Source organism: Ornithinibacillus gellani (assembly GCF_003730295.1).
Taxonomy (GTDB): Bacteria; Bacillota; Bacilli; order Bacillales; family Amphibacillaceae; genus Ornithinibacillus_A; species Ornithinibacillus_A gellani.
Genome location: NZ_QTSZ01000005.1, coordinates 1 through 115343, shown reverse-complemented (window position 1 = coordinate 115343; position 115343 = coordinate 1). Strand labels below are relative to the sequence as shown.

The following is a 115343-nucleotide window of genomic DNA, read 5'->3' as shown; positions in this document are numbered from 1 at the left end:
GGAATTTGGCAGCTTCGACAAGTATATATGGCAATTTGTTGGGGGAGAGCCAATCATTAATAACTGGGAATCCCATGCGGACGTTCCCGCGAAGACAGAGGAATCAGAACGGATGAGTAAGGATTTGAAAAAAAGAGGATTTTCGTTTGTGGGCCCGACAATCTGTTACGCATTTATGCAGGCCACTGGAATGGTCAATGACCATACAGCAAACTGTTTTCTCCGACCATAATTAAAAAGCATCACCATCGGCTCCATCATGGCTGCCGATTGGTGATGCTTTTTTTATTAATGCATTTAGCTATAACCGGAATACACGTAGTTCATTATTCAATTGTGCGGCTAGCTTTGCTAATTCTTCGGCATGGCGTGATACTTCTTCCATTGAACCGGATGCTTCTTGGGCAGAGGCTGCTGTTTGTTCCACACCTGCTGCGGATTCTTCTGAGACAGAGGCAATGTCTTCTATGAGACGATTCATATGACTACTGTTTTCAGCAATTTCCTTTAAATTACCGGAAATGTTCAAGATGTTTTTCGTCATATCATTCACAGAGTGGTGCACTGTACGGAAGTTTTCTCCTGTTGCCTCCATTCTTGCGGTTCCTTTTTTTACTTCTTCATAGCCGGTATTTAACGTACCAACCACATGGTCTGTTTCTTGCTGGATAGCTGATACGATGGTTGTTATTTCTCCAACCGAGTCTGCTACTTGTTCTGATAGCTTCCGAACTTCATCAGCTACAACAGCAAATCCCTTTCCGTGCTCTCCGGCTCGGGCGGCCTCTATGGCAGCGTTTAATGATAATAAATTGGTTTGCTTTGCAATGTTTTGAATGACGAGTATTAATTTAGATATTTCATCGGATTGATGATCAAGTCCACGTACTTTTTCAACGGCATCTGCAACGATGGCATCGATTTTTTCCATTTGGCTAATCGATTGCTTCATGAGCTGTTCTCCATCTGTCGTTGATTGTAGTACCTTTTTTGTTCCTGCAGCGGTTGTTTGACCGTTTTGTTCAGATACGGTTACTTTCTCAACGAAGTCATTCATTCGTTCCGCTAAATCGGATGCGTGATTGGCTTGTGTTTCTGCACCAGTTGATAATTCTTCCATCGTATACGCGACTTGTACATTTCCTTCCTTCACATGTGCAGCAGATTCTTTTAATTCCTCACTGCTGGAAAATACAGATTGGGATGCCTCGGATACCTTTACTAAAATACTATGGATATTTGCTTTCATTTGATTGACTGCAGCAGCCAGCTGACCAACCTCATCCTTCCCATCAAAATCCATCGATGGGACCTGTAAATTGCCGTTAGCCACCTCTTTTGTAATGGAAACGACATGGTGAAGCTGTTTAGAAATTTTACGGCTAATGGCAATCATTAATAATATACCGATCAGGATGGAGCTAATATTGGTAATGGCAAGCACAATCGTATTGATTGTAATGCTGCGATTGCTGCTTTGGACTGCAGCGTTTTGTTCCTTTTCCAATAGACCAATTAATTTGTTGGCCAAAGCAGTCGTATCTCCGCGCAATACAGACGAAATGTTTCGAATGGAATTAGCCATATACGTTTGATTCTGTGAAAGGGCAGATTCAATTTCATCTAATATCCCATTCATTTCTGCATCATTTTGTATAATTGTGGAAAACAATTCTTTTTGTTCTTCTGTTTCCAATAAAGGCTCTAATTCACCAGCTAACTCATCAAATTGTGTTTGGTACGTCTGATATGTATCTGCGAATCTTTTGCTTTTTGTTAATAAGTAGTCAGCGATTTGTACATCTTTAACCTGGATGATTGCGGATAAGTCAGATATTTGATTGACCAAATTACTTTTCTGTTCAATCGTTTTGATTTCACTACGGGTGCTTTCCATTTGAAAGTAAACAATGGTGCCAGCAATAAAGAAAAGCATGGCGGAAATAATATAGACCAACACGTACTTTTTACCTATGCGTAAATTTCTCCAATGTACACTTAATATCTTGGCTCTTTGCCTGATCAACTGCTTTAATTTATTCATTTTCTTTTTCATAAGCACCCTCCAATAATCCCTCAAAAACATGTTTTATTTTTATATCGGTATAAAGTCCTAGTTTGTAAAGGGTTACATGAAAATCAATTTGCTACAATGTTAGAATAAAGGATAACTTGACGCTACCTATCTTTTAAACTAAACTGAAAATACGAATAAAGGAGGTGGATAGAATGTGTCTTACTGGTAAAAGCATAATGAAATTCAAGGAGTATCTTTGGATGCGTTATGCGATTTTTTCCGATGTTTCATTAAAAGGGGATATTATGTCATTTTTTAATGTAAATATATGGAAAAATAATCAGTAAGAGGCAGCTATCCACGAACGGTGTTTGAAGAAACGGTGGGGATTGTATCTCTGTCGTTTTTTTGTGTTGTCTCTTCACATCGGAGGAAGAGAATATGATTGTATGTAGTATGCAGAATGTGAAACAAACGAACGGCGCAAACATTATTTTTGAACACTTAACCTGTCAAATAAAAGCTGGTGAACGAATTGGCTTGATTGGCAGGAATGGTGAAGGAAAAACGACACTTCTCTATTTACTTGCTCGATTAAAGGAACCGACAGACGGGATCATTCATTGGAAAAAAGGATTGACGGTAGGTTTACTTCATCAATCGCCAACAGTTGATGAGAATATAGTTGTTTATTCGTTATTGCAAAGGGTTTTTTCAGATTTAAATGAATTGGCGCTTGAAATGAATCAATTGGAAATAGCGATGGGACAGGAAACAGATGCGGATGAACTGAATTATCTGCTGGAAAAGTACGGCCTATTACAGGAAAAGTTCCAGCGAGATGGCGGTTATGAGATGGAATCGCAAATGAAGACAATCATGAATGGTTTAAACATCGCGCATTTGGCACAGAAAAAATGGCATCAGTTGAGTGGTGGTGAACGTACGAAAATTGGGCTGGCACAGCTATTGTTACAGCAACCAGATTTATTGCTCTTGGATGAACCGACTAATCATTTGGACTTGGTTGCTTTGGAATGGCTTACAGCATATATCCACCAATATAAAGGAACAATTGTCATCGTGTCGCATGACCGCTATTTCTTAGATGAGACAGTGACGACTATTTTGGAAATGGATCAAGGAGAATTGATTACGTATCATACAAATTATTCCGGATATGTTCAGGAAAGAGAAACGCGTTTGCTATTGGAATTTCAGCAGTATGAAGATCAGCAGAAGAAAATTAAGAAAATGCGGGAAACCATCAAGCAGTTAAAAATTTGGGCCAATCAAGCGAACCCGCCAAATGATGGTCTACATCGTCGGGCAAAAAGCATGGAAAAAGCTTTGGCGCGCCTAGAGATAAAAAAGCGACCTATACTGGAACAGGATAAAATGAAGCTTCAGTTTCAGATGCATAAAAGAAGCGGAACCGATGTTGTTGTTTTGGAGGAAGTAAGTAAGGCTTTTGCTGATAAGGTCCTTTTGGAGCGGGTGAATATGCATGTGAGGTTTCAAGAGCGGGTAGCATTAATTGGAGAAAATGGTACAGGAAAATCAACCATATTGAAAATGATACTGCAGGCTGAGAGTGCGGATGAAGGGACAGTGTCTGTTGGTAGTAATATTCATGTCGGTTATTTATCGCAGCATGTGTTGGAAATGGATGAAGAAAAATCGATTTTGGATGAATTCCGGGATCAAGTTCATATGGATGTGGGAGAGGCGCGTAGTGTTCTGGCGAAATTTCTCTTTTATGGGAATACTGTTTTTCAAAAAGTAAAATCATTAAGTGGCGGAGAAAAAATGCGTCTGCGCCTTGCCCAGCTTGTCCATCAAAATCATAATTTACTCATTCTGGATGAACCGACCAACCATTTGGATATTGCGTCTAAAGAAGTACTGGAAGATGCATTGGAACAATTTCCTGGTACCATTATTGCAATTTCTCATGATCGTTATTTTTTAAATCGATTGTTTCCCATCACTTATTTATTAGCGGATAAAAAGCTAACCCGTTATGAAGGAAATTATAGCTTTGCAAGAGAGAAATGGAAATATTAGTCTTGAACAAAGAAAGCCATTTCATTGCATTCCATATGCCGGAACGCGTATAATTTTCAATATGAAAAATCATCTATCGAAAAAGGAGCGATCTTATGCAATATGTAACTTTGAATAATGGTTTACGCATGCCACAGCTTGGCTATGGTGTATGGCAGGTACCTGATGAAGAAGCAACACCTGCTGTTGCGAAAGCATTGGAGACGGGCTTTCGCTCGATTGATACAGCAATGGTTTATCAAAACGAAGCTGGTGTTGGTCGTGCACTAGCCAAAAGCGATGTTCCGAGAGAAGATCTATTTATTACCACAAAGGTTTGGAACGCAGATCAAGGTTACGATAATACATTAAAGGCTTTTGAGGATAGCTTAAAAAGATTGGGATTGGATTATGTTGATCTTTATTTAATTCATTGGCCAACTCCGGAGTTCGATCAATATGTAGACACATATAAAGCTTTGGAAAAGTTATACAAGGACGGCAAGGTGAAGGCGATTGGAGTTTGCAACTTTCATATTGAACATTTGCAACGGTTGCTGGATGAATGTGAAATTGTCCCTGCAGTAAACCAAGTTGAATGCCATCCATATTTACAGCAGCAGGAGCTTAAAGATTTCTGTAAACAACATCAGATTTATGTGGAATCATGGAGTCCCCTACAACAAGGTGGCGAGGTGCTGAAGGATGATGTCATTGTTGGGATTGCAGAAAAACATGGCAAAACACCTGCCCAGGTGGTTATTCGCTGGCATTTACAATCGGAATCTATCGTTATTCCAAAATCAGTGACACCGTCCCGCATCGAAGAAAACTTCCAGGTATTTGATTTTGAATTAAGTGATTCGGATATGGCAGAGATTGCTGGCATCAATCGAAATGAACGGAAGGGACCAGATCCTGCAGAAATGAATAATCGGTAAAAATAAACCATTCAGTTTTACGCTAAAAATTGCGTGATGCTGGATGGTTTTATTTTTCACAGATTAACTGGCTGTAAGCCCCCCACATCAAGGGTTTTTGTTGATAACAAGCATTGTAAGTGGGGGGATCAACAGCCAGTAAAGGCCTGATTGGTTCAACTAACAATCAGTGGGTGAAGTTAGTAATTTAACCAAAAACCCTTTTCACTGTCTCTGCATATTCTGTGAAAAAGTCTGGAATATCCTGTTGATCCAGTCCATCTGTCATATGATTTGCAATAGATTCGTTGTACCATCTTTGGAGTTCTACTCCAGCATGGAATTTGTCCCAAACTGATTCACCATGTGATTGTAGGGCTTTTTCGACATCAAGAAGATTGTCGAGTTTATCAGCGACGATTAAATACTTTACTTCAGGTTCAGCAGATTTTACTGTATCAATGGTATGCTGTTTCCGCTCACGCCATGTTTTCGATTTATCTTCTGTGTGTGCTGCAACAATTTCGGTAATCCGTTTGCCAAAACGTTCTTCAATGTCTTCTAAATCATAAACGGTATCTTCCGCAACGTCGTGTAAATAGCCTGCACACACAACCTCATCAGATAAACCTGCTTGCTCCAGGCGCTCCGCTACACGGATTGGATGGACAATATAAGCTTCACGAGAGTTTTTTCTTTTTTGATCGGCATGTGCCTTTGTCGCAAATTCCAAAGCTGCTTGTTTCATTTCTTCCTCCTCCTCTACGATTCGAAAGTGCTATTAGATGTCTATAAATCATAGCACATTTCATGAATTCTTAAAGCATGCTCACCATTGAACAAAATATAGAACAATGGTATAATAAAAGTGGAAAAAGTTAGCAAATATTAATGGAGGTGCAATGATGAGACTAAAGGACAAGGTTGCTGTTGTGACAGGTGCTGGTTCGGGAATGGGAAAAGCAATTGCGCTATTATTTGCGAAAGAAGGGGCAAAAGTGGTTGCCTCAGATTTGAATGAAAATACGGCTAAAGAAGTTGTGACAGAAATAGAACAGGCTGGTGGACAAGGGATTGCAGTTGCTGCGAATGTGGCGCTGGAAAAGGATGTAACGGAAATGATAGACGCGGCAGTCGATACATTTGGTACAGTCGATATTTTAGTTAATAATGCTGGGATTATGGATAATTTTACACCTGCAGATAAGGTGACAGATGAGCTTTGGGAGCGGGTTATTGCAGTAAATACGACCGGACCAATGCGTGCGATTCGTAAAGTATTACCTATTTTTCTAGAGAAAAAGAGTGGCGTCATAATCAATAATGCATCTGTCGGGGGTTTGTACGGTTCACGTGCAGGCGCAGCATATACGGCATCTAAGCATGCGGTGATTGGATTAACGAAGAATGTCGGCTTCCAATATGCGAATGAAGGCATTCGCTGTAATGCTATTGCACCAGGAGGCGTTAATACAAATATTGGTACGACCATGACGGAGCCAGATGCTTTTGGAATGGGGCGTGCTATGAGTGGCTCGGATAATAATCCACGTGCAGGAGAATCAGAGGAAATTGCCACGGTTGCGCTTTTCCTTGCTTCTGATGAATCTAGCTTTGTAAACGGTGTGACAATCACCGCGGACAGTGGGTGGACGGCGTACTAACTTATATAAATATTGATACAAGGAAATTCATGGCCACCAGATCATTTTAACCATGCAGGCTTCATCCTTATGTGAGGATGCTAGCCTGCATACTTTTTTTGGAAACAGAAAAGAATATGGTCTGTGAAAGTCTTCTTCCTAAATTATAAACATTTAAGCTTGTTTCCAGTACCCAAACAATTCACTTTCCTATTTTTCCAAGAACAAGTACACTAATGTTACGTTGAGAATATGATACTGTCCTCTCGGTAGTACCATTGTTTTAAAGCAAGGATTTAATTAAATGAAGCGAAAAATCTTCCCCCTTCAAGCATGTGAAGGATATAGCCCTTCAAATTTGAAGCAAGGTGTCTAATAATAGATGATGGAGTGAATGGTGATGACAATGGAAGAAGGAATTAATAAACGAAAAACAGAGCATATTCGGCTTTGTCTTACAGATCAGGTGGAGGGCGTCAATCAATCAACAGGCTTGGAAGGTATTGCTTTTATCCACAATGCGCTTCCAGAAATCAATTTTAATGATATTGAAATTGGAAGTAGCTTTTTAAACAAGTCTTTGCAAGCCCCGTTTCTGGTCAGCTCTATGACAGGCGGTTCCAAGCTGGCTGCTGAGATCAATCAGAATCTAGCGGTTGCAGCAGAGGAGAAAGGGTGGGCCATTGCGTTGGGGTCGACACGAGCATTATTGGAAAGTGATGCGCATCAGGAGTCTTTTCTCATTCGTAAACAGGCTCCAACTGTCCCGCTGATTGCGAATCTTGGAGCGGTACAATTGAATTACGGCTATGGTGCAGAAGAAGCACAACGAATTGTTGATCGAACGGAAGCGGATTCGCTTGTACTTCATTTAAATAGCCTGCAGGAGGTTATTCAGGATGAAGGTGATTTGAATTTTGAAAGCCTGCTGCCTAAAATTGAAAAACTATGTAAAACGCTAACCGTTCCGGTGGGAGTAAAAGAAGTTGGATTTGGTATTGATGGTACGGTGGCAGAACAATTATATCAAGCAGGTATATCATATATCGATGTAGCTGGTGCAGGCGGTACTTCGTGGAGTCAGGTAGAAAAACTGCGCTCACAGGACCCATTAAGAAAAGCGGCTGCGGAGGCGTTTAATAATTGGGGAATTCCTACAAAGGATTGTATTGTCTCTGTTCGCAGTAAGCTAAGTCAAGTTCCGATAGTAGCGAGTGGTGGCATGAAGACAGGTGTTGATGCCGCGAAAGCAATTACAATCGGTGCGGACTTGATCGGCTTCGCAAGAAAATTACTGCAGGCTGCGACTGAATCCGTTGATGCGGTTATCCGTGAAATGGAACAGATAGAACTGGAACTAAAAATTGTCATGTTCGGAATCGGTGCGAGAAATCTATCCGAATTAAAAAATACAAAACGCATATCCATCATGGGAAAATCATTATTAGAGAGCTAAAGCCTAAGTGCTTTGGCTTTTTTATTATATGGGAAGTTCCATGTCGGCAGTAAAACAGTATCCGGGCTCTGAATTATGTTTCAGTTTTGGTTGATATTTGGTTTATATGCGATGAATAGAATGGTTCATCAATTGAAGCAGTTATTTGTGTAATAGCAATTTTACTTCATTTAACTTCAAACTGTTTGTAACTGTGTGAAAAGGGTATATGCTACACAAAAGCATGAAGGAGTGAATCATATGCCTTGGACCATGAAAGACTATCCAGATTCCATGAAAAACTTGGACGACATCACAAAGAAAAAGGCAATTGATATTGCTAATTCAATGGTGGATGAAAATTATGATGAATCGCGTGCGATACCTATTGCAATGGAACAAGCAAAGAAATGGCGTAAAAATGCTAGTAAAAAAGAGTTGGAACAGTATCAAGCTAGCGGCAATCCGACAACACGGTCAGAGGAAGGAAAGAAGTATGCAAGCAACCCGGAACGGTTGGAGGAGGGTGAGCAGGTGCTTAAGCATGAAGATGGTTGGGCGGTAAAATCAAGTCATGCCAAAAAGCCAACTGCTGTTTTCGAACAAAAAGAAGCAGCAGTCAAACGTGCCAGGGAAATTGCCAAAAACAAAGGAACCAAGCTTACCGTTTATACGACGGACGGATCTGTTCAAGAGCAACAGACGTATAGCAGTTAAATGATGGTGAATAATCGGAAATCGAACGCTTATTCATAGATGAAGAGAGTCGGCTCCACGTCGATTCTCTTTATTATTTGTCACAGATTAACTGGCTGTAAGATTCCCACTGCAATAATTTTTGTTGATCACAAGAATGGTAAGTGGGGGATCAACAGCCAGTAAAGGCCTGATTGGTTCAACTAACAATCCGTGGGGGAAGTGCGAAACCCCCACGGATTGAAGTTTCACCTTATGGATGGGTGTGCAATCCCTTTTCCTAAGCACTTCAGTAACTATAATGTTCATTTCTGTGCTAAAATAAGGCAGAAATGAGGTGTCCTTATGAAAATTCAAATTTGGTCCGATTTTGTCTGTCCCTTTTGCTATATTGGCAAGCGCAGACTTGAAAAAGCACTTACTCACTTCCCAGAAGATGGAACCATTTTACTAGAATATAAAAGCTATGAATTGGCTGCTGATGCATCAAAATACACTGGAAAAAACATGCATGAAGTACTTGCCGAAAAATATAATATGTCCTTAGCGCAAGCACAAGAAATGAATGCAAATGTTGGTAAACAAGCTGCGGAAGAAGGGCTCGCTTATCAATTTGATACGATGAAACCTACGAATACATTTGACGCCCATAGATTAGCAAAGTATGCTGCTTCAAAAGGGAAGGGCGCAGAAATGACAGAAAGATTGTTAAAAGCATACTTCACAGATTCCTTGTTAATAAGTGATGCTACTGTCCTAGGAGAACTCGCTGAAGAAATTGGTCTCCAAGCAAAGGAAGCAATTGCTTTACTGCAATCCAATGATTTTGCCTCCCATGTACGTGCAGATGAACAGCACGCGAGGCAAATCGGCGTCCAGGGTGTTCCTTTCTTTGTTTTCAATGATAAATATGCAGTTTCCGGGGCCCAACCAGTAGAAACATTTATTCAAGTCATCGATAAAGTGCGAAAAGAAGAACAGGAAAAACCAATGCTTCAATCCTTTACTTCTGATGCCGCTGAAACCGGATATTGCACTGGTGACAGCTGCGGGGTAAATAAAAAACAATAGATGAATGAATCGTAAGGTCTGCTTAACTGAAGCGGGCCTTTTTGTATGTTTAAAAATATGGTTATTCTGATGGACCAGGTTGTATGTCATGAGGGTTAACTTGAGGTCGCACGCCGATATTCCAAAGTCGCATGTCTTGGAGGCAAAGTCGCATGTCTTAACTGAAAACGCGCATATCCCGAATCAAATTACTTGTGCAAGATACGTTGCCCTGCCGTTGAGTCAATTCAACATATATAGATACAATGCATACCAAGCGCAGCTTTGTGTCTAATTTGTGAACTTCTTTAAAAGTAAAATAAAGGGATGAATGCTATCAGATATTGCCATAGGTGGATTTTTCACTTTAAGCATAGTGAAAACCCAAGAAAACGCTTAAGGAAAACGAGTTCTCTTTGCTGATTTTGGTTGACGGAAGTCACAATTATGATATACTCAACTTAGGTATCTAATTGATAATGAATCTCATTCTTAATTAGAATGATTTTAATTTAAAAGTTATTATCGTCGCATATAACTAGGGGGAATATGACAAAGAAAATCAATACCTTACCGCCCGGGTGTTTCTATCGCTAGATTTTCGAATAACGAGAAGGAATTACTATGAAGATACGATACTTGGTTTTAGCACTGATTGTTTTATCTATTACATCCGTTTTCATTGGCGTATCCGATATATCTCCTTTAGATATATTTTCATTAACAGAAGACCAGGCACGAATCTTATACATTAGTCGGGTGCCAAGGCTTGTCAGTATTTTGATAGCTGGTATGAGCATGAGTATATGTGGTTTGATCATGCAGCAGCTTAGTAGAAATAAGTTTGTTTCACCTACGACTGCTGGTACGCTTGATTCCGCAAGATTAGGTGTACTCGTCTCCATGATGATGTTCGCATCAGCCAGTCCATTACAAAAAATTTCTATTTCATTTATTTTTGCATTGTTGGGTACCTTTGTATTTATGAAAATTCTAGAAAAGATCAAGTTTAAGGATGCTATTTTCATCCCGCTAGTTGGTTTAATGTTTGGTAACATCATTAGTTCACTGTCCACTTTCTTTGCTTATAAAAATGATTTGATTCAGAATATGTCCTCCTGGATGCAGGGAGACTTTTCTATGATTATGACAGGTAACTATGAGCTAATGTATGTAAGTATACCGATTTTGGCACTTGCTTTTCTATATGCCAATAAATTTACAATCGCAGGAATGGGCGAGGATTTCGCAAAGAATTTAGGACTTAACTATCGGCAGGTCGTCAATCTAGGTTTAGTTATTGTCGCACTTGTTACGGCATCCGTTGTCTTATCTGTTGGAGTTATTCCATTCCTAGGATTGATTATCCCGAACATCGTTACCATTTATCAAGGGGACCATTTGAAGAAGAGCCTGACACATACCGCGTTGTTAGGTGCTATATTCGTTTTGATTTGCGATGTGATTGGCAGGATTATCATTTATCCATACGAAATACCTATCAGCCTAACCGTTGGTGTAATTGGCAGTGCAATCTTTATTTATCTGCTTATGAGGAGAAAGAAATATGGGTTATAAGAAAAAGACAATTATCCTCGCCATCATCGCGGTGCTGTTAGCAGCTTTATTTATCTTTTATGATTTGCATGGTAATATTGGTTACATTTTGCCACGCAGAATCATTAAAGTAGTGGCAATTATTATTACTGGTGGAGCCATTGCATTTTCAACAACTATCTTTATGACAATAACGAATAACCGGATATTGACACCGAGTGTGCTAGGGCTGGATTCGTTATATCTATTGATTCAAACTGTTATTATCTTTGTGTTTGGTTCACGTTCGCTGGTGATGATGAGTAGTAATCTAAACTACCTTGTTTCCATCGGAGCGATGATTATATTTTCATTTGTCCTCTTCCGAATCTTGTTTAAGGGAGAGTCAAATAACATATACTTCCTCCTATTAATCGGGATGATTTTAGGAACATTCTTTGGAAGCTTTACATCGTTTATGCAAGTGTTAATTGATCCAAATGAGTTTATGGTAGCGCAAGACCGTATGTTTGCAAGTATCAACAACGTTAATACGAACTTGGTTTATTTATCCATCGTAGTTGTTATTCTAATTACCCTTTACTTCTTAAGGTATTTGAAATATTTGGATGTACTTGCATTAGGAAAGGATCACGCAGTCAATCTTGGTGTGCCCTATGATTTTGTCATCAAGCGTTTATTGATTGTTGTAGCTGTGTTAATTTCTGTAGCGACAGCACTGATCGGTCCGATTACATTCTTAGGCCTGTTAGTGGTTAATGTCGCTTATGAATTCTTAAAAACATATCGCCATACCTATTTAATTATCGGTTCTATATTAATTAGTATTATTGCATTACTTGGCGGGCAATTTATTGTAGAAAAGGTATTTACTTTTAATACAACGATAAGTGTAATTATTAACTTCATCGGTGGCATTTACTTCATTTATCTTTTGTTAAAGGAGAATAAATCATGGTAAAAATTAAGAATGTCTTTAAAATGTACAATCAAAAGAAGGTTATTGAGGATGTTTCCCTGGAAATTGAAAAGGGTTCTATTACATCTTTCATTGGCCCGAACGGTGCAGGAAAAAGTACGTTGATTTCAATGATTAGTCGACTGATCGCAAAAGATGAAGGTGAAATCACCATTGATGGCTATGACATCATGCATGTGAAAAATAATGAACTAGCGAAAAAGATTTCTATTTTGAAGCAATCCAATTCTATTAATTTAAAATTAACGGTGCGCGAATTAATTTCCTTTGGGCGCTTCCCTTACTCTCAAGGAAGATTGACGAAAGAGGATTGGGATAAGGTGGAAGAAGCCATTGACTATATGGAGCTTCGCGACATGCAGCATAAATATTTAGATGAGCTTAGTGGTGGTCAACGTCAACGTGCGCATATTGCCATGGTTATTGCACAGGATACAGAATATATCCTATTGGATGAGCCTTTGAATAACCTTGACATGCGTCATTCTGTTCAAATTATGAAGACATTGCGCCGTTTGGTTGATGAGCTAGGTAAAACAATATTAATTGTTATCCATGATATAAATTTTGCATCATGCTATTCTGACCATATTGTTGCATTGAAGGATGGAAAGATTGTCAAACAGGGGAGAACCTGTGATGTGATTGACAAATGCGTATTACGCGATATTTACGATATGGATATCGATATCAAGCATATTGATAACCAAAGAATTTGTGTTTATTTTTAACCGCTAATGTTGCAAGCCTAGACGAATGTGAATTGGATGTTGTTCCGGGAGAAATGAAAAAATAGCTTTTCTTACTTTGGTTATTAGAATCAGCATAAACCAAAGTAAGAAAGCAAAAAAATCCCTTTTATTGAACATGCCGTGCCTGGCAATCATCAATAAAAAGGAAATTCGCTTATATATATATTCTAACCTACTTTGTTCTTTGGGTAAATGAATATGATGTTTCATACATTGCATATAAAATTCTACATGTATTGAGCGCTCAGTACATAAAATAAGAACGGCTCATTTGCTGTATATATTTTCCCGACAAGTCAAATTACATTCATTTGGGTGCTGCAGCATTAGTGCTTTCAAATAAAATGTACCTTAATGGAAAAGGAGTTTTTTAGATGAAGAAGCTTTTATGGATGCTCGCATTGAGCATGTTAGTTATTGGGCTGGCTGCTTGTGGTTCAGACAAGTCCAACGATAAAGAAGAAGGCAGTAATGCAGATGATAATGCTGCACAGGAAGAAGAAACAATTACAGTAAAGCATGAGCTTGGGGAAACAGATGTAGACAAAAACCCTGAGAAAGTAGTTGTCTTTGATTATGGTACACTAGACAGCTTAGATAAGTTAGGCGTAGAAGTAGTTGGTATTCCTAAGTCTGGAACAGTTCCATCTTATTTGAGTAAGTATGAAGATGATAAGTATGAAAATGTTGGTGGCTTAAAAGAACCTGACTTGGAAAAAATTGCTGAAATTGATCCGGATTTGATTATTATTTCTGGCCGTCAATCCAGTGTGTATGATGAATTGAAAAAGCTTGGACCAACGATTTATATGGGTGTAGATACAACAAGATATATGGATTCCTTCCATGAGAACCTTGAAGTACTTGGCCAAATTTTTGATAAAGAAGATGAAGTAAAAGCAGAAGAAGATAAGATTAAAGCGTCTATCGAAGCATTGAAAGAAAAAGCAACGGAAAATGATCAAAAAGCGCTTGTTATTTTGGCTAATGATGATAAAATCAGTGCTTACGGATCACAATCCCGATTCGGAATTATTCATGATGTATTTGGTGTACCGGCAGTAGATGAAGATATTGAAGCATCCACACACGGTATGAATGTTACGTTTGAATATGTTGTGGAAAAGGATCCAGATTTATTATATGTAGTGGACCGTACTGCTGTTGTAGGCGGCGAGTCTTCCGCGAAGCAGGTTGTTGAAAACGATCTTGTGAAGAATACGAAGGCATACAAGGAAGAGAACATAACTTACTTGAACCCAGAGTACTGGTATCTTTCTGGCGGTGGGTTACAGTCCGTCCAAGAAATGATTAATGAAATTGATGCAAGTCTAAAATAATAAGACATTCAAATGTTATTTGAAAAAAAATCGACAATGCTGTCTTGCGGCCTTGTCGATTTTCTATTATTAAGAGCAGAATATCGAAACATCTAAATGTGGAAAAAGTGTGGGAAATTTCTGCTAAAATGTCATGTAACTTTAACTATTAGCTATAAAATGTACAGTGATAGGATTTAATAGCTATGTAGTACATAGAAACGTTTGCAACAGAGGGTTGAAATATGGTTGAATAGAGACATACTGTTTTGAGAAATGGGGTTAATGGAATGATGAAAAAAATAATGCTACTGATGCTGTCAATAGGTTTGGCAATCGGATTGGCTGCATGCAGTGGAAGCGATAAAGACAAGGATAAAGACGCAAGTAAGGATAAGGATGAAGGACAAGAACAACAAGAGCAACAAGAGCTAACCATTGGCGATGATGAAAAAGTCGCTGAAGATGATATTGTTGCACAAATTAACGACAGTGAAGTAAAAGGTTTATTGTATAATGCGGTATATGCCCAAACAAAAACACAAATGCATCAATATGGACAGGATGTTAGCGACAAAGATGCTGTGAAAGACTATGCCTTGGATGAATTAATCGCCCAAGAATTGGTGAAACAGCAAGCTGCTAAAGAGGGAATTGAAGTATCGGAGAAACAAGCCAAGAAGGAATTGGATAAGCTGAAAAAAGAAAATGAAGAACAGCTCACTGCTTATCTGGAGGAATATGGCTTAACAGAAGATGCATTTCAAGATCAATTGAAATTCGGCCTCATTCTAGAAAAGTATATGGATGAAAAGCTGGAGTATGAAAAAGTAACGGAAAAAGAAACAAAAGAAATGTATGATCAGCTAAAAGAGCAAAATGAAGAAATAGAATCATATGACAAATTGAAGGATCAAATTCAAGAATCACTGGAAAACCAAAAGAAAAATGAATCCCTTCAAGCACAGCTGGAAGAATGGAAAAAAGACGCTAAAATCGAAAAGAAAATCTAAGCATTGTAAAACCTGTAGAAGGGGGCATCCCATCTACAGGTTTTTTCACGCGCGAACATGATAAATGACTCTCCTGTAAAAATGAGACTCTCGCTTTGCATTTGACTTAAATAATCAGTTGATCCCCTCTTGAAATTAAACTCACTTAGCGTTTGAGTCAAAAAATCCGCTGATATCCTTGTAAAATTCACCTCACTTGCTATTTGAGTTAAAAATTTTACCAATCCTCTATACAAATTAAACTCAACTGGTAGTTTAAGATTTTCGTTGGAACGAGTGTCAGCACCACACCTGGTAAGTGGCATACTTAGCTTACACCATTGCTTTACATGACATACTGGAGCACCAATTATAGAGGGTTAATTTTGCCCGTAGTTGTTCAAGGAATTTATACTTTTTTAACACCAGTTTTTCCAAATAAAATGCTATACTGTAAGAAGATAGAAATGAAAAGCAACAGGTGGGGTTCCGCTTGGCAACAGAGAGAGGGAAATAAGCTGAAAAAGAAATATTTGGTGCTGGTTGCTAGTTTGTTAATTGGCTCTGTGTTTATTGCCATGCTGAATATGCCTTCTGAGGCAAGGTCGAAGCAAATCGAGCGTCCAATCGTTTTTGTGCATGGATATAAAGGGACTGCCAATTCGTTTGGAAATATGTTAACCCGTTTTGAAAATAAGAATTGGGGAAAAAAAGCTTTAATATACCGTGTTACTCCAAAAGGAAAACTAAAAACAACATATCTTGGTAAAGCAGAGGGGAAGCCTGCTTTTGTCCAAGTGATTTTTGAAAATAATCGAGCTTCATTCCAGGATACAACCGAATGGTTAGCAAAGGTATTGAGGCATTTAAAGGAAGTACATCACGTAGATTCCATTCATCTGGTTGGTCATTCCATGGGAGGAATTGTCTCTGTAAAATATACCTCGGAATATAGTCAGGGTGATCAATACCCAGCGGTGGATCGCTTAGTCGTGCTTGGAAGTCCATTTGATGGCATTTATAATCAAGCCTACTTCCAGATTCATCAGGATGCCGCAGCAGAAGACTTAAAAAGGGAATCAGCTTCGTTAGAGCTTTTGCGTGCAAATCAAACGGCATTCCCGGAGCAAGTAAAGGTTTTAAGCATTGGAAGTACAGGGGATTCTGTAACGACTGTTGAGAGCATACAATCATTAGAAAAGATTGTTCCTGCAAACCAGTTACAGGAAATCATGATTACAGATCCGAATCTTGGGCATAGTGATTTGCATGAGAGTCTGCAGGTCGATCAAGCAGTTTATGATTTTTTATCGGAGGATGAATTATCAGAGGATTTATCGTGACAGGATAGGCCTTCTTCCCTTAAAATGATAAAGATGGCTTCGTTTCATTCATATGAACGAAGGAAAATGGTAAAGGAATGATTTTTAGTGGCAAGTCAACAGACGTATTTAGACCTAATCGGTTTGACATCTAAGAATAATGTGCTGATAGATGAGCAGCTGCATAAGCATACGTACACCAGATTGGGTGGAGCGGCTGATTATTTTGTAACACCAGAAACGTATGAAGAAGTGCAAGCAATTGTGAAATATGCAAACAAGCATCACATACCATTCACTTTGTTGGCAAATGGCTCCAACCTTATTGTAAAGGATGGTGGTATACGCGGTATTGTGATGAATTTGTATAAGCTTGGTTCTATACAAACGAATGGTGAATCCATTGTTGCGCAGAGTGGTGCAAGAATTATTGATGTTTCCAGAGAGGCACTGCAGCAAAAACTGACTGGTTTAGAATTTGCTTGTGGAATTCCGGGCTCCGTCGGTGGTGCGTTGTACATGAATGCAGGTGCCTATGGTGGAGAAATCAAAGATGTGCTCGTTAGTACCGTTGTCGTGGATCAGCAAGGAGAACTGCGCACGCTCACCGCTGCGGAACTTGATTTATCCTATCGCACAAGCAATATACCAACACATGGCTATATTGTGCTTGAAGCAACCTTTGCATTGAAAAATGGAGAGTACGATGAAATAAAAGCTGTAATGGATGACCTGACGTTTAAACGGGAGTCCAAGCAACCACTCGAATATCCTTCATGTGGTAGTGTATTCAAACGCCCGCCGGGGTATTTTGCGGGTAAACTCATCCAGGATAGTGGGTTACAAGGGAAGCAAATTGGTGGTGCACAGGTTTCATTAAAGCACGCCGGGTTTATCGTCAATAAGGATCATGCTACTGCGGAAGAATATATTGATTTGATTCATTTTGTGCAGGCTTCTGTAAAAGAGAAGTTTGGTGTCGCATTGGAACGAGAAGTACGAATTATAGGTGAAGATCCAGTTAAATAATTAATGTATCACAACAGCTTGTGTATCTGGTTACGGGTATACAAGCTGTTTTTGAATGCAATAATATACGAAAAGGAATGAAGAACTTGCATAATGAATTCAGACTATAGATATAATTGCCTATTTTCCAATTGCCATCTTTTGTAAATGTAGCTTATATAGTACGATGGATGAAGAGGATGATAGAAGGGAGATTAATGGAGTGAAGTATGTTTTGTTTTCAAAACTACCTTTCACGTTCATGATTTTGCTTTTATTCATATGTATAACATCACTTGCTGGCTGCTCCAATAAAGAAGTGAATAAAGTGAATGATGGAAAGGAAGTTCAAGAGGAATCAACTGATGTAATTGCAGATCATCAACAGGAACAGAAGGAACATACAGACGAAACGACGGAAGTAGATGAAGATATCGTAAAGGAGGATATCCTGCTGGATGGTCAGGTTACTGTTGAAGGGGATGGAATTCGAATTGAGGGGAAAAGTAATTTAGCGGAAGGAACTGTTGTACAAGCGAATTTATTGTATAATCCGTTTAATACCTATCGATCAACCACAAAACCGTCAACGAATGAAAAAGTCGAGGTGGATCAAGACGGAAATTTTAATATGGAATTATCCTTTTCCAAATTCTCCAATCATGACTTTTTAGCGTATTATCGTGGCAGGGAAATCGAAGTGGAAATGGAAGTCTTAATGACTGAATCTAAACAGCCTGATGAGGTAAAAACATTGTACGGTGAACATGGTGAAAATTTTCGCGGACCTTTCACATATACATATGATAGACGAGAGGAAGTATATCATAAAATAGCGACCTCTGTTTATGTGATTATTGGTGATGAACAAAAAGTATACCCATTTGCACAGCCAAATCGTTTGCCTGAACCTGATGACTATGGCAGTCCCCATATTTGGATCAAATTAGATGATATTACGTTTGACCATAAGTATTTTTACATCCATGGACAATCCAATCTAATAGAGGGAACTGCATTGATAGGTGGTTATTATGCAGATCGTAGAAAGCGCGCGCAGGATGGGCATGAAAATCGCACCTACGTAGAACCAGATGGCACCTTTTTATTGCGAGTTGGTTATCGTTCATTTATGGAGGACGGTTTTATTTGGATTCGCAGCTGGGGAGACCTCTCCCATCCAACGTATAATGCTTTGTTAAGGGATGCGTATGGTGAGGAGTTCGAAAATATAGAGGGAGAGTATGTCATAAATAATGAGGTGGAGGACAGGAAAGAAATTGAGATTATTTTAAACCCACCTACGCCTGAGTTAGCGGTACCAGAGGGAATGGACTTAACTGGTGAGGACGAGGAATTGAAACTCCAAGTCCCTGATGATGTGCTATTTAATTTTGATAAAAGTGAATTGTTAACAGATGCTAAAAAAACATTAGATGAAGTAATAGAACTGCTAGAACCCCTTGATAAAGATACGGTGATTCAGATTAATGGACATACGGATAATCAAGGTGAGGCAGATTATAATATGAAGTTATCAGAAGAACGGGCCAGGGCAGTGTTAGCTTATTTAGAAAAAAATGGCGACATCTCACATTTAGCTATTACAACGAAAGGTTATGGTAAAACAAAACCAATTGCGTCCAACGAAGATCCGGAAGGCCAACAACGGAATCGCCGAGTGGAAATCGTGATGAATGCAAAAGATGAGTAGACAAAGCGGGCAGCGATGATTGGTTGCCCGCTTTCCATTTTAACTGTCAACTGGGTCTAGAGAATGAGATGCTTGGAAGATATTTCCAAGGATTTGGAAAAACGTATCCATGGTGTCATCTGTTCCGATGGTAATTCTTAAATAGTTTTGAATGGGCGCCTGGTTAAAATGTCTCACAAGCACCTTATTTTGTTTTAGTGCCTGATATAAATCCTCTGCCCTGTATCGATAGTGAGAGACAAATAAGAAATTAGCTTTTGAAGGTAGGACATGAAATCCCATCTGTTTTAATCGCTCACAGCAATTCTGGCGGGTTTGAATAATAGCAGAGGTAGTTTGCTTAAAATAATCCATATCCTTCCAAGCAGCTTCTGCACCTACCATCGCAAGTCGATCAATTGTATAAGAGTTGAAGGAATCCTTCATACGAATGAGTGCTTCAATCAGATCTGGATGCCCAAATGCAAAGCCAACCCGAAGCCCAGCCAATGCTCTCGATTTCGAAGTCGTCTGTACTACAAGTAAATTTGGATACTGATCTATTAGGGAAATAGCTGACTCACAACCAAAATCAACGTACGCCTCATCAATAATTACAACTTGATCTGGATTGTTTTCTGCAATATCTGCAATATGTTGAAGTGGCAATTCGATTCCAGTTGGGGCATTCGGATTCGGAAAAATGACACCACCAGGTGATTGGAAATAATCCTCGGGCCGCAATGTATAGTCCCGATTCAAATCCATTTCTTCATAAGGAATATGAAACAACTTACAATAAACAGGATAAAAACTATATGTGATAGCTGGAAAACGAATCGCTTTACCAGGTTCGAAAAAAGCCATAAAGGAAAAAGCAAGAACTTCGTCTGACCCATTACCAACAAAAACCTGATCAGCACGGAGATTATAGCTTTTCGCAACGGTGCTACGTAAGGAATCAACAGTTGGTGAAGGGTAGAGATGAAGCTTTTCAGTCTCCGCAACAATGGCTTTTTTAACAGTTGAAGATGGCGGATAAGCATTTTCATTCGTATTCAGTTTTAAGATATCCGGGTCATTTAACTGTTCCCCAGGAATATAAGGTTCCGTTCGCTTCACCATGCTGCTCCATAAAGGATTCATTTGATTACCTCCTGTAAACTTCAACTCTGAATCTAAAATAGGATGAACTCGCGCGCCGGACAGATTAAAGTCGCGCATCAACCAGCACAACTCGCACATAGAAAATTTAAAATGAAGGAATCGGCCCGCCGATTCCACCCCAATCTAAAAGAATCTGTTCACTTCATTTGGCCAGAAGTCGCATGCCTTGGCACCTAGCCCGCATACCTTTAGCTCGAACTCGCATGCCTCAGCCCCAATCTCGCATCGGTTTAGTCCAAAGTCGCATACCTTTGATTGGAAGCCGCATGCATCAAGAGTGAAGAAATCGGCAGTTGCCGATTTCAAGATCATATAAAAAGCTAAAACCTAAGAACTCAGGCCCAACTCGCGCATCAATCGGGAGAACTCGCGCACCAATCGGGTAAAGTCGCGCGCCACTAGGCCCAACTTGCGCATCAATCGGGTAAAGTCGCGCGCCACTAGGCCCAACTCGCGCACCAGACGGGTAAAGTCGCGCGCCATCAGGTCCAACTCGCGCCCCGACCGGGAGAAGTCGCGCGCCACCAGGCCCAACTCGCGCACCAATCGGGAGAAGTCGCGCGCCAACCACCCAAAGTTGTGCACGAGAGGGGGGCTTATTGTTTTGCTTCTGTTTTTGCGATATGTCGTTTGACGAGCTCTTCGTTAATATCGTTGATGGTGACATTGCTTTGTTGCATTAAGACAAGTGTATGGAAGACGAGGTCTGCAATTTCCCACGTTAGTTCTTCAGGATCTTCATTTTTGGCTGCGATAATGACTTCACTTGCTTCCTCGCCAACTTTTTTGAGTACTTTATCGATTCCCTCTTCAAATAGATAGGTGGTGTAGGATCCTTCCAATGGATTAGCTTGTCGCTTACGAATAACTTCTACAACGTTTCTTACGGCGTTCCGGTTGGGTGCTTCTGTTTCCCATTCCGTACGGTAAAAGCACGTGTTATTTCCTGTGTGGCAGGCGGGCCCAAGTGGTTCGACTTGTACGAGCAAGCTGTCCCCGTCACAGTCTTTGGCTATACTTTTGACCAGCTGTCTGTTCCCGGAGGTTGCGCCTTTATGCCATAGTTCTTGGCGGGATCTGCTAAAAAACCATGCTTCACCGGTATCGATTGTTTTTTCTAATGCTTCTGCATTCATATATGCTACCATTAGCACATCTCCAGTATGAAAATCTTGTACAACTGCGGGAATTAATCCATTTTCCTGAAAAGATAGTTGTTCGATTGAAAAGGTCATGCGTTATTCCTCCCAATGCTCAAGCTTTCCGCAAGATATTGCTTCAGAGCTGGTATTTGTATGTCATCGTAGTGGAACACAGAGGCGGCAAGTGCGGCATCTGCTTTTCCTTCCTGTAGAACGTGTACGAAATGCTCTGGTTTACCTGCTCCGCCGCTTGCGATGACTGGAATGGATACTGCCTCTGCAATAGCGCGGGTTAATTCAATTTGGTATCCATTTTTAACCCCGTCCTCCGATATGGCATTTACAACGAGTTCACCCGCTCCGAGTTGCTCTCCTTGTACTGCCCAATCAATGGAATCGATTCCAGTGTTTTTCTGTCCACCTTGAAGAAAAACCTGCCATTGGCCGGATGTGGTTTTTTGAACGTCCATGGATAAGATGATACGCTCGGATCCGAATGTTGCTGCTGCTTCTTGAAGCAGCTTTGGATTTTTAACTGCGGCACTATTTATGGATACCTTCGCAGCGCCTGCATCAAAAGCCTTTTGGATTGTATCCATCGAGTGGATTCCGCCGCCAATGGTTAATGGAATAGAGATGACTTCAGATACCTGTTTCGCTAGGTCAAATAATGTTTCCCGTTGATTGGTTGTTGCGGTAATGTCGTAAAAAATAAGCTCGTCAGCACCGGCTTGATCATATTTTTTAGCGAACTCAACAGGGTCGGCAATATCTTGAAGGTCAAGAAACTTTTTCCCCTTCACTACTCTGCCGTTATCGATGTCTAAACAAGGGATAATTCGATTAGATGTCATTGCTGTTAACCTCCAGGATGGATTCGAATTTTAGTGTACCGTCATATAATGCTTTTCCGATGATAGCACCATACATTTCCAAATTACGCAGCTGCGCAATATCTGTTATGGTTGTAACACCACCAGATGCTATAACCTGAATATTCGTCGCAGCTTGAATGGCTGCCAGTTCTTTTATATTCGGTCCGCTTAGCATTCCGTCCTTCAAAATGTCCGTATAAACAATCGTTTTAATATCCAGTTTTTCAAGCTTTTGAATGAGTTCCAATGCCTTCATATTGCTCGTTTCTGTCCAGCCATCTGTTGCGACAAGTCCATTGCGGGCATCAATCGATACAGCGATTTTTTCACCATATGCCGCTACGGCTTGTTTTAATAGTGCTTCGTTTTTAATGGCCGCCGTTCCAAGAATCACCCTTGCAACCCCTGCATTCAAATAGGTTTCGATTTGCTGTATCGTACGAATGCCGCCACCTACTTGGACGGGAATGTTTAAGGTCGATGCGATGTCAATCACCATATTTTCATTTAATGAATTACCTGTTCGCGCACCATCGAGGTCAACAAGATGCAGTGCTTCTGCTCCGAGACTTTCCCATTTTCTTGCCATGTCGACTGGTGAATCACCGTAAATTTTCTCTTGGCTATAGTCTCCCTGAATCAATCGGACACATTTACCATCACGAATATCAATTGCCGGAAAAAGTATCATAAATTGTGTACTCCTTATCAATCATTTTTATCACCGATCAACAGCCAGTAAAGGCCTGATTGGTTCAACTAACAATCAGTTGGGGAGTGCGAAAACCTTCACTGATTGAAATTTCACCTTATAAAAATTTCGATATACTACGGATTGGGCTACAGTACTCCTTTAGTGGATGGAACACCTTGGATTCGCTCGTTCTTTTGACTTGCGATATCTAATGCCCGTCCGAAGCATTTGAAAATAGCTTCAATCATATGATGCGTGTTTCTTCCATATTCAAGCTGGATATGCAGGGTAAGCTGTGCCTGATTGACAAACGCTTGAAAAAATTCTTCTGCCAGTTCTGTGTCAAAGCTTCCCACTTTATCCTTTAATCCCTCGACGTGGTAAACGAGGCATGGGCGACCACTAATGTCGATATGGACAGTGGCCAGGGATTCATCCATAGGAATGGAAAGCGAGGCGTAGCGCTGAATGCCTGCTTTGTTTCCAATTGCTTTATAAAATGCCTGCCCCAATGCAATGCCAATATCTTCAACCGTATGGTGTTGATCAACCTCTAAATCACCTTGACAGGTAACCGATAAATCGAATAGTCCATGTGCCGTCATTAATGTCAACATATGGTCAAAGAAACCGACGCCTGTGCTAATATTTGTTTCACCACTGCCATCAATAGAAAATTCCAGATCTATATCTGTTTCAGCTGTTTTTCTTGTAATTCGTTCCGTTCTCATCTTCTCATTCCTTTCTTATTCGAATAGCATTTGCATGGGCTCCTAGACCTTCTTTTTCTGCCAAGGTTATAATGGCCTCACTCGCTTGATCAAGCTGCTGTTGATTGTAACGTATAATGCTGGAACGCTTGATGAAGTCATAAACTCCGAGTGGGGAAGAGAAGGCTGCTGTACCGCTTGTTGGCAAGGTGTGGTTTGGTCCAGCCATATAATCTCCCAACGGTTCTGGTGAATAATGACCGAGAAAAATAGCACCAGCATGCCGAATATGGGTCATACCTTCTTCGGGATTATCAATCATGAGCTGTAGATGCTCAGATGCAATTTCATTAGCTGTTTCCAAAGCTTTCTTACGAGTTCCAGCAATAATGATACTTCCTTGTTTAGATATGGAAGCCCTGATAATCTCCTGACGTTCTAACAACGGGATTTGCCGCTCTACCTCCTGTTGAACAGCTTGGGCTAGTTCTGCATTCGTTGTGATGCAAATAGGTACAGCCTGTTCATCATGCTCAGCTTGGGAAAGTAGATCTGCTGCCACATAGGCTGGATTGGCTGTTTCATCAGCTACAATACATATTTCACTTGGCCCAGCAATCATATCAATCGCCACATCGCCATATACCCATTTTTTTGCACGTGCTACATATGCATTTCCTGGACCAACAATTTTGGAAACCCAGTCGATTGTTTCTGTACCATATGCAAGGGCAGCTATTGCTTGGGCGCCGCCAACTTTGTATACCTGTTTAATACCTACTGCAGCACAGGCGGCTAATACATAAGGGCTAACGGTACCATCCGAACGTGGTGGTGTTGTTACACTAATTGAGGTGACACCAGCAAGTAAGGCAGGTATAGCGTTCATAAGTACAGTGGAAGGATATGCTGCCTTTCCGCCTGGTACATAAATACCCACCCGCTCGATGGCTGTAACCTGCTGACCCAATAGAATACCAGGTTCTGGTTGGATGAACCATGACTTTTCCTTTTGTTCCCGATGGAAGGCAGTAATATTTTCTTTTGCTCGGTTTAATGCCGATAGAAAGGAAGCATCTACTTGTTTCTCAGCAGCACGCCATTCATCAGGCTGTACAGTCAGCGTCTTTAATTCGACATGGTCAAAGTCTTTTGTGTATGCATACAATGCCTCATCACCAAGCTTACGAACATTTGCGATTATTTCTAACACCGTTTTATCCAAATCTTGTTGTGCCGACATATCGGCTGTTCGATTGAGTTGAAATTGTTCTGCACGGATTATTTTCATTGATTTCCCTCCAAAATGGCTTCCAACTGCATGATAAATTGCTGGGTGGCCTTTGTTTTAGTTGCAAAACTAGCTTTATTGGCAATTAATCGCGTACTAATGGTTTCCACCTCTTCGATAATGGACAGACCATTTTCTTTAATCGTTGTGCCTGTTTCAACGATGTCGACGATTACATCTGCCATGCCTATGAGTGGTGCTAGCTCTACGGAACCATTAAGTTTAATGGTTTCAATAGGGATGTTTTTCCGTTCAAAGAATTGTGTTGCGATTACCGGGTATTTGGAAGCGACGGTTAATCTCTGCTTTCGCTTGACTGAATCACCTAGCCCGGCAACGACAAACTGGCAAGCACCAAGACCGAGATCAAGCAGTTCATAAACGTCCGCTCCCGCTTCCATAATCGTGTCTTTGCCCACAATACCAATATCTGCTGCACCAGTTTCAACATAAGTTGGAACGTCTACAGCTTTAACAAACAGAAGTCGATACTTGCCATCAGCAGATTGAAAAACAAGCTTCCTCGTTTGGTCATGAAAATCATCAAATTGGATACCTGCTTGCTCCAGTAGTGAAATGGCATCCTTAGCAATTCTACCTTTTGCTAAAGCGAGTGTCAGCATTTCCATTTATGCGCCCTCCTTGTTGAATAAAATGTGGAATATATATCGATTACATGCTGTTTACGATTAGCTTTCATTGGTAACAGAAGTCGATTGTTCCAGTCTATTTAAAAGTTCATCTATCGTCGAAAAGCTGGTAATTTTATTGGAATTGCTCCAAAGCTCGTCTGTTGTTCCAAGGAATATACGAAACTTCGCATCTATTTCTTCGTACGCATCTTGTTGGTTAGCCGGATAAGTCATTAACTTCCAGCCTTTTTTCCGTAGTGCGGTGACATATGAAATAGCTTCTTGTTGCCTGTTTGAGTCATATTGAAGCAAGATTCCGAGCTGATCTGATGGTTTTATGTTTGGGCTTACCTTTTCAAGTAATAGCTCAACATCATAAGCGAATCCTATGGCAGGTAAATGGCTTTGAAATTGTTCAGCAAGCTGATCGTAGCGGCCACCCATTAGTACCGGCTTGGCAACGGCTTCAACATAGCCTTGAAAAATAACACCAGAGTAATAATTCATATGGTTAATCAGTCCAAGGTCGATAACGATATTTTCTGATGCCCCATATAATTGAAGCAGCTGGAAAATAGCTTTTAACCGCTTCAGTCGCTCCCGCATGTTGGCTGTTGCGATAATCGCTTGGGCACGTTCTAAAACATCTTCTGGTGTACCATAAAGTAATGGTATTTCTTGAATGGCAGTTCTAATTTCCGGTTCTATATTCAAGGGTTGGAGCAGGCTTTTTATACCAGCAATGTTTTTTGCTTGAATGAGCTGTTTCAACTGTTCTTCCACTGCCGGTTTCAATGCTGCCAACTCAGCTAGTTCCTTGAAAAAACCAGCATCGCCAATTTCGATCTTAAAGCTATCAAGCTGTAAATCTTGTAAAATATCCATTGCGAGTACGAGGACCTCTGCATCTGTTTCTGGTGCATCCGGATGAAAGCATTCAATTCCTGCCTGCGTTCCTTGAACATGGCTATTTGGAATAGATTCCCCTTGGCGAAAGACATCTAATATATAGGAATAGCGTTTATTTTTTAGGTTTTTTTGATGAGCCGCATATTGTGAGATCGGAATGGTCACATCAGGTCGCAGCACAAGCACTTTCCCTGTACGGTCAATGACTTTTACCATTTCATCAGGATGAATGGTACCTTTCACATCCATGTACAATTGGTAAGGCTCTAGAATTGGTGTATGAAAAGGCTGGTAGCCATAAGTTGAAAATCTATGATTCATCATGGATATCAATTGTTCTCTCAATGGTGCATCCGATTCTTGATTCGGTTTAAATCTATCAGCTAACGGTAGCTTCATGAAAATCTCCTTCCAAACATCTTTATTACTCTATCACTTTACTACACTAAAGTTATATAATATTTTAATGGTTCGAATGGATAAAGTCAACCGTAAATTCAATTAATTTGAAATGTTTGCTATGATATGGCAGTTGATTTAGAATATGAAAAATAAAGGGGAGTGAGTCATATGTTTGATTACCATGTACATAGTGATTTTTCCGCGGATTGCGATACACCGATGGAGGAAACCATTGAACAAGCAATTGCAAATGGTTTGGAAGAAATTTGTTTTACAGAACATATCGATCTTGATTATCCAGATCCAACTATCCAATTTGAATTGGACCAGATTGGCTATGACCAAAAAATAAAACAAATGCAAAGTAAATATGCGGGAAGCATTCGAATTAAAAAAGGTGTTGAAATTGGTGTGCAGCCACATCAATTAGATGATTATCATCGGATTATTACCGAGGATTCTTTTGATTTTGTGATTTGTTCCATGCATACAACGGCTAAAAAGGATCTCCATTCCGGACATTTTTTTGAAGGGAAAACGGTGGAAGAGGCTTTTCGTCAATATTATGCAGAGCTATTATATTGTGTACAGCATTTTCAGGACTATCAGGTACTCGGTCACTTGGATTTAGTGAAACGCTATGTAAAAAGAGAAAGCAAGGATGCTTGTCACGATCTCATTGCCGAAATATTTAAGGAGATTATTCCGCTTGGAAAAGGTATTGAATTGAATACATCTGGCTATCGCTATGGATTAGATGGGGGATTGCCAAGTGTAGATATTTTAAAGTTATATCGTGATTTAGGTGGAGAAATCATTACTTTTGGGTCAGATTCGCATATTGCTTCAACGATTGGTTATCAATTAAACGAATCATTGGATTTATTGTCATCACTTGGCTTTACCCAAATTGCAACCTTCAAAAATCAACAGGTAGAAATGCATTCTATTAAAAAACTGACAGGCACCAAGTAAGATGTCTGTCAGTTTCTTTGTTTATTAGCTTCTAAACCGGTGGAGGAAGTTTTGCAATCGTTCATTTTTAGGATTTTCGATCACTTCACTTGGTGGTCCTTGCTCTGCAATAACTCCTTTGTCTAAAAATAAGACGCGATCCGCAATATCCAGGGCAAAGTCCATTTCGTGGGTTACGAGGACCATAGCCATTTCACCTTCCTTGGCTATATCACGAATGACCTCCAGTACTTCACCAACAAGCTCTGGATCCAGTGCCGATGTTACTTCGTCAAAGAGCATTACCTTTGGACGCATGACAAGTGCACGTGCCATCGCAACACGCTGCTTTTGACCACCGGAAAGCTGGCTTGGATAATTATCAATTTTATCGCCGAGTCCCACTTTTTCGAGCATTTCAATGGAACGTTGTTTGGCTGTTTGCTTATCTTCCTTCTTGACGTGAATGGGTGCAGTCATGCAATTTTCCAGAATCGTCATATGTGGAAAGAGATTAAAATGCTGAAACACCATTCCAATATCTCCACGTACTTCTCGTAAATGCTTTTCATTTGCAGGTACGAGCTTGCCATCCTTTTCCATATGCCATAAATAATTGCCATCGACAATGATTTTTCCGGAGGTTGGTTTTTCTAATGTCATCAGCATACGGATAATGGTTGTTTTTCCTGAACCACTTGGTCCAATGACGGCAACTTTTTCCGCTGGCTTTATTTCTAAATTAATCCCTTTTAAAACCTCCACATCTCCAAAGGATTTATGAACATCCAGGTATTTTACAATTGGTTCAGCGTTATTTGCTGCTGTATACTGTGTGCTTGCAGTCTCTACTTCTGCCATTATATTGCCGCTCCCTTCGTTTCTTCTAAGACATCTTTTTTATTGAAACGTTGATTCATTTTCTTTTCCAATTTATTAATTAGTATAGCAGACGGGTAGCTCAATACGAGGAATAAGATGGCCACGATGGTTAATGGCTCCAAGTATCTCCAGTATTGGGCACCATAATCATTTGCCAAGTGCAAGATCCCGACAACCCCAATGGTGGATGCCAATGGAACTTCCTTGAACATAATGATGAGATAGTTTCCTAGCATTGGTATGGTAGGTGGTATCGCCTGTGGCAGGATAACTTTCATCCATTTTTGCTTGGTTGACAAGTTCAGAGCCGTAGAAGCTTCCCATTGCCCAGGTGCAACACCTTCAATTCCAGAGCGATATACCTCGCTGATATAGGTGCTGTAATGTAAGCCAAGCCCAATCACAGCACTTGTGAACGGATCAAGCGCCACACCAACGTATGGTACAACTGGCCATGCGTAAAAGATAAAGAATAGCTGTACGAGTGGTGGTGTGGAACGAATAAATTCCATAATCCAGCGAATCACCCAATGAATTGGTTTTATTGGAATCCGGTCGGCAACGGTCCAAAAGAAACCAAATATTAAGGCAAATATATAGCAAGCAATGGTGAGCCCGACGGTGATACCTAATCCTTGAATAATCATCGGAAACGCATCAAAAAATACTTCCCAGTCCCAATTACTCATTGTACAGCCACCCCTTTCTTAGACATTTTCTCCAGCTTCTTCGTAAGTGCAATTAATGGTAACGCAAGGATGAAGTAGAACACGAGTACAAGTAGATAAATAGTTGGTCCTTGCGAAATATTTCCGCCTCGTAGGATGTTACCGTAATACAGGATATCTGTCATTCCGATCAATGCGACGAGGGAAGTGGATTTAAGCATTAAGATGAGGTAGTTTCCAAACTCTGGAAGCATCATGCGAATTGCCTGTGGTAGGATTACCAAGCGCATCCTCTGAAAACGTGACATATTCAATGCTGTAGCCGCCTCTGTTTGTCCCTCTGCTACAGAGAGAATAGAGCCGCGCACAATTTCTGACATATACGCTCCATAGTTTAATGCTATAGCGAGCACACCTGCCAGCATATCACTACCGAGATCGAAGCCAAATAACATTGGAATTGCATAATACAGCCAAAAAAGCTGTACAATCAATGAGGTTCCTCGAAATACTTCCACATAAAAACCTGTGAACTTTCGTAGTAGTACATTCTGTGACATCCTGCATAGCCCAGCGATAAATGCGAATAGATATGCAAAGATGGATGACAGAACGAGTACAACGATGGTGATTTTCATCCCCTTCATTAAGATGGGAAAGACATCAATGATTGTATCGATTAAAGTACTAATCATACTCACTCCTTTTTTAGATGTTTCAGGAAATAAAATCGGGTCTGGATCCCTTTGGTCAAGGGGCCAGACCCTACGGATTCCGATATTCAAATGAAATGGCATGTAGTGGACACGTGGAATCTTTCATCGTAGACTTGCGGTCTGACTACGTGCGCCAAATACTACCATGCACATGGTCAACGAACATTTTTAAGGGGATTTCCTTGAAAAATGTAGTTTCCTAATTTGAATGACTATTTAATTTCTCCGCTGCAAACCTTCTCTGTTGTCACATCGTCTGGAACCATATTCATTTCCTCACTAAAACCATTCTTTTCTAATAGCTCAGCAATAGTACCATCTTCTTTTAATTCTTTTAGTTTTTCATTGTATGCTTCTCTAAGCTTGTCGTTATCATGGTGGAATGCTGCAGCACCATAGCTTGGTACACCTTCCACATCGGGCTGCTCAAAGCTTTCAACAAACTCAAGTGCATCTGTATCTGCAGATTCCAAAGCCATTTTAATCGTCATTTCTGTACCAGTTGTTGCATCAGCACGACCAGATTCCACTGCCGAGAAGGTTGCTGGAATATCTGGAGCGCTTTGAATTTGATCTTCATCTACACCCTCTGATTTCAAAAATTCATTTTCAGTTGCTCCAGCCATGACAGAAACAACGACATCGGGATTATTAGCGATATCTTCATAGCTTTCTAGATTCAAAGGATTCCCTTTTTTAACAATAAGGCCTTCCCCATACATCATTTCTGGTTCACCAAAAGCTGCGTTTTCACAGCGATCCGGATTAATGGCCATTCCGGCTGTAATGACATCAAATTTCTTCGCATTAAGTCCTGGGATAAGCTGTCCAAAATCTGCTAGCTGACCCTCAACCTCATCGATTCCTAATTCTTTAAAAACAGCTTTTGCAATATCAACAGCAGCCCCTTTTAATTCGCCATCCTCCTGATATGCATAAGGCTTCTCATTGGCAAAGCCTACGGTAACCTTTCCTTCATCTTGCAATGTCCCAAGCAGATCATCATCACTTGAACCGCATGCTGCAAGTAAAAAGAATGAAACTCCTAAAACCAAAGTGAAAATTAACTTCTTCTTCATCTAAAAAAAAGACCTCCCTCTATTTCAGTCGCCAGTAAAAAAGAGTATTCAAAAGGAGGTGAAAAGTACTAGCCAATCACCTGACACTTTGAAAGACCTCTTAAAGCAGACTTATTATTATCCTATCTGTAATCAATTTCCAGTTCAAACGGCGTAAAATCGGATAATTCGCATTTAAAATCGATATACTTGCATCTCATTCGTTAGGCTACTTTATCCAAAAACATGCTAGCTTATCATGCTATTTACTCGTGAATGCCCAGAAATGGGGAAAACTACCACTACCTGAATGAACATGATATAGTGAAATGGAAAAAGGATGAGAAGATAGGTAGGAGGAATCATAAAGCTATTTTTATAGTCTTCTTTTCATAGATTTATCTACCTTTCGGGTTATTTGTAGATGTGAGGAAGCGATTTAAAAATGACAGACTAGGGGAAGGGGAAAGGATAAAGATGAGATTTGCAACAATTGGGACAAGCTGGATTACAGAAAGTTTTATCAAAGCTACAAAAAATACAGGTCTAGCGGAACTTACAGCGGTTTATTCACGTGATGTGGAAAAGGCACAGCAATTTGCTGCGAAGCATGGTGCAAAGCTTGCCTATGATCAATTAGACGAAATGCTGGAGGAAGATGTGGATTTTGTCTATATTGCTTCCCCAAATAGCTTACATGTGACCCATGCGCTGACGTGCTTGGAACACGGGAAGCATGTTTTTTGCGAGAAGCCATTGGCACTGACTGTAGAGCAAATTGATAAGTTGCAGCAGAAGGCAGAAGAGAAGCAATTGTATATTTTCGAAGGATATCGTCATTTGTATTCTCCAAACTATCAACGATTGAAGGAGCAGCTTGCAAAGATTGGTCCATTACGCAGTGTGTTCCTGCAATACATCCAATATTCTTCAAAGTATGATGCTTTTTTAGACGGGCATCAGCCAAACGTATTTTCTCCTACATTTGCTGGTGGCGCTTTAATGGATCTTGGTGTGTATCCGTTAAGTATGGCAATTGATTTATTTGGTGAACCAAATGAGGTAGATTACCGTGCTGTGAAGCTTTCAAGTGGGGTAGACGGCAGTGGTACACTTATCTTAACCTATGATGCGTTTCAGGTTACGGTGATGTGTTCTAAAATTGCTCAAGCTACAATACCGTCTGAATTTCATGGAGAAGCAGGGACATTGACCATTGATCACATTGCGCCCATTGAGTCAATTTTACATTGGGACCGTCTAACCGGTGAATCGAAGGAATGGGCAGGAGAACAGCTGGAATTAGATATGGTATATGAATTACAAGCATTCCACAGCATGGTGACACAACGTGACGATGCTTCCAATACAGCATGGCTGGAAAGAAGTCGCATCGTTGCAGCATGCACTGAAAAAGCACGGAAACAAGCCGGAATAGAACTTCAACAAGGTTAACATAAAGTAAATATCCGCCGGTAGAACCGGCGGATATTTACTTCATAACTAATCTTTTTTAATTTCTTTTAAAGTAGACGTGAATTTTTCTCCAAATGTCTCTTGACTGTATAAACCTTGAATACCTTCAATGTTTACTTGATATTTACCGTTTTCCTCTTTAACTTTTGAGTTCCCATTCACCTCATAATAGTAGTCCCCATTTTTTTCAAGGAACAATAAATAAGATTCTCCAACACTTACAAACTCAAGAGCCTGATCCAAAACTACAGTACTTGAAATATCTACGGAGTTTCGGCTATCATATAAAAGTTTGTTTATTTTTAGTGTTGCTAATTTTGCATTAGGTTCTTCCTCACTTACTTTTTTATCTTCAACAGATTCGACAGTTACAAAGGCAACTAAGTCTGCTCTTTCGTTTATAATTTTATTAAAATTATAAACGGGCCAATCAGCATGAGCTTCGGGACTATATTGAGGTGTATTAGCTGAACTTCCTTTCATGCTATCTGTACTCAAAATAGCAATAACTGTTCCGACGGTGAAAAAAGCTATTAAGGTTACTGAAATAAATGTTTTTTTCATTTTTAACCCTCCTCTTATCTCATATTTTGAATATCAGTGATATCATGTGATTGTGGTTTATAAATAGTATTTTTATTTCGCTCATAGCTCATAATTATAATTATACAAGAATTATCAAAATCCCTTTATTTTTCCAAAAAAATAGGGCTTTATTACTATTAATAATTGGAAGAACAAAAGGAAGTTTCACTTTATCGTTGAATATTATAAGTTATAATGAAGCAAGGGGGGAGCGTCATGTATGTACTCATGATTTGCGTAATCGGTTATGTATTTGGCTGCTTACATGGGTCGCAGCTTGTAGGCAAATATAAGAAAATAAATATAAAGCAAGCGGGAGTAAAAAATGCTGGGGCATCCAATACAACCATCTTACTAGGCTGGAAGTATGGCATTCTCGTTGCACTCATTGATATTTTTAAAGGAACAGCGTCCATTCTAGTCGTGTTATTTTTAATGAAAGAACAAGGGATAACCGGTGAAGAACAAATTTTACTTATTTATGTGAATGCCCTTTTTATTATACTTGGACATAATTATCCGATTACGATGAAATTCGGTGGAGGTAAAGGTACTGCTTCACTTGTAGGTATCCTGTTAGCGATTGATTGGAAAATTGCTTTAATTGGTATCGGAATACTATTATTATTTACAATCGCTACAGATTATTTAGTCATTGGCGTCTTGTTTATGTATCTTTCTTTTTTGGTGACAACGTACATTTTCTTTGGTGTAGAACCTGCGCTAGTAGTTGTGTTCCTGTCTTTGCTTAGTATTTGGAAACATATGGATAATTATAAACGTATTGTCCATAGACAGGAGAAGAAGCTTTCAAGTATGTTTAAGAAAAAGGTAGGCTAAGCTGATATGAATCAAATCTTTGAATTTGAGGGAGGACTTCCATGGCAGACATGCTTTTATGGATATTAATTATTGTTTTATTTATTGGCAGTTTTGTTGGGCTGCTGTTTCCAATTATTCCATCTTCTTTATTGTTGTGGGTAGGCTTTTTACTGTATCATTTTATTATCGGACATATTGGTACCACCTTTTGGATTGCCATGATTGTGTTTACCATTTTTCTGTTCGGCGCAGACATTTTAGCCAATCGTTACTTTGTAAAGCGGTTTGGTGGCAGTGTATGGGGGGAACGAATAGCGGCAATTGCTGTGATTATCGGTTCTTTTATCATACCGCCATTCGGAATTATTATTATTCCCTTTGCAGCTGTACTGGTGACGGAAATGATTCAAGAAAGAACAATGAATGAGGCAATCCGAGCTTCTATTGGTTCATTATTTGGTTTTTTGGGTGGAACGTTTGCCAAAGCAGTCATTCAGGTTATCATGATAATATGGTTCTTGATAGCTATTTAATATTTTGGAAAGAAGGAATTGAAGACGATGAACTATCCATCACGTGTCATCACAATTGCAGGATCTGCCGCAGGAGGTAGTGCAGGTATTCAAGCAGACTTGAAGACCTTTCAGGAATTAGATGTTTATGGAATGAGTGTCGTGACGGCAATTGTCGGGCGCCACCCAACAACAGATCGTAATGTCCATCCCATGACATTAGAGGCAATCGAAGCACAATTTGTGACCGCCATGAGGCAAGTAGGTGCAGACGCTTTAAAAACAGGCATGTTGTTTTCCAAGGAAGTAATCGAAACGACTGCAAAGCTTCTCAAGTCTGCCTCGATTGAACAAATTGTTGTCGACCCGGTGATGGTTGGGAAACTGGATTCAAAGCTTTTAGAAGATGATGCCATTGAAGCGTTACAAAAGCAGTTGATTCCGTTGGCTACAATTATTACACCGAATATGCCCGAAGCATCCTTCCTATTGGGAGATAGAAAGCTGGAAAAAGTAGCAGACCTTGTACAAGCGGCAAAGGATTTACATCAATATGGTGCATCTTACGTGCTTGTGAAAGGCGGAAGATTGGATGGTCCAGCTATAGATGTTTTATATGATGGAGAACATGTAACGACATTCGAAGCTCCGCGTATTGACACGGTTCATACGAGTGGGGCAGGCTGCTCCTATTCTGCAGCAATAGCCGCCTATTTAGCAAAAGGTATTCCTGTAGTAAATGCCGTACAATTGGCTAAAAGCTATGTTACTACGGCTATCGCCCATGGTTTTTCTTATACAGATGCGGTTGGACCAACAGACCATGCTGCGTTAAGAAATTATGGGGAAGCATATCCGATTAAAGTAGAACAAATTGATTAAACAATAGAGAGGAGGGACGTACATGGAGCATGAACATGACCACCGCCATGCCACCATTAGCGTGGCTGAAAAGGAAGACTTACTCGGATTGATTCACATGCGTTTTGGTCAGGTACCAGCTAGCGTGAGAGAAAAAATCATGGCAATTGATCATCTGGATGTATTAGACCGACTCTTTTTAATTGCTGTGAACGCAGCCAACTGGGATGTATTTGAAGCTGAATTAAATGAAGGAAAAGATTCATTTAAAATTACTGGGGATGGGTTCGACCCACTTGCAGAAAAGCGCGGCAACCAGTCCGATCAGTAAAACAGGGGATGGTGTGTAACTTGGTAAAAAAGGCGTTAATTAATATTGATTATACCGTTGATTTTGTCGCGGATGAAGGTAAATTAACTTGTGGAAAGCCAGGACAGGAACTAGAAAACTATATAGCTGATTTAACAGAAACCTTTCTTCAGGACGGTGACTTCGTTGCATTGGCAATAGATGCCCATACAGAAGGGGATACCCATCATCCAGAATCAAAGCTGTTTCCGCCACATAACATTATCGGAACAGCTGGCAGAACATTGTATGGTCGCCTGGAAGAAATTTATCAAACACATCACGATAATTCATTACTCTATTATTTTGACAAAACCCGATATAGTGCATTTGCTGGGACGGATTTGGAATTACGTCTACGGGAAAGAGGCATCCAGGAAATCCATTTAGTCGGTGTATGTACGGATATTTGTATTTTACATACTGCCGTTGATGCATATAACAAAGGCTTTCAGATAGTCGTTCATGAATCTGGTGTTGCTAGCTTTAACCAAGCTGGTCATGAATGGGCATTGGGTCATTTTAAACATACATTAGGAGCAACGATTGTTTCGTAAGAGAATGAATGGAGGGGAAGGAATTGCTACAACAGCATGAGAAAGTAAGCTGCGAGGGATTTATCATTCGCCATGCAGAACTGGCAGAAACGGATATCGTGTTGGATATGCAAGTGGAAGCTGCTAGGCGACTGATGGAAAAAGGGATTTCCCAATGGGAATATCTGCTGAAAAATGATACCCGCGAAGAAACAATTGCAGCAATCACAGCAGGTATGATGATGATCGTATTGGATCAGCATGGGCAAGCAGCAGCTTCCTTCCAGCTTTCCGACCAGCCATCTGAATGGGATGTTGAACTATGGGGAAAGGATGGAAAAGCTGCCTGTTATTTACATCGCTTTGTCGTACATTCCGACTTTCAAAAAAAACAGCTAGGTCTGAAACTATTACGCTGGTTAAAACAGTACACGAAGCAGCATGGAGTGAAACTACGCTTGGATTGCATTCAGGATAATGCTGTTCTCAATGCCTATTATCAGGCGAATGGCTTCACCTACCAGGGGAATGCGGCCGTTTCTGGAACGTTATTTTCCCTTTATGAGGCGGAATGAAGAGGCTTAATCTTGACTTCATTGCCGTCCCGATATATATTTTAACTACAACATCTATATGTAAACGTTGAAAAGGATTAGTACGTATTCATGGTCTCTCTCAGAGAGGAAAGGCTTGCTGTAACTTTCCAGAGACATGCTGCGGAACCTGCCTTGGAGTTTCGCTGTCGATGGTATGTGCCAAAAGACGAGCGCGGTTTAGATACCGTTATCAAAGGAAAGTGTGCACGGCTTAGCAATCACAGCCTGCAAACAAGGGTGGTACCACCAGACCTAGGTCCCTTTTTGATGGAAGGGTCTTTTTTTATGCAAAAAATCAATTGATGAAATATAGAAAAGGGTGTTTAGAATGGGCAAAAATAATAAACAATTTGTTGAAAAAGTAACTGCCATGGAGGATGATTTTGCACAATGGTACACGGACGTGGTGAAACAGGCGGAGCTGGTTGATTACGGGACTGTTCGAGGAACCATGATTATTCGTCCGTACGGTTATGCGATTTGGGAAGCAATTCGCGATGAATTGGATCGAAAAATTAAAGAAACAGGTCATTCCAACGTTTATTTCCCACTGTTCATTCCGGAAAGCTTATTGCAGAAGGAAAAGGATCATGTGGAAGGCTTTGCACCTGAAGTGGCATGGGTAACCCATGGCGGTGAGGAAGAACTACATGAGCGTCTCGTTGTACGTCCTACTTCCGAAGTATTATTCTGTGAGTACTATTCCAACAATATTCACTCCTATCGTGACCTGCCAATGCTGTATAATCAATGGGCAAACGTGGTCCGCTGGGAAAAAACAACACGTCCATTCTTACGCTCTCTTGAGTTCCTATGGCAGGAAGGGCATACTGCACATGCGACAGATGAAGAGGCAGCTGAAGAAACCAATCGGATGCTGGAAATGTATGCAGACGTGGTTGAAAATGAACTAGCTATTCCAGTTCTACGTGGTAAAAAAACGGAAAAAGAAAAGTTCGCCGGCGCCAAATATACCCTCACTATTGAAACGTTAATGCATGATGGTCGTGCGCTTCAATCAGGAACATCCCATCACTTCGGGTCAGGATTTGCTGAGGCATTTGATATTACCTATTTAGATAAAAATGGGAAACAGCAATATGTCCACCAGACGTCTTGGGGAATTACGACTAGAATTATCGGCGCGTTGATTATGGTTCATGGTGATAACCGTGGTTTGGTTATTCCTCCACGAATCGCACCGACACAAGCGATGATTGTGCCGATTGCACAGCATAAAGAAGGCGTACTTGATAAAGCCTATGATTTACGTGACAAGTTAAAAAATCTGATTCGTGTAGATATTGATGCAAGTGATAAAATGCCCGGCTGGAAATTCAATGAGTATGAAATGAAGGGAATTCCAGTTCGAATTGAGATGGGACCACGCGATATTGAAAAGAATCAAGTTGTCCTCGCGAGAAGAGATACAGGTGAAAAAGAATTCGTTTCTATCGATGATCTGGAAGTTCGTCTTCCAGCATTATTGGAAGAGATTCAACAGGATCTATTCGATAAAGCATTTGCGCACCGTGAAATGATGACAAACGTTGCTGCTGATATGGATGAGTTTAAACAAACGCTTGATGAAAAATCAGGCTTTATCAAAGCCATGTGGTGTGGAGATACAGCATGTGAAGAGAAAATTAAAGAAGAAACATCTGCAACATCCCGGTGTATTCCATTTGAACAGGAGAAGGTTTCAGAAACCTGTGTATGCTGTGGAAAAGAAGCAAAAGAATTGGTCTATTGGGCAAGAGCCTACTAAAATGATTCTAAAACAAACATGCAGACCGAGAATCCGTAACGTGGATCCCGGGTCTGCATGTTTGTTGTTGATCACAGATTAACTGGCTGTAAGCCCCCACTTCCAGCATTTTTGATGATAACCAGAATTGTAAGTGGGAGATCAACAGCCAGTAAAGGCCTGATTCGTTCAATTAACAATCGGTGGAGGTAGTGCGAAAACCCCCACTGATTGAAGTTTCACTTTATTTTTGTAATGCTTTTTCAATATCTTCTTTCAGCTGTTCCGGCTTGGTTTGCGGAGCATATCGATTAATAACCTCGCCATCCTTACCGATTAGAAACTTGGTAAAGTTCCATTTGATTTGCTTTGTAATGAATCCCTTCGCTTCCCACGTAAGATACTGAAAAAGTGGATGAGCACGTTCTCCTTTTACATCTACTTTGGAAAACATCGGAAAGGAAACACCATAATTTTGCTGACAAAAAGACTCAATTTCCTCATCGGAACCTGGGTCCTGATTGGCAAATTGATTGCAAGGAAAGCCAAGAATTTCAAAGCCATTATGATGAAAACTATCATAAAGTGCTTGCAATCCTTCCAGCTGTGGTGTGAACCCACATTTGCTCGCAGTATTGACAATCAGCAATACTTTTCCTCTGTAATCAGATAATGATTGGTCGTGACCTGAAATCGTTTTTGCAGAAAATTGATAAATCCCCACAAGCATCCTCCTTTTGAAATATCATTATTCCTTATGAAGACAAGACTGTCTCTAATCGTCAAGAATTTGGATGAAAAGTACAGAGAATGAAGCGCGCAAAGCAGTGAACAAAATCAGTGGGTAAGCATAGAAAACTAAACGCAAGTCAGTGAACCGTCAAAAAATCAGTGGGTGAACGAGTAAAACTAAACGAAAGCCGTCGAACCGTCAAGAAAACAGTGGGTAAGTATAGAAAACTAAACGAAAGCCATCGAACCGTCAAAAAATCATCGGGTAAGTATAGAAAACTAAACGCAAGTCAGTGAACCGTCAAGAAAACAGTGGGTAAGTATAGAAAACTAAACGAAAGCCATCGAACCGTCAAAATCAGTGGGTGAGTATAGAAAACTAAACGAAAGCCATCGAACCGTCAAAAAATCAGCGAGTAAGTATAGAAAACTAAACGAAAGTCAGCGAACCGTCAAAAAATCATTGAGTAAGTATAGAAAACTAAACGAAAGTCAGCGAACCGTCAAAAAAACATCGGGTAAGCATAGAAAACTAAACGCAAGTCAGTGAACCGTCAAAAAATCATTGAGCGAGCATAGAAAACTAAACGAAAGTCATCGAACCGTCAAAAAATCAGTGGGTAAGTATAGAAAACTAAACGCAAGTCGTCGAACCGTCAAAAAAACAGCGGGTGAACGAGTAAAACTAAACGAAAGTCATCGAACCGTCAAAAAATCAGCATAAAAACAGCAAACTTTAAACGAAGATCTCGATTCATATTTTTACGCATCTTTACTTTGGTTTCAGTTTAGCCTGCCACATTTGTGAAGTCAAACGATGTATGGTTATACGATTTTCAATATATAAAAAGCACGCTACCTGCTTCCGGTAGCGTGCTCGTTCTATTTTAAGCTTCTTGTTTTATATTAGCAGTATCTGTATCTTGTTCGAGTGCATCCAAACGTGCCTGAACTTCCTCGGTTGAAAGATTATGTTCTTTCACATACATATTGCGTGGGCTGACACGGCATTCGTGGGAACAACCACGCAAATATTTATGTTCATTTTCCTCAGAGCATAAAATTTGTCGGTTACATTCAGGGTTTGCACAGTTAACATATCGTTCACAAGGCTGTCCATCAAAATAGTCAACCCCAACAATAACATGTTCCTTTTGGTTAACTGGTACGGAAATTCGCTCATCGAATACGTAGCATTTTCCATCCCAAAGTTCCCCTTGAACTTCAGGGTCTTTTCCGTAAGTAACAATACCACCGTGAAGCTGGGCCACATCTTCAAAGCCTTCTTTAACCAGCCATCCGGAGAACTTTTCACAACGGATTCCGCCAGTACAGTAGGTTAAAATGCGCTTACCTTCAATTAAATGGCGATTTTCCCTCACCCAATCCGGCAACTCTCGGAACGTTTCAATATCTGGACGAATCGCACCACGAAAATGACCAAGATCAAATTCATAATCATTACGGGCATCCAATACGACTGTGTTTTCATCTTGTAAAGCTGCAAAAAAATCTTTTGGCTCTAAATATTGTCCAGTCGTTTCCAGTGGATTGATGTCATCTTCTAATCGAAGTGTAACCAATTCTTTTCGAGGGCGTACATGCATTTTTTTGAATGCATGGCCATCATGTGCATCCACTTTGAATACCATATCGGCAAAACGCGCATCGTTATGCATGGAATCCATATACTTTTGTGTCTGTTCCATTGTTCCAGAAACAGTACCGTTAATCCCTTCATGTGCGACAAGGATTCTTCCTTTTAATTCAAGATCCTTACAGAACTGTAAATGTTCCGTAGCGAATGCTTCCGGATCCTCAATATGCACATAGTTGTAATACAATAAAACCTGATAATCCTGTTTACTTTCCAATCTGTTTACCACCTGTCATTTTGTATTTGCAAGATACAAATGTTTGGGGTTTATTTCAAATTCATATTCTTGCACAAGAGTAATTATAGCAAGGTTTAAACGGGATTTCAAAAAAAATTCTTCTATCATTATTAAGTTGTTTAGTATTTGTAATGGCCAGTCAATCATTTACGTTAATATCAACGGTAATTTCGTCAAAAAATTATCCACCAATATAAACCTGTATCTTCCAAAGTTCTGATGATGGAAACAATACTGTGGAACGAGCATGTCCATAAATTTTATCATCAAGAGGGGATAATGCTTCATCTTTGAATGTTATTGGGTTTATCGTGTTCTTTTTATCACCTTGTTTAAATGCTTTTACTTCCCATTCTTTGTAGGAAAAATCTTCTGTTCCCCAAAAAATGCCACATCCATTTCTGGCCTTCTTCTGTAAGCAATTTGATTCTAATTATAAACCATTGAAAAAAACTATTCTCCAGTTTTTACAAATACGGAAAATAGTTTGGTATCCTATCGGTCTATGGATGCTTCCCGAATAATGACTAGTCATTTATAGCATGAAAATGGGTGAATCTGGAATAGGAACTTCTAATGACGCTATGCTGAAGTCTGTAAATTTGTGCCAGTGGAGGCATGATATATAATAAAAGACAAAAAGACCACATAAGGAGTATAGAGGAATAGAGTTGAAAGAACAAACTCAAAATTACCGTATATGATCCGATACATTCGCATATTTCACTATGAGCCGATGTTAGAGATGGAAATTACTTTATCTTGTACATAATCGCTTATCACAGATTAACTGGCTGTAAGACCCCCAATGCAAGAATTTTTGTTGAAAAACAAGAATGGTAAGTGTGGGAGATCAACAGAGGCCTGATTGGTTCAACTAACAATCAGTGGGGGAAGTGCGAAAAACCCCACTGATTGAAGTTTCACTTTTTATCCTTCTGTACCCTCCGTCCAGGGAGGACAGGTATCTTTTTAACGCTGTTTGTCCTATCGATTCGATCCTGTCTGTTCACAAGTTTATGACTGTGATAATCTTAAATAGATATGTATTGGTTATGCAGCAAGGGGTGTAGTCATTGGTTAAATTATTAAAACAGAGTGCAGCACACTTATTTTCCGGATATTTTGCATTGGTGATGGCAACCGGTGCATTGTCCATCTGTTCTTTTTTATTGGGATTTCAGATCTTGTCCTATATTTTGGTAGGCATTAATATAATGGCTTATGTGGGATTGTGGATGTTGACCTTGATCCGAATTCGTTATTATTTCTCAAATATTGTGGAAGATATCACGAGCCATGCAAAAGGGCCGGGATTTTTTACACTTGTGGCAGGGACGTCGGTGTTTGGAAGCCAATTAATTATTGTTGTTGGCAACCATCAGCTTTCATGGATACTTTGGTTTGCAGCAATTATTTTATGGGTTATCATTATGTATACCTTTTTCACAGCTGTGACAATTCGCAAAAATAAGCCATCGGTTGCAGAAGGAATAAATGGTGCATGGCTTATTGCCTCCGTAGGGACGCAATCGATTTCCATTTTGGGGACATTATTGGCACCATACGCAGCCGGTGAAACACAGCGCATCATCTTATTTTTTACATTGGCTATGTACTTTTTAGGATGTATGCTTTATTTAAATATAATTACTTTAATATTTTATCGCTTTACGTTTGTTGAATTTAAATTCGAGGCATTAACACCGCCTTATTGGATAAATATGGGGGCAGTTGCTATTACGACGCTTGCAGGAGCAACCTTAATTTTACAGGCCGACTTGTCGCCATTGGTTAACGAGATAACCCCATTTTTAAAAGGATTTACTTTGTTTTTCTGGATTACAGGTACATGGTGGATTCCTCTTTTGTTCATTCTCGCTATTTGGCGACATTTGATACACCATTATCCTTTTCATTATGATCCGCAATATTGGGGAATGGCGTTTCCGCTTGCCATGTATACGACGAGCACGTATCAATTTTCCAAAGCGCTGGATGTTTCCTTTTTAATGGTCATACCAAAGATTATGTTTGTCATCGCACTTGGTGCATGGATATTTGGCTTTATCGGGATGGTATGGCATATCATCCGTTCCACAAGTAAAAAAAGTATGGAAGATTTACTTTAATATATGTTTTTGTAAATGTGAGGTGTAAACCATGTCATTTGTATTGGAGAACAAAGAAGGATCGGACAATTTGCCTGCTTTTTCGATTACGATACCGCAATCGGAATTAACAGCTATTTATAGTCATGCTTCGGTACAGGCTGCCCTGATACATTATTTTTCGCATGAAAAAAAGCTGGAAATATTTGAGGCGGAGATGGGGCTTTATGAGCGGCTAACCGTTGAAGAAAATGTACGTTTTTATCATAAGTGGTTTGGATCCGAGCTTCCGTTTCCAGAGTTAATGGTAATGTGCAGGCTGCATGTCTGTTCGAAAAAACGGTTAAAGCAACTGACGCCATCTGAATTACGGCGTGTGGCCTATGCTAAATATTTTTTAATGGATGTAGCGCATTATATTTGGATGGAGCCCATTCACGGGGTCGATGTGGAAACAGTGAATGTATTTATGGAGCTGACAGATTATTTAATCAAAGCCAATCAAACCGTACTTGTCGTTGTTTCTAATTTGGAACAGGCCATTATGTTAACAGATAAGGTATACAAACTAAATGAAAATAGTGTGCAGGAAGTACAAACAGAGCAGGAAGAGCAGGCGGTAGAAGTTGCAGCACCGGATCGACACACACCGAGAATTGCTGATTTATTTAAAATTCATGCAAAGCTGGATGACAAGGTTATTTTATTCGATCCAACAGAAATTGATTATATTGAAAGTCAGGAGGGAAAGTCTTCGATTGTCATCAATGATGAATCTTATTTGATGGATTCCTCTTTGGCAGATGTAGAGAAGAAACTGGAATTATATGGGTTTTACCGTTGCCACCGATCTTATATTGTTAATTTGCAAAAAGTAAGGGAAATTATCACATGGTCAAAAAATACATATTCTTTAAAGCTGCAAAATAAAAATGAATCCACTATTCCATTATCGCGTGCAAAAGTACAAGAAATCCAAGAAATATTCAACCTGAAATAGGTACAGTTGAACTCGGAATGGTATCCATTCGCCCTAATTTTGATGATATTCAAGGGCATTTGGGTACCATTCGCTTATTTTTACGTACGATTCACCTGAAAACAGCGGAAAAATATCTGCATTCATTTTATGATGAAATCTGAACGAAAGGGGAGAGCTCAAAAATGGGTCACATTATAAAAGTGAATCAAGTACAAAAAAAGTTTCAACAAACAACGGCATTGGATCAAATTAGCTTTCACGTATCAGAAGGGGAAATTTTTGGCATGCTTGGTCCAAGTGGAGCGGGTAAAACAACTATGATTAAATTAATGACAGGCGAGCTCGGTAAAACGGCGGGGGATTTGGAAGTGCTCGGTAAAAATCCAGATGCATTTCACCGTTCTTCCTATAAAGCACAAATCGGTGTTCTTTCTGATAATAGTGCTTTATATGATCGCTTAAGTGTATTGGATAATTTAAAACTGTTTTGTAAGCTGTATGAAAAACCATTAAGCCGTATAGATGAAGTGCTGGAGCTGGTAAATATGTGGGGAGAGCAGAAGAAGATTGTTTCCAAGCTATCCAAGGGGATGCGTCAACGTGTGTTATTGGCAAAGTCCTTCATTCATCAGCCGAAGCTATTATTCTTAGATGAACCAACATCTGCATTGGATCCCGGGAACACCGCCCATATCCATCGCAGTCTGCGCAAGCTAAATGAAGAAGGAACAACCATTTTCTTGAACACGCATGACATGCAGGAAGCAGCAGATCTTTGTGATCGTGTAGCCTTTTTACATCAAGGGAAAATACAGGAGCTGGATCGTCCATCTGCATTGCGTTATAAATATTCCTCCCATGCTTTTCACATTACAACTTTTGCTGAAGAGGAGCTGGTGATTGAAAATACACCGGATAATGCAGCAGAGGTGGCACAGTTAATAGCGGACGGTGCTGTAAAAGAAATGCATACAGATAATCCGACACTTGGAGATATTTTCTTAAACATTACTGGGAAGGAGCTTGTCTAATGAATGTAAATCGTATTTCGGCCATATTTGAAAAAGACCTAAAAGACTTTACCAAAAACTCTATGCTATTCTTTATGCCGTTGCTGCCAATCATTTTGGCTGTGTTTTATAGTCGAATGGGAGATGGCGAGGATTTACCGCTGTTTGTTATTTATTTGATTGTAGGTGTCACCTATTCTGCTGTAACAGCTGGATTTATGATGATGATGATGGCGGAGGAACGTGAGAAAAACACACTCCGTGGACTTACGTTGTCCCCAGCTTCTTTTATAGAGATTATCATTGGAAAAAGTTTGGTAACCACCTTACTCACGTTTGCTTCTTTAATCATTGCGCTGTTGATCATGGGGATTGGACCTTTATTAAATGCAAAGGCAATGATAGGCCTGATTATCTTATTTTTCTTCTTCTTATTCTTGGGAATTGGTGTTGGACTATTCGTCAAAACAGTAGGAATGACAACCGCATATATGATGCCGCTTATGTTTTTGTTTGGATTTACACCAATGGTTGAGAGTCTTCAATTTGAAGAAGGCAGTATGGTTTTAAAAATATTTGCTACATTCCCAATTTCACAAATGATTAAGTTAGGAGAAGATGGCAGCTGGTCACATATTGGTATCGTATCGTTATGGACTTTAGGAGCAATCGCCTTTACTTACATTTGTTATATTCGTACCCGCAAGGATAGCTAACCTATTTGCATAAATAAAGCAAGTAAAATCGACTTGCTGTAAAGGTTTTCAAAAAATAACATGTAAAAAGCTTGATTTTTAAGTAAGAAAGGGTTAAAGTAGAAGATGCAAAAGGAAATTGAAGTTTGAATAATACTTTACGATCTCTTTATCAAAGCGTTGTAAAAGTATTTGGATTCAATTACTTTGCACGATAATTCGATAAGGAGGTCATTCACATGACTGGTAAAGTAAAATGGTTTAACGCAGAAAAAGGCTTCGGTTTCATCGAGCGCGAAGACGGAGACGATGTATTCGTACATTTCTCAGCAATCCAATCAGAAGGTTTCAAAACTCTTGAAGAAGGTCAAGAAGTTGAATTTGAAATCGTTGAAGGCAATCGTGGCCCTCAAGCAGCTAACGTAACTGCTCTATAATTTAAACGTATAAAGGATTTATCTCTTTCGGGAGGTAAATCCTTTTTTTGTGTGTGAAAGTCATGTTTGGTATAAAGTGAAACTTCAATCAGTGGGGATTTTTGTACTTCCCCCACTGATTGTTAGTTGAACCAATCAGGCCTTTACTGGCTGTTGATCCCCCACTTACTATGCTTGTAATCAACAATAATGCTAGATGTGGGGTTCTTACAGCCAGTTAATCTGTGATAAAGTGAAACTTCAATCAGTGGGGATTTTTGTACTTCTCCCACTGATTGTTAGTTGAACCAATCAGGCCTTTACTGGCTGTTGATCCCCCACTTACTATGCTTGTTATCAACAATAATGCTAGATGTAGGGGTCTTACAGCCAGTTAATCTGTGATAAAGTGAAACTTCAATCAGTGGGGATTTTTGTACTTCCCCCACTGATTGTTAGTTGAACCAATCAGGCCTTTACTGGCTGTTGATCCCCCATTTACTATGCTTGTTATCAACAATATGCTAGATGTGGGGGTCTTACAGCCAGTTAATCTGTGATAAAGTGAAACTTCAATCAGTGGGGATTTTTGTACTTCCCCCACTGATTGTTAGTTGAACCAATCAGGCCTTTACTGGCTGTTGATCCCCCACTTACTATGCTTGTTATCAACAATAATGCTAGATGTGGGGGTCTTACAGCCAGTTAATCTGTGATAAAATATAAGGAGAGTAAGTCATGATGGAGGTGGATGAGTGAATGGATGATTGGAACTGGAAGGAATCGGCGTCGAAGCAATGGGATGATATGGCTCCCGTTTGGAAGCAGCGCAGTGAGAAAATGTGGGAAACAGGCAGCAGAAAAGATATTATTCCGTTTATATCAAAACAACTGGAAAGTGGAAAAAGTGTTTTAGATTTGGGCTGTGGGAATGGCTATGGCTCGTATTTATTACATCAGGCCGGTTTTCATGTACAGGCAATGGATTTATCAGCAGAAATGATTCAGCTTGCCAAGCAGCAATTTCATGCCTTGCCAATTCATTTTTCGCAGGGGGACGCAGCCGCGCCTCCATTTGGAAATCAATCCTTTGATGCGATTATGGCCATCAACACATTAGAATGGACGGAGAATCCACTACAGGTCATCCTGGAATGCCATCGCATGCTTAAAGACTCTGGACTGCTTATCATTGGTTTACTCGGACCAACCGCAGGACCACGTACAAATAGTTATCCGCGTCTATATGGAAAAGCATCCATATGCCATACAATAATGCCGTGGGAGCTGCAGCGATTATGTCAGGAAAATGGATTTACATATGATACAGGCTTTGGTGTATATAAAGCTGCCGTGAACCAAGCAGAAACAGAAAACCTGCCCTTGCAGCTAAAGCAGGCAATATCGTTTATGTGGTTATTTTCCATGCGAAAGGAAGGCGAACCATCCAATGGATAATCAAGAAAGAAATGAACAAGTTATCAAGAATTATCAAAAAGATGAACAAATGATGATTCAAATATACGTGTATTGGTGTTTTCAGAACAAGGTAGACCCAGAAATGCTATATGAAAAAGCTTATCCTGGTCAGCAGCAAAATAAAGCTTTACTGGAAGCATTAGAAGATGTGGATCCCAAGGAAGAGCTGGAGGTTATTCCAACTGCTTCCGTACTGCATGTGCTGCAGCTGTTTGGGAACGATGATCTGGCATTTGAAGTTCAGCAAATAAGTGAGCGGCTGAAAAAATAGTCGCTTATTTGCTAAACAATTTGATCAATGCCTGTGTGCCACTATCAGACTCACCATTTTCCGCCAATTCTTCATAAAGCTGAAGTGACAAGGCTAAACCTGGTGTTGCCAATCCCATTTCTTGCGCAGATTCCAAAGCAATCTTCATATCTTTAATGAAATGCTTAACGAAAAAGCCTGGCGCATCGTCACCACGAATCATCCGTGGCGCCAAATGGGATAAAGACCAGCTTCCAGCAGCACCGGTTGTGATGCTGTCCAAAACGAGTGATGGGTCCAGTCCTGCCTTCTTCGCATAAGATATCGCCTCACAAACCCCGACCATATTAGAAGCAATGGTAATTTGATTACTAAGTTTCGTATGCTGTCCCGCACCAGCTGGACCTTGCAGTAGAATATTACTGCCCATCACTTGAAAAACAGGTAATACTGCATCAAATGCTGTTTGTTCGCCGCCAACCATGATGGCAAGCGTCCCGTTTTTTGCCCCGATATCGCCACCTGATACAGGTGCATCCAGCGCTTGTACGTCTTTTTTCGAAGCTTCCGAAAAAATTCGCTGTGCCAAAGCAGGTTTAGAAGTTGTCATATCAATGACATAGCTACCTGCCTGAACATTTTCCAATATACCTGCTGAACCAAAATAAACAGCTTCAACATCCTGTGGATAGCCTACGATAGTAATAATAATAGAACACTTTCTGGATAAACTGGCAACAGAATCCTCCCAGGTTGCACCATTTTCCAGTAAACTTTCTGCTTTCGATTTTGTCCGTGTGTATATGGAAACAGGATAACCTGCCTGCAATAAATGGTCTGCCATACTTTTCCCCATCACACCTGTGCCAATAAAACCAATTTTTGGTTTTTCCATTGTCATACCTTTCACCTCTTCTGATCTGATGTATTAACATTTCGACAAAATCCTTCAAATTCCTGTTTCATTTATAAAGAAAGTGGAAAGTTTGGCTGACTAGCTTTATCACAATTTTAACTGGCTGTAAGCTACCCACATCAAGAATTTTTGTTAATAACAAGCATTGTTAGTGAAGGCTTGATTGGTTCAACTAACACTCCGTGGGAGAAGTGCAAAAACCCCCGTGGATTGAAGTTTCACTATATCAAATGATGTAGCGTAATCACACCGGTGTGTTCCTTTTTATTTTCAGGATGATATTCCCGTGACTGTCATGAATTGGCTATGGAAATCAAGAATCATCAACCTACTTTGGCACATAGTATAGATAGCAAAGCTAATGTCGAAAGAGGGGAGTGGATGCATCATGATAACAAAACAACAAAAAGAACATTGTAAATCATTGTTGCAGCAGAGACAGACCGAATTAATTCATCTGGTTCAAAGTCATTTTGATTTAAAAAATGAATTTGCTAAAGAATCACTCGGAGAATTATCCAATTATGACAACCATCCAGGTGACCATGGAACAGAATTATTTGAACGGGGAAAGGATATAGCCTTAAATGAACATGCTGAAAAAGAATTAGAAGAAATCAATGAAGCACTCCATGCATTGGAAGAAGGGACATATGGCATTTGTAGCGAATGTGGCGTAGACATACCTTATGAGCGTCTTCAGGCCGTACCAGCGACAGACCGATGTATAGAGCATGCCAAAAAAGATACTTTCAAGCATCAGCGCCCTGTTGAAGAGCAGGTGTTTAGTCCATCCATTAATCCAGATGGCGGGGACGAGGACCAGGTTGGCTATGATGCTGAAGATACATGGCAGGATGTCGCCAGACCCGGGACGAGTGAAACACCATCCGATTTTTACGGAGACCGGGACAATTATGATGAAATGTACCCTAATAGTGATGAAAGGGTAGGAAGCGTCGATGAATTAGAGGATTTTCTAGCAGCAGACGCAAATGGTAAATACATCGGTGCGGCCTATCGCCATAAACAATATGAAGCAAGAATCGATGATGATGAACAAACAGATGATGACGATATATAATTCCAAGCCTGTAGAACATGTTGAAAAAATTCTACAGGCTTATGTCGTTCATGAAATATTTTTTTGCGGAAAATTGAACATACCCCAGTAAATGAAGTGTAAAATAGAAGTAGGAGTACATAATAGAATGGGAGAGTTCAGGATGGAAAAAGAAAAGGGATGCTATAAATGTGGAAGTATGAATGCTGCTCAGAAAGAAGTCGCGATGACCGGAACCGGTCTTTCAAAAATGTTTGATATCCAGCATAACCAGTTCATTGTCGTATATTGTGAGGATTGTGGTTACTCAGAGTTCTACCATAAGAAAAGCTCTACAGGTGGTAACATATTGGATCTATTTTTGGGATAGGTTGGATTGGAAGGTTTGACCGTGTGAAGAGGGTCATTTTTGGTTTCTAAACGTTGGAATGAAGCTGCCCTTTTTTCGTTGTGAAAGAGAATCTGGCATTCCTTCGTTGTGCTCGAGTTAAATAATTGGATTGAATCAGGATAATATTAGACTCGCGTGTGGGGCGAGTAAAAAAATCGTACTGAATCAGGTAAAAAATCGCCTCGTGTGGGATTCGAGTAAAAAAATCGTACTGAATCAGGATAATATTAGCCTCGCGTGGGGGGCGAGTAAAAAAATTGGATAGAGCCAGGTTGAAATTCTCCTCGTTTGAGGGTCGAGTAAAAAAATCATACGGAATCGGAGCAAAATTCGTTTCGAAGATGAGAGAAAAAATAAAACACACCTCAAGGGCCGGAATAGAATCCGTCCTTTGGGGTGTGTTTTGAATGGTATTAGAAACCAAATCCGCCCATGATTCCGTCGAAAAGGCTGCCCATGAGCATGTTCATAAATGATTGCATCAAAAGACCGAATGCCAATAAATTTATGATATAAATCCCAATGAGTACAAAAATCTGATCGAAGCCATTTTCTTTATGTTCCAATACGATGAATGTTGGGATGGCCAGTAATGGGCCAATGATACTAACCATCATCATAAGTACCGGAATCCAAGGTAGTTGGATAAGACCTAGGATTGCCCCAAGTACAAACAAAATCAAAAATGGAGTAAGGTATGCGCCATATTTGGCAAACACACCTGCAATGGATGTATCTCCCGCTGCCAGCTTAATACCGCCAAAGGTGACAAAGCCTACAATGGCAAATAAGATTAAGAACTGGATGAAAGGCAGTAGAAAAGAATCCACAAAGCTTGGGCTGCTAAATAGGCCACTAAAAGCAGCGCTTAACATAATGTATGATGAGAGCGAAATAATTAATGAAAATAGTACAATTGAAATAATACCGGAGACTATTTCTTTCGCATTCATGTCTTTCGCCTTACTAGGCTGTTTTAGTAGTGTTAGGAAAAACGTACCAAAATTAGCGCCCGCCTTTTTTATTTTTTCAACAGATTCATTTGGAGGCAAGTTTGTTTGCTCCTGTGTCTTTTGTTCTGTTGGTGCAGCAGGTGTAATGGTTGGATCACTTGTTGCTGCAGGTTCTTCTGTAAGCTGTGCGCCACAGCTTGTGCAAAATTTTCCCGCTTCTGTCTCGTTACCACATGTTGGACAAAGCATCATTCTCACTTCCTTTATCTTTTTATATAACTATATGCACAGTTATCTGTGCTATCATACATTCGACAAAATCTCTAAGAATCCTTGTAATTTTTCAATAATGAGAAAAAAGACCTATTTAAAATGAAGCAAAAGAACCACCTTATTCACAGGGGGGTGAGTGAAAAAGGTGGTTCTCATTTATATAAAGTATGACAATGTCATACGGATAACGTCATGTTAAATTGATTGACGTTCTTTCAGCGTTAGTTCAACGGTTTGCTTTTGACCATCGCGATAAACCTCAACTTTGATGGTGTCACCAATGGATGTTTCAGAATACATATACTTCCGTAAATCCAAAAGGGTTTGAATATCTTCACCATTAATTTTGGTAATGACATCGAATTGTTTCAATCCGGCTTGATCTGCAGGTGAGCCATTTTCGACATCGGCAATGACCATACCGCCAGTTACATCATCTGGAAGCTGGATTTTACCACGGAATTGCGGTGGTACTTGCTCTAATGATGCGGTGCTAATGCCGATGAATGGTCGAGCTACTTCACCCTTGGTCTCCAATTGATTGATGATTGGTTGAGCCGTGTCAATCGGAATAGCAAATCCAATACCTTCCACTTCTTCTTTGGCAATTTTCATCGAGTTAATCCCGATTACTTCTCCTTTTGCATTGACAAGTGCGCCACCACTGTTACCAGGATTAATAGCAGCATCTGTTTGAATTACCTCTGTCACCCAGTCTGCTTGGCCATCTCCATTCGTGTCTACTTCAATGGAACGGTTCAATCCACTAATAATTCCTTTTGTTAACGTATTGGCAAAATCCATGCCGAGCGGATTACCAATGGCAATTGCCGTCTCGCCTGATTGTAATTTTTCGGAGTTTCCGAGTTTTGCAACGGTATCGATTTTTTTACCATCGACTTCCAAAACAGCTAAGTCAGTTAATTCATCAGATCCTAGCACCTTTGCCGAGATGCGTTCGTCATTATCCAAGACAATTTCCACTTCTCCTGCGTTTGCGACTACATGATGGTTGGTTACAACATATGCTTTTCCATTTTCTTTTTTGTAGATGATACCAGATCCAGAGCCTGTTTCCTCACTGCCGGACCAGATATCTTGTTTTTGCATATTGAGTACACCGACAACGGCCTTTGTTGCTTCATCAATACCGCTAGCTGTTTCTGCGTCCTCTGAAGCCATCGTTTGAACAACACTTGGGGAAGCATCTTGTGTTACTGTACTCGAATCATTCCCTGTGTCTGTAACAAATGGCAGCATATTATTTGCTACAAGCATGAGTACTGCAGCGGCTGATACAACTCCACCAGTTATGCCACCAACGAAGGCGCTCATTCCAGAGCGTTTTGTTTTTGTTCTTTTTTGCTTTATTGGTTCTGTTTCCTTCGCTGGCTCCTGTGGCTGCTTGTTAAACTGGATATCATCATATTGCATTTCTTCAGGTTGACTCGAATATCTGGCTATCGGTTGTTCGGGTGCTGCATGATGCAAAGTATCTTGATTATTTGCCCGATGTGATTCGGACATCGAGCTATTGTTTTCATCTGCTTGATTGGACCTAGGCATTGAATAATTTCCATCCCCTGCTTGGATTGGCTCGGTCGCTGAGTCCATTTCATGATTTTCTTTATTTGATTCGTTCACTGCATTGTTTTCATCCTGATATTTTTCCGTAATGGGTTCTTTCTCAGATCCTGAAGATTCCATTGATCCGGCTGAATTCATTTGCGTGGAATCGACTGCATCCTTTCGTTCTTCCTTATCAGGTTGCCGATTTGTATCATGATCCATGTTAACCATCCTTTCGTTAGACATGTATGTGTATGGTGTTTGTTTGCTATATGTTTATCTTACCCAGTGTAGTTGGCACAGCTTAGGGATAATTATGTAAAAAGTGTGTAAAAGCTATTAATAATTGCCTAACGTCTCGTTACATGTAAAAATAAAGAAAAGCATTGTGATCTGAAAGGAGTGCCAGCTATGGGCCAGACAATCGGAATTGTGGAGGATGATCCGAACATTCAAAACATCGTATCCGCTTTTTTAAAGAAGGAGGGATATGATGTGATTGTTTTGGATTCTGCAGAAGCTGGAACAGCATTATGGGAAACAAACCCTCCGGATATGTGGATACTCGATATTATGCTGCCCGGTATGAATGGGTATGAATTTTGTAAACAAATTAGAAATGAAAGCGATGTTCCCATCATCATGATTTCAGCAAAGGATGAGGAAATCGATAAAATATTAGGGTTAGAGCTAGGTGGCGACGATTATTTAACCAAACCTTTTAGTCCAAGAGAGCTGGTCGCTCGTGTAAAACGATTATTCAAGCGCTCCCAGCCTTCCACTGGAAACATAGAGCAGGACAAGCTGCATGTTGGTTCGTTACTTATTTATAAGCAAGAGCGGCGTGTATTTTGGGAAGGGGAGGAACAAGAAATTACAACGAAGGAATATGATATGCTGCTGTTATTTGCGGAGCATGTGAATCGAGCTTTTTCCAGAGAAGAGCTGCTGCTGCGAATTTGGGGGGAGGATTACTTTGGTAGTGATCGTGCCGTCGACGACCTTGTAAAACGGCTGCGGAAAAAGTTTTCCAATATGCCGCTGGAAACGGTATGGGGATTTGGGTACCGATTACGTCATAGTGAGGAAGCACAATGAAGCTGCAATATCAGTTGAATGCCGCGTTTACAGCCCTTTTGTTAGTCATCTTGGCGGTAACTGGATTTTTTATTCATTCCTTAATTATGGATTTACTCGTGCAAAATGAGCAAAGACAACTGGAGCAACAGGGTGAAATACTTGTTAATGTACTGAACGAACAATATGGAACTGGGCAGAATAAGCAGTTTAGTGAATTTTTGGAGGAGCAAAACCTGCAGCTCATTTTATATGATCGTGCTCAAAATGCTGTCCTTTTTTCAACGATGTCCAATCAGGTTGTGAAAGGATTCATTCGCAATAATAATATTTTAGATACGAGCGGCAAGCTGTGGGAATATGGAAAAGATAAATTTGTTACATCGCGTATTTTATTTTATCCGGAGCATACCGGGGTAGAATTAATATTATTAACACCTTTGAATGATTTACGCGCTGTTCAACAGAGCTTTGTGGCTCGATTGATTCTTGTATTTATTATTGGTGCGATTGCAGCAGTTATCTTAAGCTACTTCTTAACGAATAAGCTGGTTACCCCGCTGACACGCCTAAAATGGCAATTGAAAAAAATTGAGAAGCGACAATTTGACCAGATTGAACCGATCCGTGCGACAGGGGAGATTAAGGAAGTTGCCCAAAGCGTATACGATATGGCGAATGAACTGCAGCGCTATATCCAGTCACAGCAAGTGTTTTTTCAAAATGCGAGCCATGAGTTAAAGACTCCGCTCATGACAATCCAAGGCTATGCTGAAGGAATTAAGGAAAAGGTTTTTGATGCACAGGAAACGGATAAAGGTCTTGAAGTCATTGTGACAGAAGTGAATCGACTTAAAACAATTATTAATGAAATGATTTTATTAGCCAAGCTGGATAGTGAACAGACAGCCTATCAGCCGATGAAGCTAGATGCAGCTGCACTAATGAAGCAAGTGACAGATCGGGCCTTGCCGCTTATCAATGAAAAAAACATTGAATTGAAGGTGGATGTGGAGGACCAGCTGCAGCTTGATGTAGATGAGGAAAAGTTTTTACGTGCCTTACTGAATATTACTTTTAATGGAATCCGCCATGCCCATACGATGGTTCAAATTCATGCGTATAAAGACCAGCAAACCAAACAAATTATCATTGAGGATGATGGACCGGGCATTTCCGAAGCATTCATCCCACATATTTTTCACCGTTTTGTAAAAGGTAAGAATGGCGAAACCGGGCTTGGACTAGCGATTTCACGTGCAATTATAGAACAATCCAATGGCACCATTGCAATAGGGAAATCAGAACTTGGCGGAGCTAAATTTACCATCACGCTTCGAGGATAGGGTTGTTTTTGGAAAAAATATCAAAAAATAATTGATTGTTCTTTTTAACGGAGCTTGTATGTGTTATAATAATCTAGTTTGATTCATTCGTTATTTATAGAGGAGCGTTTTTATGCAATTACGAGAAGATATACGGAATATTGCCATTATTGCCCACGTTGACCATGGTAAAACTACCTTAGTGGATCAGCTGTTGAAATATGGTGGAACATTTCGTGATAATGAACAAGTTGAAGATCGTGCCATGGATTCCGGAGATATCGAGCGGGAACGTGGTATCACCATATTAGCAAAAAATACGGCCATCCAATACAAAGGAAATACCATCAACATCATGGATACGCCAGGTCACGCCGATTTCGGTGGGGAAGTGGAACGGATTATGAAAATGGTAGATGGTGTGGCACTTGTTGTAGATGCTTTTGAAGGAACAATGCCGCAAACACGCTTTGTTCTGAAAAAAGCATTGGAAGCGAAGTTGACGCCAATCGTCGTGGTAAATAAAGTGGACCGTCCCAATGCTCGCCCGACTGAAGTGATTGATGAAGTACTTGATTTATTTATTGATCTTGGCGCAGACGATGACCAATTGGAGTTTCCAGTCGTATTTGCATCAGCATTGAACGGAACATCTGGATACACACCGGAAGAACAGGGAGCGACCATGGACCCAGTGTTTGATACAATCATGGATCATATTCCTGCCCCTGCTGATACACGGGATGATTTCCTACAGCTACAGGTTACACTTTTGGACTACAATGACTATGTTGGTAGAATTGGTGTTGGCCGTGTTGCTCGCGGGAAAATCAGTGTCGGACAACAGGTTACGGTCATGCGGACTGATGGTTCCACAAAGAATTTCCGTATTTCAAAATTACTCGGTTTTATTGGTTTGAAACGAATTGAAATTAAGGAAGCCGTAGCTGGGGATATTGTTGCTATTTCCGGCCTGGATGATATCAATATTGGAGAAACAATTTGTCAGCCAGAGCATCTGGAGGCATTGCCTTTGCTTCACATTGATGAACCAACCTTGCAAATGACGTTTGTCGTCAATAATAGTCCTTTTGCGGGTAAGGACGGTAAGTTTATTACTTCTCGTCAAATTAATGAACGTTTGATGAAGGAATTAAAAACAGATGTAAGTCTACGTGTAGATCAAACGGATTCCCCAGACGCATGGGTCGTTTCCGGTCGCGGCGAGCTGCATTTGTCTATTTTAATTGAAAATATGCGCCGGGAAGGCTTCGAACTGCAGATTTCAAAACCACAGGTCATCATCAAAGAAGTAGATGGTGTAGAATGTGAACCGATTGAGCGCGTTCAAGTCGATGTGCCGGAAGAATATACTGGTGCGGTCATGGAAGCGATTGGTACACGTAAAGGTGAAATGCTTGATATGGTGAACCATGGAAATGGACAGGTTCGCTTGGAATTCCGCGTGCCATCTCGCGGATTGATTGGCTATGCAACAGAATTTATGACCCAAACACATGGTTACGGCATTTTAAACCATACATTCGATGCCTATGAACCAGTAGTAAAAGGAAAAATTGGCGGCCGTCGTCAGGGTGTGCTTGTTGCACTTGAAAACGGAAAAGTCTCGACGTACGGAATTATGCATCTGGAGGATCGCGGAATTATTTTTGTTGATCCAGGTACAGAAGTATATGCAGGTATGATTGTTGGCGAGCACAACCGAGAGAATGATTTAACGGTTAACATTACCCGCGAAAAACATTTAACCAACGTTCGTTCAGCAACAAAGGATCAAACAGCGACCATCCGTAAAACAAGAGATATGTCACTGGAGCAGGCAATTCAGTATTTGAATGACGATGAATACTGTGAAGTTACACCTGAAAACATTCGTTTGCGTAAAAAAATCCTTAACCAAAGTGAACGGGAAAAAGCAGCAAAACGAAATAAATAAAAAACGAAAGCACCCGGCAAGGAGTATGATTCCTTGCCGGGTGTTTTTTTGGTAGCTATAAAATATATGATGGGGTAAGAGAAAACTTTTGTCGATAAACCATGAAATAAAAGGCATATTTATCTATGGAGGATCCGGAATATGTTTGTTAAGCTAATATTATTAAATATGGAAGGATGATGATTTTGAAAAAGTCATTCGGTAAATTCATTTTTATTTTCGTTTTGGGATTCTTTGCTTTCTTCAATGCTAAGCCTGTTTCTGAGGTATTAGCTTCACCCCCAGTTTGTGGGATAAAAAGTACTGAGGTTAATGGGATTTCAGATACTAGATATCACATCGATGATATAACTATTCAATGTAATCCCACTCAAATATGGGGTAGTATAAAATCCACTGCAAGGTTAACTAACGATACTGGAAGAGTATATAACTATGAGAAGTCCGGTGGTATTAGGCAACGTAATGCTGATTTTGATAGAATGCCAGGGAAGCCACAATCAACTGGAGATAGTGGAGTTATATTGAAAAAATATAATGGAAAGACTGTTACCTCTTATACTAGTAAAGACAATTATCCTTCGCTCAGATATCCAACACCCAATAATAGTAATTATACAGATAAGGTAAGATATAAGTAAATCACTAAAGACAATTTATTTTTAGAGTTTATAAGTGAGCATCTAAAGTACATTAATAAATTATTGTATTTAGGACGATAGCAAAAGAAATGAATCATTTATGTGATTATGGAAGGGATAGTAATAGGATGAAACTTGCCATTTGGGATCTTGCCCCTCATTTAGTGGGTGAAGTCTATGATAAAGCATTTGATTTCAGTGATAAAGGATTAAAAATAGTGCTGGAAGATTTGCACGAAAACAAGGCAGTTATCACATATGATAGTGAACAAATATTGGGGTTTCGGTATGCCGAGGAAACATCGAGAAATGATCTTGTTCCTTTGGTGAATCAGGCGTATGAGCTTGCTAGATTCCATAAAGGAAATACCGGCTGTTTTTATAAGGCAATTCATTCGGAATATAACGCTTGGCTTGCAGCAATGTCAGGCAATGAAAACAAGTTATTGCAAGCAGAGCATCATATTTTTTTCACGATGGACAGCGTTTTCGAGGTGCTCAGTGATAAGGAACCACATTGCTTGAAAATTAACCGTGAAAGGTCTGAATGATATGAAACAAAAACTGCAATCATGGCAACCTATTAAGGATGTGGGGGAAGTGTTCCAATCATCAATCAGTTATCAACCTAAAAAAGGTTTGCATTTAAAAATAGAGGATACATCTGGTTATCACATTGATGTGATGTATGACCGTATTTCAGCAATTCAAGATTATATTTGGACATACCGTTTTACGAAAACTTGTGATCGAAAAGATATATTGGATTTGGCAGATGTTGTTGAACAAAGCAAACAAACGTCTGATCGAGCAAATCATATTTTTTATAAAATGCATCAATCCAATTTTCTTGCTTGGTACGATTCATTGCCTTGGCTTGGCAGCAAGGATATTCCTGGTGTAGAGCATCACCTGTATATATGTGGAGAATACATTTATGAAGTAATCAGTGATTATGAACCTTTATTTCATGCAAGTCGAACTAATGAAGATTAACATAGTCACTTTGCTTTTCAATAGTACAGCATATTTATGAGGTTACCAAAGTGAACGGGAAAAAGCAGCAAAACGAAATAAATAAAAAACGAAAGCACCCGGCAAGGAGTATGATTCCTTGCCGGGTGTTTGATTTATAGTGAATAAACCGTATTTAAGTTACGTGACATAATGAATTTTCCAAATAGGAGTAAGTTAAACGTGATTTAAGTTACGTGACATCATGAATTTTCCAAATAGGAGTAAGTTAAACGTGATTTAAGTTACGTGACATCATGAATTTTCCAAATAGGAGTAAGTTAAACGTGATTTAAGTTACGTGACATCATGAATTTTCAAATAGGAGTAAGATAAACGTCATTTAAGTTACGTGACATCATGATTTTTCCCAAATGGAGTAAGTTAAACCGCCACATGAGGCAAATTGAATTTGTTTTCTTCTACAAGCCATGAAATATTGTCTTCAACAGGTTAGTATTTTGAATTTTTAGGGAAATGGAAAAGAATGATATAAAATTTTGCTTGTATAACTTGTCTATACAAGTTAAACTAACATGTATAGACAAGTTTCAAAAAATAAAGGAGGATTGAATATGGCGAAAGAATCAATATTTTCTCCGTTGAACGGGAAAGTTATACCTTTAGAGTCTGTTCCAGATCCTACGTTTGCGGAAAAAATGATGGGAGAAGGAATCGCAATTGAACCAAGTGATGGAAAAGTTGTGTCACCTGTAAATGGTAAGGTGATTCAGGTTTTTCCAACGAAGCATGCCATTGGTTTACAAACTGAAGCTGGTGTGGAGATTTTAATTCACATTGGTTTGGAAACGGTTGCTTTAAATGGGGAAGGCTTTGAGACCCATATTTCAGAGGGCGATGAAGTATCAGTTGGTGATCCACTTGTAACATTTGATATGGATTATATTTCGAAACATGCTGCAAGTACCATTACACCAATTATTTTTACGAATAAGGACACGTATTCCAGCTTGTCTTTGACGAAGGATCAAACTGCGAAAGCTGGAGAAACTGTCATTGTCGAGGTAGAAGCAGGAGCGAGCAGCAAAGAAACGACCTCCGCTAAACCGTCTGCATCACCTACAAACGGAATGCAATACAGCAAGGAGGCACAGGAGATTGTTGCGGCAGTTGGTGGAGAAGAAAATATCCAAGCTGCCACGCACTGTGTGACAAGGCTGCGATTTGCACTTGGCGATGAGGATCAAGTTGATAAAACAGCATTGGAAAATATGGATATCGTCAAGGGTGTCTTTTCGGCCAATGGGCAGTTTCAGGTCGTTATTGGTCAGGGGACAGTGGATAGGGTATATCAAGCAATGGTGCATGATACTGGAGTAAGTGAGGCTTCAAAGGATGATGTGAAAGCAGCATCAGCGAAGAAGCAGAATATCTTACAGCGTGGGATTAAAACATTGGCAGACATCTTTATTCCAATTCTTCCTGCGATTGTAACAGCTGGTTTACTAATGGGAATAAATAATATATTGGCGAACAAAGGAATCTTTTATGAAAATCAGACCTTTATCGAGGTCCATGAGCAATGGGCCGGATTAGCCGATATGATTAATATTATCGCCAATACAGCATTTGTGTTTTTGCCGGCATTAATTGGTTGGTCGGCAGTAAAACGGTTTGGCGGCAATGAATTACTTGGAGTAGTATTAGGACTTATTATGGTACATCCAGATTTACTGAATGCATGGAGTTACGGGGAAGCACTGGAAGAAGGCGGCATCCCAACTTGGAATTTATTTGGTTTGGAAATTGATAAAATAGGTTATCAAGGCCAGGTGTTACCGGTTTTATTCGCCTCCTGGATATTGGCGAAGATTGAGATTTTCTTAAAGAAACGGGTTATGGAATCGTTGCAGTTATTGATTGTAGCACCAGTTGTATTGTTAGTTACTGGATTCTTAACGTTTATCATTATCGGACCAGTGACATTCACCATCGGAAATTGGATTACAGACGGATTGGTAGCTATTTTTGATTCTTATGCATTACTTGGGGGACTTGTTTACGGTGCCATTTATGCACCACTTGTTATTACGGGAATGCACCATACATTCCTGGCGGTGGACTTGCAGTTGATTGGTAGTACTGGAACAACCTTCTTGTGGCCAATTCTGGCACTGTCCAATATTGCGCAAGGATCGGCCGCTTTTGCGATGATGGTGGCTGCAAAGAATGAACGGTTGCGTGGATTATCACTCACATCGGGAATTTCTGCATGGCTTGGAATAACAGAGCCGGCAATGTTCGGGGTGAATTTACGATTTAGATATCCGTTCTATGCAGCAATTGGCGGGACAACCATTGCAGCAGCATTTATTACGATGCAGCATGTGAAAGCAACATCGATTGGAGTCGGTGGTGTACCAGGGATTCTATCCATTGTACCAAGTGGATGGTTAGCCTTTGGAATCGGCATGGTTATCGTGATTATCGTGCCATTTGTATTAACTTATTTTCTAGCACTACGTAAAAGAGCAGAATTGGAATAATTCAAGGAGGTTTTATTCATGCAAGAAGCATGGTGGCAGCGGGCAGTCGTCTATCAAATTTATCCAAAAAGTTTTAAGGATACCACTGGGAGTGGGACAGGCGATTTGCAAGGCATCATAGAAAAACTCGATTATATTCAAGCGCTCGGTGTCGATGTGATTTGGCTTACCCCTGTGTACCAATCGCCGCAAAATGATAATGGTTATGACATCAGTGATTACTTTTCGATTGATCCAGCCTATGGAACGATGGAGGATTTTGAGCAATTATTGGAGGAAACACACAATCGTGACATGAAGCTCATCATGGATCTGGTGATTAATCATACTTCAACCCATCATGAGTGGTTCCAGGAGTCAGCGCAATCCAAGGATAATCCGTTTCGGGACTTTTATATTTGGAAGGATGCTGGAAATGATGGAGAGATGCCAAACAATTGGAAATCCAAGTTTGGCGGGCCTGCCTGGCAATGGGATGAACAAACGGAGCAGTATTATCTTCATTTATATGATAAAACCCAAGCAGATTTAAATTGGGAAAATGATACACTGCGTGAAAAACTGTATGATATGATGCGATACTGGGCAAAAAAAGGTATAGATGGATTTCGTTTAGATGTTATTAATCTTATTTCCAAACATCAGGATTTTCCAGATGACAATCAAGGAGACGGCCGTCGTTTTTATACCGATGGGCCACGTATTCATGAGTATCTTCATGAAATGAATCAGGCTGTATTTAAACCACACGGGATGATGACGGTCGGTGAAATGTCTTCAACAAGCATAGAAAGCTGTGTGAAATATACCAATCCAAAACGTGAAGAGCTTGATATGACCTTTCAATTTCATCATTTAAAGGTGGATTATCCAGAAGGGAAAAAATGGACAAAGGCACCATTTGATTTTCTGGAATTGAAGCAAATCCTATCTGATTGGCAGGTGGGGATGCATGAAGGAAAAGGTTGGAATGCCCTTTTCTGGTGCAACCATGATCAGCCGCGAATTGTATCACGTTTTGGAAATGAAGGACCGTATCGTGAAATGTCCGCGAAAATGCTGGCAACGACGCTACACATGATGCAAGGGACGCCGTATATTTACCAAGGTGAAGAAATTGGCATGACGAATCCCAATTTTACTTCATTGGAGCAATATCGCGATGTGGAATCCCTGAATGCCTATGAGGAAATGAAGGCTGCTGGTGTGCCAGAGAAGGAAATACTGGCCATTCTTCAGCAGAAATCAAGAGATAATGCACGAACACCAATGCAATGGACTGATGGGGAGCATGCGGGATTTACTACAGGTGAGCCATGGATTCCGGTGGCAGATAATTACCATGACATTCATGTGAAGCACGTCGTTCAGCAGCCTAACTCTATTTTCCAGCATTATCAGGCACTTATCCAATTGAGGAAAAAGTATGATATGATAACCCATGGAGACTATCAATTATTATTGGCCGATCATCCACAAATTTTTGCATATACGCGGAGCTGGCAAGGTGAAAGAATGCTTGTAGTTAGTAACTTCTATGCAAAGGATGTAGAGGCATCGTTTTCATATGGGCAGGGTGAAGTGCTGCTTTCAAACTATCCGGATTCATCTACGGATTTAGATAGAATAACACTGCGCCCATATGAGTCGGTGATATATAAAGTCAATTAATGGGGAATCAGCATGCAGAAATATAGAAAAATTTATCAGGATATTGTTTTGAAAATCATGAATCGACAGTGGCAGCATATGCTTCCTTCTGAGCACGAGCTGTCCCAAATGTATGAAGCATCCCGGGAAACCATTCGCAAGGCACTCGCACTGCTTTCGCAGGAGGGCTATATTCAAAAAGTTCATGGTAAAGGATCACTTATTATTGAAAAGCAAATGTTAGACTTTCCTGTTTCGGGTATTGTCAGTTTTAAGGAAATGATGCATAAGCAAGGCATAGAAGCTACTACCTCTGTGGAATTATTAGAACAGGTCCAGGCAGATGCGTATCAAGCAGACTGTCTGGACATATCAGTTGGAACTTCTATGTGGCAGCTTATTCGCGTGCGCGAAATCAATGGCGAGAAAGTCATCCTTGATTTGGATTATTTGAATCAGGAAATAGTTGAACAGCTGCCAATGGCTGCCTGTCAGGATTCTATTTATGAATATTTGGAAGGCCAGCTTGGATTGGGGATTAGCTTTGCTCAAAAGGAAATTACCGTGGAAAACCCGACAGCGCATGATATCCAATTACTGGATATGGAGGGCTTTTCCAATGTAGTAGTGATTCGGAGTAAGGTGTATTTGGAGGATGCGCGTCTGTTTCAATTTACAGAATCAAGGCATCGTCCGGATAAATTTCGTTTTGTGGACTTTGCGAGAAGGGTACACGGATAACGGTTCCATGCCAAATTAGGAGAGGGCAACCATGAAAGCTATGATGAAAAGAATTCGTTTTTTGTTCACCTTGCACCGCTCGATACCGTTTATGTTTGATTTCTTTCGATCGCGGGAAATTTTCGGTTGGAAAAAGCTGCTGCTTTCTGGTTTGATCATCGGTTATATTTTATTTCCCTTTGATCTGATCCCGGATTTCATCCTATTCTTTGGCCTGTTAGATGATGCTGCAATGGCATTGTTGCTGCTGCAATTTATGGTAAAGCTTGCTCCCGAAACATTAAAGGAAAAGCATGGCATGAAACGTTCGAATCATAAATAAAAGATTCCATATATAACGATGGAGCGAATCAAGTGAAAGCTTGATTCGCTCCATTTTTGTATGATATTTTCTCACAGATTAACTGGCTGTAAGATCCCCCACTGCAGGAATTATTGTTGATAACAAGCAATGTAAGGGGGGATAAACAGCCAGTAAAGGCCTGATTGGTTCAACTAACAATCAGTGGGGAAAGTGCGAAAAACTCCACTGATTGAAGTTTCACTTTATCACAGATTAACTGGCTGTAAGCCCCCCACTGCAGGAATTATTGTTGATAACAAGCAATGTAAGGGGGGATAAACAGCCAGTAAAGGCCTGATTGGTTCAACTAACAATCAGTGGGGAAAGTGAGAAAATCTCCACTGATTGAAGTTTCACTTTATCACAGATTAACTGGCTGTAAGATCCCCCACTGCAGGAATTATTGTTGATAACAAGCAATGTAAGGGGGGATAAACAGCCAGTAAAGGCCTGATTGGTTCAACTAACAATCAGTGGGGAAAGTGCGAAAATCTCCACTGATTGAAGTTTCACTTTATTTTTCTCGCCATAGTGGTAATGTACAGCATCGGTAGGAACCGCCTGATTTAATGATTTCAGAAAATGGCGCCTCGATGACCTCATATTGATGTGCGCGCAATGCTGTATTAAGTCGCTCATTTTCAGGGAGGCTAATGACAGTTTGATTACCAATGGAAAGGACATTGGGCCCCATATGAAATTGTTCATCGTCCGTTACCTCAATACATGTATACGTCTCCTGCAACCGTTGACAGGCGGTTGGGTCAATTGCTGGTGGATGAATAAGTGCTGTGTTCGCGGAAATCAAATTAAATACACAATCGAGATGGAGTATATCATCCCGCAATGGAATTGGATAGATATCATAATCCGGAAGCTGTTGTGCAAGCAGAACAACTGCTTCCTTGGAAGTGCGTGAACTCAAACCAACCCAAATGGTTTTCCCATCCACAATGACATCGCCACCTTCTATTGTGCCGTTTGAAAGGCGATGGTAAGGGATTTGTAATTGCTTGAGCCAGTTGATCAGTACCTGTTCTTCCGATTGTCTCGTTTCTTCTTTTAGATTGGAAATAAATAGCTTATTGCCAATGGTAAAGCCGATATCCCGGGTGAAGACTTGTTCGGGAAGTGCTTGTTTTGCTTCTAAACTAATTACTTCTATCCCTCTTGATGTCAAAGTCTGTATCCATTCACGATGCTGTTGTTGAGCAATCGACGCATCCATTGCTTCCCCATCTTCTTCCAGATAATGTTCCTGTGTTTCATTAATGGCTTCTTCAATTCGCATAAATGCTGGAGGTACGACAATGACTTGCTTTAAGGTATCGTATTCATTGTCACATGAAATTTGTATACTTCGATTGGAAGGTATTGCATCATTCATCGTTTTATTAGTCCCCTTTAATTTTATCACAGATTGAAACTTCACTTTATTCGTGCATCATTCTTGTTGTACTCTAAATAGTATATACCCCAAATGTTAAAGTATTATGGCATGCATATTAAAAATGTTCATCGTATCTCGGATTTGTTGGTTGAAATAAAATAAAAAGCCTGCAGAGAATGCTACCCTGCAGGCGGAAAGAGGTGTCCCTTATTCTTTCGCATCAGACTTCTTCTTTTCATTGGGGATGTATTTTGTAAAATAGGCAGCTGCGATTAGTAACAAAAAAGCTAAACCCCACGTAACTATGCCGCTCCATTGCGTATCTATGCGTAGCCCGAAGATGAGAAGAAGGGCCGTTATAACTAAAAAAATAGCGGACAAGTAGCGTTTCATCCAATCACCTCGTTCTATATACCTGTTGCTTGTTTATGGAATGGACGCGCATCAATTAATTCCCAGCAACATCTCGCTTGGTGAAGACAATCCATGAGAGCGCCATAAAGATAATATAATACACCAATAGTACCATGATGGAAAAGGATAGTGTCATTCCTTCAATCCATGGTGTATAGCCTGGTGCATACTGCTGCAGGTCTGTATTGGCAAATAGAATGTATTTAGCCCAAGACCGTTCAGAAAACATCCCTACTATCGTTGAGCCGGCCATCATCAAGAATATAGCCGTACCAATAGCTAAGGAACTATTACGGAATACAGTGGAAATCATGAAAGCAAATGTGGCCATCATAACTAAATTAACGAGTCCATAGCCATACTCTGTCATAATTTGTTTCAAGGCAGACACATATTCCAAGCCTGTATTTGTGTCCAGTAAAATGTGAGGGCTCAGTCCTTCTACACCAAATGTAACTGCCCCAACAATAAAGGAAAAACCGAGCACAAATAAGAGGGTGAATGCTGCAAATAGTAAGACAGATACATATTTGGATAGTAATATTTGTGTTCGGGATATAGGGCGAATTAATAATAACTTAATGGTACCCCAACGATATTCATTGGCAATGATTCCGGCTGCAACGATAATTGTAAGCAGGCTGACAATAGATAATAAACCGGCATTTTCCAATACATATTGCCAAGCGCCATAGCCTGTCGGTTCGATATCATGCTCCAAATAATAATTATTTACCTCTATTTCATCCAAATTATAGGTAGTCAAGTATTGTTCATCCTCGCCGTATCCTTCATTTTCAGCGAGTAATTGTTCATTTTCCTGCTCCAGCTGTTCTCTCCAATTTGCATCATAGCCTTTATCCACATCCCCATAAACACTGGTCAGAAATGCTCCGCCAATGATTAATAAGGCTAAAATCGCATACATGACCCATGTGGATTTACGAATATATATTTTGTAGTTCTCATTGTAAATTAACTTTAGGAATCTATTCAATGATATTCTCTCCAATCAGGTCAAAAAATTTATCCTCCAGGGTTCCATTAGAAGCACCGATTTGATAGATGGATATATCCTGCTTCGTTAGTGCTTTTACAATAACTGGTATGTTCTCTTTATTTTCATCAAAGGATAAAGAGCTTCCATCCATTGCCGCAGCAGTAATTTGGAATTGTTCCTTTAATAACCGTGTGGCTGCATCGACTGGTTTGACCTCCATGACGATGCGCTGGACCGCTGATTCATCTGCATGATCTTTATCATGAACCCCTTGTATGGCGACTAGCTCTCCATTTTTGATAATCCCGATTCGATCACAGATTAATTCAATTTCTGAAAGGATATGACTGGAAATAATAACAGCTACATTTTCTTCTTCGGCAAGTTTTCTCATATATTTGCGGATTTCACGAATTCCTGCAGGGTCTAGTCCATTTGTTGGTTCATCTAAAATAAGAATAGCTGGGCGATGAAGCAATGCTTGTGCAATACCAAGGCGCTGTCGCATACCGAGAGAATACTTTCCAGCCTTTTCATGTATCGGTTTTTCAAGCCCAACCAGTGCAACTACCTCACGGATTCGCTCTTTCGTAATGCCTGGTATCATTCTTGCGTAATGCATCAGATTTTGCCAGCCTGTCATAAATGGATACATCTCTGGATTTTCAACGATTGCGCCGACTTCCCGTACAGCTGCTTTATAATCGGTAGTAATGCTTTTGCCGAGAATCCGTACATCACCTTCTGATAACTGCATTAGGCCAACCATCATCCGTATGGTCGTTGTTTTCCCAGCACCATTTGGACCAATAAATCCAAAAATTTCTCCGCGATGAATTGTAAAGGACAGTCCTTTTATAATTTCTTTTTTTCCAATTGTCTTTTTCACATTTACTAATTCCATTGCAACCTCTGACATGTTTCCCCTTCCTTTCTCCTACCGTCCTACCATACGAAAAAATAGGCAAAAAGGTTTCAAAAGAATATTTACATACCTCCGATAATGGTAGTGGCGGTATTGCAGGCAGCCCGTTATACTATAGATACAAAATAAGCGGAATGGGGTGTAGGAATGCGAGAGGTTGTCATCATAGATGGCTGCCGAACAGCAGTTGGGAAACGAAAGGGATCGTTACAGCATTATCGTTCTGATGAGCTGGCAGCGCGTGTGTTGGAGGGGTTGGTAAATCGGACATCGCTGGATTCGGGGCTCGTGGAAGATGTGATCTTAGGCTGTGTGACCCAGACAGGGGAGCAAGCTGGTAATGTTGCGAGAACGGCCGCATTGCTTGCTGGATTTCCAGTTCATGTTCCAGGGGTGACATTGGATCGACAATGCGGCTCTAGTCAGCAAGCGGTACATTTTGCAGCACAGGCGATTGCTTCGGGGGATATGGATATTGTCATAGCTGGCGGTGTGGAGAGCATGACACGTTCACCGATGTTTTCCAATATTGGCAAGGTGAAGCCTAGTGAAGCACTTCAAACCAAGTATGAGATTGTGAATCAAGGAGTTGCAGCAGAAAAAATAGCAGAAGCCTGGAGACTCTCTCGAACGGATTTGGATGCTTATGCATTAGCCAGTCATCAAAAGGCGATAGCGGCCATTGCTGCCGGACGTTTTGAAAATGAAATAATGTCGATTGATATTGTTGACGAGGCGGGAAAAACACAATCGTTTGCTGTAGATGAAGGACCGCGTGCGGATACAAGTTTGGAGAGATTAGCGGATCTCCAACCCGTTTTCCAAGATAATGGACGTGTGACTGCTGGAAACGCCAGTCAGATGAGCGATGGAGCTAGCGCTGTGTTATTGATGTCTCGAGAACGAGCAGAAGTCCTTGGATTAAAACCACGTGCGAGGATTATTGCGAGGTCAGTTACAGGTTCTGATCCAACCTTGATGTTAACGGGGCCTATAGCCGCTACGCAGCAGGTTTTGAAAAAGGCAAATTTGGGAATGAAAGATATGGATTTATATGAAGTAAATGAAGCCTTTGCCTCTGTTCCTCTTGCTTGGCTGAAGGATACCGGTGCGGACCCTGACAAGCTGAATGTGAATGGTGGTGCAATTGCACTTGGCCATCCGCTTGGGGCAACTGGTACGAAACTATTTGTGACGTTACTAAATGAATTAGAACGGGTAAAGGGTAAATATGGGTTAGTTGCAATTTGTGAAGGAATGGGAATGGCAAATGCAACGATTATAGAGCGGCTGGAAAATTAGCCGCATCTAAGAAATATAAAAACTGAATATCCACGCTTGCGTAAATGATTTTCTATTTGAAACTTGTAATGATGTACGGGGATTCGCATGTAGAAATTGCCGCATCCTGTGGGAGTTAATAGGTGGTGTGACCATTGATAAACAAGACATTATATTTTTGCCTCCTTATATTGGTTCCAATTATGCTCATAGGCTGTGCTGAACAAATAGAAGAGCCGACAAAATACGCGACAGACCATGAAGGCATACAGGCAGCAGAACGGCAAACGAAAGAAATAAAACGTAAAGAAACAGAAATAACACTTGCGGCAATTGGTGATATGCTGATTCATTCCCCAGTATATCAGGATGCCAAAACAAAAGACGGTTATGATTTTACACCAATGCTTTCTTTAGTTAGGCCATTTTTGGAGGATACAACGATCTCGATTGCCAATCAAGAAACAATGATTGGCGGGGAAGAGTTGGGGTTATCATCATATCCTGCATTTAATAGTCCTTTTGAAGTTGGTGATGCTTTAAAGTCGGTTGGTGTTGATGTTGTTTCTTTAGCCAATAATCATACGTTGGACAGGGGCGAAGAAGCCATCCAACGGGCCATCTCCCACTGGGAACAAATTGATATGATGTATACTGGTGCGTACAAAAATGAAAAAGATCGGGATTCCATACGCGTGTATGAAACCGAAGAAGGAATGTCACTTGCATTTTTATCCTATACGTATGGAACGAATGGGATTCCCGTTCCATTAGAAAAAGCGTTTTTGGTCAATATAATTGAGAAAGAACGAATGGCTGCTGAAATTGAAGAAGCAAAATCCAAAGCCGATGTGATTGTGTTAAGCCTGCATTTTGGTAATGAATATGAGCGGATGCCAAATGCGGAACAAAAGGACCTCGTTCAATTTGCAGCAGATCACGGTGTCCATTTGGTAATTGGACATCATCCACACGTGCTTCAGCCGGTTGATTGGGTGGAAGGAAAGGACGGCAACCAAACCTTTGTCGTTTATTCGTTGGGAAACTTTTTATCCAATCAAGATGGGCTATATAAACGAATCGGCGGAATCTTACAGGTGACGATTGCCAAGACCGAAGAGGGCAGATCGAAGACGATAGAAGTGAAACAGCCTACTTTTATTCCGACCTATGTTACGCGAAGTGAAAAGCATACGAATTTTAAAATTGTCCCTATGTACCAATTGAGTAACAGTCAACTACCCGGCTTTGTGGCATATTATCAGGAAATCAAATCACATATGTCCCAATGGGTTCCAGAACTGAAGTTTGTTGAATGACAAGCATGACGGAGCATCTGCCAATAGGATAATGGCAGGTGCTCCGTTTGGATTATGGAAGAATATGCAGCTTTTTATTTAAAATCATAGAAACGAGATAAAGCAGGGCACCAATGACGGCAAAGCTAAGCAATGGAATGTGAAAGCTTGCGCCAAAATCTGGAATTGGTAGTATGAGAGGAATGGCAATCCAAGCACCGATACATAATGAACAAATGATCCATGTATAAAGGAATGAGACGGTATTGCTACGCTTATTTTCCTTGAATGTACTGCTTTTAATCCACTTCAGAATGAGATGGATAATGATGTATAGTAATAATAGATTGATAAGGATTCGAATACTTCCATAGCCTATGTTGATCTTGTACGCTGCTGTGCTGAGCTGGAAAAAGTAATGCAAGGCAAAACCAAGTAAACCATGTACAAGACTAATAATAGCTAGAAATTGCAGAACGATATAGGCAATAAAGAATCCAGTTGTTTTTTTGCTTTCACTAGGAATTTCATCTAATAATTCCTGACAAAATGCTTTTGGGTCATCCCCGAAAACCATTGCTGCTGGTTTATTTTCAGCTTGTGCTATCAGCAGATGGTCTAAAATTTCAAGCAATACTTCCTCTGTTTGCTGCTCGTCTTTTCTTGTATTTAACCGAACATAGACGAGCATATCCTCATAGAGCTTCAGATTTTCTTCATTCAGACGTTTTCTTTTTTCATTGTTTAATTGAATCATTTCCTTCGTTCTCATGTTTCCTCTCCTCCTTTATCAATGATTTTATCTACTGGTTGTTTGATGGCTTCCCAATTGGCAATAAACTGCTGAAGCGCGGCTTTTCCTTCCTCCGTCAGGTGATAGTATTTTCGCTTTGGACCAGCCTCTGATTTAATCATCTCACCAATAATTAATTTTTCCTTTTGCAGGCGAATGAGAATCGGATAAATGGACCCCTCACTCACATCGGATAGGCCAAATTTTTGCAGCTTCATAGAGAGCTCATATCCATAGGTTGGTTGCATATGAATGATGGAAAGTATACAACCTTCTAAAATCCCTTTTAACAACTGACTTCGAATGGACATAGATAAATACACCTGCCTTGCTATACAAGATAGTGTTTTAAAAATATACTACCTTGCATTGCAAAGTAGCTTAACATCATTATAGGAAATATAGATACTCATTGCAAGCATTTTTTGGTATGATATTTTTATGTGATAAAATAAACTGTTAACGCATGTGTAACCAAAGGAGTCTATCACGCATGGAATGGAAAAATGTTTATAGAGGTTTTTTAATGGGGGCAAGTGATGTCATCCCTGGAGTTAGTGGGGGGACCATTGCTGTTCTGTTAGGAATTTACGATCGGTTAATCGCCGCAATAAGCGGTTTATTAAGTAAAGACTGGAAAAAGCAACTTAGCTTTCTAATTCCGCTGGGAGTTGGTGTAGCGACCGCTGTTCTACTTATGAGCAGGGTAATAGAATGGTTGTTTATTCATTATCCTGGTCCAACTAAATTTTTCTTCTTAGGGCTCATTATTGGCATTTTACCGTATTTATTTGAACAAGCAGATGCCAAACGTTCCTTTAAGACGAATCATTATCTATTGTTATTGATTGGGGTAATCGCCGTTGGGTCACTCGCTTTTTTAAATCCAACAGAAGGAGACATTATTACAAACGTCACAACCTCCACGTATATTTTGTTGTTCTTTTCAGGAATTGCTGGCAGTGCCGCTATGATTCTTCCAGGTATTAGCGGTTCCTTTATGCTGCTTGTAATTGGTGTTTATTCAACTGTCATTAGTGCCATTAGTAATCTGCAATTAGATATTATGGCAGTAACCGGGGCTGGCATTGTGATTGGTTTAGTAACCATGACAAAAATCATTGATTACTTTTTGAAATCTTTTTACACAGCCACATTTGCAATTATTATCGGCTTTGTTATCGGCTCAATCGCTGTTGTATTCCCAGGCTGGCCGGCAACAACCGGGATGATGCTGCTAAGTATCGGTACCTTTGCATTGGGACTACTCGTCGCGTTTATTCTCAGTAGAGTGGAGTACAAGGAATAGGCATATCCCGCTTAAATATGGGGAGAACGTGATAGAATAGGAGTAGGAGGATGATTAGAATGGAAGCAATTCAAACAGAAGCACAATTTAAAGACATCATACAAAGTGACAAGCCAGTGATTATTAAATTTTACGCCAATTGGTGCCCGGACTGTAAAAGAATGGACATGTTCATTGATGACGTAATGAAGGAATTTAATAACTACAGCTGGTATGAAGTGAATACAGATGAAATCGAAGGCATTGCAGCCACCTATGAAGTGATGGGAATTCCAAGTATTTTAATTTTCCAAAATGGTGAAAAGAAGGCACACCAGCACAGTGCCTATACGAAAACACCAGAATCGGTTATCGACTTTCTACATCAGCAGCTCGGCTAAAAATATAGCGCTGAACGAATTTCGTGCGGAAGCCGCGCGAGCCACGCAAGACGGTGGTTCGCCAAGGCTTCCGTACGTTTTTATTTAGGTGAAGACCAGCCTGTGACTTCATCGTTCTATAAAACTTTTTTGCGAAGAACCGGAAATGAAACAAAATTGGCTGAACCGTCAAAAAATCCGGTGTGAGCGTCTGAAAACTAAACGGAAGTGCTTGAATCGTCAAAAAATCTGATGCGCGAGCCTGAAAACTAAACGAAAGCACTCGAACCGTCAAAAAATTTGGCATGAAAGTCTGAAAACTAAACGGAAGCGCTCGAACCGTCAAAAAATCTGGTGTGAGCGTCTGAAAACTAAACGAAAGTGCTTGAATCGTCAAAAAATCCGGTGTGAGCGTCTGAAAACTAAACGAAAGTGCTTGAATCGTCAAAAAATCCGTTGCGCGAGCCTGAAAACTAAACGAAAGCACTCGAACCGTCAAAAATCCGATGCACGAGCCTGAAAACTAAACGGAAATGCTCGAACCGTCAAAAAATCCGTTGCGCGAGCCTGAAAATTAAACGAAAGTGCTTGAACCGTCAAAAAATCCGTTGCTCGAGCCTGAAAACTAAACGAAAGCGCTCGAACCGTCAAAAAATCCGTTGCTCGAGCCTGAAAACTAAACGGAAGCGCTCGAACCGTCAAAAAATCCGTTGCGCGATCCTGAAAACTAAACGAAAGTGCTTGAATCGTCAAAAAATCCGATGCACGAGCCTGAAAACTAAACGATAGCGCCCAAACCGTCAAAAAATTTGGCATGAGCATCGGAAAATGAAACGCAATACGAAATCTTGTCATCATTTATTTGTGTGAAATAGAGAGGAAAGTCAATATATGAGTCAACCAGAACAACAGTCATTTGATCAAGTGAATCCCGAGTCATTTCGCAGGCTGTGGCTTGTCTTGATATTAGGATCTTTAACGGCATTTGGGCCATTGTCAATGGATATGTATTTACCGGCATTGCCTGTCGTAACCATTGAATTACATACTTCAGCATCACTTGCACAGTTAAGTATAACTGCGTGCTTACTTGGGTTAGCAGTGGGACAGCTTTTATTTGGGCCGCTCAGTGATATCCAAGGCAGAAGGCGGCCGCTTTTAACGACATTGGTTGTCTACGCTGTCGCTTCTGTGTTATGTGCATTTAGCCCAACCATTTGGCTTTTCATTGCGATGCGATTTATTCAAGGATTTGCTGGAGCAGCGGGCATTGTCATCGCTAGGGCCTCGGCAAAGGACATGTATGAGGGGAAGGAATTAACGAAGTTTATCGCTTTGCTCGCGCTTGTGAACGGTGCGGCACCTATTTTGGCACCGATTTTTGGTGGGATTATTTTAAAATGGATTGCTTGGCCAGCGATATTTATTATTTTAGGTATCATTGGTGTGGCTATGTTTTTGGCAGTTCAATTCACATTACCGGAAACATTGCCAGTTGAAAAACGGCAGCAAGGCGACCTGCTGGCAACGGTCAAGACCTTTGCTGATTTATTGAAGGACCGTGTATTTATGGGGATTGCCTTAAGTCAGGCGCTTATTTCCATGGGGATGTTTGCTTATATATCAGGATCGCCATTTGTGTTACAAAATGTGTATGGTGTGTCAGCCCAGACCTTTTCTATTATCTTTGCCATCAATGGGGTTGGCATTATTATTGCTGCCCAGCTGACAGGCAGGCTTGCTTTTCGAATGCAGGAAAAACAATTATTATTGACCGGTATTTTAATCGCGGTAACTGGCGGGACATTATTTCTGACCGTTGTTATGCTCGAACTGCCATTATGGCTTCTACTCATAGCATTATTTCTTGTTGTTTCCAGTGTGGGGATGGTTAGTACTACTTCCTTTTCGATGGGGATGGAGCGCCAAGGTAAACATGCAGGAAGTGCATCCGCATTTCTCGGGATACTTCCATTTGGCGGTGGGGCACTTGTATCTCCATTGGTTGGTTTAGGTGGCGATTATACCGCTATTCCAATGGCCATTACAATTTTTTGTTGTGTAATTCTTGGTTTGCTTGTCTTTTTGGGGATGGTCAAGGATACAAATCCAGCAGCTGATATGTCCAACGTCATAAATTAAAGTGGTGGATGACATTGAAATATCGCTTCTGTGTATATCAAAAGATACACATCATTGTTACAAAAAGTTTAAATTTGGCAGCAAAAAATACTTGAGATTTACAATGTACAGGAGTATGATTTTATATGTAAATAAGCTGGTGTAGCACAGGTGGTAGTGCACTTCACTCGTAATGAAGGGGTCGGGGGTTCAAATCCTCTCACCAGCATTTAGATGAAAAAAGAGCATCCTTGCGTGGGATGCTTTTCCCAATGGGGAGTATATTTGGAGAAGTACCCAAGCCCGGCTGAAGGGGATGCACTCGAAATGCATTAGGACGGTTTCCCGTCGCGTGGGTTCGAATCCCACCTTCTCCGCTAAAAAAAGAGACTTGCAGGCAATGATGCGTGCAAGTCTCTTTTTAGATTCCTTTTTTTCTGAGTAAGCGGAGGGCGTTGAGTGTGACAAGCAGTGTAGCGCCCATGTCGGAAAATATAGCAATCCATAAGGTGAGCCATCCAGGAATGACGAGTAACAATGCAATTAGCTTCATTCCAATCGCAAAGGCAATGTTTTGCTTGATAATCGTCAATGCTCTTCGGCTCAGTTGGACAGTAAATGGCAGTTTTTTCAGGTCGTCACCCATCAATGCTACATCTGCAGTTTCAAGTGCACTATCTGTTCCAGCTGTTCCCATTGCAATTCCGACTGTAGCCGCTGCCAATGCGGGTGTATCATTGATTCCATCCCCAACCATGGCAATCGGACCATTCCTCTGCTCATATTGTTTAATGAAATCCATTTTCTCTGCTGGCATTAATCCAGCTTTTACATCCGTAATTGCTAATTCATCGGTTAGCGCATGTGCTGTTTCCGGATGGTCTCCTGTCAGCATAAAGGAATGCTGGATGCCGAGCTGATGCAATCGGCTAATAACAGCTTTACTTTCCTTTCTTGGTTCATCCCGCAGCGCAACAGCTAAAAGGATTTCTGTCGCTGTACCTAAGAGCATGATGGTTTTTCCGGCGGCCTGAAATGCGGAAATAGAAGTAGCTATTTCATCCAGCTGCTTCTGTAAGCCAAGTTCCGCGAATAGCTTTGGTGATCCGGCATAAATTATCTCGCCATTCATCATCCCATGGATTCCTTTCCCCTGTAAGGAGGAAAAATGATCTACTTGAACCCTCTTATAAGGGATATGATTTGTTTCGGCATGGGCTAAAATGGCCTTTGCCAAAGGGTGCTGAGACTTATTTTCCAAAGCAGCAAGCATGCTAAAAGCTTGAGCCGGATCATCGGTAAAATAAACTGTATCCGTTACATGTGGTTCCCCCATCGTAAGGGTTCCTGTCTTGTCAAAAGCAATGGAATGAATATGTCCGATTTCCTCTAAATAAATTCCGCCCTTAATCAAGACACCATTGCGTGCAGCAGTTCCAATTGCAGTGACAATGGCCACCGGCGTTGATATGACAAGCGCACATGGACAGCCTACAACAAGTATGGCCAGTCCCTGATATACCCATGTGCTCCAGTTTCCAGTTAAGAGCGATGGAATGATTGCTGTAAGCAGGGCGATAACCATGATAATTGGTGTATAATATGCTGCAAAACGATCAACAAATGCTTGGGATGGCGCCCGTTCCGCTTGTGCCTCTTCCACAAGGTGAATGATTTTTGCTATCGTTGTATCCTTCGCTAGCTTGGTAACCTTTATTTCCAAAAATCCATCCTGATTCATGGTACCCGCAAACACCGTATCATCTGGGTTCTTTTCCACTGGTATGGATTCCCCTGTTATAGGTGCTTGGTTAATTGCGGAGACACCATGCATCACAACGCCATCCATGGCCAATTTTTCCCCAGGTTTAACGAGCATGATATCACCAATTTGAATATCAGCAATATCCATTAATTGTTCTGTTCCGTGACGTTTAATGAGCGCCTGTTTTGGTGCGATTCCCATCAATGCTTGAATGGATTGACGTGCTTTATCCATGGAATATGCTTCCAGCGCCTCACTGATAGCAAATAAAATAACGACAATTGCTGCCTCTTGCCATTCTCCGATGATCGCTGCACCAATAACGGCGATGGTCATCAATGTTTTCATATCAAATCTTAGCCTGGTCAGATTAACGATTCCTGCTCGAAATAAATTGATTCCACCAATTAAAATAGCAGCAGCAAGTAATAGGGTGGTTGCAATTTTACTTATTCCAGTCCAATGGATAAATATAAAAGCAGCTGTAATGAGCATGGATGCAAAAACAAGTCGGAAATGTCGCAATAAAAATGGTTCTTGCTGATCGACATCAAACCCATCTTCGTGGATGACTTTGATATTTTCAAAAGCACCTGCTTTTTCAATGTCTTTTACAGTAGCTTCACCCAACACGGAAACCTTGGAAGCAGCGAAATTTACCTTTGCTTGTTCCACTGCTTTCAAACGCTTAATATTATTTTCGAATGTCTTTGCACAGTTGGCACAGCTCATGCCCTGTACACGAAACACCTGTTCCTTACTTGACATGAACAGTACACTCCTTCATATGTGTAAATGCTTGTTGAATCCAGGTATGCCACGTGAATCCATTAGCGTATCACGGATCAACTTTCCTTCCCACTGGCAATCACAATGCCTGTTCGATGAAGCGGACGTAAAAAGGTGATTTTATCTTTGTAGGCAAGGTTCACTTCATTTATATCTAAACGCATCACGAACACCTCTAACGAAACATTCAAATGTATATTTGATTATAGTATAGGTGGTTGGATTGTCAATCGGACATTTGCCTCTATTTGGCCTGAGTTATAGGCCGGTTAACTAAGAGCGAAACAACGGAGAATGGATACTTTGATGTAATAAAAAAAGCCCCCAGCAGCTGCTGGAGGTTCTTCACTATTCAAGTTTAAAGGTAAATTCATCAGAATCGTGGAAGGTAATTTTTGCATTTTGCAGAGAAAGCTGGTTTTTTAATAGCTTTCTTTGGCGAATCTGATAAATATGACTGAATTGATCTATGTCGATTCCGTTATATTCAATAGAAGTTATTGCCTGTGGATTTAAAATGCTCATATCCATTTCCTTGTGGTTCTCATCCCATTCAATTAGAAAAGGTAGCGTCTCTTGCTCGTAATCGTATTGTGGAAATAGCATCCGCCATTTGAGTAAGGTTCCATCGGGCTTTTCTCTTTCTCCAGAAAATGGACCACTAAATGGAATTCCTTCTTCCATGAAATGCTGAACATACTGATCCATATCTGTTGTTCGTAATGCAAATTGGAATGGGCCTGCCTTTTTTTGCTCTAGCTGATGGACAAGATGCTTAATCAATGGGTTTGTTGCATGCTTTGCTTTTTCCTCATCTGTAACAGCAAGCCACTCCAAGTAGCTATCATTTGAGAAGTAAGCTAAATAATTATTGGTACCCCAGTTTTCATGCTCGCCACCTTTAATTGCTTTAATGGGGAGCTGTCGCCCATATTTTTCACTCGTTTGTTCAACCTCTAGTCCACAAACGACGATATGGTCAAGTGCCAGCATACGAATCAACTCCAATCCTAGTTTGCTTCAAACTATTACTTTACTATACCCCTTAGAAAATAAATGGTGCAAGGAAAATAACCTCAAATGATGGAGTGTAAATATATCACGAAAGCGGAAAAATTTGTTACACTTTAGAAAAGTAATGTTAAAACAGCATTGGCATATTGGAAAATTTTAAAAGCAGGTGAAAAGTAATGACAGAACCGGTCATACTAATTGTAGAAGATGAACAGAAATTAAGCAGGGTACTACAATTGGAATTGGAATATGAAAATTATCAAACAGAGATTGCTGATAATGGCAAGGATGCGCTTCGACTGATGGAAGAAAAAAACTGGGACTTGGTTTTGCTCGACATCATGCTTCCTGAATTAAGTGGACTGGAGGTGTTGAGAAGAGTGAGACGAAATGATGAAGATACTCCCATCATTTTACTCACTGCGCGAGATCAGGTATATGATAAGGTGAGTGGTTTGGATCAAGGGGCAAATGATTACATTACGAAACCATTTCAAATTGAAGAGCTTCTGGCAAGAATTCGGGTACATCTCCGAAAGAAACCGGCAGCTTCCACAGTACAAACTGATAAACTTGTTGTTGGTGATTTGTCAGTTGACATTAATAGTCGTGATGTCATTCGGGAAGGAATAGATATCGAGCTGACACCACGAGAATTTGATTTGCTCGTTTATTTACTTAAAAATAAAAACATCGTACTTACACGTGAACAACTGATTGAACAGGTCTGGGGCTTTGACTATTTTGGGGAGACAAATGTGGTGGACGTATATATCCGCTATCTGCGTCAAAAAATTGATAACGGATTTACGCAACCATACATTCAAACTGTAAGAGGTGTAGGATATACGATAAAGGACGTAGACGGATGAAGCTGCAAACGAAAATCCAGTTATTTTCCTGCATATTTTTGCTTATTTTAATTGTGTTGACGAATACAGCTATATATTTTTTATATTATAAGCTATCAACGGACAGTGAGCTGGATCAGCTTGCTGCCCATACAGATACAATAATTACTGAGTTAAATAAAAATACAGAGGTGCCTGAGAAAGAATTGTTGAAGGCCTATGTACCAAATGATGGTATGATTCGCGTGATTGGAAAGGACTCGGAACCAATTCTAGGAACCTTAACAAAAAACGAGGCTTACAGCAAATTAAACAGTGCCTTTGAGACATCAGAAAAAAGAACCATTAATAAAAAAATTGCACCGGAGCACGTGGCAGTGATTTCAAAACCGATTATTTGGGATGATGGGGAAATTGTCACCCTTCAGGTTTCCAAGCATTTAATCGTGCTTAAGGAGCATATGCACACGCTCTTCTTCGTATTAATGATTGCTTCTCTGTTTATTTTGATACCTACTATTATCGGTGCCAATGTGTTAAGTCGTTTTCTGCTGCATCCAATTAAAGAGTTGACCCAAGCGATGCGAGAGAATATGAAGCAAGGACATTGGAAAAAAATTGACGTGCAGGCTAGCCAGTCAAAAGATGAGTTATATGAAATGGAAATGACATTTAACGATATGATTGACGAGCTTCAGGAAACCTTTATGAAACAGGAAGTATTTGTATCCGATGCTTCCCATGAGCTGAAAACACCGATATCTATTGTAAAGAGCTATGCCCAATTATTGGAAAGACGTGGACTGGAAAAACCGGAACTATTCACAGAGTCGGTGCAGGCCATTGATTCAGAAGCGGATCGGATGCAGAAGCTGGTCGAGCAAATGCTGCAGCTTGCCAAAAATCAACAGAAAACAGATTTTGTAGAGGTTGATTTTACCTCTATTTGTACAGAGGCCGTGAAGACGTTTCAGGGGGCCTACACGAGGGAAATTAGGTATGATGGTGAAGAGGATGTTCTGGTATTGGGCAACCCAGACCAGTTGAAACAAATTGTTTATATCCTAATTGACAATGCACTAAAATATAGCGCTGAATCCATTGATGTTTCCTTGGAAATCTCGAACCAATCGACAGTCATATTGCGTGTAACGGATCATGGGGAAGGAATTCCAGTGGAAGATCAAAAGCGGATATTTGATCGTTTTTATCGTATGGATAAGGCGAGGAGCAGGGAAACTGGTGGTACTGGACTTGGCCTGCCAATTGCTAAAGCAATCAGTCAGGCACACCATGGCGATTTATCCGTAACAAGTCAGATTGGTTCTGGATCGACATTCACCTTCCAGTTGCCATTTATGAAAGAAGCAACATGATTTTCTCATTGATTTCTAATCTTATTCACATAGGACTTTTATCCTTCTTCGTTAAGATGTAATCAATAGGAATTTCAAGGAGGAAATAACATGAAAAAGAAACTAAGCTTAGCCATCGGAATTGTTGCTGCAGCCGCAATTTTGGGACTTGGAATATATCATTCAGATGCTTCACAAACGGAACCAAAGTTAAGTAAAGCAGACATTAAAACAATGCTAGCAAATCAGTACCCAGGAGAAATAACCAGTTTTGAGCTGGATCGTGATTTTAATAAGTCTGTTTATGAAGTAGAAATCGAAGGTAAGAACAAGGCTTACGATTTAACATTAGATGCTGATACTGGTGAAGTGCTGAAAATAGACGAAAAAACCATTGCGACAAATGACAAGGAACAAGATGATTCATTAGTTGTTCGTGAAAAAGAGGAAGCGAAACAAAAAGAACAGGAAAAACAAAAAGAAATAGAGAAAAAAGAAGCTGCTAAGAAAAAAGCAGAGGAGAAGAAAAAGCAAGAACAAGCAAAGAAAAAACAAGAGCAATTAGCCAAAAAGAAAGAACAGCAGGCTAAAAGAGAAGAACAAAAGAAACAAAATAATTCTAAGGTAGCTATTAGTGTACAAGAAGCTGCAGATATTGCACAAAAAGCCTTCCCAGGAACAATAACAGAACTAGAGCTAGACGAAGAAGATGGACGTTACATTTATGAAATAGAAATGGAAGCAGGCGATCGAGAAGCAGAGCTCGAAATTGACGCCATGACCGGCGAAGTAATCATAATGGAAATAGATGATTAGAACAAAAGCGCCATCGCCCGTTAAGCAATTTAAAAAAGAGCTGTTCCAGCATATTCGCTGGAGCAGCTCTTTTTATTCCGGATAAACAGTAAAGTTTGGGTTGGCAGTGGCCTGCACAACGGGATGTTTTTCAAAGTACTCATGAATGAGTTCGACGGTATCTTTCTGAATTTCGCGGATGACTGGTTTTTGTTTGAACATATTGAAATTCCCGCCACCAGATGCACGATAATTATTCAATACTACCTCATAGGTTTCATCCATTTGAAGCGGCTTGCCATGATACATTACATGTTGGATTCGCGAGCCAACAGGCTGGTCCACATGAATTTCGTAATCAATTCCTTCCCACATATCATAATTATAATGCTGTGGCTTTGGCGAAATATAAGTTGGATTGACGACAACCTTTCCATGATCATCCAGCGTGAAATAGTCAGCACTTTTTTCTAGCGCTGCAAGGATATCCCTGCCTTTTAGTGCAAGTACTACAAGTGTATTTGGATACATATAGTTGGATACAACATCACGCATGGTCACCGTTGAGGTAAATCCAGTCGTATCGTTTTTTAAAATAGAAGTGACAGAAATGTCTGTGTCACTGGCATCCATTTGTACCCGCTGAATGAATTCAACGAAAGGATGCTTATGTGTACGGGCAACATGCGGATCTGTAATTGACATATCCCCAACAATCTTTCCAATTGGCTGATCAAGCCATGTTTGCGTAGATGCTTCTATCTTTTCCATATAGGTCATTATTTCCTGATCAGGTTCTATATCCCCAACGGCCCCAATAGCTCCTTCTCGATTGGTTAGCTGCCAGCCTGTCGCCGTTTGTTCAAATTGCAGGTCAACTACACCATAATACATGCCGTTATTCCCGGGCTGCAACACAAGCACATCGTGAATGGAACCTGTTAAAATGCGATGCTGATGTCCCGTCAACAGTACATCAATCCCCGGCACGCTTGCACATATTTGATAGCCCTGGTTCTCGCCGGTTAATTCTTCTGTTGGTTCACCGGAGTCCATATCCCGTTCAATGCCTCCATGATAGGAGACAATGACAGCATCAGGCTGCTCCTTTTCACGGATATATGGTACCCATTTTTGTAAAGTGTCACAAGCATCCAGGAAGGCTATTCCTTCTATATGTGCCGGAGATTCCCAATTTGGAATATATGGAGTGGTTACGCCGATAACGGCAATTTTTGGACCATTTGCCACCTCGTGAATGTAGTAGGGCTGACCAAAAAAGGGCTCACCACTTTCGACATCCACAATATTGGCGGATAACCAGGGAAAATCAGATTGCTTAACGGCATCCGTTACGATTTGTTTGCCAAAATTAAATTCATGATTCCCAATCACACCTGCGCGTACGCCAATCCGATTTAAAATCCCAACCATTGGATTTTCAGTTTGTGCATATTCTTTTACATAATGTGTCATGAGCGGTGTTCCTTGAATGAGGTCACCATTATCTAACACAAGTACATGTGGATGTGCTTGCCTTGTTTGTTTTACAATGGTTGCATACTTTGCCAGTCCAAGTGATGCTTCCTCATTTGTCCCGTATAAAATGGGCATAGCATTGCCGTGCACATCACTGGTGTATAAGATTTTTACAAGGGTATGTTCTGCCATCGTTGTGTTCATCCTTTCCAAATTGCGCCGTAAGATCTATTCGCGTGAAATGGTTTAATTGTATAAATGAGCTCTTGTGACAGGATAGGCTATTTCTCACAGATTAACTGGCTGTAAGCCCCCCCGTATCAAGCATTTATGTTGATAACAAGATGGTAAGTGGGGGATCAACAGCCAGTAAAGGCCTGATTGGTTCAACTAACAATCAGTGGTGGAAGAACGCCCCCCTGATTGAAGTTTCACTATATCACAGATTAACTGGCTGTAAGCCCCCCACCCTAAGGATTTTTGTTAATAACAAGCATTGTAAGTGGGGGATCAACAGCCAGTAAAGGCCTGATTGGTTCAACTAACAATCAGTGGTGGAAGAGCGCCCCCCCTGATTGAAGTTTCACTATATCACAGATTAACTGGCTGTAAGCCTCCCACATCAAGCATTTTTGTTGATAACAAGCATTGTAAGTGGGGGATCAACAGCCAGTAAAGGCCTGATTGGTTCAACTAACAATCAGTGGTGGAAGAACGCCCCCTGATTGAAGTTTCAGTCTATGAGCCATTTGCAATTTAATTCATAGAAAAGAAACGAAATCAAAAAGGGTGTGTTTTGATTTCGTTTCGGATTCGAGTTTCACTTTATTATACGATTCTTCTTCTAATTTTTGCAGAAATAAAGTCGATAATGGTTACAACGATGATAATCGCTAGTAAAATGAGCCCCATTTGGTTCCAGTTTCTATTCATAGAAGCAAACATAATCATCGTACCAATACCACCTGCACCTACAATTCCGAGTACGGAGGAGGCACGGATATCGATTTCAAATCGATAAATTGCATAGGACAGAAACTCCGGAATTACCTGTGGAATAACTCCAAAAAATAGAATTTGAATTTTATTGGCTCCATTGGATTCCATTGCTTCTACAACCTTCATATCAATTGACTCAACGACCTCAGAATAGAGCTTTCCAAGCATTCCTGTAGAGTGGATTGCAATGGCAAGTACCCCTGCAAAAGCATTTGGTCCAACAGCTACAACAAATAGGATTGCTAGAATTAATTCTGGGAAAGAACGGTTGGCAGATAATAACCATTTACCAAAGGTTGCTACACCGCGGTTGGTCATGTTTTTTGCTGCCAAAAAGCCTAGTGGTACAGCGAGAATGGATGCCATCAAAGTACCTGCAAAAGCAATAAAAATGGTTTCGACAATCTTAAGTGCAACCTCACTCATTGCAGCCCACTCTGGGCTAAACAGCTTCGGAATAAGGATGCCAAAGTTTTTAACAGAACGTTCGATTGCACGGCCCCAATCAATGTCAATACCAAGGAATGTCCATACATATAAGGCGATAATTGCCAAAGCAATCAGGACACGCTTGACTATTTTCCAGGTAGAGCGATGCGGTTTTGGAGGTAATGTATATGTTTCCATTAGATAAGCGCCTCCCTAATCTTATTACTAATATATTCGATTACGATAACGACAATAAAGATCAAGATAATGATTGCCATTGCGTTTGGATAGTTGTAGAACTGCAGCTCGCGGTCCAGGATAAGCCCAATACCACCAGCACCAACTAAACCTAATACGACAGATGCCCGTATATTAATCTCGAATACATATAAAATGAAGGAAGTTACCTGTGGCAGTATCTGCGGAACGAGTCCATAGAAAATAACCTGCAGCTTGCCACCACCGGAAGCTCTCATTGCTTCTAACGGGTCCATATCAACTGCCTCAATGGTCTCACTAATTAATTTTGCGAGAATTCCTAGTGAAAAAATAATCAAAGCCAATATACCCGGGAATATACCGACACCAAATAATCCAACAAAAATAACTGCCAATACAAGATCCGGAATGGTACGCAAGATATTCAAAAAGGTTCTGGAAACCAAATATAATGGTTTAAAAGTAGTGATATTTTGTGCCGATAATAAGGCAAGTGGCACGGTTAAGATCGCTGCAATTGTAGTAGCGATAATTGCCATCTGTATCGTCTGTGCCATTGCTGGCCAAATGGCTTTCACCACACTAATATTTGGCGGGAAGAACTTTTCGATTACCTGTTTCATATTGCCAAACGCATTCCCAAACCCTCCGACCATTTGCTGCTGCGTCCAGTACATACTAAATAAGTAGAATGCTAGAATCGCAAAAAAGATAATGGTAACCTGTGCCTTCGTTTTCGTCGGGTACATGGATGGTACTTTATTCATATCCGTTACATTTTCTTTTGTCACTGTTCATCTGCCCCCCACGCAAGTCATCCTCACGTATCGTACGGCCATAAATTTCTTCAAATGTTTGCTCCGTTACCTCTGATGCTGGACCATCGAAAACGACCTCACCTGCCCGCATGCCAATGATGCGATCTGCATATTCCATGGCCATATCGATAAAGTGCAGGTTAACAATTGTTGTGATTTTATCTTCACGATTGATCTTTTTCAAATAAGTCATCACCTGATGTGAGGTAGGTGGATCAAGGGATGCCACTGGCTCGTCCGCCAAAATATAGGATGGCTTTTGTGTTAACACACGTGCGATACTTACGCGTTGTTGTTGACCGCCACTAAGCTCATCTGCACGATTGTACAGCTTATCTGCAATGTTTACCCGCTGAAGACTTTCATAGGCTAACCCCACATCTTCCTTGGAAAAGAGGCTAAGAATAGAACGAAGTGTACCAGTATGACCCAAGCGCCCAGCCAATACGTTTTTCAATACATTGGAACGGTGGACCAGGTTATAGTTTTGAAAGATCATACCGACCTTTGTACGTAATTTTCTAAGGTCACGTCCGCCATACTTTAAAATATCTTCACCATCCACAATAAGCTCACCGGATGTTGGTGTGACCAATCGGTTAATACTACGGATAAAGGTCGATTTTCCTGCACCGGATAGTCCGACAATCACTACGAATTCACCGTCATTGATGGTGACATTTACATCTTTAAGGCCAACTGTTCCATTTGGATATACCAATCCAAGATCTTTAAATTGAATCATGATATGATGTCCCTCCCGTACGACAATCATTTGCAATTGAAAAAGGGGAGATGAATTGTCTCCCCCCTTATAAAAAGTTTTTCTGTTTGTTTAATTACTGTTCGATGATATCACGGAATTCATGATACGTATCTTTTACAATCTGATATTCTGAATCCTCGGCATCCTCAATAGCATCCCAAGTATACACATCGTTCATGATTTTAATCATATCCTCATCATCGTTGAAGGAAAGAAATGCTTCTTTAATTTTCTTCACTAAGTCATCACTTAGTTCTTTTGTAACAGAGATGGTGTCGTTCGGAATGTCTGCAGTATAATCAATTACTGCTAGATCATCTTTAATAGTTGGATATTCTTCTTCCAAGTTATCACGAACGTCTTCAAATGTAGTTGCAACGTCTGCGTCACCTTCTAATACAGAGATTGCAGCTGTGTCGTGTGAACCAGCTTGAATAACATTACTGAAGAAATCTGTTTCCAAATCTGCAGCAGAACCTAGCTCAAACTGTTCCATAAGCTGCTTCGCTGGGAAAAGGTATCCTGAAGTAGATCCTTTGTCAGCAAATGTCCAAATCTTACCTTTTAAATCTTCTAGGCTTTCAATTCCAGAGTCAGCACGAACAACATATTGTGCACGGTAAGAGCCTGCGCCATGACGCATGGATTTCAAAATAACATTTACATCATATTGTTCATTTGCCAATACGTAACCGAATGCTGGAATAAATCCAATGTGAACCTGGTTAGCACCCATTGCCTCAACCAATGCGTTGTAGTTAACCATAACTTTACCTTCTACTGTGATACCAAGCTCTTCAGATAGACGCTCTGCCAATGGTTCAACTGTGCTCGCAATATTTTCAGAATCCTGAGATGGTACAAAGCCCATAACTAGTGTTTTTGGATCTTTGCCTTCATCCTTATTCTTATCATCGTCTTTTTTGGAATCGTCTGAGCCACATGCAGCTAGACCAACCGCCAGTATTAAAACAAGCAAAAGACCAAGTATTTTTTTCATTTTTTTCCTCCTATGTATTAAAAAATAATTACAACTTACTATTAATTAAATAACATTTAGATGGAAAATGCTAGTTGTTTTTACAAATTAACTACTTTTTTTACGATATTTTTACGTGTGGGTCTAATTGACTAATGTTTTGGAAATATTTTGGCAAGCTATTTTGACCTAATATATTCGTTTGAAACTTTTTTTATACCAAAACGTAATGATAGGGGAGGAAGGTGAAAGGTATGAAAGTATTACAGGTTGAAAATGTCACAGTAAACATGAACCAGCGGACTTTGTTGCAAGATATATCCTTCGACATGGAACCGGGGGAAGTAACGGCTTTGGTTGGTCATAATGGCGCTGGTAAATCGACAATGATGAAGACGATTATGGGAATGTATGAATACACAAAGGGCGACATTATGATTAATGAGGCCTACCATCAGCATAAATCTTTCATCACCTTTAAACAATTGGTTTCTTATTTACCAGAGGAACCATTATTATTAACGGAATTGACCGTGATGCAGCATTTTCAATTATACGGAAAAAGCTATCAAATCGCAGAAAATAAGCTACATGATTTGATAGAGGAATACACGGTAGGCTTTGATTTGCAGGGGAAGTTGGATGAATATCCCGAAGCATTATCAAAGGGGATGCGTCAAAAGGTGCAGACGATCTGTTCGTTTTTACTTGATACGCCATTATTATTGATTGATGAGCCATTTATGGGATTGGATATATTTGCTGTTGATTACTTTGAAGCATTATTAAAGCGGAAGATGGAGCAGGGGACAAGCATATTAATTACGACACACCAGCTTGATCGGATGAAGGATTTTGCTTCTAGTTTTATTTTATTGCAGCATGGGGTAATAAAGAATAAAGGGCCAATTGAGGCCTTTGAAACCATCACAAGGACATCAGAATCATGATACGCCAACCATCTAGCTGGAAAGCATATATTCATATTCGAAGAAGCCGATTCCGGAAAAAATACAAGCTTATAAAAATGGCACTTCAAATGATGATTGATAAAACGATTGCGATTTATTTGGTCATTTTATTGGGATATGCTGTGTCCGCGTTTTTTATTTTTGCTGATCTTGCAACGACTTATCAATCAGAATTACAATTTTTTGAAACAGAGGCAGAGGCACGCTTTTGGCTTATTTTAACGGTTATTCCTTTGCGATATTTGTTTCAAGCCTTTCGATTGCCAAGTGTATTTATTACAAGCTCCGATTACCAGCTTGGACTATTACCTTATTCCATTCGACGTATTTGGATGTATGTTGCTGCGGAAAAATGGGTAAAGAAAATAGTAATATATGGTGTATTGGTACCTGTGATGGTGTGGGTAACAGGTATTGCAGCAAAAATACTGCTATTATATGCCGTCTTATTTATTGTTACCGACATATTGATGACTGTTCCACAATGGAAACTGTACGGACAGAAGTGGTACGTGAAATCAGGCTGGCTCTTTGTTGGCTTGTTATTCAATGGTATCGGTCTCTATTTTTCAATTACGATAGAAGTCGGAATATTCATTTTTGCCATACTGCTTGTTTGGAATGGCCTGCTTATCCCCCATATTTTCAAGCATGTGAACTGGCCACGGATAACGGAAATAAGTGATTATCATACGTGGAAAATGCCATTCATTGAACGCGCATCAGAAACAAAATATAAGCGGAGTCGCAGGTTTGGCATGTTTTCGCAATCCAAACGGAAGAAGTATCCGTTTCATTATGATAATCATTCCATTTACAGTCGAATGTGGCAGCTTTATTTCCGGAATAACCTGGAGCATGCTTTCAAATTGGTAGGTGCACTTTTGGTCATGCTGGTGATGGTCAGGTTGTTTTGGACAGCATTTGCTATGTTTATCGCTATTGCTTTAGCTTTGCATATTTTCTTTGTTACGGCGGGCACCTTTTTTCGTGATCGCTTTCGAACTGATTTGCTGGAGGTGTTGCCTTGGGACTTATTCACCTATAAACAGGCATATATGCGCTGGATGCTCATAGGGAGTGTGCCACTCGTGCTTACCATCTTTTTTCATTTTGTGTTTCATTTTACATGGTGGGCACCATTTCAATTATTGTTTATTGCAGTTATCGCAATTTTTATTGCCAATCAAAGGTTGGATGCGTCTATAGCGGTAATAAGTAAATCAAATACAACATCTTTGGGCAAGGAAATGGCTTCTTATATATTGCTTGGCATATTTATTGTCAGCTATTTCTATCCATTTCTTTCGCTTCTAGCACCAATTATTTTGGTCATTCAGTTAAGGAAATTACGAGAAAATCGTATGGAAATCCCGGTAGAACACATTCATATGTGAAGCGGAGGAAAGGGGAATGGCAGCATGACTGGACTTTTTGATAAGAAGCATGACCCATCTTTAAAACTTTTTGTCGTATTGTCGAAAACATATCGCGTCATGATGGAAGAGGTAGAAAAGGATATCCAAACGCGGGGACTACGATTGACAGATTTTGCCGTATTAGAACTACTCTACCATCGCGGTGAAACACCTTTGCAAAAAATAGGCAAAAAAATTCTGCTGGCTAGTGGCAGTCTAACCTATGTGATTGATAAGTTGGAAAATAAAGGTCTACTCAAAAGAATGCCTAGTCCAGTCGATAGGCGGATTACATTGGCAGCCTTGACGGCATCTGGTCACGAATTATTAGATACCATCTTCCCAGGGCATTGGTCAAAAATTGAACAACTGACAAATGGATTAACCTTGGACGAAAAAAAGCAAGTTACTCATTTATTGAAAAAACTAGGCACAAACATTCGAACGTATTAAAGGTGTTATGTTTATTTAACTGGTGTTGCCCAATGGATAGCAAAAAAAGAGTGATTTCATGTTTTGTTTTTTAGTTTCTCGGATATATATAACATAAGTGATGAAACGGCTCGTATGTATTCCCCTGCATACGGGTTGTTCATTCCAACTATAAGGTGTCGTCTTTCCACCATACAACGTAGTCAGTCAACGAAAGGGTAGGAATGAAGCGACATCTTTTTTGTCGACTAAAATTCATGATTGTTGTCACATAAATGAAATATACAGTTTATTGTTTGAATGAAGTGGGTATATTTTACATGTGACAAGACAGTTTAACGTTTTTTATTTTTTAGGAGGATCGATACATGAGTGTCAAGGAAGCTGTTATCTTTATTAGCAATAATTGTGAGAAGTGTGATGACCTATTGGAACAATTGGATGCGTGGAATATTTCTTATGAAACCAAAAATGTCACGGACAATAGAGAATATATGAAGGAACTGCAGGACCAAGGAGTATACGGAACACCAGCTACTTTTGTGAAGAATGGTTCGCGAGTTATTTTGGGGTTACAATTCAATCGAATAAAGCAAGCCTTAGGTGTAAATGGGGCATCGTTTTAATCTATCGTTACGCCAACACAATACGTGCAAAAATACGCACAAGGATTCACTTTTTGCATATCCTAAAAAGTAAGCAGGCAAAATAAAAGGATGTGCATCAAATGAGAACAAAAAGATATCCTTATCAAGGGTATGGGAACCAATATCAGGCTCGAAATACAAATATACAGCATTGGCAACCATACGAATTTGATGAACCAATCCAACAGCCAACCTACAATCAACATACTCCATTTTCCTACTATGCAAAGCCACAGCAACCTGCGAATTGGCATGAAAACGTCCATTCACAAGGAAACTATCCTATTCAGGGTTCATCATCTCAACAATTGGATTGGACGTATCACCAAGGTTCACATCCACCATATTTGGAAGAAAATGAGCTACAGCATGGGTTACCACCATATATGGGGAATGATATGCAGCAACCCCAGTTTACGGAAAATGGTTATATGCAATCATCACAGCAATCACAACCAATTCAGCAACAGTCTTCACCACCATCTTCCAACGCCCCGTCCCCTTTTCAAAACACAAATGGACAGATAGATTTTGATAAAATGCTGTCAACTGTTGGTCAAATTGCAAATACCTATCACCAGGTCGCTCCAATCGTCAAACAATTTGGAGCACTTATGAAAAGTATTCGTTCGTAGTAAGAAGCCGTCGTCTCTTATGCCGTGGCTTCTTTCTATTTCATTAAAAACGCGTAATTTGTCATATTTTCAGTGGAAAAAGGGTAAAAGAAAGGTAGCACAATAAATAAAGCCAAAGTGCATGATTTTTGGGTGCACGTGCCAGTATAAATCGTTAGGAGAATGAGCAATGATAGGATGTCTAGTAATTCATGGTTACACAGGTGGTCCGTATGAATTAAAGCCATTAACGGAATACTTAAAGGAGCATACAAACTGGGAAATTAATACGCCAACATTGCCCGGCCATGGTGAAAAGCTGGCTTTGGAAGGCACAACACATGATAAATGGATTACTGCTGCTGAAAAATCGCTCCAGCAAATGAAAAAGAAATATGATCAAATATATTTGATTGGCTTTTCCATGGGGGGGATGATTGCCGTCTACCTAGCTGCAAAATATAAAGTTGACAAGCTTGTGCTGCTGGCAACCGCAGGAAAGTATTTATCCTTTAAACAAATTAGCCTTGATTTAGGTCAAGTCATCATGGATGCTTTTAAAGGCACGTTGAAAGAGAATAAACTATTTATGCATTATAAAAAGAAATTACGGTCTGTCCCGATGAAAGCGAACATTGAATTTTTAAAGCTGTTAAAATTTACAAGGAAATACTTAAAGAATGTAGAATCGCCAGTGCTCATTGCACAAGGCCATATGGATGGAATGGTACCATATCGCACGGCATACTACCTGGAAAAAGAAATCCCTTCACAGAAAAAAGAGGTTGTCTTTTTTGAAAGATCCAGACATTTGATTTGTTTAGGAAGTGATAAGGATACATTAAATACGATGGTGTATCAATTCTTGTCTCAACCAGAAAATCAAGAAGTTTGATCGCAGGTATTTGGAATGTAAAAAAGGAAGAAAGCCAACGAAAAGCGCTATCGCAGCACTTGTCGGCTTTCTCCCTTTTCCATCTGATGACATACATATGCGGAATGCACATATTCGTTAAAAATTGGTACGGAATCGATAGGAATTTGACGAATACAAGTGATGCGTCAAAAAATCGAGTGTGAAACGCCGAAAACTAAACGGTTCAGCTGAATGCGTCAAAAAATCGAGTTGGAATCCTCGAAAACTAAACGGTTCAGCTGGAATCGTCAAAAAATCGATTCGAAATCCCCGAAAACTAAACGGTTCAGCTGGAATCGTCAAAAAATCAGTACGGAATCCCCGAAAACTAAACGGTTCAGCCGAATGCGTCAAAAAATCGAGTTGGAATCCTCGAAAACTAAACGGTACTCCTTACACCCTCCTTCATAAGGGTGAGCCGTAAAGTTAATACAGCAAAAGCATCGCTAAAGGCACTTTTAATCTTTAAAAAAGGAGATTACAAGTGCGCCTTCTCCGCCATAGGTTGAAATGAGTGGTCCGGTTTCGGTTATATATGAATCTTTGAAACTGTATTTATCCATAATTTCCGCTAAAACTCCCTTTGCATGTTCTTCTGCATTGCAGTGGGTTAGCGTAATGATTTTGTCTTCCATGTTTCGAGTGTAATCACCAATTTGCTCGATGAAGCGGCGAATTGATTTTTTCTCTCCGCGCACTTTTTCTGAAACTTCAATGGCACCTTCCGAGCTGGCGCGCATAAGCAATTTGATATTCAAGGTTTTTGCAATGGCACCTTTTACCTTATCCAGTCGTCCGCCCAAAATGAGATTATCCAAGGATTTTAACACGAATAAAGTAGTTGTTTGCTCTACCCTTTCCTCGATATGGTTCACAATCTCTTCAAAGCTTGCTTGATGTTCAAGCATTTTTACAGACTCATGCAATAGGAGGGCAATACCGCAAGATGCAGTCTTTGTATTAATGACAGCGATGCGACGATTGGGTTCTTCTTCCAATAGCATGGTTTTTGCTGCAACAGCGTTATCATATGTGCTGCTCAAAGCCTTGGAAAGACTTAGCATAATGATTGGATTATTTGGGTCAACTTGTTTATATGCTTCATAAAAATCATTCGGGCTTGGTGCAGAGGAACGGGGCAATTCACCAGTTTCTCGAATCTTCTGAAAAAAATTAGCCAATTCTATTTCACTGCTTTTATAATGATCTTCTTTAAAATGTATATATAATGGCACTACTTTAATATCCCGTAAGCTACTGATCCGTACCGGGATATCCGCGCCACCATCTGTCATTAATTGAATTTCCATTTCTTCACCCATTTCTATCTCGTTACTGTAAGTATAACAGCTTATTAGAATGGTTCCTATATAATTATTTGATCTTTTTGGAAATCGTAACATTCCGCTTGCGTGCTGTACCCATTGTGAATAAAAATAGGCCGAATAATACGACAGACCCACCTAACCATTGTGAATAACTAATTTTTTCACCTAAAATGAAATAGGCCAGGATAGAAGCGCCCACTGGTTCAAAGATAATCCCCATGGAAATGGTTGCCGTACTGAGCCATTTCAATGCCCAATTAAATAAAGTGTGACCAAGAAACGTTGGAATGATGGCTAAAGCGATAAAAATCCACCAATGACTCGTTGGAAATCCAATAAAAGGATTACTAAGAATGATATTATACGCAATTAAAACAATAGCAGCAATACTATAGATGACAAAGGTATACGTCATAATGGATAGCCGCTTTCGGACACTTTGCCCTAATAAAAAATATATGGTTATCATCACTGCACCAAGTAGAGCAAGTATATCACCAAACAGCGCCACACCACTCATCTGTAAGTCACCCCAGCTGATGATGATACTTCCGAGCAACGCAATAATCATACTAATCAAGGCAGCTGGTGAAAATCGTTCCTGAAAAAATAAATAAGTTCCGAGGAAGGCAAAAATTGGCTGCAGTGAGACGAGCACAACAGAGCTTGCCACAGACGTATAATTCAACGACTCGAACCACAAAATAAAATGAAACGCTAGAAAGATTCCAGCTAGAGTGGAAAAAATCCAATCCTTCCGCTGAATTAGTTTTAGTTCATGTCGATATTTTAATAAAACGATCGGCAGCATGAATAAAACGGCAAAAACAAGCCGATAATTAGCAATCATAGCAGCGGGTGTACCTGCCGCTAATTTCACCAAAATAGCAGAGGAAGAGACCGATATGGAGCCAATGACGATGACAAAATATGGATTGATTGGTGGTAGTCTCAAGTAAATTACTCCTCTCTGGTGCTATATATTATTTATTGCCGAATTTAAGATTTAAAAACTGAAAGGGTTTCCATCTATTTTACCATGCTAAACTTTAAAATTCACATTGTAGATAGTGGAAATATTGCCGTGAAGTATGGTATCATGAATTAACTGTTATGAGATGCTTACAATTCACAGAGGGCCTCTTTCCAAAATTTTGGGTGAAGCCTTTTTTTATGGCTATGTAATTTATAGAGCGGCAGCCAGTATAAGCCCTGTGACCGCTATTCGGAAAGTAACCACTTCTATGGGTTTAAGTATAAAAAATCTTCGCTACCAAGCAACGGTTTTTGGAAATACAGCCAATATTTTAAGAGGAAAAAGGAGTAGAGTAACAACGTGACAAAACCATTTAATGAATTAGGCATTACGGAACCACTTATGAAAGCATTGGAAAAGATGGGCTTTGAGGAATCAACACCAATTCAAGCACAAACCATTCCACTTGCAATGGAAGGCAACGACGTCATTGGACAGGCACAAACAGGTACTGGGAAAACAGCTGCATTTGGGATTCCAATGATTGAAAAAATTGATTCCAACAAAAGAAAAATTCAAGGTCTTGTTGTCGCACCGACAAGAGAATTGGCAATTCAGGTAGCAGAGGAAATCAACCGTCTTGCTAAATTTAAACGTGTCCGTGCATTACCAGTTTACGGTGGACAGCATATGGACAGACAAATCCGTTCATTGAAGGATGGTCCACAAATTGTTGTAGCAACACCAGGAAGATTATTGGATCACCTTCGCAGAAAGACAATTCGTACGGACAATGTGGAAATTGTTGTATTGGATGAAGCAGATGAAATGTTAAACATGGGCTTCATCGATGATATCCGAGATATTTTAAAGAGTGTCCCTGAAGAAAGACAGACATTGCTCTTCTCAGCAACCATGCCAAGAGAAATCCGTGATATTGCAACGAACCTGATGAAGAACCCGAAAGAAATCAAGGTCAAAGCAAAAGAAATGACTGTCGAAAACATTGATCAGTATTTTGTTGAAGTACCAGAACGTAATAAATTTGATACACTAAGCAACCATTTGGATATTCATGATCCAGATTTGGCAATTGTGTTTAGTCGTACGAAAAAGCGTGTAGACGAGATTACAGAAGGCTTGCAAGCAAGAGGCTTCCGTGCTGAAGGTATTCATGGAGACCTAACACAAGGCAAGCGTATGTCTGTCTTGAATAAATTTAAAAATGGTCGTGTAGATGTCTTAGTTGCAACAGACGTAGCTGCGCGTGGACTTGATATTTCCGGTGTAACCCATGTGTATAATTTTGATATTCCACAGGATCCGGAAAGCTATGTACACCGTATCGGACGAACGGGACGTGCTGGACGTACCGGAGAAGCTATTTCCTTTATTACACCAAGAGAAATGGCTCATTTGAAGCTGATTGAACGCGTTACTAAGAGTAAGATGAAGCGTATGGTTCCGCCAACAAATCAAGAGGCGCAGCGTGGACAGCAACAGGTAACAGCAGATAAGCTATTGAAAACAATTGAAGAAAAGGATTTAAAAGCTTATCATCAAACAGCAAGTGAATTACTTCAAGAGCATGACTCGATTTCAGTCGTTGCTGCTGCATTGAAGCTCATGACGAAAGAGCGCAGAGATGTACCAGTTCGTATTTCATCTGTTGCACCAGTCAGTGTCAAGAAAGCACAGCGTTCTGATAATAAACGCCGTTCCAATAATAATCGCTTTTATGGAAAACGAAACCAAGGTGGGGGACGTAACCCACAGGGTGGAAGAAACCGTAAAGGGAATTTCCAACGACGCAGAAAACAAGATTAATACAAAAACAGCTTGCAGGAAAAATATTTTTCTGCAAGCTGTTTTTTTGGATTAGCCTAATATGCCAAGGCGGCTCAGTAAGCCAAATAGAATGAGGATGCCAAGTAGAATCCATGGCAGATTTGTTTTCCATTTTCGTGGGATCAAGCTTTTTTTATTCCAACGATTTGGATCAAATGCAATCTCATCGTCCGCTCGCACATGAACAACCCGCCAGGAATTAAATGGTTTTGCACCGATGAGGATAAGTGGTGCGAGTGCAAATCCACCAATAAAGCCAAAAACATGACCGTACACGTTAATATTTGGTTGAATAAAGGTCATGACAAGCCCGATAATGAAGATAATCATTACGATTTGTGTACTTTGTTGATCCATTAGATGCTTACGGAAAGCTACGATGAAAATATAGATACCGAATAACCCATAAATGGCACCAGAAGCCCCTACATGAATATACCAAAAATCATTTGGACCTAATAAAAGCGTCCCAATATTACCGATGATGCCTGCTCCAAAATAACCAAGCAGGAACTTGCCTTTGCCAAGCATTTGCTCCAATGCGGGGCCAAACAATACCAATGCAAAAGAATTAAACAACATATGCATGAAATCAGCATGTAAAAAGATTGGCGTAAATAACCGCCAAAATTCTCCCTGAAGAATGTAATAATTGCTACCTGCCCCAAGCGCATATATTAGCTCACCAATTGGGAGCTGGAGTAAATTAATGAGCAGCCAAAGCAATACATGGATAATGATGAGAGTCGTAATCATAGGGTATAGCTTGCTGAATTCTTTTATACTTCTTTCTGTTCGAATAAACACAGTGAACCTCCTTTGGGGCATGATTATTTATCACGGATTAACTGGCTGTAAGCCCCCCACGTCAATAATTATAGTTGATCACAAGCATGGTAAGTGGGGTATCAACAGCCAGTAAAGGCCTGATTGGTTCAACTAACAATCCGTGGGGGGAAGTGCAAAACCCCCCACAGATTGAAGTTTCACTTTATCACAGATTAACTGGCTGTAAGCCCCCCACGTCAATAATTATTGTTGATCACAAGCATTGTAGGTGGAGTATCAACAGCCAGTAAAGGCCTGATTGGTTCAACTAACAATCCGTGGGGGAAGTGCGAAGACCCCCCACAGATTGAAGTTTCACTTTATTAGATAAAAGATTATCATGCTTATTGCTTTTCGTACATGATATGATAACCATAGTGGTTTCAGTATGACCAAATGATCAAATAACTAAGCTTTGCTAATTATATTATACAATGAAGGGTTTCGAAAAAACATGATAAAAGGTATTGGAATTGACATTATTGAAATAGACAGAATAACAGAAAGTGTTAAGAAAAATCAACGTTTTCCTTCTCGCATTCTAACTGAAAAAGAGCAGGAACAATACGCCATTTGCGGTACTGAAAAACGACAGATGGAATTTTTGGCGGGACGATTTGCGGCAAAGGAAGCCTTTGCGAAAGCAACTGGTACGGGTATTGGTCAATTGAGCTTTCAAGATATAGAAGTTATGCCAGATGCAAATGGTGCACCTACTTTGAAGGTTGCAGGCTATGAAGCGCATCAATTATTTATTTCTATTAGCCATAGTAAAGCATATGCCGTTGCGCAAGTTATCATTGAAACGAAAGAATGATGAACTTGTCTGCATAAACGGATAAGCTATCACATATATTTTAGTGCGGGCGAAAGGGAACAGGAGTCGTTTTATTCACCGTACGGAAATGTAGGATGATAGCAATCAATAAAGTGGATGAATAGCAACCATCCTCGTTAGCATGTACATATTTCCAAGGTGATCCTGTTTCCAGTGCTCAGAAAGGAAAACCAATGCCATGCGGGCGGCAGAATAGGATTTCCGTCCCATGCCTATTCAGACAAGGGAGATATGTCCATGGTAAAAAAGATTTGTTTCAAGGCAATGCTTATCGTTGGTCTAGCTATTTTGCTATCAGCATGCGGCGGGAAGTCTCAGGAAGCGGTGGTCAAAAAACTGGAAAATCAGCTCGGTGATATGTCGGGCTACAAAGCGAAGGCCGAAATGAAAATGAATACCGGCCAAGCAGGTCAAACCTATCAGATTGATATTTGGCATCAAAAAAAGGATAATTATCGGGTTGGATTGACGAGCAATGAGGATGAAAAGAGTAGTCAGGTCATTCTAAAAAACAAGGATGGTGTGTTTGTTTTGACGCCAACCTTAAATAAAAGCTTTAAGTTTCAAACGGAGTGGCCGGATAATAGCAGCCAACCTTATTTATTCCAATCACTCGTAAACGATATTAAAAAAGACGAGGATGCGGCATATGAAGCAACAGATGACCATTATGTATTCCGGACCAAAACCAACTATCAAAATAATAATAATTTACCGTTTCAGGAAATTTATTTTGACAAAAAGAATTATACACCTGTTCTAGTCAAAGTTTTGGATAAGGATAAGAAGCCGCTCGTTGAGGTTCACTTTTCGGAATTTAAATGGAATCCGAGTTTTGCAAAAGATGATTTTGTAGTAGAAGAGAATATGCAATCGAGCGGTCAGCTTGCGGATGTCCCAACCTCAGGCAATGTAGAGGAACAAGCGCTGGAGGTATTTGTCCCATCCTATACCAGTGGCTCAGAGCTCGTTGATAAAAAGCATGTGGATCTGGATAATGGGGAGCGGGTTATACTCACATATTCGGGAGAAAAGAATTTCACGTTAATTCAAGAAGCTGTTCACGATGTATCTGTTCTAAGCATGCCTGAGGAAATATCAGGTGATATTGTTAATCTAGGCTTTACAATCGGTGCATTATCGACAAATGCTATTGAATGGAGCCATAACGGGATGGATTTCTATCTTGCTAGTGATGAATTGACAAAGGAAGAGTTAGTCGAAGTAGCTCAATCCGTCACGGAAAGAGAAGTTAAATAAATCGTATATTGCGTGCGCTAGTCGTTCTGCCGGGGACACCTCGGCAGGATTTTTTTATGGGGGCAAAGAAAACATAAGCTTTGATATTAAATCGTTTCTACAAGTCTGGTTACTCGCTTTTTGTATATCGATTGTAGATTGTCCCATTATGAAATCCGAATAGTTCGTACAGGTATATGGTTGACCTTCACCATTGACTATTGACAATGGTATTTGAAAGGGAAATAATAAATAAAGACAGAAATTGTACGTGCCTTTGGGAGGATCTAATCATGAAAGATACATTGTACAGAGGGACATGGGTTGAAATAAATCTGCAACATATTGAATATAATATAAAACAACTCCAAAAAAAGCTGCCATCTGAAACGGAGGTTATTGCTGTTGTAAAAGCCAATGCGTATGGTCATGGAAGTGTTCCTGTTGCGAAACGCGCATTACGGGCAGGTGCTAAGGCGTTAGCAGTGGCTTTACTGGAAGAAGCAATGGAGCTACGGGAGGCGGGGATCACTGCACCCATATTGGTGTTGGGGTGGGTCGCGCCTACTTTTGCCACGGTAGCGGCCGCAAATCAGATTACGTTGACTTATTTCCAAAAAGAATGGCTGGATGAGTTGGAGCTTCCAAGTGGAATGGAATTGCCTGTGCATATGAAATGGGACACGGGAATGGGACGAATTGGTATTCGAACGACAGATGAATTGCTTACCAATTTAACTGCGCTTCAACAGCATCCATCTGTGAAATTGACAGGCGTATTTACACATTTTGCTACTGCAGATGAAGCTGATTTGACTTATTACCATCAGCAGATGAACAGATTTGAAGCATTACTTACAGTATTTCGCGAACAATGGCGGAAACCAATAGCTATTCACACTGGTAATAGCGCTGCGTCTATCCGTTTTCCAAATGATATGCAGAATTATGTCCGTTTTGGTGTTTCCATGTACGGTATGTATCCATCACAAGTTGTAAAAAAAGAACGGGAAATCGATTTGAAACCAGCATTCTCCTTGCATAGCACACTAATACATGTAAAACAGGTACCAAAAGGAAATGGTATTAGTTACGGGAAAACGTATGCGACTGAGGAAACAGAATGGGTTGGTACGATCCCTATTGGCTACGGGGATGGCTGGAATAGAAAATTGCAAGGCTTTTATGTACTGGTGAATGGAGAAAAGCAATCTATTATCGGTAGAATTTGTATGGATATGCTGATGGTTCGACTGGATCATCCCTATGCTGTTGGCACAAAGGTTACGTTAATCGGGATTCAAGAAGAAGCGGAAATTGAAACGGATGACATAGCGACCTATTTAGACACGATTAATTATGAAATTACATGTATGATCAATCAGCGCGTTCCAAGAAAATATATGGGGGAATAAGAGTGACAAATATCACGTATACCCTGTTTACTTGTTATTAAACGTATTTTGCCGAGAAAAAGGCAGTTTTTTTAAAAATACTTTTGCAAATGGGCCTTTGTAATGATATTATTGATACTGAATTCATAATTGGTCATACAGCTGCTGTCGGAGGTGCATCGTTTTGTCAGAGGGCTTGCAGGAGATTATGGTACGGATGCCTAAAAACCTATTGAATGAGGTGGATGGAATAATGAAATTTGAAAATAGTGACCTGAGCGACTTCATTTGCCAAGCGACAAGAAATTACTTGGAATCTAAGAAAGAGGAGCATGTTCAGAAATTTTACGAATCCATGCAAAAAGGCTATGAAGAGATGGCTAGAATAAATCTCACAATGGCTTCTGAAGCTTTTCAAGCCGAAGAGGAGGCTGAAACCACCTTAGAGCGCTCCGTGATCGGGGTGTAGTATTTTGATTGTACAAAGAGGCGAAGTATATTTCGCTGATTTATCCCCTGTTGTGGGATCAGAACAGGGTGGTATTCGACCCGTATTAATCTTGCAAAATGATATCGGAAATCGTTTTAGTCCAACGGTAATCGTTGCGGCTATTACTGCACAAATCCAAAAAGCAAAGCTACCAACACATGTTGAAATCGATGCAAAGCGGTATGGCTTTGATCGGAATTCCGTCATCCTGCTCGAACAAATCAGAACATTGGATAAACAACGACTGACAGATCGAATTACGAAGCTGGATCAGGAAATGATGGAAAAAATTAACCAGGCTTTGCAAATAAGTCTTGGCTTGAAAGATATGTACGGTAATTAACACCCCTAGTAAAATATACTAAGGGGTTTTTTGGTTTTTATAGAAACGACAAGGGCGTATATATGGTTGAATTCATAATATTACTAGTTTTCTCTACTATTTATGTTAAAATATAAGTGAAATGTAGCATAAAATGAGTGGCTGAAAACAATAAAGTAAGCCTTGGGTAAGCTGTTTTTAATTTAGTGGAGGTGTACATAATGGATAGAAATTTAAAGCGCATCGCAATCGAAAATAGTGATTCAATTGTACAAAGATGGCTGGAAGCAATTGAGACACTGAAGGAAGGCAGTTTTACATCCAATATATCTGATGAATTATTTGAAAGCACCAACCGTGAGTTTGTAAATGTTATATTTAAAAGTATTCAAGCAGAAGGATCTATTGAGGCAGTAGAGGTCTTCTCTGAAAAAATTATCACATTAGGCTGGCCGCTAAGTTACATAACAGATGGACTACAATTTTTCCGCCGGGTGACGATTGAATTCATCTTAAGTCAGGTGGACAAGCTGGACTCAGATTATTTTTCCAAGGTATTGACTGGGGTAGATAATTGGATTGAGCCAATTATTCGCCAATTGGTGAATGAGTATACTGGAAGCTGGGAGCATATTGTTTCGCTACAACGGGTAGCATTACAAGAATTATCCGCACCACTCATGCCGGTAATGGACAATATTACCATCATGCCGTTGATTGGAACGATAGATACAGAGCGGGCGAAATTAATTATGGAAAATCTATTAGAAGGGGTCATCCGTCATAACTCTGAGGTTGTACTCATTGATATTACAGGTGTACCGGTAGTGGATACGATGGTGGCACATCATATCATTCAAGCTGCTGAAGCGGTCCGTCTCATTGGATCCACCTGCATTCTAGTTGGAATACGCCCAGAAATAGCACAAACAATCGTGAATTTGGGAATTGATTTGGCGAAGTTCCCGACAAAGAGCTCATTACAGAAAGGCTTTAAGAGCGCTCTTGAATTAACGAATAGACAAATCAATGATTTAGATCAAGGTGTAAGTGATATTGAACAGATGATACAGTCTTTAAAGGGGGAATAAAACATGCGGATACCAATCCTGAAATTGCATAACTATTTGTTAATTAGCATCCAAACTGAAATTGATGACAACACAGCTATTCAATTTCAAGAAGACTTGCTTAGTAAAATTCATCAAAGTGGATCGTCAGGCGTAGTCATTGATTTAACCTCCGTGGAAATTATTGATTCCTTTATTGCAAAGGTGCTTGGGGATGTCGTAACCATGTCAGATTTAATGGGGGCAAAAGTAGTATTAACAGGCATTCAGCCGGCAGTTGCCATGACACTGATTGATCTTGGAATTCATTTACAAAATGTGCCAACCGCTCTGAACCTGGAGCAGGGACTGAGTAGACTGCATCAGGAATTGGGGGAATGATCATGGCCCTTCAATCCTGTGTGAACATAAAAAAAGAGTGGGATATCGTAGGTGCTAGGCAAATGGGCCGTGACATAGCGAGAGAAATGGGCTTTGGAACAGTCGATCAAGCAAGAATTGCCACTGCGATATCGGAATTAGCTCGTAACATTTACTTATATGCTGGGAGCGGGAAGGTCTGCTTCGAAAAAATTGACACAATTGAGAAGCGGGGTATGTGCATGATTGCTACTGATGCTGGCCCCGGAATTGTGGATATTGGTCAAGTAATGGAAGATGGGTTTACAACTTCCAGTGGACTTGGTGCGGGTTTGCCTGGTGTTAGAAGATTGATGGATGAATTTGATATCAAATCCGCTAAAAATGTAGGGACAGAAATCAAGGCCATCAAATGGTTAAGATAGATTACTATAGACAGAAGTAAGCCGCAAGCCAAGGCATCCTTATCTGAAATTACCGTATTTCTTTGACAGGACGGACTTCAATGAGTAGTTACCACATGCATGGTCATGTGATTCATGCGCGAATTGGTTCGCTATTTGAAACTTTTCTTTTGTCGGATGTTGGGGGATAAGGAGCAGCAACCAATACGGATTGCAATTTAGCTGCACAGCATGAATAAACAAGGATACTATCCTTTTCGATTTACTTTTATGGGAAATGTTTCATTTTAAAGGAGGCCGACCTGTGGACGTTGTTAAATCGGACGCAGCAAATTATAAAAATTTTTTAAAAGAATTTATCGAAACACAAAATGAACGTGCCCTGTATGGTGCGGAACAAATTATTAAAACATTTATTAAACGTAATATTTCACCTGAGGAAATTGTTAATTTACATATTCTTGCCTTTGCAGAATTGTATCCAAACATCACGCCAGAAGTACATCGTGCCATGAACTTTCTGCTGGAAACAATGATTTCCTACGGGATGGCACTTCAAGAATATCAGGCGCTTCGTGAAAAACAGTTGGAATTGCAATCGGAAATTTCTGTTGCTGCTAGTATGCAGGAGACACTTTTATTAACAGAAAAACCGTGCATTTCTGGTCTGGATATTGGTGTGATTAGTATTCCCGCGCAACAAATGAACGGGGATTACCATCATTTCATGAAAGGAAAGGATGGTTCCTTAGGGATTGCCATTGCCGATGTTATTGGTAAAGGTGTACCAGCAGCCTTATGTATGTCTATGATTAAATATTCGGTAGACAGTTTTCCAGAGGAAGCAATGAGTCCACAGATGATCTTAAATAGTTTAAATCGTGTAGTGGAACGAAATGTTGATCCTAGCATGTTTATTACGATGTTCTATGGACAGTATCATCCAGACTCAGAAATGCTAACCTATGCCTCAGCTGGGCATGAACCTGGATTTCATTATTGCGCTGAAACAGACACTTTTTCAGAAATAAAGGCGAAGGGACTTGTATTAGGTGTGCTTCCTGATACAGAGTACCAGCAATATGAACGAAAAATTAACAAAGGTGATATGATTATTTTATTGACAGATGGTGTGACAGAGTGCAGAAATGGAGAGGAATTCATTGAAAGCGATGAAGTGCTGGAGCGGATTCATGAATTCCGACATCTGCCTGCACAGGAAATGGTTGAAAAGGTATATCGCTACTTTGAACGAATGCAAGATTTTCATTTACGAGATGATTTTACATTGCTCATATTCAAAAAAAGGGTTTGAATGGATAAGAGTTAGGGAAAAGAGATAAAATAAAGGAAAATTTGCAGGTACATAGGCCTAGCAGTAGGGGGTACATATATGGAGCTCGATATTCGAGTGGAAAAAGATAATGACCAGATTGCTATTTTCTTGACAGGAGAAATTGACGCTTTTACCGCACCAAAATTAAAAGAGGAGTTAGCGAAGTGCACCGTTCAGTCAGGGAAGATCATTCAAGTAGACTTGGAGCAAGTAGAATATATGGATAGTACAGGACTTGGAATTTTTATCGGGGCACTGAAATCTGCAAAGGAACACGACAGCAGCTTGAAGCTGGTCCATTTACAGGATCGGGTTTTCCGTTTATTTAAAATTACTGGACTTGATGAAATTATGGATATAAAACCGGTTATACAAGGTGGGAAGCAATAATGGAAGTATTAGACTTTATTGAGATGAGAGTACCAGCTAAGGCTGAGTATGTCGGTGTTGTGCGTTTGACTGTTTCCGGGATTGCAAGTCGGATGGGTTTTTCTTATGAAGATATTGAAGACTTGAAAATCGCTATTTCTGAGGCAATAACAAATGCAGTTACGCATGCATATAGTGAGGAGGACAAGGGAGAAATAACGATTGGTTTCGGCGTATACGAGAATAGATTGGAAATAATGGTAGCCGATCATGGCGGCAGCTTCAATCTAAACAAAATCAAAGATGGAATCGGACCATACAATCATAATGAACCAATTGAAAACTTGCGTGAAGGTGGATTTGGTTTATTTTTGATCAATGCACTGATGGACAAGGTCGAAATCAACAATAAATTCGGTGTCATTGTATTAATGACTAAGTACATAGACGAAGCTGAGGTGGGTTTTGATGACCAAATCTCAACCACGCAATAAGGGGAAGGACGAGGTTTACGAGTGGATAGCCCACTTGCAAACAACTCCCCAAGATGAAGAAATTCAAGAAAAGCTCGTACTAACCTATAAAGACTTAGTCGAATCGATTGCCAGAAAATACTCCAAAAATAGTAGTATTCATGAAGATCTTGTTCAGGTTGGGATGATTGGTCTGCTTGCAGCGGTGAGTCGTTATGATGCTACATTTGGTAAATCCTTTGAATCTTTTGCAATACCGACAATTATCGGTGAAATTAAACGTTTCATCCGTGATAAAACATGGAGTGTTCATGTTCCGAGGCGTATTAAGGAACTTGGACCGAAAATAAAAAAAGCAGTGGACGAGCTTACCGTACAGGATCAGAAGTCACCAAGTGTAAAAGAAATCGCTGCCTATTTAGATGTATCCGAGGAAGATATCCTTGAAACGATGGAAATGGGCAGAAGCTATAAGGCGCTTTCTGTAGATCGTAAAATTGAAGCAGATTCGGATGGCAGTACAGTAGCAATCTTAGATTTGGTTGGTACAAAAGAAAATGAATACCATAACGTGGATTTAAAGATGTTATTGGAAAAAATCATGCCGGTTTTAACGGAACGCGAACAACAAATTTTACGATGTACCTATTTTGAAAATATGAGTCAAAAAGAGACCGGCGAGCTGCTGGGGATTTCTCAAATGCATGTTTCCAGACTGCAGCGTCGATCGTTAGTAAAGCTTCGTGAAGCACTCCAATCAGAAAGTGACGAGGTATTTGATTGAATATGGGAGAACGTATACAAGTTGCTGTCTATCAGGAAGCAAAAGAAGGAAACTATTATTGCGGGGACAGCTTTTTTTATTTGGAAAGTGAACAGGAATTTGTCTGCGCCATTGCCGATGGACTTGGGAGCGGAGAGTTTGCGAGGGAATCATCTGATGCTGTTATTGAAATCATTAAAAACAATATGGATGCTCCGATTGAAAAGATTGTTCGCCTATGCAATGAGAAGCTAATGGGTAAGCGTGGAGTAGTACTTGGTATTTTAAAGATTGATTTTCAATTAAAGGTGTATTCCTTCTCCTCGATAGGAAATATCGGCATTGTAACGGTTGGAAAAGACAAGAAAAAACGTTTTAATATACCAAATGCCGGATACTTAGCTGGATACAGTCGGAAATTTAAGGTGGAAAGAAAGAACCTGGAAGAAGGCGTGAACTTCATTATGTATTCAGATGGGGTTACAGATGCGGAATTATCACGGCCATATTTTTTAGGGACAGATGTAGAAGCAATCATCGATTCCTACGCCCATGAGAAAAAGAATAACCGTGCCGATGATACGACTTTAATTGCGATGCGCTATGAAGGTGCATAGGTTTACCATTTTGACATAAATTTAACAAAGTTACTGCTTTTTCTGAAAATGAAGCATGCTATAATGGAGACATCTACATGAACATGGTAGATGTTTTTTCATGCTGTACAGGAGGGCTTAGTATGGATTTTATTTTGGAGTCTAAAGATTTGGCAGACTATTTAATGCCGATTGATACATTGATTGATTTCAACCATCCACTGGTACGAGCAAAGATTTTAGAAATCGAAGGAAAAGCAATAACTTTGGAAGAACGGGCAAGATTAGCTTTTGAGATTGCTAGGGATGATATCCAGCATTCTTTTGATGACCATCCGACAGATGAAATTGCTATAAGTGCCTCTGATACATTGGCTTCTTGTGAGGGGATTTGCTTCGCGAAAGCGCATTTGTTGGCAGCGCTGTTAAGAGGTATGGGGATTCCAACAGGTTTTTGCTATCAGCGTGTCATGAAGAAGGATACACCTGCATCGGGTTTTGCGCTCCATGGTTTAAATGCCATTTACTTATCCCATGAAAAAGGCTGGTTTCGTGTAGACCCTCGTGGGAATAACGCTAAGGTCAAAACGACATTTAATATGGAACAGGAAGACCTTGCTTACTCGATTCGTCCAGGGCTTGGTGAAATCGATTATCCAACGATTTATGTACGTCCATTACCATCCGTCGTTAAAGCGATGGAGCAGTCGCCAAATAGTGAAGCACTTTTTGATAACCGTCCGGAAAACATATAAATGATGAAAATGCCTGTGGGGAGATAATTTCCCTATAGGCTTTTCTTTTGTTCTACAGTTGGTACATTGCTAACCGTGCACTTTAGCTTTTATCACAGATTAACTGGCTGTAAGATCCCCACATCAAGCATTTTTGTTGGTAACCAGAATTGTAAGTTTGGGGGATCAACAGCCAGTAAAGGCCTGATTGGTTCAACTAACAATCAGTGGGGAAGTGCGAAAACCCCCACTGATTGAAGTTTCACTTTATTGATCTAGCTAAAGTGCACAGCAACTATCCAACTATGAACTTCCTCCTACGATAAGTCCATATCGAATCGCTATGCTCTTCGTATGTCCTTTATCTCGTCGGAAGCTCTACAGTTGGTACATTGCTAACCGTGCACTATAGCTTTTATTGGTCCAATTGGGAAATCAAATTAATCTTTGGTAAAATTAAGTTTGTACGAAAAGGAGGAAGTAAATGTGGCTACGGAACATGAGCATGACAAAGATTTAAGTTTATGGGTTGCTAAAGAGGCAAATGTGAAAACAGCAATCGTTAAAAAAGTTGTTGCCCTATTAGATGAAGGAAATACAGTTCCATTTATTGCGCGATACCGAAAAGAAGCAACTGGTGGACTGGATGAAGTGCAGATTAAACAGATTCAAGATAAATGGCAGTATGCAGTGAATTTAGCAGAACGTAAAGATGAAGTTATTCGTTTAATTGATGAACAAGGCAAGCTAACACCAGAATTGGAGCAGGATATTAAAAAAGCTGAGCAAATCCAGCGTGTGGAAGACTTGTACCGGCCATACCGTCAAAAAAGACGGACGAGAGCAGCCATTGCTAAGGAAAAAGGCTTGGAGCCATTGGCTGAAAAGGTATGGGAGCAGGGGCAGGTGGATCTCGAAGCAGAAGCACGCTCCTTATTTTCAGAGGAACACGAGCTGGAAACGGTTGAGGATGTATTGGCGGGTGTTCATGATATCATTGCGGAATGGATTTCGGATGAACCGGAATATCGCACGTATATTCGCGAGGAAACAACAAAACGCGGTGTCATTCGTTCAGAAGTAAAAAAAGAAGAGCTGGATGAAAAAGGCGTATACGAAATGTATTATACATACAGTGAGCCAATTCGCTCGGTAGTTTCGCATCGAATTTTAGCATTAAACCGCGGTGAAAAAGAAGATGTATTAAAGGTCGCGATTGAACCGCCTGTGGAGCGGATATCGGAATATTTGAATCGTCAAATTATCAAAAAGCAGACACAAGCTGATGTATTAACCTTATTGGAGGAAGCGATAGAGGATAGTTATAAACGCTTGATTCAGCCTTCCATCGAAAGGGAAATACGTAATGCATTGAGTGAAAAAGCGGAAGAGCAGGCGATTGAAGTGTTCTCAGAAAACCTGAAAAACCTGTTGCTTCAGCCACCATTGAAAGGGAAAACGGTTTTAGGAGTAGACCCAGCTTTTCGAACAGGCTGTAAGCTGGCAGTTGTAGATGAAACGGGTAAAGTGCATCAGGTTGGCGTCATGTATCCGACGGCGCCGAAGAAGGATGTGGCAGGCGCGGAAAAAATCATGCTTGACATGATTACTACACATCAGGTTGAACTTATTGCCATTGGGAATGGTACTGCATCACGTGAAACGGAGCAATTTGTGTCTGATGTAATCGGTAAACATAAGCTGGACATACCATATATCATTGTGAATGAAGCAGGGGCAAGTGTGTACTCTGCATCGCCACTTGCGCGAGAGGAATTTCCGGATTTGCAGGTGGAGGAGAGAAGTGCAGCGTCGATCGCGCGTCGAGTCCAGGATCCATTGGCAGAGCTGGTAAAAATCGATCCAAAATCCATCGGCGTTGGTCAATACCAGCATGATGTCAGCCAAAAGGCGCTGAATGAACAGCTTGGTTTTGTTGTTGAAACTGCAGTAAACCAGGTAGGTGTAAACGTAAATACGGCATCCCCATCTTTACTGCAGCATGTAGCTGGACTTAGCAAAACTGTCGCTAATAATATTGTTGCTCGACGTAATGAAGAGGGGAAATTCTCCAACAGAAACGAACTGAAAAAAATACCAAGACTTGGCGCAAAAACGTATGAACAGGGGATTGGTTTCTTGCGTATTGTCGATGGTGAAAACCCACTTGACCGTACACCGATTCACCCTGAAAGCTATGCACATGTCAAAAAATTATTAGGAATGATTGATTGCAAGCTAGATGACATTGGTACCGAAACATTACGCGATAAGCTGCAAACCCTGGATGTAAAACAAGTTGTAGCTGGATTAGAGATTGGGGAACCAACACTTCGAGATATTATGGCTGCGCTGAGCAGACCGGAGCGTGATCCGCGTGATGATTTCCCGCAGCCATTATTGAAGCAAAATATTTTATCCTTAGAGGATTTAGAGCCCGGGATGGAAATGCAAGGCACAATCCGAAATGTAGTTGATTTCGGTGTGTTTGTGGATATTGGTGTGAAGCAAGATGGATTGGTTCATATTTCGAAAATGTCAAATCGCTTTGTAAAACATCCAATGGATATTGCATCTGTAGGAGATGTTGTGACGGTTTGGGTAGAACAAGTCGATACAGTAAAAGGACGAATTGCATTATCCATGGTTCAAAAAAAAGCCTAATGAAATGAAAATAAGCTGTCATCCCACGCATGGGTGACAGCTTATTTGTTTTATTTATTCCTTGCTGCTTGCAGCTTCCACTTCGCTCATTGGGATGTCCATTGCTTTGGCAACACCTTCGCCATATGCTGGATCAGCTTGGTAGCAGTGGTTGATATGACGCAGCTTAATATGTTTCTCAACACCGGTCATATTTCTTGCAGTGTTATCAAATAACAGCTGCTTTTGTTCTTCACTCATTAAATTGAATAGCTTTCCAGGCTGTTCGAAGTAGTTGTCATCATCTTCACGGAAATTCCAACGATCGCCGTCTCCGTTAATTGGTAGGCTCGGCTCTTTGTACTCCGGTTGATCCTCCCACTCGCCATAGCTGTTTGGACCATAGTGTAGTCTACTACCATGGTTTCCGTCTACACGCATTGCACCATCACGATGGTAGCTGTGATATGGACATTTCGGCTGGTTTACAGGGATTTGATGATGATTGACACCTAAGCGATAGCGCTGTGCATCCCCATATGAGAAAAGACGTCCTTGCAACATTTTATCCGGTGAGAAACTAATTCCTGGTACAACGTTTGCAGGAGTGAATGCTGCTTGCTCTACTTCTGCAAAGTAGTTCTCAGGGTTTCGATTTAATTCGAATTCACCAACTTCAATTAGTGGGAAATCTTTTTTGTACCATACTTTTGTAAGGTCAAATGGATTATACGGCATGTTGTTTGCTTGTTCTTCCGTCATGACTTGGATGTACATTTTCCATTTAGGGAAGTTGCCTTTTTCAATATTTTCGTAAAGGTCACGCTGATGGCTTTCACGATCTACCCCTACGAGACTTGCAGCTTGTTCATCAGAAAGGTTTTCAATTCCTTGCTGTGAACGCATATGGAATTTAACCCAAACACGTTCGTTATCTGCGTTAATCATACTAAATGTATGACTGCCAAATCCGTGCATGGTGCGGAATGATTTAGGGATACCCCGGTCACTCATTACTATAGTTACTTGGTGCAATGCTTCCGGCAATGAAGACCAGAAATCCCAGTTGTTATTTGCACTACGCATGTTAGTACGAGGATCACGTTTTACTGCATGATTCAAGTCTGGGAATAAAAGTGGATCACGGAAGAAAAATACTGGTGTGTTGTTTCCGACGAGGTCCCAATTCCCTTCTTCTGTGTAAAAACGGCAAGCAAAGCCACGAATATCGCGTTCAGCATCCGCAGCACCACGTTCTCCTGCCACTGTAGAGAAACGTAAGAACATTTCTGTCTGTTTACCTACCTCGGAGAATACTTTTGCCTTTGAATATTTCGTTATGTCATTGGTAACGGTGAAAGTCCCATATGCACCTGAGCCTTTTGCATGCATGCGGCGCTCTGGAATAACTTCTCTATCAAAGTGAGCTAATTTTTCAAGGAACCAAACATCCTGCAATAGCATTGGTCCCCGGGGGCCAGCAGTCATGGAGTTTTCATAATCTGGTACTGGAGCACCTGCAGCAGTAGTTAATTTTTTTCTGGTGTCTTTATTGTTGTTTGTCAAAAGAATCCACCTCTCCTTTAATTAATAACCATTCACTCTCTATTATAATAGAATTTAATTAAAAATCAATGTTTAATTATAATTATTTTAAATAAGGTTCTTAAAAATACTGCGCATGTATTTACGTTATATACTATGGTAGACTTGTAATATCGAGATTTAAAGAGGCGAATATAATGATGATGGAATTATTAGAGAATGAGAAAAAGCTATTTGAATTGGTAAACGAACTTTCGATTACCTACTTTCATAAACCCTTTATGCATGAAGTATATTTTAATAATCGACTAAGAACGACTGGGGGAAGATATATTCCTTCTAAAAAGGTGATCGAACTAAATCCGAAATATATTGTTGAAATGGAAAAGGAAGAAATGATCGGCATTATCAAGCACGAGCTTTGTCACTACCACCTTCATATAGAAGGAAAGGGATATAAGCATGGAGATCGAGATTTTAGGCAGCTATTGAAAGAAACAGGCTCGCCAAGATTTTGCCAGCCATTACCCTCCGCGAAAAAAGCATACAAGCACGTATATGAATGCACTGCATGCAAACTTCTATATAAAAGAGTGAAGCGGGTAAATACTCAAAGATATCGCTGTGGGCGATGTGGTGGCAAGCTAATTAAAAAACAGCAACCTGTATAATACGGTTGTATATATAATAAGAAGAAACGCATTGGTAAATTAGAAAGGCTCGGGGAAATACCTGTTTAAAATGAAAAATCGCACAGAAACGCATTGACGAAATGTACAAGTCATGTTAAATTAATAAAGCCTAATTAATTACACATTTTTGCAGCGGAAATATTTATTACATGAAGGATTGACATTGATTCATATTTATTGTATTATAATTTTCGTTGCTATAAATTCTTCTTACTTTATTCCACAGTAGCTCAGTGGTAGAGCAAGCCGCATACATCATTGAATAATCACCCATGTGCAGGCTTGTGAGGAGTGCGACATCATCGAATTCGCTTGCAACACGACGAACAATGATTTCAGCAGTACTTCTTACGAATATGCTACGAGTAACCTCAATGCATTTGCTTTTTGAGTGAGCTAGAAGTAACTTAGGTCGATAAGGTAGTTGTATCATTTTTATTAACTTTTTCTTATTCCATTCCACAGTAGCTCAGTGGTAGAGCAATCGGCTGTTAACCGATCGGTCGTAGGTTCGAATCCTACCTGTGGAGCCATTTATGGGGAAGTACTCAAGAGGCTGAAGAGGTGCCCCTGCTAAGGGCATAGGTCGCATTGCGCGGCGCGAGGGTTCAAATCCCTCCTTCTCCGCCATTTATGGCCCGTTGGTCAAGCGGTTAAGACACCGCCCTTTCACGGCGGTAACACGGGTTCGAATCCCGTACGGGTCATCTTTTATTACAAATAAATTAGGTTGGGTCTGGTAGTTCAGATGGTTAGAATGCCTGCCTGTCACGCAGGAGGTCGCGGGTTCGAGTCCCGTCCAGACCGCCATAAAGTTGGGCTATAGCCAAGCGGTAAGGCAACGGGTTTTGGTCCCGTCATTCCTAGGTTCGAATCCTAGTAGCCCAGCCATTTTTTATTTGTGAGAAAGTAAACAAACTTTAAGTGAAGATGAAATTTGAACTATATGATATAAATGTTCTTGTTATAGAAACACTATGAGCCATTAGCTCAGTCGGTAGAGCATCTGACTTTTAATCAGAGGGTCACAGGTTCGAATCCTGTATGGCTCACCATTTACAAGCGGTCGTGGCGGAATGGCAGACGCGCTAGGTTGAGGGCCTAGTGGGGGCGACCCTGTGGAGGTTCAAGTCCTCTCGGCCGCACTTTATAATTGTCTTTATGCCAATCTGAAAATGCTTGCAATAACTTTTTAGTTATGTTATATTTGTAAAGTCGCTTTCTGGCGCCCGTAGCTCAATTGGATAGAGCGTTTGACTACGGATCAAAAGGTTAGGGGTTCGACTCCTCTCGGGCGCGTATGTTAATTTACGGGAAGTAGCTCAGCTTGGTAGAGCACTTGGTTTGGGACCAAGGGGTCGCAGGTTCGAATCCTGTCTTCCCGACCAGTGTATCCCAGTTTTAATAACATGCGGGTGTAGTTTAGTGGTAAAACCTCAGCCACGAGCAATGCATCCACCGAATAAACTGCGAGTTGCCTCGAAGCAAACGCATCTTTGAATAAGCTAGTAGATGCAGAGGCATGATTGCGTAAATGTAAATATCATATATACTTTTTAATAACATGCGGGTGTAGTTTAGTGGTAAAACCTCAGCCTTCCAAGCTGATGATGAGGGTTCGATTCCCTTCACCCGCTCCATAACCATTTTTAAGATGGGCCTGTAGCTCAGCTGGTTAGAGCGCACGCCTGATAAGCGTGAGGTCGGTGGTTCGAGTCCACTCAGGCCCACTCGCTTCTGTATGTTGTTCTTAAAAAAGATTGACTTATTATAAGAAGCGTGTTACGATAATAAAGTCGCCACAAGAACTCGCGACTTCATATTTGCTCTTTGAAAACTGAACAAAACAACCAGTATGTCAAGAGAAACAGAACCCTGTTTTTCTTTAAAAAAATTAGTCAGAATTTGTTTCTGATTGCTAAGTATGAAACTTTACTTTTTTGGAG

115 protein-coding genes, 13 tRNA genes and 1 other annotated feature (1 of these 129 running past the window's edge) are annotated in these 115343 nt (G+C 40.3%); of the genes, 88 read left to right on the top strand and 40 right to left on the bottom strand.

Going from position 1 to position 115343, the window contains the following annotated elements:
- Window positions 1-232, top strand: the final stretch of a protein-coding gene (locus DX933_RS01320; RefSeq protein ID WP_190279370.1) for a DNA-3-methyladenine glycosylase I. It extends 323 nt beyond the left edge of the window; 232 of the gene's 555 nt are visible here — the last part of the coding sequence; its start codon lies beyond the left edge, outside the window; the stop codon is at window positions 230-232.
- Window positions 233-301: 69 nt separating this feature from the next.
- Here DX933_RS01320 and DX933_RS01315 read toward each other — a convergent pair whose 3' ends face one another.
- Window positions 302-2056, bottom strand: a complete 1755-nt coding sequence (locus DX933_RS01315) for a methyl-accepting chemotaxis protein (protein ID WP_123314670.1) — start codon at window positions 2054-2056, stop codon at window positions 302-304.
- A gap of 173 nt (window positions 2057-2229) precedes the next feature.
- Between DX933_RS01315 and DX933_RS18840 the strand changes: the two genes are divergently transcribed.
- The 3 genes from DX933_RS18840 to DX933_RS01305 all read left to right on the top strand — a co-directional run bounded on the left by DX933_RS18840 (window position 2230) and on the right by DX933_RS01305 (window position 5004).
- Window positions 2230-2364: an RAxF-45 family protein gene (locus DX933_RS18840; RefSeq protein WP_397315620.1), complete on the top strand. Its 135-nt coding sequence runs from the start codon at window positions 2230-2232 to the stop codon at window positions 2362-2364.
- Window positions 2365-2458: 94 nt separating this feature from the next.
- Window positions 2459-4084 (top strand): ribosomal protection-like ABC-F family protein, encoded by a 1626-nt coding sequence (abc-f, locus tag DX933_RS01310; protein WP_123314669.1) that lies wholly within the window; start codon window positions 2459-2461, stop codon window positions 4082-4084.
- A gap of 95 nt (window positions 4085-4179) precedes the next feature.
- The gene (locus DX933_RS01305) at window positions 4180-5004 is read left to right on the top strand and encodes an aldo/keto reductase (protein WP_123314668.1); all 825 of its coding nucleotides are present in this window, start codon (window positions 4180-4182) and stop codon (window positions 5002-5004) included.
- Window positions 5005-5191: 187 nt separating this feature from the next.
- On the opposite strand, the gene DX933_RS01300 is transcribed toward DX933_RS01305, so the two are convergent.
- On the bottom strand, window positions 5192-5731 hold the full coding sequence (locus tag DX933_RS01300; RefSeq protein WP_123314667.1) for an HD domain-containing protein: 540 nt from the start codon (window positions 5729-5731) through the stop codon (window positions 5192-5194).
- A 157-nt stretch (window positions 5732-5888) separates the two neighbouring features.
- Between DX933_RS01300 and DX933_RS01295 the strand changes: the two genes are divergently transcribed.
- The 12 genes from DX933_RS01295 to DX933_RS01235 all read left to right on the top strand — a co-directional run bounded on the left by DX933_RS01295 (window position 5889) and on the right by DX933_RS01235 (window position 19450).
- The gene (locus DX933_RS01295; protein ID WP_123314666.1) at window positions 5889-6647 is read left to right on the top strand and encodes an SDR family oxidoreductase; all 759 of its coding nucleotides are present in this window, start codon (window positions 5889-5891) and stop codon (window positions 6645-6647) included.
- Between the two features lie 385 nt (window positions 6648-7032).
- Entirely contained in the window at window positions 7033-8082 is a 1050-nt protein-coding gene (gene fni, locus DX933_RS01290; RefSeq protein ID WP_123314698.1) for a type 2 isopentenyl-diphosphate Delta-isomerase, read from the top strand.
- Window positions 8083-8322: 240 nt separating this feature from the next.
- On the top strand, window positions 8323-8778 hold the full coding sequence (locus DX933_RS01285) for a DUF2188 domain-containing protein (protein ID WP_123314665.1): 456 nt from the start codon (window positions 8323-8325) through the stop codon (window positions 8776-8778).
- Between the two features lie 324 nt (window positions 8779-9102).
- Window positions 9103-9828 carry a DsbA family oxidoreductase gene (locus DX933_RS01280; protein ID WP_123314664.1) on the top strand — a complete coding sequence of 242 codons (726 nt, stop codon included), beginning with the start codon at window positions 9103-9105 and terminating at the stop codon, window positions 9826-9828.
- Window positions 9829-10431: 603 nt separating this feature from the next.
- Window positions 10432-11385 (top strand): ABC transporter permease, encoded by a 954-nt coding sequence (locus DX933_RS01275; RefSeq protein ID WP_123314663.1) that lies wholly within the window; start codon window positions 10432-10434, stop codon window positions 11383-11385.
- Window positions 11375-12325 carry an iron chelate uptake ABC transporter family permease subunit gene (locus DX933_RS01270; RefSeq protein ID WP_123314662.1) on the top strand — a complete coding sequence of 317 codons (951 nt, stop codon included), beginning with the start codon at window positions 11375-11377 and terminating at the stop codon, window positions 12323-12325. Before DX933_RS01275 ends, DX933_RS01270 begins: the two co-directional genes overlap by 11 nt.
- Window positions 12319-13074, top strand: coding sequence for an iron ABC transporter ATP-binding protein (locus DX933_RS01265; RefSeq protein ID WP_123314661.1), 756 nt, complete (start codon window positions 12319-12321; stop codon window positions 13072-13074). The genes DX933_RS01270 and DX933_RS01265 overlap by 7 nt, the downstream gene beginning before the upstream one ends.
- Window positions 13075-13469: 395 nt before the next feature.
- Window positions 13470-14435, top strand: a complete 966-nt coding sequence (locus DX933_RS01260) for a siderophore ABC transporter substrate-binding protein (protein WP_123314660.1) — start codon at window positions 13470-13472, stop codon at window positions 14433-14435.
- Between the two features lie 269 nt (window positions 14436-14704).
- Window positions 14705-15427: a SurA N-terminal domain-containing protein gene (locus DX933_RS01255; RefSeq protein WP_123314659.1), complete on the top strand. Its 723-nt coding sequence runs from the start codon at window positions 14705-14707 to the stop codon at window positions 15425-15427.
- Window positions 15428-15792: 365 nt separating this feature from the next.
- The gene (locus DX933_RS01245; protein WP_223805835.1) at window positions 15793-16749 is read left to right on the top strand and encodes an alpha/beta hydrolase; all 957 of its coding nucleotides are present in this window, start codon (window positions 15793-15795) and stop codon (window positions 16747-16749) included.
- Window positions 16750-16836: 87 nt separating this feature from the next.
- A complete protein-coding gene (murB, locus tag DX933_RS01240; RefSeq protein WP_123314657.1) occupies window positions 16837-17757 on the top strand; it encodes a UDP-N-acetylmuramate dehydrogenase in 921 nt (306 codons plus the stop codon).
- Window positions 17758-17959: 202 nt separating this feature from the next.
- Complete coding sequence (locus DX933_RS01235) at window positions 17960-19450, top strand: OmpA family protein (RefSeq protein ID WP_190279369.1); 1491 nt, start codon at window positions 17960-17962, stop codon at window positions 19448-19450.
- A 39-nt stretch (window positions 19451-19489) separates the two neighbouring features.
- Here DX933_RS01235 and hisC read toward each other — a convergent pair whose 3' ends face one another.
- The 9 genes from hisC to hisZ all read right to left on the bottom strand — a co-directional run bounded on the left by hisC (window position 19490) and on the right by hisZ (window position 27248).
- Window positions 19490-20575: a histidinol-phosphate transaminase gene (hisC, locus tag DX933_RS01230; RefSeq protein WP_123314655.1), complete on the bottom strand. Its 1086-nt coding sequence runs from the start codon at window positions 20573-20575 to the stop codon at window positions 19490-19492.
- A gap of 292 nt (window positions 20576-20867) precedes the next feature.
- Window positions 20868-21167 (bottom strand): hypothetical protein, encoded by a 300-nt coding sequence (locus DX933_RS18240; protein ID WP_145962253.1) that lies wholly within the window; start codon window positions 21165-21167, stop codon window positions 20868-20870.
- A gap of 25 nt (window positions 21168-21192) precedes the next feature.
- Window positions 21193-21831, bottom strand: coding sequence for a bifunctional phosphoribosyl-AMP cyclohydrolase/phosphoribosyl-ATP diphosphatase HisIE (hisIE, locus tag DX933_RS01225; protein ID WP_123314654.1), 639 nt, complete (start codon window positions 21829-21831; stop codon window positions 21193-21195).
- A complete protein-coding gene (gene hisF, locus DX933_RS01220; RefSeq protein ID WP_123314653.1) occupies window positions 21828-22592 on the bottom strand; it encodes an imidazole glycerol phosphate synthase subunit HisF in 765 nt (254 codons plus the stop codon). The genes hisIE and hisF overlap by 4 nt, the downstream gene beginning before the upstream one ends.
- A complete protein-coding gene (gene hisA, locus DX933_RS01215; protein WP_123314652.1) occupies window positions 22582-23304 on the bottom strand; it encodes a 1-(5-phosphoribosyl)-5-[(5-phosphoribosylamino)methylideneamino]imidazole-4-carboxamide isomerase in 723 nt (240 codons plus the stop codon). The genes hisF and hisA overlap by 11 nt, the downstream gene beginning before the upstream one ends.
- Before the next feature lie 149 nt (window positions 23305-23453).
- Window positions 23454-24038: an imidazoleglycerol-phosphate dehydratase HisB gene (gene hisB / locus DX933_RS01210; RefSeq protein WP_123314651.1), complete on the bottom strand. Its 585-nt coding sequence runs from the start codon at window positions 24036-24038 to the stop codon at window positions 23454-23456.
- Window positions 24039-24042: 4 nt separating this feature from the next.
- Window positions 24043-25308 (bottom strand): histidinol dehydrogenase, encoded by a 1266-nt coding sequence (gene hisD, locus DX933_RS01205; RefSeq protein ID WP_123314650.1) that lies wholly within the window; start codon window positions 25306-25308, stop codon window positions 24043-24045.
- Window positions 25305-25937, bottom strand: coding sequence for an ATP phosphoribosyltransferase (gene hisG / locus DX933_RS01200; protein ID WP_123314649.1), 633 nt, complete (start codon window positions 25935-25937; stop codon window positions 25305-25307). Before hisG ends, hisD begins: the two co-directional genes overlap by 4 nt.
- Before the next feature lie 60 nt (window positions 25938-25997).
- On the bottom strand, window positions 25998-27248 hold the full coding sequence (hisZ, locus tag DX933_RS01195; protein ID WP_123314648.1) for an ATP phosphoribosyltransferase regulatory subunit: 1251 nt from the start codon (window positions 27246-27248) through the stop codon (window positions 25998-26000).
- Window positions 27249-27419: 171 nt separating this feature from the next.
- On the opposite strand from hisZ, the gene DX933_RS01190 reads away from it, so the two are divergent.
- Complete coding sequence (locus DX933_RS01190) at window positions 27420-28226, top strand: histidinol-phosphatase HisJ family protein (protein WP_123314647.1); 807 nt, start codon at window positions 27420-27422, stop codon at window positions 28224-28226.
- A gap of 24 nt (window positions 28227-28250) precedes the next feature.
- On the opposite strand, the gene ehuA is transcribed toward DX933_RS01190, so the two are convergent.
- The 4 genes from ehuA to ehuB all read right to left on the bottom strand — a co-directional run bounded on the left by ehuA (window position 28251) and on the right by ehuB (window position 31550).
- Complete coding sequence (gene ehuA, locus DX933_RS01185; RefSeq protein ID WP_123314646.1) at window positions 28251-29066, bottom strand: ectoine/hydroxyectoine ABC transporter ATP-binding protein EhuA; 816 nt, start codon at window positions 29064-29066, stop codon at window positions 28251-28253.
- Window positions 29066-29776: an ectoine/hydroxyectoine ABC transporter permease subunit EhuD gene (gene ehuD, locus DX933_RS01180; RefSeq protein ID WP_123314645.1), complete on the bottom strand. Its 711-nt coding sequence runs from the start codon at window positions 29774-29776 to the stop codon at window positions 29066-29068. The genes ehuA and ehuD overlap by 1 nt, the downstream gene beginning before the upstream one ends.
- The gene (locus tag DX933_RS01175; protein WP_223805834.1) at window positions 29773-30450 is read right to left on the bottom strand and encodes an amino acid ABC transporter permease; all 678 of its coding nucleotides are present in this window, start codon (window positions 30448-30450) and stop codon (window positions 29773-29775) included. Before DX933_RS01175 ends, ehuD begins: the two co-directional genes overlap by 4 nt.
- A 233-nt stretch (window positions 30451-30683) precedes the next feature.
- On the bottom strand, window positions 30684-31550 hold the full coding sequence (ehuB, locus tag DX933_RS01170; protein ID WP_123314644.1) for an ectoine/hydroxyectoine ABC transporter substrate-binding protein EhuB: 867 nt from the start codon (window positions 31548-31550) through the stop codon (window positions 30684-30686).
- Window positions 31551-32006: 456 nt separating this feature from the next.
- Between ehuB and DX933_RS01165 the strand changes: the two genes are divergently transcribed.
- Entirely contained in the window at window positions 32007-32984 is a 978-nt protein-coding gene (locus DX933_RS01165) for a Gfo/Idh/MocA family protein (protein ID WP_123314643.1), read from the top strand.
- A 48-nt stretch (window positions 32985-33032) separates the two neighbouring features.
- Here DX933_RS01165 and DX933_RS01160 read toward each other — a convergent pair whose 3' ends face one another.
- A complete protein-coding gene (locus DX933_RS01160) occupies window positions 33033-33569 on the bottom strand; it encodes a hypothetical protein (RefSeq protein WP_123314642.1) in 537 nt (178 codons plus the stop codon).
- A gap of 237 nt (window positions 33570-33806) precedes the next feature.
- Between DX933_RS01160 and DX933_RS01155 the strand changes: the two genes are divergently transcribed.
- The 7 genes from DX933_RS01155 to proS all read left to right on the top strand — a co-directional run bounded on the left by DX933_RS01155 (window position 33807) and on the right by proS (window position 39034).
- A complete protein-coding gene (locus DX933_RS01155) occupies window positions 33807-34430 on the top strand; it encodes a glycerol-3-phosphate acyltransferase (protein ID WP_123314641.1) in 624 nt (207 codons plus the stop codon).
- Window positions 34431-34471: 41 nt separating this feature from the next.
- Window positions 34472-34945: a DUF456 domain-containing protein gene (locus tag DX933_RS01150; protein WP_123314640.1), complete on the top strand. Its 474-nt coding sequence runs from the start codon at window positions 34472-34474 to the stop codon at window positions 34943-34945.
- A gap of 27 nt (window positions 34946-34972) precedes the next feature.
- Window positions 34973-35806 (top strand): bifunctional hydroxymethylpyrimidine kinase/phosphomethylpyrimidine kinase, encoded by an 834-nt coding sequence (gene thiD / locus DX933_RS01145; RefSeq protein WP_123314639.1) that lies wholly within the window; start codon window positions 34973-34975, stop codon window positions 35804-35806.
- A 22-nt stretch (window positions 35807-35828) separates the two neighbouring features.
- Window positions 35829-36116: a hypothetical protein gene (locus tag DX933_RS01140; RefSeq protein WP_123314638.1), complete on the top strand. Its 288-nt coding sequence runs from the start codon at window positions 35829-35831 to the stop codon at window positions 36114-36116.
- A 20-nt stretch (window positions 36117-36136) separates the two neighbouring features.
- Entirely contained in the window at window positions 36137-36691 is a 555-nt protein-coding gene (locus DX933_RS01135; RefSeq protein WP_223805833.1) for a cysteine hydrolase family protein, read from the top strand.
- A 23-nt stretch (window positions 36692-36714) separates the two neighbouring features.
- Window positions 36715-37245, top strand: a complete 531-nt coding sequence (locus tag DX933_RS01130; protein WP_190279368.1) for a GNAT family N-acetyltransferase — start codon at window positions 36715-36717, stop codon at window positions 37243-37245.
- A 58-nt stretch (window positions 37246-37303) separates the two neighbouring features.
- Window positions 37304-37531, top strand: a binding site (T-box leader).
- Between the two features lie 63 nt (window positions 37532-37594).
- Entirely contained in the window at window positions 37595-39034 is a 1440-nt protein-coding gene (proS, locus tag DX933_RS01120; protein ID WP_123314634.1) for a proline--tRNA ligase, read from the top strand.
- A 223-nt stretch (window positions 39035-39257) separates the two neighbouring features.
- On the opposite strand, the gene DX933_RS01115 is transcribed toward proS, so the two are convergent.
- Window positions 39258-39737, bottom strand: coding sequence for a glutathione peroxidase (locus DX933_RS01115; protein ID WP_190279367.1), 480 nt, complete (start codon window positions 39735-39737; stop codon window positions 39258-39260).
- Between the two features lie 895 nt (window positions 39738-40632).
- Window positions 40633-41619 (bottom strand): oxygen-dependent tRNA uridine(34) hydroxylase TrhO, encoded by a 987-nt coding sequence (gene trhO, locus DX933_RS01110; RefSeq protein WP_123314632.1) that lies wholly within the window; start codon window positions 41617-41619, stop codon window positions 40633-40635.
- A gap of 1097 nt (window positions 41620-42716) precedes the next feature.
- Between trhO and DX933_RS01105 the strand changes: the two genes are divergently transcribed.
- From DX933_RS01105 to DX933_RS01075, 7 genes are all read left to right on the top strand, one after another.
- Window positions 42717-43772: a tellurite resistance/C4-dicarboxylate transporter family protein gene (locus DX933_RS01105; RefSeq protein ID WP_223805832.1), complete on the top strand. Its 1056-nt coding sequence runs from the start codon at window positions 42717-42719 to the stop codon at window positions 43770-43772.
- A gap of 31 nt (window positions 43773-43803) precedes the next feature.
- A complete protein-coding gene (locus DX933_RS01100) occupies window positions 43804-44751 on the top strand; it encodes a LytTR family transcriptional regulator DNA-binding domain-containing protein (protein ID WP_123314631.1) in 948 nt (315 codons plus the stop codon).
- Between the two features lie 164 nt (window positions 44752-44915).
- A complete protein-coding gene (locus DX933_RS01095; RefSeq protein WP_123314630.1) occupies window positions 44916-45764 on the top strand; it encodes an ABC transporter ATP-binding protein in 849 nt (282 codons plus the stop codon).
- A complete protein-coding gene (locus tag DX933_RS01090; RefSeq protein ID WP_123314629.1) occupies window positions 45764-46459 on the top strand; it encodes an ABC transporter permease in 696 nt (231 codons plus the stop codon). The genes DX933_RS01095 and DX933_RS01090 overlap by 1 nt, the downstream gene beginning before the upstream one ends.
- 218 nt (window positions 46460-46677) lie before the next feature.
- Entirely contained in the window at window positions 46678-46875 is a 198-nt protein-coding gene (locus DX933_RS01085) for a cold shock domain-containing protein (RefSeq protein ID WP_123314628.1), read from the top strand.
- A 738-nt stretch (window positions 46876-47613) separates the two neighbouring features.
- On the top strand, window positions 47614-48312 hold the full coding sequence (locus DX933_RS01080) for a class I SAM-dependent methyltransferase (protein WP_123314627.1): 699 nt from the start codon (window positions 47614-47616) through the stop codon (window positions 48310-48312).
- Window positions 48305-48604: a hypothetical protein gene (locus DX933_RS01075; protein ID WP_123314626.1), complete on the top strand. Its 300-nt coding sequence runs from the start codon at window positions 48305-48307 to the stop codon at window positions 48602-48604. The genes DX933_RS01080 and DX933_RS01075 overlap by 8 nt, the downstream gene beginning before the upstream one ends.
- Window positions 48605-48608: 4 nt before the next feature.
- Here the strand turns inward: DX933_RS01075 and DX933_RS01070 are convergent, their stop codons facing one another.
- Window positions 48609-49508, bottom strand: a complete 900-nt coding sequence (locus tag DX933_RS01070; protein WP_263363159.1) for an NAD(P)-dependent oxidoreductase — start codon at window positions 49506-49508, stop codon at window positions 48609-48611.
- Between the two features lie 379 nt (window positions 49509-49887).
- Between DX933_RS01070 and DX933_RS01065 the strand changes: the two genes are divergently transcribed.
- Together DX933_RS01065 and DX933_RS01060 are read left to right on the top strand one after the other, a co-directional pair.
- Window positions 49888-50583 (top strand): TraR/DksA C4-type zinc finger protein, encoded by a 696-nt coding sequence (locus DX933_RS01065; protein ID WP_123314624.1) that lies wholly within the window; start codon window positions 49888-49890, stop codon window positions 50581-50583.
- A gap of 142 nt (window positions 50584-50725) precedes the next feature.
- Entirely contained in the window at window positions 50726-50932 is a 207-nt protein-coding gene (locus DX933_RS01060; RefSeq protein ID WP_123314695.1) for a zinc ribbon domain-containing protein, read from the top strand.
- 434 nt (window positions 50933-51366) lie between these two features.
- On the opposite strand, the gene DX933_RS01055 is transcribed toward DX933_RS01060, so the two are convergent.
- Window positions 51367-52155 (bottom strand): zinc ribbon domain-containing protein, encoded by a 789-nt coding sequence (locus tag DX933_RS01055; RefSeq protein ID WP_123314623.1) that lies wholly within the window; start codon window positions 52153-52155, stop codon window positions 51367-51369.
- A 219-nt stretch (window positions 52156-52374) separates the two neighbouring features.
- On the bottom strand, window positions 52375-53970 hold the full coding sequence (locus DX933_RS01050; RefSeq protein WP_317843062.1) for a S1C family serine protease: 1596 nt from the start codon (window positions 53968-53970) through the stop codon (window positions 52375-52377).
- Window positions 53971-54159: 189 nt separating this feature from the next.
- On the opposite strand from DX933_RS01050, the gene DX933_RS01045 reads away from it, so the two are divergent.
- From DX933_RS01045 to DX933_RS01000, 10 genes are all read left to right on the top strand, one after another.
- Complete coding sequence (locus tag DX933_RS01045; RefSeq protein ID WP_123314622.1) at window positions 54160-54846, top strand: response regulator transcription factor; 687 nt, start codon at window positions 54160-54162, stop codon at window positions 54844-54846.
- Window positions 54843-56171 (top strand): sensor histidine kinase, encoded by a 1329-nt coding sequence (locus tag DX933_RS01040; RefSeq protein WP_123314621.1) that lies wholly within the window; start codon window positions 54843-54845, stop codon window positions 56169-56171. The genes DX933_RS01045 and DX933_RS01040 overlap by 4 nt, the downstream gene beginning before the upstream one ends.
- Window positions 56172-56283: 112 nt before the next feature.
- Entirely contained in the window at window positions 56284-58107 is a 1824-nt protein-coding gene (gene typA / locus DX933_RS01035) for a translational GTPase TypA (protein WP_123314620.1), read from the top strand.
- Between the two features lie 185 nt (window positions 58108-58292).
- Window positions 58293-58748, top strand: a complete 456-nt coding sequence (locus DX933_RS01030; RefSeq protein WP_123314619.1) for a hypothetical protein — start codon at window positions 58293-58295, stop codon at window positions 58746-58748.
- Between the two features lie 128 nt (window positions 58749-58876).
- Window positions 58877-59299 carry a hypothetical protein gene (locus DX933_RS01025; protein ID WP_123314618.1) on the top strand — a complete coding sequence of 141 codons (423 nt, stop codon included), beginning with the start codon at window positions 58877-58879 and terminating at the stop codon, window positions 59297-59299.
- Between the two features lie 49 nt (window positions 59300-59348).
- Window positions 59349-59744: a hypothetical protein gene (locus DX933_RS01020; RefSeq protein ID WP_145962251.1), complete on the top strand. Its 396-nt coding sequence runs from the start codon at window positions 59349-59351 to the stop codon at window positions 59742-59744.
- A gap of 593 nt (window positions 59745-60337) precedes the next feature.
- Window positions 60338-62269, top strand: coding sequence for a PTS system trehalose-specific EIIBC component (gene treP, locus DX933_RS01015; protein WP_123314616.1), 1932 nt, complete (start codon window positions 60338-60340; stop codon window positions 62267-62269).
- 18 nt (window positions 62270-62287) lie between these two features.
- Complete coding sequence (gene treC, locus DX933_RS01010) at window positions 62288-63940, top strand: alpha,alpha-phosphotrehalase (protein WP_123314615.1); 1653 nt, start codon at window positions 62288-62290, stop codon at window positions 63938-63940.
- 12 nt (window positions 63941-63952) lie between these two features.
- The gene (treR, locus tag DX933_RS01005) at window positions 63953-64660 is read left to right on the top strand and encodes a trehalose operon repressor (RefSeq protein ID WP_123314614.1); all 708 of its coding nucleotides are present in this window, start codon (window positions 63953-63955) and stop codon (window positions 64658-64660) included.
- 31 nt (window positions 64661-64691) lie between these two features.
- Entirely contained in the window at window positions 64692-64982 is a 291-nt protein-coding gene (locus tag DX933_RS01000; RefSeq protein WP_123314613.1) for a YkvA family protein, read from the top strand.
- Between the two features lie 535 nt (window positions 64983-65517).
- Here DX933_RS01000 and DX933_RS00995 read toward each other — a convergent pair.
- From DX933_RS00995 to DX933_RS00980, 4 genes are all read right to left on the bottom strand, one after another.
- Window positions 65518-66390 (bottom strand): dimethylarginine dimethylaminohydrolase family protein, encoded by an 873-nt coding sequence (locus tag DX933_RS00995; protein WP_123314612.1) that lies wholly within the window; start codon window positions 66388-66390, stop codon window positions 65518-65520.
- A gap of 210 nt (window positions 66391-66600) precedes the next feature.
- A complete protein-coding gene (locus tag DX933_RS00990; RefSeq protein WP_123314611.1) occupies window positions 66601-66786 on the bottom strand; it encodes a hypothetical protein in 186 nt (61 codons plus the stop codon).
- Window positions 66787-66841: 55 nt separating this feature from the next.
- On the bottom strand, window positions 66842-67804 hold the full coding sequence (locus DX933_RS00985) for an ABC transporter permease (RefSeq protein ID WP_123314610.1): 963 nt from the start codon (window positions 67802-67804) through the stop codon (window positions 66842-66844).
- Entirely contained in the window at window positions 67797-68726 is a 930-nt protein-coding gene (locus DX933_RS00980; protein WP_123314609.1) for an ABC transporter ATP-binding protein, read from the bottom strand. Before DX933_RS00980 ends, DX933_RS00985 begins: the two co-directional genes overlap by 8 nt.
- Before the next feature lie 153 nt (window positions 68727-68879).
- Here DX933_RS00980 and DX933_RS00975 point away from each other — a divergent pair, with 153 nt between their 5' ends.
- On the top strand, window positions 68880-70034 hold the full coding sequence (locus DX933_RS00975; RefSeq protein WP_123314608.1) for a thiolase family protein: 1155 nt from the start codon (window positions 68880-68882) through the stop codon (window positions 70032-70034).
- A 182-nt stretch (window positions 70035-70216) separates the two neighbouring features.
- The gene (locus DX933_RS00970) at window positions 70217-71332 is read left to right on the top strand and encodes a CapA family protein (RefSeq protein ID WP_123314693.1); all 1116 of its coding nucleotides are present in this window, start codon (window positions 70217-70219) and stop codon (window positions 71330-71332) included.
- Between the two features lie 52 nt (window positions 71333-71384).
- Here DX933_RS00970 and DX933_RS00965 read toward each other — a convergent pair whose 3' ends face one another.
- Window positions 71385-72083 (bottom strand): DUF1129 family protein, encoded by a 699-nt coding sequence (locus tag DX933_RS00965; protein ID WP_123314607.1) that lies wholly within the window; start codon window positions 72081-72083, stop codon window positions 71385-71387.
- Window positions 72080-72415, bottom strand: a complete 336-nt coding sequence (locus DX933_RS00960) for a PadR family transcriptional regulator (protein ID WP_123314606.1) — start codon at window positions 72413-72415, stop codon at window positions 72080-72082. The genes DX933_RS00965 and DX933_RS00960 overlap by 4 nt, the downstream gene beginning before the upstream one ends.
- 182 nt (window positions 72416-72597) lie before the next feature.
- On the opposite strand from DX933_RS00960, the gene DX933_RS00955 reads away from it, so the two are divergent.
- Entirely contained in the window at window positions 72598-73413 is an 816-nt protein-coding gene (locus DX933_RS00955) for a DUF368 domain-containing protein (protein ID WP_123314605.1), read from the top strand.
- A gap of 59 nt (window positions 73414-73472) precedes the next feature.
- Window positions 73473-73793 carry a thioredoxin family protein gene (locus tag DX933_RS00950; protein WP_123314604.1) on the top strand — a complete coding sequence of 107 codons (321 nt, stop codon included), beginning with the start codon at window positions 73473-73475 and terminating at the stop codon, window positions 73791-73793.
- On the opposite strand, the gene DX933_RS18235 is transcribed toward DX933_RS00950, so the two are convergent.
- Both DX933_RS18235 and DX933_RS00945 read right to left on the bottom strand, forming a co-directional pair.
- The gene (locus DX933_RS18235) at window positions 73762-74259 is read right to left on the bottom strand and encodes a hypothetical protein (RefSeq protein ID WP_145962250.1); all 498 of its coding nucleotides are present in this window, start codon (window positions 74257-74259) and stop codon (window positions 73762-73764) included. The two genes, DX933_RS00950 and DX933_RS18235, sit on opposite strands and share 32 nt — an antisense overlap.
- An 8-nt stretch (window positions 74260-74267) precedes the next feature.
- Window positions 74268-74627: a hypothetical protein gene (locus DX933_RS00945; RefSeq protein ID WP_190279366.1), complete on the bottom strand. Its 360-nt coding sequence runs from the start codon at window positions 74625-74627 to the stop codon at window positions 74268-74270.
- A gap of 36 nt (window positions 74628-74663) precedes the next feature.
- Between DX933_RS00945 and DX933_RS00940 the strand changes: the two genes are divergently transcribed.
- The 3 genes from DX933_RS00940 to DX933_RS00930 all read left to right on the top strand — a co-directional run bounded on the left by DX933_RS00940 (window position 74664) and on the right by DX933_RS00930 (window position 76270).
- Window positions 74664-75914, top strand: coding sequence for a multidrug effflux MFS transporter (locus DX933_RS00940; protein WP_123314602.1), 1251 nt, complete (start codon window positions 74664-74666; stop codon window positions 75912-75914).
- 135 nt (window positions 75915-76049) lie between these two features.
- A tRNA-Thr gene (locus DX933_RS00935) sits at window positions 76050-76122 on the top strand.
- A gap of 58 nt (window positions 76123-76180) precedes the next feature.
- Window positions 76181-76270: transfer RNA gene (locus tag DX933_RS00930), tRNA-Ser, on the top strand.
- Window positions 76271-76314: 44 nt separating this feature from the next.
- On the opposite strand, the gene DX933_RS00925 is transcribed toward DX933_RS00930, so the two are convergent.
- Window positions 76315-78426 carry a heavy metal translocating P-type ATPase gene (locus DX933_RS00925; protein WP_123314601.1) on the bottom strand — a complete coding sequence of 704 codons (2112 nt, stop codon included), beginning with the start codon at window positions 78424-78426 and terminating at the stop codon, window positions 76315-76317.
- Window positions 78427-78795: 369 nt separating this feature from the next.
- Window positions 78796-79440 carry a VOC family protein gene (locus tag DX933_RS00920; RefSeq protein WP_123314600.1) on the bottom strand — a complete coding sequence of 215 codons (645 nt, stop codon included), beginning with the start codon at window positions 79438-79440 and terminating at the stop codon, window positions 78796-78798.
- Window positions 79441-79637: 197 nt separating this feature from the next.
- Between DX933_RS00920 and DX933_RS00915 the strand changes: the two genes are divergently transcribed.
- From DX933_RS00915 to DX933_RS00905, 3 genes are all read left to right on the top strand, one after another.
- On the top strand, window positions 79638-80333 hold the full coding sequence (locus tag DX933_RS00915) for a response regulator transcription factor (protein WP_123314599.1): 696 nt from the start codon (window positions 79638-79640) through the stop codon (window positions 80331-80333).
- Entirely contained in the window at window positions 80330-81688 is a 1359-nt protein-coding gene (locus tag DX933_RS00910) for a sensor histidine kinase (protein WP_123314598.1), read from the top strand. Before DX933_RS00915 ends, DX933_RS00910 begins: the two co-directional genes overlap by 4 nt.
- Window positions 81689-81778: 90 nt before the next feature.
- Complete coding sequence (locus DX933_RS00905; protein ID WP_123314597.1) at window positions 81779-82483, top strand: PepSY domain-containing protein; 705 nt, start codon at window positions 81779-81781, stop codon at window positions 82481-82483.
- 72 nt (window positions 82484-82555) lie between these two features.
- Here DX933_RS00905 and DX933_RS00900 read toward each other — a convergent pair whose 3' ends face one another.
- The 5 genes from DX933_RS00900 to DX933_RS00875 all read right to left on the bottom strand — a co-directional run bounded on the left by DX933_RS00900 (window position 82556) and on the right by DX933_RS00875 (window position 88172).
- Complete coding sequence (locus DX933_RS00900; protein ID WP_123314596.1) at window positions 82556-84133, bottom strand: bifunctional metallophosphatase/5'-nucleotidase; 1578 nt, start codon at window positions 84131-84133, stop codon at window positions 82556-82558.
- Window positions 84134-84769: 636 nt separating this feature from the next.
- Window positions 84770-85567: a phosphonate ABC transporter, permease protein PhnE gene (gene phnE, locus DX933_RS00890; protein WP_123314594.1), complete on the bottom strand. Its 798-nt coding sequence runs from the start codon at window positions 85565-85567 to the stop codon at window positions 84770-84772.
- Window positions 85567-86355, bottom strand: coding sequence for a phosphonate ABC transporter, permease protein PhnE (gene phnE, locus DX933_RS00885; RefSeq protein WP_123314692.1), 789 nt, complete (start codon window positions 86353-86355; stop codon window positions 85567-85569). Before phnE (DX933_RS00885) ends, phnE (DX933_RS00890) begins: the two co-directional genes overlap by 1 nt.
- The gene (phnC, locus tag DX933_RS00880) at window positions 86348-87151 is read right to left on the bottom strand and encodes a phosphonate ABC transporter ATP-binding protein (RefSeq protein ID WP_123314691.1); all 804 of its coding nucleotides are present in this window, start codon (window positions 87149-87151) and stop codon (window positions 86348-86350) included. The genes phnE (DX933_RS00885) and phnC overlap by 8 nt, the downstream gene beginning before the upstream one ends.
- A gap of 94 nt (window positions 87152-87245) precedes the next feature.
- Window positions 87246-88172 carry a phosphate/phosphite/phosphonate ABC transporter substrate-binding protein gene (locus tag DX933_RS00875; RefSeq protein ID WP_123314593.1) on the bottom strand — a complete coding sequence of 309 codons (927 nt, stop codon included), beginning with the start codon at window positions 88170-88172 and terminating at the stop codon, window positions 87246-87248.
- Between the two features lie 233 nt (window positions 88173-88405).
- Between DX933_RS00875 and DX933_RS00870 the strand changes: the two genes are divergently transcribed.
- The 6 genes from DX933_RS00870 (at window position 88406) to DX933_RS00845 (ending at window position 93128) form a co-directional block, all read left to right on the top strand.
- Complete coding sequence (locus tag DX933_RS00870) at window positions 88406-89101, top strand: ABC transporter ATP-binding protein (RefSeq protein WP_123314592.1); 696 nt, start codon at window positions 88406-88408, stop codon at window positions 89099-89101.
- Complete coding sequence (locus DX933_RS00865; protein ID WP_123314591.1) at window positions 89098-90519, top strand: hypothetical protein; 1422 nt, start codon at window positions 89098-89100, stop codon at window positions 90517-90519. The genes DX933_RS00870 and DX933_RS00865 overlap by 4 nt, the downstream gene beginning before the upstream one ends.
- 24 nt (window positions 90520-90543) lie before the next feature.
- A complete protein-coding gene (locus DX933_RS00860) occupies window positions 90544-90993 on the top strand; it encodes a MarR family winged helix-turn-helix transcriptional regulator (protein WP_123314590.1) in 450 nt (149 codons plus the stop codon).
- A gap of 347 nt (window positions 90994-91340) precedes the next feature.
- Window positions 91341-91598, top strand: a complete 258-nt coding sequence (locus tag DX933_RS00855; protein ID WP_123314589.1) for a glutaredoxin family protein — start codon at window positions 91341-91343, stop codon at window positions 91596-91598.
- Between the two features lie 101 nt (window positions 91599-91699).
- Entirely contained in the window at window positions 91700-92254 is a 555-nt protein-coding gene (locus DX933_RS00850) for a hypothetical protein (protein ID WP_123314588.1), read from the top strand.
- 169 nt (window positions 92255-92423) lie between these two features.
- Window positions 92424-93128 (top strand): alpha/beta hydrolase, encoded by a 705-nt coding sequence (locus DX933_RS00845; protein ID WP_123314587.1) that lies wholly within the window; start codon window positions 92424-92426, stop codon window positions 93126-93128.
- A 479-nt stretch (window positions 93129-93607) separates the two neighbouring features.
- Here DX933_RS00845 and DX933_RS00840 read toward each other — a convergent pair whose 3' ends face one another.
- Window positions 93608-94459, bottom strand: coding sequence for a DegV family protein (locus DX933_RS00840; RefSeq protein ID WP_123314690.1), 852 nt, complete (start codon window positions 94457-94459; stop codon window positions 93608-93610).
- Window positions 94460-94523: 64 nt separating this feature from the next.
- Entirely contained in the window at window positions 94524-95432 is a 909-nt protein-coding gene (locus DX933_RS00835; protein WP_123314586.1) for a DMT family transporter, read from the bottom strand.
- A 381-nt stretch (window positions 95433-95813) separates the two neighbouring features.
- Between DX933_RS00835 and DX933_RS00830 the strand changes: the two genes are divergently transcribed.
- Window positions 95814-97280, top strand: a complete 1467-nt coding sequence (locus DX933_RS00830; RefSeq protein ID WP_123314585.1) for a DEAD/DEAH box helicase — start codon at window positions 95814-95816, stop codon at window positions 97278-97280.
- 51 nt (window positions 97281-97331) lie between these two features.
- On the opposite strand, the gene DX933_RS00825 is transcribed toward DX933_RS00830, so the two are convergent.
- Window positions 97332-98108 carry a rhomboid family intramembrane serine protease gene (locus DX933_RS00825; protein ID WP_123314584.1) on the bottom strand — a complete coding sequence of 259 codons (777 nt, stop codon included), beginning with the start codon at window positions 98106-98108 and terminating at the stop codon, window positions 97332-97334.
- A 475-nt stretch (window positions 98109-98583) separates the two neighbouring features.
- On the opposite strand from DX933_RS00825, the gene acpS reads away from it, so the two are divergent.
- The 15 genes from acpS (at window position 98584) to DX933_RS00750 (ending at window position 111181) form a co-directional block, all read left to right on the top strand.
- Entirely contained in the window at window positions 98584-98946 is a 363-nt protein-coding gene (acpS, locus tag DX933_RS00820) for a holo-ACP synthase (RefSeq protein WP_123314583.1), read from the top strand.
- A 258-nt stretch (window positions 98947-99204) separates the two neighbouring features.
- Complete coding sequence (locus DX933_RS00815; protein WP_123314582.1) at window positions 99205-100227, top strand: LolA family protein; 1023 nt, start codon at window positions 99205-99207, stop codon at window positions 100225-100227.
- A gap of 272 nt (window positions 100228-100499) precedes the next feature.
- Window positions 100500-101621: an alanine racemase gene (gene alr, locus DX933_RS00810; protein ID WP_123314581.1), complete on the top strand. Its 1122-nt coding sequence runs from the start codon at window positions 100500-100502 to the stop codon at window positions 101619-101621.
- Between the two features lie 163 nt (window positions 101622-101784).
- The gene (locus DX933_RS00805) at window positions 101785-102069 is read left to right on the top strand and encodes a CopG family ribbon-helix-helix protein (RefSeq protein ID WP_123314580.1); all 285 of its coding nucleotides are present in this window, start codon (window positions 101785-101787) and stop codon (window positions 102067-102069) included.
- A 4-nt stretch (window positions 102070-102073) separates the two neighbouring features.
- Entirely contained in the window at window positions 102074-102433 is a 360-nt protein-coding gene (locus DX933_RS00800; RefSeq protein ID WP_123314579.1) for a type II toxin-antitoxin system PemK/MazF family toxin, read from the top strand.
- A gap of 200 nt (window positions 102434-102633) precedes the next feature.
- The gene (locus DX933_RS00795) at window positions 102634-103503 is read left to right on the top strand and encodes an RsbT co-antagonist protein RsbRA (protein ID WP_123314578.1); all 870 of its coding nucleotides are present in this window, start codon (window positions 102634-102636) and stop codon (window positions 103501-103503) included.
- A gap of 3 nt (window positions 103504-103506) precedes the next feature.
- On the top strand, window positions 103507-103863 hold the full coding sequence (locus DX933_RS00790; RefSeq protein WP_123314577.1) for an STAS domain-containing protein: 357 nt from the start codon (window positions 103507-103509) through the stop codon (window positions 103861-103863).
- Window positions 103864-103865: 2 nt separating this feature from the next.
- Window positions 103866-104267: an anti-sigma regulatory factor gene (locus DX933_RS00785; protein ID WP_123314576.1), complete on the top strand. Its 402-nt coding sequence runs from the start codon at window positions 103866-103868 to the stop codon at window positions 104265-104267.
- 283 nt (window positions 104268-104550) lie between these two features.
- Window positions 104551-105561, top strand: coding sequence for a PP2C family protein-serine/threonine phosphatase (locus DX933_RS00780; protein WP_223805830.1), 1011 nt, complete (start codon window positions 104551-104553; stop codon window positions 105559-105561).
- Between the two features lie 78 nt (window positions 105562-105639).
- Window positions 105640-105972 (top strand): STAS domain-containing protein, encoded by a 333-nt coding sequence (locus DX933_RS00775; RefSeq protein WP_123314574.1) that lies wholly within the window; start codon window positions 105640-105642, stop codon window positions 105970-105972.
- Window positions 105972-106445, top strand: a complete 474-nt coding sequence (gene rsbW, locus DX933_RS00770) for an anti-sigma B factor RsbW (RefSeq protein ID WP_123314573.1) — start codon at window positions 105972-105974, stop codon at window positions 106443-106445. The genes DX933_RS00775 and rsbW overlap by 1 nt, the downstream gene beginning before the upstream one ends.
- Window positions 106417-107208, top strand: a complete 792-nt coding sequence (sigB, locus tag DX933_RS00765; RefSeq protein ID WP_123314572.1) for an RNA polymerase sigma factor SigB — start codon at window positions 106417-106419, stop codon at window positions 107206-107208. Before rsbW ends, sigB begins: the two co-directional genes overlap by 29 nt.
- 2 nt (window positions 107209-107210) lie before the next feature.
- Window positions 107211-107804 carry a SpoIIE family protein phosphatase gene (locus DX933_RS00760; protein ID WP_190279372.1) on the top strand — a complete coding sequence of 198 codons (594 nt, stop codon included), beginning with the start codon at window positions 107211-107213 and terminating at the stop codon, window positions 107802-107804.
- A gap of 122 nt (window positions 107805-107926) precedes the next feature.
- Window positions 107927-108538, top strand: a complete 612-nt coding sequence (locus DX933_RS00755; protein ID WP_123314570.1) for a transglutaminase-like domain-containing protein — start codon at window positions 107927-107929, stop codon at window positions 108536-108538.
- A gap of 465 nt (window positions 108539-109003) precedes the next feature.
- Entirely contained in the window at window positions 109004-111181 is a 2178-nt protein-coding gene (locus tag DX933_RS00750) for a Tex family protein (protein ID WP_123314569.1), read from the top strand.
- Window positions 111182-111235: 54 nt separating this feature from the next.
- Here DX933_RS00750 and DX933_RS00745 read toward each other — a convergent pair whose 3' ends face one another.
- Window positions 111236-112726: a catalase gene (locus DX933_RS00745; RefSeq protein ID WP_123314568.1), complete on the bottom strand. Its 1491-nt coding sequence runs from the start codon at window positions 112724-112726 to the stop codon at window positions 111236-111238.
- Window positions 112727-112908: 182 nt separating this feature from the next.
- Here DX933_RS00745 and DX933_RS00740 point away from each other — a divergent pair, with 182 nt between their 5' ends.
- The 12 genes from DX933_RS00740 to DX933_RS00685 all read left to right on the top strand — a co-directional run bounded on the left by DX933_RS00740 (window position 112909) and on the right by DX933_RS00685 (window position 115127).
- A complete protein-coding gene (locus DX933_RS00740) occupies window positions 112909-113376 on the top strand; it encodes a SprT family protein (protein ID WP_123314689.1) in 468 nt (155 codons plus the stop codon).
- A 479-nt stretch (window positions 113377-113855) separates the two neighbouring features.
- Window positions 113856-113930, top strand: a tRNA-Asn gene (locus DX933_RS00735).
- A gap of 5 nt (window positions 113931-113935) precedes the next feature.
- Window positions 113936-114027, top strand: a tRNA-Ser gene (locus DX933_RS00730).
- 5 nt (window positions 114028-114032) lie between these two features.
- Window positions 114033-114104, top strand: a tRNA-Glu gene (locus tag DX933_RS00725).
- A 26-nt stretch (window positions 114105-114130) separates the two neighbouring features.
- Window positions 114131-114207: transfer RNA gene (locus DX933_RS00720), tRNA-Asp, on the top strand.
- Between the two features lie 6 nt (window positions 114208-114213).
- Window positions 114214-114288 (top strand) — tRNA-Gln (locus DX933_RS00715).
- 88 nt (window positions 114289-114376) lie between these two features.
- Window positions 114377-114452: transfer RNA gene (locus DX933_RS00710), tRNA-Lys, on the top strand.
- Window positions 114453-114459: 7 nt separating this feature from the next.
- Window positions 114460-114542: transfer RNA gene (locus DX933_RS00705), tRNA-Leu, on the top strand.
- An 80-nt stretch (window positions 114543-114622) separates the two neighbouring features.
- A tRNA-Arg gene (locus tag DX933_RS00700) sits at window positions 114623-114696 on the top strand.
- A 12-nt stretch (window positions 114697-114708) separates the two neighbouring features.
- Window positions 114709-114785 (top strand) — tRNA-Pro (locus DX933_RS00695).
- Window positions 114786-114963: 178 nt separating this feature from the next.
- Window positions 114964-115037: transfer RNA gene (locus DX933_RS00690), tRNA-Gly, on the top strand.
- 16 nt (window positions 115038-115053) lie between these two features.
- A tRNA-Ile gene (locus tag DX933_RS00685) sits at window positions 115054-115127 on the top strand.
- The last annotated feature ends 216 nt before the right edge of the window (window positions 115128-115343 follow it).

Coding starts and splice junctions, on each gene's coding strand:
- DX933_RS01315 (WP_123314670.1), bottom strand. CDS start 2,056: ATGAAAAAGAAAATGAATAAATTAAAGCAGTTGATCAGGCAAAGAGCC.
- DX933_RS18840 (WP_397315620.1), top strand. CDS start 2,230: ATGTGTCTTACTGGTAAAAGCATAATGAAATTCAAGGAGTATCTTTGG.
- abc-f (WP_123314669.1), top strand. CDS start 2,459: ATGATTGTATGTAGTATGCAGAATGTGAAACAAACGAACGGCGCAAAC.
- DX933_RS01305 (WP_123314668.1), top strand. CDS start 4,180: ATGCAATATGTAACTTTGAATAATGGTTTACGCATGCCACAGCTTGGC.
- DX933_RS01300 (WP_123314667.1), bottom strand. CDS start 5,731: ATGAAACAAGCAGCTTTGGAATTTGCGACAAAGGCACATGCCGATCAA.
- DX933_RS01295 (WP_123314666.1), top strand. CDS start 5,889: ATGAGACTAAAGGACAAGGTTGCTGTTGTGACAGGTGCTGGTTCGGGA.
- fni (WP_123314698.1), top strand. CDS start 7,033: ATGGAAGAAGGAATTAATAAACGAAAAACAGAGCATATTCGGCTTTGT.
- DX933_RS01285 (WP_123314665.1), top strand. CDS start 8,323: ATGCCTTGGACCATGAAAGACTATCCAGATTCCATGAAAAACTTGGAC.
- DX933_RS01280 (WP_123314664.1), top strand. CDS start 9,103: ATGAAAATTCAAATTTGGTCCGATTTTGTCTGTCCCTTTTGCTATATT.
- DX933_RS01275 (WP_123314663.1), top strand. CDS start 10,432: ATGAAGATACGATACTTGGTTTTAGCACTGATTGTTTTATCTATTACA.
- DX933_RS01270 (WP_123314662.1), top strand. CDS start 11,375: ATGGGTTATAAGAAAAAGACAATTATCCTCGCCATCATCGCGGTGCTG.
- DX933_RS01265 (WP_123314661.1), top strand. CDS start 12,319: ATGGTAAAAATTAAGAATGTCTTTAAAATGTACAATCAAAAGAAGGTT.
- DX933_RS01260 (WP_123314660.1), top strand. CDS start 13,470: ATGAAGAAGCTTTTATGGATGCTCGCATTGAGCATGTTAGTTATTGGG.
- DX933_RS01255 (WP_123314659.1), top strand. CDS start 14,705: ATGATGAAAAAAATAATGCTACTGATGCTGTCAATAGGTTTGGCAATC.
- hisC (WP_123314655.1), bottom strand. CDS start 20,575: ATGAATCCTTTATGGAGCAGCATGGTGAAGCGAACGGAACCTTATATT.
- hisIE (WP_123314654.1), bottom strand. CDS start 21,831: ATGACCTTTTCAATCGAACAACTATCTTTTCAGGAAAATGGATTAATT.
- hisF (WP_123314653.1), bottom strand. CDS start 22,592: ATGACATCTAATCGAATTATCCCTTGTTTAGACATCGATAACGGCAGA.
- hisA (WP_123314652.1), bottom strand. CDS start 23,304: ATGATACTTTTTCCGGCAATTGATATTCGTGATGGTAAATGTGTCCGA.
- hisB (WP_123314651.1), bottom strand. CDS start 24,038: ATGAGAACGGAACGAATTACAAGAAAAACAGCTGAAACAGATATAGAT.
- hisD (WP_123314650.1), bottom strand. CDS start 25,308: ATGAAAATAATCCGTGCAGAACAATTTCAACTCAATCGAACAGCCGAT.
- hisG (WP_123314649.1), bottom strand. CDS start 25,937: ATGGAAATGCTGACACTCGCTTTAGCAAAAGGTAGAATTGCTAAGGAT.
- hisZ (WP_123314648.1), bottom strand. CDS start 27,248: ATGAAGCTACCGTTAGCTGATAGATTTAAACCGAATCAAGAATCGGAT.
- DX933_RS01190 (WP_123314647.1), top strand. CDS start 27,420: ATGTTTGATTACCATGTACATAGTGATTTTTCCGCGGATTGCGATACA.
- ehuA (WP_123314646.1), bottom strand. CDS start 29,066: ATGGCAGAAGTAGAGACTGCAAGCACACAGTATACAGCAGCAAATAAC.
- ehuD (WP_123314645.1), bottom strand. CDS start 29,776: ATGAGTAATTGGGACTGGGAAGTATTTTTTGATGCGTTTCCGATGATT.
- DX933_RS01175 (WP_223805834.1), bottom strand. CDS start 30,450: ATGATTAGTACTTTAATCGATACAATCATTGATGTCTTTCCCATCTTA.
- ehuB (WP_123314644.1), bottom strand. CDS start 31,550: ATGAAGAAGAAGTTAATTTTCACTTTGGTTTTAGGAGTTTCATTCTTT.
- DX933_RS01165 (WP_123314643.1), top strand. CDS start 32,007: ATGAGATTTGCAACAATTGGGACAAGCTGGATTACAGAAAGTTTTATC.
- DX933_RS01160 (WP_123314642.1), bottom strand. CDS start 33,569: ATGAAAAAAACATTTATTTCAGTAACCTTAATAGCTTTTTTCACCGTC.
- DX933_RS01155 (WP_123314641.1), top strand. CDS start 33,807: ATGTATGTACTCATGATTTGCGTAATCGGTTATGTATTTGGCTGCTTA.
- DX933_RS01150 (WP_123314640.1), top strand. CDS start 34,472: ATGGCAGACATGCTTTTATGGATATTAATTATTGTTTTATTTATTGGC.
- thiD (WP_123314639.1), top strand. CDS start 34,973: ATGAACTATCCATCACGTGTCATCACAATTGCAGGATCTGCCGCAGGA.
- DX933_RS01140 (WP_123314638.1), top strand. CDS start 35,829: ATGGAGCATGAACATGACCACCGCCATGCCACCATTAGCGTGGCTGAA.
- proS (WP_123314634.1), top strand. CDS start 37,595: ATGGGCAAAAATAATAAACAATTTGTTGAAAAAGTAACTGCCATGGAG.
- DX933_RS01100 (WP_123314631.1), top strand. CDS start 43,804: ATGTCATTTGTATTGGAGAACAAAGAAGGATCGGACAATTTGCCTGCT.
- DX933_RS01095 (WP_123314630.1), top strand. CDS start 44,916: ATGGGTCACATTATAAAAGTGAATCAAGTACAAAAAAAGTTTCAACAA.
- DX933_RS01090 (WP_123314629.1), top strand. CDS start 45,764: ATGAATGTAAATCGTATTTCGGCCATATTTGAAAAAGACCTAAAAGAC.
- DX933_RS01085 (WP_123314628.1), top strand. CDS start 46,678: ATGACTGGTAAAGTAAAATGGTTTAACGCAGAAAAAGGCTTCGGTTTC.
- DX933_RS01080 (WP_123314627.1), top strand. CDS start 47,614: ATGGATGATTGGAACTGGAAGGAATCGGCGTCGAAGCAATGGGATGAT.
- DX933_RS01075 (WP_123314626.1), top strand. CDS start 48,305: ATGGATAATCAAGAAAGAAATGAACAAGTTATCAAGAATTATCAAAAA.
- DX933_RS01065 (WP_123314624.1), top strand. CDS start 49,888: ATGATAACAAAACAACAAAAAGAACATTGTAAATCATTGTTGCAGCAG.
- DX933_RS01060 (WP_123314695.1), top strand. CDS start 50,726: ATGGAAAAAGAAAAGGGATGCTATAAATGTGGAAGTATGAATGCTGCT.
- DX933_RS01055 (WP_123314623.1), bottom strand. CDS start 52,155: ATGCTTTGTCCAACATGTGGTAACGAGACAGAAGCGGGAAAATTTTGC.
- DX933_RS01050 (WP_317843062.1), bottom strand. CDS start 53,970: ATGGATCATGATACAAATCGGCAACCTGATAAGGAAGAACGAAAGGAT.
- DX933_RS01045 (WP_123314622.1), top strand. CDS start 54,160: ATGGGCCAGACAATCGGAATTGTGGAGGATGATCCGAACATTCAAAAC.
- DX933_RS01040 (WP_123314621.1), top strand. CDS start 54,843: ATGAAGCTGCAATATCAGTTGAATGCCGCGTTTACAGCCCTTTTGTTA.
- typA (WP_123314620.1), top strand. CDS start 56,284: ATGCAATTACGAGAAGATATACGGAATATTGCCATTATTGCCCACGTT.
- DX933_RS01025 (WP_123314618.1), top strand. CDS start 58,877: ATGAAACTTGCCATTTGGGATCTTGCCCCTCATTTAGTGGGTGAAGTC.
- treP (WP_123314616.1), top strand. CDS start 60,338: ATGGCGAAAGAATCAATATTTTCTCCGTTGAACGGGAAAGTTATACCT.
- treC (WP_123314615.1), top strand. CDS start 62,288: ATGCAAGAAGCATGGTGGCAGCGGGCAGTCGTCTATCAAATTTATCCA.
- treR (WP_123314614.1), top strand. CDS start 63,953: ATGCAGAAATATAGAAAAATTTATCAGGATATTGTTTTGAAAATCATG.
- DX933_RS01000 (WP_123314613.1), top strand. CDS start 64,692: ATGAAAGCTATGATGAAAAGAATTCGTTTTTTGTTCACCTTGCACCGC.
- DX933_RS00995 (WP_123314612.1), bottom strand. CDS start 66,390: ATGAATGATGCAATACCTTCCAATCGAAGTATACAAATTTCATGTGAC.
- DX933_RS00990 (WP_123314611.1), bottom strand. CDS start 66,786: ATGAAACGCTACTTGTCCGCTATTTTTTTAGTTATAACGGCCCTTCTT.
- DX933_RS00980 (WP_123314609.1), bottom strand. CDS start 68,726: ATGTCAGAGGTTGCAATGGAATTAGTAAATGTGAAAAAGACAATTGGA.
- DX933_RS00975 (WP_123314608.1), top strand. CDS start 68,880: ATGCGAGAGGTTGTCATCATAGATGGCTGCCGAACAGCAGTTGGGAAA.
- DX933_RS00970 (WP_123314693.1), top strand. CDS start 70,217: ATGCTCATAGGCTGTGCTGAACAAATAGAAGAGCCGACAAAATACGCG.
- DX933_RS00965 (WP_123314607.1), bottom strand. CDS start 72,083: ATGAGAACGAAGGAAATGATTCAATTAAACAATGAAAAAAGAAAACGT.
- DX933_RS00960 (WP_123314606.1), bottom strand. CDS start 72,415: ATGTCCATTCGAAGTCAGTTGTTAAAAGGGATTTTAGAAGGTTGTATA.
- DX933_RS00955 (WP_123314605.1), top strand. CDS start 72,598: ATGGAATGGAAAAATGTTTATAGAGGTTTTTTAATGGGGGCAAGTGAT.
- DX933_RS00950 (WP_123314604.1), top strand. CDS start 73,473: ATGGAAGCAATTCAAACAGAAGCACAATTTAAAGACATCATACAAAGT.
- DX933_RS00945 (WP_190279366.1), bottom strand. CDS start 74,627: ATGACAAGATTTCGTATTGCGTTTCATTTTCCGATGCTCATGCCAAAT.
- DX933_RS00940 (WP_123314602.1), top strand. CDS start 74,664: ATGAGTCAACCAGAACAACAGTCATTTGATCAAGTGAATCCCGAGTCA.
- DX933_RS00925 (WP_123314601.1), bottom strand. CDS start 78,426: ATGTCAAGTAAGGAACAGGTGTTTCGTGTACAGGGCATGAGCTGTGCC.
- DX933_RS00920 (WP_123314600.1), bottom strand. CDS start 79,440: ATGCTGGCACTTGACCATATCGTCGTTTGTGGACTAGAGGTTGAACAA.
- DX933_RS00915 (WP_123314599.1), top strand. CDS start 79,638: ATGACAGAACCGGTCATACTAATTGTAGAAGATGAACAGAAATTAAGC.
- DX933_RS00910 (WP_123314598.1), top strand. CDS start 80,330: ATGAAGCTGCAAACGAAAATCCAGTTATTTTCCTGCATATTTTTGCTT.
- DX933_RS00905 (WP_123314597.1), top strand. CDS start 81,779: ATGAAAAAGAAACTAAGCTTAGCCATCGGAATTGTTGCTGCAGCCGCA.
- DX933_RS00900 (WP_123314596.1), bottom strand. CDS start 84,133: ATGGCAGAACATACCCTTGTAAAAATCTTATACACCAGTGATGTGCAC.
- phnE (WP_123314594.1), bottom strand. CDS start 85,567: ATGGAAACATATACATTACCTCCAAAACCGCATCGCTCTACCTGGAAA.
- phnE (WP_123314692.1), bottom strand. CDS start 86,355: ATGAATAAAGTACCATCCATGTACCCGACGAAAACGAAGGCACAGGTT.
- phnC (WP_123314691.1), bottom strand. CDS start 87,151: ATGATTCAATTTAAAGATCTTGGATTGGTATATCCAAATGGAACAGTT.
- DX933_RS00875 (WP_123314593.1), bottom strand. CDS start 88,172: ATGAAAAAAATACTTGGTCTTTTGCTTGTTTTAATACTGGCGGTTGGT.
- DX933_RS00870 (WP_123314592.1), top strand. CDS start 88,406: ATGAAAGTATTACAGGTTGAAAATGTCACAGTAAACATGAACCAGCGG.
- DX933_RS00865 (WP_123314591.1), top strand. CDS start 89,098: ATGATACGCCAACCATCTAGCTGGAAAGCATATATTCATATTCGAAGA.
- DX933_RS00860 (WP_123314590.1), top strand. CDS start 90,544: ATGACTGGACTTTTTGATAAGAAGCATGACCCATCTTTAAAACTTTTT.
- DX933_RS00855 (WP_123314589.1), top strand. CDS start 91,341: ATGAGTGTCAAGGAAGCTGTTATCTTTATTAGCAATAATTGTGAGAAG.
- DX933_RS00850 (WP_123314588.1), top strand. CDS start 91,700: ATGAGAACAAAAAGATATCCTTATCAAGGGTATGGGAACCAATATCAG.
- DX933_RS00845 (WP_123314587.1), top strand. CDS start 92,424: ATGATAGGATGTCTAGTAATTCATGGTTACACAGGTGGTCCGTATGAA.
- DX933_RS00840 (WP_123314690.1), bottom strand. CDS start 94,459: ATGGAAATTCAATTAATGACAGATGGTGGCGCGGATATCCCGGTACGG.
- acpS (WP_123314583.1), top strand. CDS start 98,584: ATGATAAAAGGTATTGGAATTGACATTATTGAAATAGACAGAATAACA.
- DX933_RS00815 (WP_123314582.1), top strand. CDS start 99,205: ATGGTAAAAAAGATTTGTTTCAAGGCAATGCTTATCGTTGGTCTAGCT.
- alr (WP_123314581.1), top strand. CDS start 100,500: ATGAAAGATACATTGTACAGAGGGACATGGGTTGAAATAAATCTGCAA.
- DX933_RS00795 (WP_123314578.1), top strand. CDS start 102,634: ATGGATAGAAATTTAAAGCGCATCGCAATCGAAAATAGTGATTCAATT.
- DX933_RS00790 (WP_123314577.1), top strand. CDS start 103,507: ATGCGGATACCAATCCTGAAATTGCATAACTATTTGTTAATTAGCATC.
- DX933_RS00785 (WP_123314576.1), top strand. CDS start 103,866: ATGGCCCTTCAATCCTGTGTGAACATAAAAAAAGAGTGGGATATCGTA.
- DX933_RS00775 (WP_123314574.1), top strand. CDS start 105,640: ATGGAGCTCGATATTCGAGTGGAAAAAGATAATGACCAGATTGCTATT.
- rsbW (WP_123314573.1), top strand. CDS start 105,972: ATGGAAGTATTAGACTTTATTGAGATGAGAGTACCAGCTAAGGCTGAG.
- DX933_RS00760 (WP_190279372.1), top strand. CDS start 107,211: ATGGGAGAACGTATACAAGTTGCTGTCTATCAGGAAGCAAAAGAAGGA.
- DX933_RS00755 (WP_123314570.1), top strand. CDS start 107,927: ATGGATTTTATTTTGGAGTCTAAAGATTTGGCAGACTATTTAATGCCG.
- DX933_RS00740 (WP_123314689.1), top strand. CDS start 112,909: ATGGAATTATTAGAGAATGAGAAAAAGCTATTTGAATTGGTAAACGAA.